The sequence below is a fragment of the Klebsiella sp. Sb-30 genome (assembly GCF_057652795.1).
The window spans coordinates 1-114,186 of sequence record NZ_CM172749.1 but is presented as its reverse complement, the minus strand read 5'-3'; the positions used below and the strand labels follow the sequence as shown (position 1 = coordinate 114,186).

General features: G+C 55.5%; 105 protein-coding genes, 1 tRNA gene, 2 pseudogenes and 1 other annotated feature (1 of these 109 only partly in view). Of the genes and pseudogenes, 50 read left to right on the top strand and 58 right to left on the bottom strand.

What is annotated here, in order from left to right:
* Window positions 1-99 carry the final stretch of a ferredoxin--NADP(+) reductase gene (gene fpr / locus AC236I_RS00540; RefSeq protein ID WP_004868977.1) on the top strand. It extends 648 nt beyond the left edge of the window, so only the last 99 of its 747 coding nucleotides appear in the window; its start codon lies off the left edge, out of view; its stop codon occupies window positions 97-99.
* On the opposite strand, the gene AC236I_RS00535 is transcribed toward fpr, so the two are convergent.
* Entirely contained in the window at window positions 100-528 is a 429-nt protein-coding gene (locus AC236I_RS00535; RefSeq protein ID WP_015585513.1) for a DUF805 domain-containing protein, read from the bottom strand.
* A 112-nt stretch (window positions 529-640) separates the two neighbouring features.
* Between AC236I_RS00535 and AC236I_RS00530 the strand changes: the two genes are divergently transcribed.
* Entirely contained in the window at window positions 641-1,240 is a 600-nt protein-coding gene (locus AC236I_RS00530) for a DUF1454 family protein (protein ID WP_004868981.1), read from the top strand.
* Window positions 1,241-1,350: 110 nt separating this feature from the next.
* Window positions 1,351-2,118 (top strand): triose-phosphate isomerase, encoded by a 768-nt coding sequence (tpiA, locus tag AC236I_RS00525; RefSeq protein ID WP_015585511.1) that lies wholly within the window; start codon window positions 1,351-1,353, stop codon window positions 2,116-2,118.
* A 112-nt stretch (window positions 2,119-2,230) separates the two neighbouring features.
* On the opposite strand, the gene AC236I_RS00520 is transcribed toward tpiA, so the two are convergent.
* The 4 genes from AC236I_RS00520 to zapB form a co-directional block, all read right to left on the bottom strand.
* On the bottom strand, window positions 2,231-3,535 hold the full coding sequence (locus AC236I_RS00520; RefSeq protein WP_004868985.1) for an SLC13 family permease: 1,305 nt from the start codon (window positions 3,533-3,535) through the stop codon (window positions 2,231-2,233).
* Window positions 3,536-3,643: 108 nt separating this feature from the next.
* The gene (locus AC236I_RS00515; RefSeq protein ID WP_004868986.1) at window positions 3,644-4,399 is read right to left on the bottom strand and encodes a CDP-diacylglycerol diphosphatase; all 756 of its coding nucleotides are present in this window, start codon (window positions 4,397-4,399) and stop codon (window positions 3,644-3,646) included.
* A 91-nt stretch (window positions 4,400-4,490) separates the two neighbouring features.
* Complete coding sequence (locus AC236I_RS00510; protein WP_004868989.1) at window positions 4,491-5,480, bottom strand: sulfate ABC transporter substrate-binding protein; 990 nt, start codon at window positions 5,478-5,480, stop codon at window positions 4,491-4,493.
* A 160-nt stretch (window positions 5,481-5,640) separates the two neighbouring features.
* Window positions 5,641-5,886 (bottom strand): septal ring assembly protein ZapB, encoded by a 246-nt coding sequence (zapB, locus tag AC236I_RS00505; RefSeq protein WP_086815662.1) that lies wholly within the window; start codon window positions 5,884-5,886, stop codon window positions 5,641-5,643.
* Between the two features lie 557 nt (window positions 5,887-6,443).
* On the opposite strand from zapB, the gene AC236I_RS00500 reads away from it, so the two are divergent.
* Both AC236I_RS00500 and glpK read left to right on the top strand, forming a co-directional pair.
* Complete coding sequence (locus AC236I_RS00500) at window positions 6,444-7,289, top strand: MIP/aquaporin family protein (protein ID WP_004868993.1); 846 nt, start codon at window positions 6,444-6,446, stop codon at window positions 7,287-7,289.
* Between the two features lie 21 nt (window positions 7,290-7,310).
* A complete protein-coding gene (gene glpK / locus AC236I_RS00495; RefSeq protein WP_004868997.1) occupies window positions 7,311-8,816 on the top strand; it encodes a glycerol kinase GlpK in 1,506 nt (501 codons plus the stop codon).
* A 186-nt stretch (window positions 8,817-9,002) separates the two neighbouring features.
* On the opposite strand, the gene gltS is transcribed toward glpK, so the two are convergent.
* Entirely contained in the window at window positions 9,003-10,205 is a 1,203-nt protein-coding gene (gltS, locus tag AC236I_RS00490) for a sodium/glutamate symporter (RefSeq protein ID WP_004868999.1), read from the bottom strand.
* A gap of 286 nt (window positions 10,206-10,491) precedes the next feature.
* On the opposite strand from gltS, the gene AC236I_RS00485 reads away from it, so the two are divergent.
* The 4 genes from AC236I_RS00485 to AC236I_RS00470 all read left to right on the top strand — a co-directional run bounded on the left by AC236I_RS00485 (window position 10,492) and on the right by AC236I_RS00470 (window position 16,931).
* Window positions 10,492-11,883, top strand: a complete 1,392-nt coding sequence (locus AC236I_RS00485) for a nucleobase:cation symporter-2 family protein (RefSeq protein ID WP_004869002.1) — start codon at window positions 10,492-10,494, stop codon at window positions 11,881-11,883.
* Between the two features lie 152 nt (window positions 11,884-12,035).
* Window positions 12,036-13,751, top strand: coding sequence for an AsmA family protein (locus AC236I_RS00480; RefSeq protein ID WP_104895421.1), 1,716 nt, complete (start codon window positions 12,036-12,038; stop codon window positions 13,749-13,751).
* A gap of 227 nt (window positions 13,752-13,978) precedes the next feature.
* Window positions 13,979-15,538: a PTS transporter subunit EIIC gene (locus AC236I_RS00475; RefSeq protein ID WP_015585509.1), complete on the top strand. Its 1,560-nt coding sequence runs from the start codon at window positions 13,979-13,981 to the stop codon at window positions 15,536-15,538.
* A gap of 13 nt (window positions 15,539-15,551) precedes the next feature.
* Entirely contained in the window at window positions 15,552-16,931 is a 1,380-nt protein-coding gene (locus tag AC236I_RS00470) for a family 4 glycosyl hydrolase (RefSeq protein ID WP_004869008.1), read from the top strand.
* Window positions 16,932-17,023: 92 nt separating this feature from the next.
* Here AC236I_RS00470 and AC236I_RS00465 read toward each other — a convergent pair whose 3' ends face one another.
* Window positions 17,024-17,761: a MurR/RpiR family transcriptional regulator gene (locus AC236I_RS00465; RefSeq protein ID WP_004869009.1), complete on the bottom strand. Its 738-nt coding sequence runs from the start codon at window positions 17,759-17,761 to the stop codon at window positions 17,024-17,026.
* 337 nt (window positions 17,762-18,098) lie between these two features.
* Between AC236I_RS00465 and AC236I_RS00460 the strand changes: the two genes are divergently transcribed.
* Together AC236I_RS00460 and AC236I_RS00455 are read left to right on the top strand one after the other, a co-directional pair.
* Window positions 18,099-18,193 (top strand) — tRNA-Sec (locus AC236I_RS00460).
* A gap of 24 nt (window positions 18,194-18,217) precedes the next feature.
* Window positions 18,218-18,535 (top strand): annotated as a pseudogene (locus tag AC236I_RS00455) (tyrosine-type recombinase/integrase); the annotation flags it as partial.
* Between the two features lie 142 nt (window positions 18,536-18,677).
* Here AC236I_RS00455 and AC236I_RS00450 read toward each other — a convergent pair.
* The 3 genes from AC236I_RS00450 to AC236I_RS00440 form a co-directional block, all read right to left on the bottom strand.
* Window positions 18,678-18,851: a hypothetical protein gene (locus tag AC236I_RS00450; protein ID WP_180984129.1), complete on the bottom strand. Its 174-nt coding sequence runs from the start codon at window positions 18,849-18,851 to the stop codon at window positions 18,678-18,680.
* A 2-nt stretch (window positions 18,852-18,853) separates the two neighbouring features.
* Window positions 18,854-20,371, bottom strand: coding sequence for an anti-phage dCTP deaminase (locus AC236I_RS00445; RefSeq protein ID WP_237183808.1), 1,518 nt, complete (start codon window positions 20,369-20,371; stop codon window positions 18,854-18,856).
* A 490-nt stretch (window positions 20,372-20,861) separates the two neighbouring features.
* Window positions 20,862-22,058: a porin family protein gene (locus AC236I_RS00440; RefSeq protein WP_100663173.1), complete on the bottom strand. Its 1,197-nt coding sequence runs from the start codon at window positions 22,056-22,058 to the stop codon at window positions 20,862-20,864.
* A gap of 569 nt (window positions 22,059-22,627) precedes the next feature.
* Between AC236I_RS00440 and AC236I_RS00435 the strand changes: the two genes are divergently transcribed.
* From AC236I_RS00435 to AC236I_RS00425, 3 genes are all read left to right on the top strand, one after another.
* On the top strand, window positions 22,628-23,635 hold the full coding sequence (locus AC236I_RS00435; RefSeq protein ID WP_445129851.1) for a zinc-binding alcohol dehydrogenase family protein: 1,008 nt from the start codon (window positions 22,628-22,630) through the stop codon (window positions 23,633-23,635).
* 1 nt (window position 23,636) lies between these two features.
* Window positions 23,637-23,936: a putative quinol monooxygenase gene (locus AC236I_RS00430; RefSeq protein WP_004869015.1), complete on the top strand. Its 300-nt coding sequence runs from the start codon at window positions 23,637-23,639 to the stop codon at window positions 23,934-23,936.
* Window positions 23,937-24,163: 227 nt separating this feature from the next.
* The gene (locus tag AC236I_RS00425) at window positions 24,164-25,213 is read left to right on the top strand and encodes an NAD(P)-dependent alcohol dehydrogenase (RefSeq protein ID WP_004869018.1); all 1,050 of its coding nucleotides are present in this window, start codon (window positions 24,164-24,166) and stop codon (window positions 25,211-25,213) included.
* Here the strand turns inward: AC236I_RS00425 and AC236I_RS00420 are convergent.
* Both AC236I_RS00420 and AC236I_RS00415 read right to left on the bottom strand, forming a co-directional pair.
* Window positions 25,210-26,163, bottom strand: coding sequence for a GlxA family transcriptional regulator (locus tag AC236I_RS00420; protein ID WP_004869020.1), 954 nt, complete (start codon window positions 26,161-26,163; stop codon window positions 25,210-25,212). The genes AC236I_RS00425 and AC236I_RS00420 overlap by 4 nt on opposite strands.
* 26 nt (window positions 26,164-26,189) lie before the next feature.
* On the bottom strand, window positions 26,190-26,969 hold the full coding sequence (locus AC236I_RS00415) for an MBL fold metallo-hydrolase (RefSeq protein ID WP_487608665.1): 780 nt from the start codon (window positions 26,967-26,969) through the stop codon (window positions 26,190-26,192).
* A 168-nt stretch (window positions 26,970-27,137) separates the two neighbouring features.
* On the opposite strand from AC236I_RS00415, the gene AC236I_RS00410 reads away from it, so the two are divergent.
* Window positions 27,138-27,692, top strand: coding sequence for an NUDIX domain-containing protein (locus tag AC236I_RS00410; protein WP_004869023.1), 555 nt, complete (start codon window positions 27,138-27,140; stop codon window positions 27,690-27,692).
* On the opposite strand, the gene AC236I_RS00405 is transcribed toward AC236I_RS00410, so the two are convergent.
* The 3 genes from AC236I_RS00405 to AC236I_RS00395 all read right to left on the bottom strand — a co-directional run bounded on the left by AC236I_RS00405 (window position 27,684) and on the right by AC236I_RS00395 (window position 30,600).
* Window positions 27,684-28,544 (bottom strand): DMT family transporter, encoded by an 861-nt coding sequence (locus AC236I_RS00405; RefSeq protein WP_004869025.1) that lies wholly within the window; start codon window positions 28,542-28,544, stop codon window positions 27,684-27,686. The genes AC236I_RS00410 and AC236I_RS00405 overlap by 9 nt on opposite strands.
* Before the next feature lie 24 nt (window positions 28,545-28,568).
* On the bottom strand, window positions 28,569-29,378 hold the full coding sequence (gene nlpA, locus AC236I_RS00400; RefSeq protein WP_015585503.1) for a lipoprotein NlpA: 810 nt from the start codon (window positions 29,376-29,378) through the stop codon (window positions 28,569-28,571).
* A gap of 316 nt (window positions 29,379-29,694) precedes the next feature.
* A complete protein-coding gene (locus tag AC236I_RS00395; protein WP_004869029.1) occupies window positions 29,695-30,600 on the bottom strand; it encodes an AraC family transcriptional regulator in 906 nt (301 codons plus the stop codon).
* A 117-nt stretch (window positions 30,601-30,717) separates the two neighbouring features.
* Between AC236I_RS00395 and AC236I_RS00390 the strand changes: the two genes are divergently transcribed.
* Window positions 30,718-31,254 carry a carboxymuconolactone decarboxylase family protein gene (locus tag AC236I_RS00390; RefSeq protein WP_004869032.1) on the top strand — a complete coding sequence of 179 codons (537 nt, stop codon included), beginning with the start codon at window positions 30,718-30,720 and terminating at the stop codon, window positions 31,252-31,254.
* 17 nt (window positions 31,255-31,271) lie between these two features.
* Here the strand turns inward: AC236I_RS00390 and AC236I_RS00385 are convergent, their stop codons facing one another.
* Both AC236I_RS00385 and AC236I_RS00380 read right to left on the bottom strand, forming a co-directional pair.
* Window positions 31,272-31,742: a nuclear transport factor 2 family protein gene (locus AC236I_RS00385; protein ID WP_487608664.1), complete on the bottom strand. Its 471-nt coding sequence runs from the start codon at window positions 31,740-31,742 to the stop codon at window positions 31,272-31,274.
* Window positions 31,743-31,744: 2 nt separating this feature from the next.
* Window positions 31,745-32,371 carry a pyridoxamine 5'-phosphate oxidase family protein gene (locus tag AC236I_RS00380; RefSeq protein WP_015585500.1) on the bottom strand — a complete coding sequence of 209 codons (627 nt, stop codon included), beginning with the start codon at window positions 32,369-32,371 and terminating at the stop codon, window positions 31,745-31,747.
* A gap of 102 nt (window positions 32,372-32,473) precedes the next feature.
* Here AC236I_RS00380 and AC236I_RS00375 point away from each other — a divergent pair, with 102 nt between their 5' ends.
* The gene (locus tag AC236I_RS00375) at window positions 32,474-33,388 is read left to right on the top strand and encodes a LysR family transcriptional regulator (RefSeq protein ID WP_180850358.1); all 915 of its coding nucleotides are present in this window, start codon (window positions 32,474-32,476) and stop codon (window positions 33,386-33,388) included.
* Here the strand turns inward: AC236I_RS00375 and AC236I_RS00370 are convergent.
* On the bottom strand, window positions 33,385-34,878 hold the full coding sequence (locus tag AC236I_RS00370; RefSeq protein ID WP_004869040.1) for an MDR family MFS transporter: 1,494 nt from the start codon (window positions 34,876-34,878) through the stop codon (window positions 33,385-33,387). The two genes, AC236I_RS00375 and AC236I_RS00370, sit on opposite strands and share 4 nt — an antisense overlap.
* An 80-nt stretch (window positions 34,879-34,958) precedes the next feature.
* Here AC236I_RS00370 and AC236I_RS00365 point away from each other — a divergent pair, with 80 nt between their 5' ends.
* Window positions 34,959-35,606 carry a TetR/AcrR family transcriptional regulator gene (locus tag AC236I_RS00365; protein WP_004869043.1) on the top strand — a complete coding sequence of 216 codons (648 nt, stop codon included), beginning with the start codon at window positions 34,959-34,961 and terminating at the stop codon, window positions 35,604-35,606.
* 28 nt (window positions 35,607-35,634) lie between these two features.
* Here the strand turns inward: AC236I_RS00365 and AC236I_RS00360 are convergent, their stop codons facing one another.
* Window positions 35,635-36,051, bottom strand: a complete 417-nt coding sequence (locus AC236I_RS00360; RefSeq protein WP_075808132.1) for a GNAT family N-acetyltransferase — start codon at window positions 36,049-36,051, stop codon at window positions 35,635-35,637.
* Window positions 36,052-36,251: 200 nt separating this feature from the next.
* Between AC236I_RS00360 and AC236I_RS00355 the strand changes: the two genes are divergently transcribed.
* The 11 genes from AC236I_RS00355 (at window position 36,252) to AC236I_RS00305 (ending at window position 48,347) form a co-directional block, all read left to right on the top strand.
* A complete protein-coding gene (locus AC236I_RS00355) occupies window positions 36,252-36,821 on the top strand; it encodes a TetR/AcrR family transcriptional regulator (protein WP_004869046.1) in 570 nt (189 codons plus the stop codon).
* A 135-nt stretch (window positions 36,822-36,956) separates the two neighbouring features.
* Window positions 36,957-38,081, top strand: coding sequence for an efflux RND transporter periplasmic adaptor subunit (locus AC236I_RS00350; protein WP_004869049.1), 1,125 nt, complete (start codon window positions 36,957-36,959; stop codon window positions 38,079-38,081).
* Window positions 38,081-41,188: an efflux RND transporter permease subunit gene (locus AC236I_RS00345; RefSeq protein ID WP_032718422.1), complete on the top strand. Its 3,108-nt coding sequence runs from the start codon at window positions 38,081-38,083 to the stop codon at window positions 41,186-41,188. The genes AC236I_RS00350 and AC236I_RS00345 overlap by 1 nt, the downstream gene beginning before the upstream one ends.
* A gap of 3 nt (window positions 41,189-41,191) precedes the next feature.
* Window positions 41,192-42,556: an efflux transporter outer membrane subunit gene (locus AC236I_RS00340; RefSeq protein ID WP_004869053.1), complete on the top strand. Its 1,365-nt coding sequence runs from the start codon at window positions 41,192-41,194 to the stop codon at window positions 42,554-42,556.
* 47 nt (window positions 42,557-42,603) lie between these two features.
* Window positions 42,604-43,767: a multidrug effflux MFS transporter gene (locus tag AC236I_RS00335; protein ID WP_487608663.1), complete on the top strand. Its 1,164-nt coding sequence runs from the start codon at window positions 42,604-42,606 to the stop codon at window positions 43,765-43,767.
* A gap of 164 nt (window positions 43,768-43,931) precedes the next feature.
* Complete coding sequence (gene murQ / locus AC236I_RS00330) at window positions 43,932-44,834, top strand: N-acetylmuramic acid 6-phosphate etherase (protein WP_088402359.1); 903 nt, start codon at window positions 43,932-43,934, stop codon at window positions 44,832-44,834.
* A 24-nt stretch (window positions 44,835-44,858) separates the two neighbouring features.
* Window positions 44,859-46,292: a PTS N-acetylmuramic acid transporter subunit IIBC gene (gene murP, locus AC236I_RS00325; RefSeq protein ID WP_069476354.1), complete on the top strand. Its 1,434-nt coding sequence runs from the start codon at window positions 44,859-44,861 to the stop codon at window positions 46,290-46,292.
* Window positions 46,293-46,397: 105 nt separating this feature from the next.
* Window positions 46,398-46,634 carry a type II toxin-antitoxin system CcdA family antitoxin gene (locus tag AC236I_RS00320; protein ID WP_004869059.1) on the top strand — a complete coding sequence of 79 codons (237 nt, stop codon included), beginning with the start codon at window positions 46,398-46,400 and terminating at the stop codon, window positions 46,632-46,634.
* A gap of 2 nt (window positions 46,635-46,636) precedes the next feature.
* Window positions 46,637-46,945 carry a CcdB family protein gene (locus tag AC236I_RS00315; protein WP_048025274.1) on the top strand — a complete coding sequence of 103 codons (309 nt, stop codon included), beginning with the start codon at window positions 46,637-46,639 and terminating at the stop codon, window positions 46,943-46,945.
* A gap of 115 nt (window positions 46,946-47,060) precedes the next feature.
* Window positions 47,061-47,963 carry an EamA family transporter gene (locus tag AC236I_RS00310; protein WP_015585496.1) on the top strand — a complete coding sequence of 301 codons (903 nt, stop codon included), beginning with the start codon at window positions 47,061-47,063 and terminating at the stop codon, window positions 47,961-47,963.
* Window positions 47,964-48,056: 93 nt separating this feature from the next.
* Entirely contained in the window at window positions 48,057-48,347 is a 291-nt protein-coding gene (locus AC236I_RS00305; RefSeq protein WP_032718427.1) for a YicS family protein, read from the top strand.
* 94 nt (window positions 48,348-48,441) lie between these two features.
* Here AC236I_RS00305 and AC236I_RS00300 read toward each other — a convergent pair whose 3' ends face one another.
* A complete protein-coding gene (locus AC236I_RS00300) occupies window positions 48,442-49,383 on the bottom strand; it encodes a LacI family DNA-binding transcriptional regulator (protein ID WP_015585487.1) in 942 nt (313 codons plus the stop codon).
* A gap of 294 nt (window positions 49,384-49,677) precedes the next feature.
* Here AC236I_RS00300 and AC236I_RS00295 point away from each other — a divergent pair, with 294 nt between their 5' ends.
* The 4 genes from AC236I_RS00295 to AC236I_RS00280 all read left to right on the top strand — a co-directional run bounded on the left by AC236I_RS00295 (window position 49,678) and on the right by AC236I_RS00280 (window position 53,379).
* Window positions 49,678-49,992 (top strand): PTS sugar transporter subunit IIB, encoded by a 315-nt coding sequence (locus tag AC236I_RS00295; protein ID WP_004869063.1) that lies wholly within the window; start codon window positions 49,678-49,680, stop codon window positions 49,990-49,992.
* Window positions 49,993-50,003: 11 nt separating this feature from the next.
* Complete coding sequence (locus AC236I_RS00290; protein ID WP_004869064.1) at window positions 50,004-51,329, top strand: PTS cellobiose transporter subunit IIC; 1,326 nt, start codon at window positions 50,004-50,006, stop codon at window positions 51,327-51,329.
* A 134-nt stretch (window positions 51,330-51,463) separates the two neighbouring features.
* Entirely contained in the window at window positions 51,464-51,766 is a 303-nt protein-coding gene (locus AC236I_RS00285) for a PTS lactose/cellobiose transporter subunit IIA (RefSeq protein WP_004869065.1), read from the top strand.
* 227 nt (window positions 51,767-51,993) lie between these two features.
* Window positions 51,994-53,379, top strand: coding sequence for a carbohydrate porin (locus AC236I_RS00280; RefSeq protein WP_032725019.1), 1,386 nt, complete (start codon window positions 51,994-51,996; stop codon window positions 53,377-53,379).
* Between the two features lie 89 nt (window positions 53,380-53,468).
* Here the strand turns inward: AC236I_RS00280 and phnV are convergent, their stop codons facing one another.
* The 5 genes from phnV to phnR all read right to left on the bottom strand — a co-directional run bounded on the left by phnV (window position 53,469) and on the right by phnR (window position 58,238).
* Complete coding sequence (gene phnV / locus AC236I_RS00275; RefSeq protein WP_069476353.1) at window positions 53,469-54,266, bottom strand: 2-aminoethylphosphonate ABC transport system, membrane component PhnV; 798 nt, start codon at window positions 54,264-54,266, stop codon at window positions 53,469-53,471.
* A gap of 2 nt (window positions 54,267-54,268) precedes the next feature.
* Window positions 54,269-55,129, bottom strand: a complete 861-nt coding sequence (gene phnU, locus AC236I_RS00270) for a 2-aminoethylphosphonate ABC transporter permease subunit (RefSeq protein WP_015585483.1) — start codon at window positions 55,127-55,129, stop codon at window positions 54,269-54,271.
* Window positions 55,130-55,131: 2 nt separating this feature from the next.
* Window positions 55,132-56,241, bottom strand: coding sequence for a 2-aminoethylphosphonate ABC transport system ATP-binding subunit PhnT (gene phnT, locus AC236I_RS00265; protein ID WP_004869069.1), 1,110 nt, complete (start codon window positions 56,239-56,241; stop codon window positions 55,132-55,134).
* 5 nt (window positions 56,242-56,246) lie between these two features.
* Entirely contained in the window at window positions 56,247-57,260 is a 1,014-nt protein-coding gene (phnS, locus tag AC236I_RS00260) for a 2-aminoethylphosphonate ABC transporter substrate-binding protein (protein WP_015585482.1), read from the bottom strand.
* 258 nt (window positions 57,261-57,518) lie between these two features.
* A complete protein-coding gene (phnR, locus tag AC236I_RS00255; protein WP_015585481.1) occupies window positions 57,519-58,238 on the bottom strand; it encodes a phosphonate utilization transcriptional regulator PhnR in 720 nt (239 codons plus the stop codon).
* Window positions 58,239-58,377: 139 nt separating this feature from the next.
* Between phnR and phnW the strand changes: the two genes are divergently transcribed.
* Both phnW and phnX read left to right on the top strand, forming a co-directional pair.
* Entirely contained in the window at window positions 58,378-59,481 is a 1,104-nt protein-coding gene (phnW, locus tag AC236I_RS00250; protein WP_032718431.1) for a 2-aminoethylphosphonate--pyruvate transaminase, read from the top strand.
* 9 nt (window positions 59,482-59,490) lie between these two features.
* A complete protein-coding gene (gene phnX, locus AC236I_RS00245) occupies window positions 59,491-60,300 on the top strand; it encodes a phosphonoacetaldehyde hydrolase (protein ID WP_015585479.1) in 810 nt (269 codons plus the stop codon).
* A 74-nt stretch (window positions 60,301-60,374) separates the two neighbouring features.
* Here the strand turns inward: phnX and nepI are convergent, their stop codons facing one another.
* The 3 genes from nepI to AC236I_RS00230 form a co-directional block, all read right to left on the bottom strand.
* Entirely contained in the window at window positions 60,375-61,556 is a 1,182-nt protein-coding gene (gene nepI, locus AC236I_RS00240) for a purine ribonucleoside efflux pump NepI (RefSeq protein ID WP_054828988.1), read from the bottom strand.
* Between the two features lie 153 nt (window positions 61,557-61,709).
* Window positions 61,710-62,231 carry an SRPBCC family protein gene (locus AC236I_RS00235; RefSeq protein WP_015585477.1) on the bottom strand — a complete coding sequence of 174 codons (522 nt, stop codon included), beginning with the start codon at window positions 62,229-62,231 and terminating at the stop codon, window positions 61,710-61,712.
* A 114-nt stretch (window positions 62,232-62,345) separates the two neighbouring features.
* Entirely contained in the window at window positions 62,346-62,798 is a 453-nt protein-coding gene (locus tag AC236I_RS00230) for a DUF1198 family protein (RefSeq protein ID WP_004869077.1), read from the bottom strand.
* A 105-nt stretch (window positions 62,799-62,903) separates the two neighbouring features.
* Between AC236I_RS00230 and AC236I_RS00225 the strand changes: the two genes are divergently transcribed.
* The 6 genes from AC236I_RS00225 (at window position 62,904) to AC236I_RS00200 (ending at window position 71,529) form a co-directional block, all read left to right on the top strand.
* Window positions 62,904-63,806 carry a LysR family transcriptional regulator gene (locus AC236I_RS00225; protein WP_004869080.1) on the top strand — a complete coding sequence of 301 codons (903 nt, stop codon included), beginning with the start codon at window positions 62,904-62,906 and terminating at the stop codon, window positions 63,804-63,806.
* Between the two features lie 334 nt (window positions 63,807-64,140).
* Window positions 64,141-65,487, top strand: coding sequence for a histidine-histamine antiporter (hdcC, locus tag AC236I_RS00220; RefSeq protein WP_004869082.1), 1,347 nt, complete (start codon window positions 64,141-64,143; stop codon window positions 65,485-65,487).
* Window positions 65,488-65,524: 37 nt separating this feature from the next.
* Window positions 65,525-66,661 (top strand): histidine decarboxylase, encoded by a 1,137-nt coding sequence (locus AC236I_RS00215; protein WP_004869084.1) that lies wholly within the window; start codon window positions 65,525-65,527, stop codon window positions 66,659-66,661.
* A gap of 254 nt (window positions 66,662-66,915) precedes the next feature.
* On the top strand, window positions 66,916-68,268 hold the full coding sequence (locus AC236I_RS00210) for an amino acid permease (RefSeq protein ID WP_099844459.1): 1,353 nt from the start codon (window positions 66,916-66,918) through the stop codon (window positions 68,266-68,268).
* Window positions 68,265-69,533, top strand: coding sequence for a histidine--tRNA ligase (hisS, locus tag AC236I_RS00205; protein WP_004869089.1), 1,269 nt, complete (start codon window positions 68,265-68,267; stop codon window positions 69,531-69,533). The genes AC236I_RS00210 and hisS overlap by 4 nt, the downstream gene beginning before the upstream one ends.
* Before the next feature lie 157 nt (window positions 69,534-69,690).
* Window positions 69,691-71,529, top strand: a complete 1,839-nt coding sequence (locus AC236I_RS00200; protein WP_487608662.1) for an ATP phosphoribosyltransferase regulatory subunit — start codon at window positions 69,691-69,693, stop codon at window positions 71,527-71,529.
* 48 nt (window positions 71,530-71,577) lie between these two features.
* Here the strand turns inward: AC236I_RS00200 and uhpT are convergent, their stop codons facing one another.
* The 7 genes from uhpT to rbsK all read right to left on the bottom strand — a co-directional run bounded on the left by uhpT (window position 71,578) and on the right by rbsK (window position 79,913).
* Window positions 71,578-72,969, bottom strand: a complete 1,392-nt coding sequence (gene uhpT / locus AC236I_RS00195; RefSeq protein ID WP_004869094.1) for a hexose-6-phosphate:phosphate antiporter UhpT — start codon at window positions 72,967-72,969, stop codon at window positions 71,578-71,580.
* A 141-nt stretch (window positions 72,970-73,110) separates the two neighbouring features.
* A complete protein-coding gene (uhpC, locus tag AC236I_RS00190; protein WP_004869097.1) occupies window positions 73,111-74,439 on the bottom strand; it encodes an MFS transporter in 1,329 nt (442 codons plus the stop codon).
* A gap of 9 nt (window positions 74,440-74,448) precedes the next feature.
* On the bottom strand, window positions 74,449-75,930 hold the full coding sequence (uhpB, locus tag AC236I_RS00185) for a signal transduction histidine-protein kinase/phosphatase UhpB (protein WP_487608839.1): 1,482 nt from the start codon (window positions 75,928-75,930) through the stop codon (window positions 74,449-74,451).
* A 17-nt stretch (window positions 75,931-75,947) separates the two neighbouring features.
* Entirely contained in the window at window positions 75,948-76,541 is a 594-nt protein-coding gene (gene uhpA / locus AC236I_RS00180) for a response regulator transcription factor UhpA (protein ID WP_004869100.1), read from the bottom strand.
* Between the two features lie 82 nt (window positions 76,542-76,623).
* Entirely contained in the window at window positions 76,624-77,637 is a 1,014-nt protein-coding gene (locus AC236I_RS00175) for an aldose 1-epimerase family protein (protein ID WP_004869102.1), read from the bottom strand.
* Between the two features lie 11 nt (window positions 77,638-77,648).
* Window positions 77,649-78,965, bottom strand: a complete 1,317-nt coding sequence (gene fucP, locus AC236I_RS00170) for an L-fucose:H+ symporter permease (protein ID WP_004869104.1) — start codon at window positions 78,963-78,965, stop codon at window positions 77,649-77,651.
* A 27-nt stretch (window positions 78,966-78,992) separates the two neighbouring features.
* Window positions 78,993-79,913: a ribokinase gene (gene rbsK, locus AC236I_RS00165; RefSeq protein WP_004869105.1), complete on the bottom strand. Its 921-nt coding sequence runs from the start codon at window positions 79,911-79,913 to the stop codon at window positions 78,993-78,995.
* Window positions 79,914-80,249: 336 nt separating this feature from the next.
* On the opposite strand from rbsK, the gene AC236I_RS00160 reads away from it, so the two are divergent.
* Window positions 80,250-81,041, top strand: coding sequence for a DeoR family transcriptional regulator (locus AC236I_RS00160; protein ID WP_004869108.1), 792 nt, complete (start codon window positions 80,250-80,252; stop codon window positions 81,039-81,041).
* A gap of 148 nt (window positions 81,042-81,189) precedes the next feature.
* On the opposite strand, the gene ilvN is transcribed toward AC236I_RS00160, so the two are convergent.
* The 3 genes from ilvN to ivbL all read right to left on the bottom strand — a co-directional run bounded on the left by ilvN (window position 81,190) and on the right by ivbL (window position 83,369).
* Window positions 81,190-81,480: an acetolactate synthase small subunit gene (gene ilvN / locus AC236I_RS00155; protein WP_004869110.1), complete on the bottom strand. Its 291-nt coding sequence runs from the start codon at window positions 81,478-81,480 to the stop codon at window positions 81,190-81,192.
* 3 nt (window positions 81,481-81,483) lie between these two features.
* Window positions 81,484-83,172, bottom strand: coding sequence for an acetolactate synthase large subunit (ilvB, locus tag AC236I_RS00150; RefSeq protein WP_004869111.1), 1,689 nt, complete (start codon window positions 83,170-83,172; stop codon window positions 81,484-81,486).
* A gap of 101 nt (window positions 83,173-83,273) precedes the next feature.
* On the bottom strand, window positions 83,274-83,369 hold the full coding sequence (gene ivbL / locus AC236I_RS00145; RefSeq protein ID WP_004869113.1) for an ilvB operon leader peptide IvbL: 96 nt from the start codon (window positions 83,367-83,369) through the stop codon (window positions 83,274-83,276).
* 549 nt (window positions 83,370-83,918) lie between these two features.
* Between ivbL and tisB the strand changes: the two are divergent.
* The 4 genes and pseudogenes from tisB to emrD all read left to right on the top strand — a co-directional run.
* A pseudogene (gene tisB, locus AC236I_RS00140) lies at window positions 83,919-84,033 on the top strand (type I toxin-antitoxin system toxin TisB); the annotation flags it as partial.
* A gap of 90 nt (window positions 84,034-84,123) precedes the next feature.
* A complete protein-coding gene (locus tag AC236I_RS00135) occupies window positions 84,124-84,570 on the top strand; it encodes a GNAT family N-acetyltransferase (RefSeq protein ID WP_004869119.1) in 447 nt (148 codons plus the stop codon).
* Window positions 84,571-84,639: 69 nt separating this feature from the next.
* Window positions 84,640-85,473 (top strand): DMT family transporter, encoded by an 834-nt coding sequence (locus AC236I_RS00130; protein ID WP_004869121.1) that lies wholly within the window; start codon window positions 84,640-84,642, stop codon window positions 85,471-85,473.
* 175 nt (window positions 85,474-85,648) lie between these two features.
* The gene (emrD, locus tag AC236I_RS00125) at window positions 85,649-86,833 is read left to right on the top strand and encodes a multidrug efflux MFS transporter EmrD (protein WP_004869124.1); all 1,185 of its coding nucleotides are present in this window, start codon (window positions 85,649-85,651) and stop codon (window positions 86,831-86,833) included.
* Window positions 86,834-86,899: 66 nt separating this feature from the next.
* Here the strand turns inward: emrD and dsdC are convergent, their stop codons facing one another.
* On the bottom strand, window positions 86,900-87,826 hold the full coding sequence (gene dsdC / locus AC236I_RS00120) for a DNA-binding transcriptional regulator DsdC (RefSeq protein ID WP_015585471.1): 927 nt from the start codon (window positions 87,824-87,826) through the stop codon (window positions 86,900-86,902).
* 225 nt (window positions 87,827-88,051) lie between these two features.
* On the opposite strand from dsdC, the gene dsdX reads away from it, so the two are divergent.
* Both dsdX and dsdA read left to right on the top strand, forming a co-directional pair.
* Window positions 88,052-89,389, top strand: a complete 1,338-nt coding sequence (gene dsdX / locus AC236I_RS00115) for a D-serine transporter DsdX (RefSeq protein ID WP_015585470.1) — start codon at window positions 88,052-88,054, stop codon at window positions 89,387-89,389.
* Window positions 89,390-89,406: 17 nt separating this feature from the next.
* Window positions 89,407-90,735, top strand: a complete 1,329-nt coding sequence (dsdA, locus tag AC236I_RS00110; RefSeq protein ID WP_015585469.1) for a D-serine ammonia-lyase — start codon at window positions 89,407-89,409, stop codon at window positions 90,733-90,735.
* A gap of 47 nt (window positions 90,736-90,782) precedes the next feature.
* Here the strand turns inward: dsdA and AC236I_RS00105 are convergent, their stop codons facing one another.
* From AC236I_RS00105 to AC236I_RS00090, 4 genes are all read right to left on the bottom strand, one after another.
* Window positions 90,783-91,145, bottom strand: coding sequence for a DUF202 domain-containing protein (locus tag AC236I_RS00105; RefSeq protein ID WP_004869136.1), 363 nt, complete (start codon window positions 91,143-91,145; stop codon window positions 90,783-90,785).
* Entirely contained in the window at window positions 91,135-91,482 is a 348-nt protein-coding gene (locus tag AC236I_RS00100; protein WP_004869139.1) for a YidH family protein, read from the bottom strand. Before AC236I_RS00100 ends, AC236I_RS00105 begins: the two co-directional genes overlap by 11 nt.
* 108 nt (window positions 91,483-91,590) lie before the next feature.
* Window positions 91,591-92,913 carry a 6-phospho-alpha-glucosidase gene (locus AC236I_RS00095; protein ID WP_004869142.1) on the bottom strand — a complete coding sequence of 441 codons (1,323 nt, stop codon included), beginning with the start codon at window positions 92,911-92,913 and terminating at the stop codon, window positions 91,591-91,593.
* Entirely contained in the window at window positions 92,910-94,532 is a 1,623-nt protein-coding gene (locus AC236I_RS00090; RefSeq protein WP_004869143.1) for an alpha-glucoside-specific PTS transporter subunit IIBC, read from the bottom strand. The genes AC236I_RS00095 and AC236I_RS00090 overlap by 4 nt, the downstream gene beginning before the upstream one ends.
* Before the next feature lie 298 nt (window positions 94,533-94,830).
* Between AC236I_RS00090 and AC236I_RS00085 the strand changes: the two genes are divergently transcribed.
* Window positions 94,831-95,577 (top strand): GntR family transcriptional regulator, encoded by a 747-nt coding sequence (locus tag AC236I_RS00085; RefSeq protein WP_004869145.1) that lies wholly within the window; start codon window positions 94,831-94,833, stop codon window positions 95,575-95,577.
* Here AC236I_RS00085 and AC236I_RS00080 read toward each other — a convergent pair.
* From AC236I_RS00080 to ibpA, 3 genes are all read right to left on the bottom strand, one after another.
* On the bottom strand, window positions 95,545-97,206 hold the full coding sequence (locus AC236I_RS00080) for a putative transporter (protein WP_004869146.1): 1,662 nt from the start codon (window positions 97,204-97,206) through the stop codon (window positions 95,545-95,547). The genes AC236I_RS00085 and AC236I_RS00080 overlap by 33 nt on opposite strands.
* A 177-nt stretch (window positions 97,207-97,383) precedes the next feature.
* Window positions 97,384-97,812 carry a small heat shock chaperone IbpB gene (gene ibpB / locus AC236I_RS00075; RefSeq protein ID WP_015585468.1) on the bottom strand — a complete coding sequence of 143 codons (429 nt, stop codon included), beginning with the start codon at window positions 97,810-97,812 and terminating at the stop codon, window positions 97,384-97,386.
* A 115-nt stretch (window positions 97,813-97,927) separates the two neighbouring features.
* Window positions 97,928-98,341, bottom strand: coding sequence for a small heat shock chaperone IbpA (ibpA, locus tag AC236I_RS00070; RefSeq protein ID WP_004869150.1), 414 nt, complete (start codon window positions 98,339-98,341; stop codon window positions 97,928-97,930).
* Window positions 98,335-98,408 (bottom strand) — a sequence feature (ROSE (Repression Of Heat Shock gene Expression) occurs in the 5'-region of heat shock genes and acts as an RNA thermometer to modulate expression.). Its footprint overlaps the gene before it by 7 nt.
* Before the next feature lie 242 nt (window positions 98,409-98,650).
* Between ibpA and AC236I_RS00065 the strand changes: the two genes are divergently transcribed.
* Window positions 98,651-98,983, top strand: coding sequence for a YceK/YidQ family lipoprotein (locus AC236I_RS00065; RefSeq protein WP_015585467.1), 333 nt, complete (start codon window positions 98,651-98,653; stop codon window positions 98,981-98,983).
* Between the two features lies 1 nt (window position 98,984).
* Here AC236I_RS00065 and AC236I_RS00060 read toward each other — a convergent pair whose 3' ends face one another.
* From AC236I_RS00060 to dnaA, 12 genes are all read right to left on the bottom strand, one after another.
* Window positions 98,985-100,211, bottom strand: a complete 1,227-nt coding sequence (locus tag AC236I_RS00060) for a YidR family protein (RefSeq protein ID WP_015585466.1) — start codon at window positions 100,209-100,211, stop codon at window positions 98,985-98,987.
* A 51-nt stretch (window positions 100,212-100,262) separates the two neighbouring features.
* A complete protein-coding gene (locus tag AC236I_RS00055) occupies window positions 100,263-101,600 on the bottom strand; it encodes an MFS transporter (protein ID WP_071934242.1) in 1,338 nt (445 codons plus the stop codon).
* Window positions 101,601-101,775: 175 nt separating this feature from the next.
* Window positions 101,776-102,924 carry a galactonate dehydratase gene (gene dgoD, locus AC236I_RS00050; protein ID WP_004869158.1) on the bottom strand — a complete coding sequence of 383 codons (1,149 nt, stop codon included), beginning with the start codon at window positions 102,922-102,924 and terminating at the stop codon, window positions 101,776-101,778.
* Window positions 102,921-103,538 (bottom strand): 2-dehydro-3-deoxy-6-phosphogalactonate aldolase, encoded by a 618-nt coding sequence (locus AC236I_RS00045; protein WP_004869159.1) that lies wholly within the window; start codon window positions 103,536-103,538, stop codon window positions 102,921-102,923. The genes dgoD and AC236I_RS00045 overlap by 4 nt, the downstream gene beginning before the upstream one ends.
* 141 nt (window positions 103,539-103,679) lie before the next feature.
* The gene (locus AC236I_RS00040) at window positions 103,680-104,594 is read right to left on the bottom strand and encodes a 2-dehydro-3-deoxygalactonokinase (RefSeq protein ID WP_004869161.1); all 915 of its coding nucleotides are present in this window, start codon (window positions 104,592-104,594) and stop codon (window positions 103,680-103,682) included.
* On the bottom strand, window positions 104,591-105,280 hold the full coding sequence (dgoR, locus tag AC236I_RS00035) for a D-galactonate utilization transcriptional regulator DgoR (RefSeq protein ID WP_004869163.1): 690 nt from the start codon (window positions 105,278-105,280) through the stop codon (window positions 104,591-104,593). Before dgoR ends, AC236I_RS00040 begins: the two co-directional genes overlap by 4 nt.
* A gap of 236 nt (window positions 105,281-105,516) precedes the next feature.
* The gene (locus AC236I_RS00030) at window positions 105,517-106,647 is read right to left on the bottom strand and encodes a BamA/TamA family outer membrane protein (RefSeq protein WP_160873578.1); all 1,131 of its coding nucleotides are present in this window, start codon (window positions 106,645-106,647) and stop codon (window positions 105,517-105,519) included.
* A gap of 271 nt (window positions 106,648-106,918) precedes the next feature.
* Window positions 106,919-107,731: a sugar-phosphatase gene (yidA, locus tag AC236I_RS00025; protein ID WP_487608661.1), complete on the bottom strand. Its 813-nt coding sequence runs from the start codon at window positions 107,729-107,731 to the stop codon at window positions 106,919-106,921.
* A gap of 213 nt (window positions 107,732-107,944) precedes the next feature.
* Complete coding sequence (gyrB, locus tag AC236I_RS00020; RefSeq protein WP_004869170.1) at window positions 107,945-110,359, bottom strand: DNA topoisomerase (ATP-hydrolyzing) subunit B; 2,415 nt, start codon at window positions 110,357-110,359, stop codon at window positions 107,945-107,947.
* A 28-nt stretch (window positions 110,360-110,387) separates the two neighbouring features.
* Complete coding sequence (recF, locus tag AC236I_RS00015) at window positions 110,388-111,461, bottom strand: DNA replication/repair protein RecF (RefSeq protein ID WP_004869171.1); 1,074 nt, start codon at window positions 111,459-111,461, stop codon at window positions 110,388-110,390.
* A 138-nt stretch (window positions 111,462-111,599) separates the two neighbouring features.
* The gene (gene dnaN / locus AC236I_RS00010) at window positions 111,600-112,700 is read right to left on the bottom strand and encodes a DNA polymerase III subunit beta (RefSeq protein ID WP_004869173.1); all 1,101 of its coding nucleotides are present in this window, start codon (window positions 112,698-112,700) and stop codon (window positions 111,600-111,602) included.
* A gap of 4 nt (window positions 112,701-112,704) precedes the next feature.
* Window positions 112,705-114,111 (bottom strand): chromosomal replication initiator protein DnaA, encoded by a 1,407-nt coding sequence (gene dnaA / locus AC236I_RS00005; protein ID WP_004869176.1) that lies wholly within the window; start codon window positions 114,109-114,111, stop codon window positions 112,705-112,707.
* Between the last annotated feature and the right edge of the window lie 75 nt (window positions 114,112-114,186).

The following is a 114,186-nucleotide window of genomic DNA, read 5'->3' as shown; positions in this document are numbered from 1 at the left end:
ATGGTGCGTGATACCCAGCAGCTGTTGAAAGAAACCCGGCAGATGACGAAACATTTACGCCGCCGGCCGGGCCACATGACCGCCGAGCAATACTGGTAATCATGGCTCCGCCTTCCAGCGAACATCCTGCGTATCTTTACCAAATTTATTCTCGCCCTGGGTACCGACAAACGCGCCCAGGTCGATGAACATCATGACGATAATCAGCGTCGGCACAAACCGCCCGACAACCCATTGCCAGACGCCAGGCAGCACCGACCAGTTCCCCGCCAGCAGCATCCACGCCAGAATCATCAGCAGCGCCCAGATCCCCGATTTACCGCGATCGTGCAGGCGTTTGATCGTCACCGCCGCCGTCGGCCACAGCAGGCACACCAGGATAAACGCAGCGGTCTGCACATTGAGCAAATTGGTGCCGGCCAGAGTAAAGAGCACGCTCATGGCAAGAACCCAGATGGTCATCCAGATCCAGAAGTCACGGCGCCCGATACGCCCCTTAATTGAGAACATCCACTGCTGTAGGGTCATGTTTTATTCCTTATCATCATCATTCGCGTAGTTTACCCTGAAGCCGTCACTTTTTGACAAGCGCGACGGTTCCCGTTTTAATCGTCTGCAGGCAAAAAAAGGAAAGACCGGCATGAAGACGTGGATGACTGTATGTTTTATTGGGCTGACGGCCTTATCCGTCGGCCCGAAGGCGTTGTCCGCGGTGCCCGAATCCTCCGCCACGGCCCCTTATCTGCTGGCGGGCGCCCCTACCTTTGATATGTCTATCAGCGACTTTCGGGAAAAATTCAACGCGGCGAATCCGAAGCTTCAGCTGAATGAATTTCGCGCCATTGCCTCCAGCCGCGACAGAGAAAATCTGACGCGTGCGGCGAGCAAAATTAATGAAAATCTTTACGCCTCCACGGCGCTGGAGCGCGGCACCCTGAAAATAAAATCGATGCAGGTGACCTGGCTCCCTATTCAGGGGCCCGAGCAGAAAGCGGCGAAGGCCAAAGCGCAGGAGTATATGAGCGCCGTGTTACGCATGTTCGCGCCCACCTTAAGCGTGGCTCAGAGCCAGCAAAAACTGCAGAAAATGCTCGCCGCCGGCAAGGGAAAACGTTACTTCTCTGAAACGGAAGGCGCGATACGTTATGTTGTCGCAGACAACGGTGAAAAAGGGCTGACCTTCGCTGTTGAACCGATTAAGCTGGCGCTATCTGAAACGCTGGAGAGCAATAATAAATGACAAAAAGCAAAGCCTTTCCAACGATGAATCTCTATACTGTTTGACAGACCATGCTGCCCTGACGGGTGGCTATATTCCTTAATTCGCTTAACGTAGCGTGGAGAATTAAAATGCGACATCCTTTAGTGATGGGTAACTGGAAACTGAACGGCAGCCGCCATATGGTAAACGAACTGGTTGCTAACCTGCGTACCGAACTGGCTGGCGTTTCTGGCTGTGCCGTTGCAATCGCTCCGCCAGAAATGTACATCGATCTGGCTAAGCATGCGGCAGAAGGTAGCCACATTCACCTGGGCGCGCAGAACGTTGACCTGAACCTGTCCGGCGCATTCACCGGTGAAACCTCTGCTCAAATGCTGAAAGATGTCGGTGCTGAATACATCATCATCGGTCACTCTGAGCGTCGTACTTACCACAACGAGTCTGACGAGTTCATCGCTAAGAAATTCGCGGTTCTGAAAGAACAGGGTCTGATTCCGGTTCTGTGCATCGGCGAAACTGAAGCAGAAAACGAAGCGGGCAAAACGGAAGAAGTGTGCGCACGTCAGATTGACGCCGTTCTGAAAACTCAGGGCGCTGCGGCATTCGAAGGCGTGGTTATCGCTTACGAACCGGTCTGGGCAATCGGCACCGGCAAATCAGCGACTCCGGCACAGGCTCAGGCGGTGCATAAATTCATTCGCGATCACATTGCGAAAGCAGACGCGAAAGTGGCTGAGCAGGTCATCATCCAGTACGGCGGTTCCGTTAACGCATCTAACGCAGCAGAACTGTTCACCCAGCCGGACATCGATGGCGCGCTGGTTGGCGGCGCCTCCCTGAAAGCAGACGCTTTCGCGGTGATCGTGAAAGCTGCTGAAGCAGCGAAAAAAGCGTAACCTGCGCTAAGTCCGGCCCCGGCGGCGTACCGCTTACCGGGGCGAAGGAATAACGCAATACGAGGAGCCCGGACAACGCGCGCAGGCGCCGCATCCGGGCTTTTTTATGCCGCTACAATTTCCCCAACGCTTGATACCACAGATAGTCCAGCGGCAGCAGAATCAAATAGCTCACCGCCGCCAGGGCGATACACAGCAGCATTCCCGCCCGTGCCGGCACTTTCCCTAACCCCATCGCCACGACAATCGGCGACGCCTGATACGGCAGCAGCGGCGTGGAATAGCCCAATACCTGAATCATAATCACGCTTAGCAGCGGGAAACCGGTGGCATCGGAAAAGCTCTGGGCAAACGTGGTGTATAGCGCGGGTACGCCGTTGGCGGTCATAATAAAGTTCAGGGCGCTGGTCATGCCGGTTAATGCCAGGAAGCTGGTGAACGGACTCTCTTTGTCGAGCGGCATCACGTGCAGCAGCGCATTGCCGACCACCTCACCGATGCCGGTTTGGGTCACGGTAATCGCCAGTCCGAGGATCCCGGCGACGTAAATGCAGGTACGAATATTCACCCCGCTGGAAAACTCCTCGCCGCTGATAAAGCCAACCCGCGGCAGCAGCGTGACGACTGCCGCTGCCAGCCCCGTCCAGGCGGGCCCGATACCGTGCCAGCTCTCGCTCACCCACAGCACCAGCACCACGGCCAGCAGCCAGGCCAGGCGCTTCTCGTCCCGACTCATCGGCGGAAGCGGGATCAGTTCGCGCGGCGGATGCGGTTTGCCAGGAAACAGCCAGCAGATCAGGGCAATTAATACTCCCCCCTTTAGCCAGCCCAGCACCGGCGTGTGCAGCAGCAGATACGGCAGGTAGTTAAGGTGGATCCCGTAAGAACCTTCGGCCGCGCCGCTCATCACCAGGTTCGGGACGTTGGCGGGCAGAATGGTCGCCGACAGCTGAAAGGTCCCAAAACCCACCGCCAGCGCCAGGCCATACCAGGCCCGCGAACCGTCTGCGATACCGGCCCGTTTCGCCATCGCCGCCACGATGGGCATCAGCAGCGCGATGCGTCCCATATTCGACGGCATCACGAAGGCCAGCGCATAGCTGAGTAGCACGACGCTACCCACCATCAACGGCCAGGAGTCCGTCAGTCGCGCCGATAGCGCCTGTGCCGCTCTGTCCGCCAGCCCGGTTTTACGAATCGCAATCCCGAGAACGAAGCCGCTGAATACCAGCCAGAATGCCGACGAGGCAAACCCGCCAAAGATCGCTTCCGGCGGCGCAATTTTGGCGATCATCGCCGCCGCGAAAAACAGCAGCGCGGTCATAAACTCCGGCAACAGCGAGGTCGCCCACAGCACAATGGTTATCGCGATAATCAGCGAGGGAAGAAACAGAGGGTGAGAAAACCAGAGCGACATGCCTGTCTCCTGTCGTTTTTTCAGCAAGAATACGATCGGGGGCGAGGCAGGTAAACCTATCAAAAAATAGCCAGCCATGCAGGAACCTGCATGGCTCAGCAATAAAGGTTATTTCAGAATCAAGCAGCGATGGTCCTGGATCTCTTCAGCAGAGGCGCGATTCAGGGTCAGCAGGTTGCGCTCGGTTGCCAGCAGCACCAGCGAGCCATCGCTCTGCTTCGCCATCGCCAGCGCAAAGCGCCCCATATGTTCACGCGCCTCCGGTACCTCTTCCGCCAGCATCAGAAACGGGCTACGCTGCGCCAGCTCGGACTCAGTGACTCGCCGCGCGAGATATTCATGGCCGAGCAAACCACCGGGAAGCGGCAGCCATCGGCTGCTGATAGCGGCGGCATCGTTATCCAGCCGGGCGCGCACATCTTCGCGTAAGCAGGAGATATGAATATGGAAATGGTTTTGCGTGCGTCCGCTGCGGGAGTTAATGGCTAATGATACGGCGTTATCCGGTACCGCTGAACCGCGGCGTTCGCTCATGATGTCGCGCCCCTGCCATGCCTGCCAGAAGAAGTTCGGCGTTAACGGGTCGAGCAGCAGCGGGCTCTCGGTACCGTTAATTCGATAGGTCGGCATCAGCAGATACTGCAAGGGCCCGTTGCGATCTTTAAACAGCACGTAGCCGCCCTGCAGATTGACGTCGGCACACGGCGAGGGAGTTTGGTGCTGCTGTTGATTAGGAACGCATTGCTGCAAAACAATCTGTCGCAGCGCGTCAGGGTTACCGGAATGCAGCCAGTACCAGCCGCCGGCCGCCGCTGCCAGTACAAGCACCAGCAGCAGCCATAAAAGGTATCGTACTCTTCTCATCATCTTTTCCTGTCCAGCCAGAAACGGAAGAGTAGCGTAGTTTGATGACTAAATAAAAACGCCCGGTTATTTAACCGGGCGTTCGGAACGATTAACGCTGACTGATTTGGTCGAAAGTACCGCCGTTTGAGAAGTGCTCTTTCTGCGCCTTCGTCCAGCCACCAAACTCCTGGTCGATGGTGAACAGCTTCAGTTTCGGGAACTCATCGGCATATTTCTTCGCGACTGCCGGGTCACGTGGGCGGTAGAAGTTCTTCGCCGCAATCTCCTGGCCTTCCGGCGAGTAGAGATACTTCAGGTAAGCTTCAGCTACCTGGCGGGTGCCTTTTTTATCGACCACTTTATCAACCACGGAGACGGTCGGTTCAGCAAGAATCGATTCGCTCGGAGTCACAATTTCAAACTTATCTTTGCCCAGCTCGTTGGCCGCCAGCAGCGCTTCGTTCTCCCACGCAATCAGCACATCGCCGATCCCGCGTTCAACAAAGGTATTGGTCGAACCGCGCGCGCCGGAGTCCAGCACTTCGACGTTTTTATACAGCGCCTTCACAAACTCCTGGGCTTTTGCCTGGTCGCCGTGATTCTGGTGCAGGGCATAGCCCCAGGCGGCCAGGTAGTTCCAGCGTGCGCCGCCGGAGCTTTTCGGGTTTGGCGTAATCACCGACACACCCGGTTTAATCAGGTCGTTCCAGTCATGAATCTGTTTTGGGTTGCCTTTACGTACAAGGAACACGATGGTGGAGGTATACGGCGCGGAGTTATCCGGCAGACGTTTCAGCCAGTTTTTATCGATACGGCCGCGTTCCGCGATCGCATCAACATCGTAGGCCAGCGCCAGCGTCACGACATCAGCTTCGATACCGTTGATCACCGACGTCGCCTGTTTGCCGGAGCCGCCATGCGACTGACGAATCACCACATTGTCGCCGGTTTCTTGTTTCCAGTGCGCGCTGAATGCCTTGTTGTACTGTTCGTACAGCTCGCGCGTTGGATCATAAGATACGTTTAATAACTGAATGTCTTTGGCCAGAACGCTGGCGGATGCCAGCAACAGAGTTAACCCAACGCCCCACTTGTTCATCGCACCGCTCTCTTTATGTCGTGTTGTGATGAGTTAAGCGTGCCAGAAAGCGAAACAATGATTAAAGAATAAAAAAAGATTGGCTATAACTTGCGAGTATATGTAAACCGGAGGGGAATGCTTACCCTCTCCAGGAGAGGAGAGGGTGAGGGCGAGAGGGTTACACTTCTTCCATGCGACCCAGCAGCGCCTGCAGACGATCCTGCCAGCCCTGCAGCTGTTCTCTCAGCTGACCGTTTTCACGCTCCAGCTCTTCACGACCGTGCTGTGCGCCCTGAACTTCCTGCGCCAGCGTGTTGTTCTTCTCTTTCAGCTCTTCGATTTCCATCTGCAACAGAGTGATGGTATCAATCGCCTGCTGTACTTTTGATTCTAATTTCTCAAACACTTCTAATGACATCGTCATACCTCTCCTGAACTTGCAAGGCGTTGATAGAGTACTATCCCGTACACGTCGTCCTTCAAGCTGCTTCTGCGTTAGCGGGTTCTTCCCGAACACTTACCGAAGTAAGCGGCGAGGATTCATTCGCTTGCCGTTTTGACACATCCCGAATGATGTTGTGTACCTACGCGGTGACGCCTTAACGAAAATAAGCGCACTACAGTGGTCATGCAGTCGATTGTATGAATCCCCGCCTTCCCTGTCCAGCGACAACCCGCGCAGATTGCGGTTTGCAACACTTTTCAGTCTTTACCTGGCGCATTCGGCGCGTTTCTGTGGAAGTTATCCGGCAATTGTTAATCAATGGGTTAACAAAATCCGCCGGAAATGCGGGGCAAATGTGTCACAACACGCGTTCATGGCGCGAAAACGCTCATTTTCTTGACGCAGCACACACATTTATATTTCGATATTTCTCGTTTTTGTTCGTTAACGATAAATTAACACTATGCCTACAAGGCAGCGTGGTCGTCTACGACCTTCATACATACAATAATCACCACTTCGCTTCAGGATTCGATATGAGCCAAACATCAACATTAAAAGGCCAGTGCATCGCAGAGTTCCTAGGTACCGGGTTGTTGATCTTTTTCGGCGTTGGGTGCGTCGCGGCGCTCAAAGTTGCGGGAGCCAGCTTCGGTCAGTGGGAAATCAGCATCATCTGGGGTCTGGGGGTGGCCATGGCTATCTACCTGACTGCGGGCGTATCCGGTGCACACCTTAACCCGGCGGTCACTATCGCATTGTGGCTGTTTGCCTGCTTCGACGGGCGTAAAGTTGTTCCTTTTATCATTTCTCAATTCGCAGGCGCCTTTTGCGCAGCGGCGTTAGTTTACGGGCTTTACTACAATCTTTTCTTCGATTTCGAACACAGCCACAATATGGTGCGCGGCAGCGTCGAAAGTCTTGAGCTGGCCGGTATTTTCTCCACTTACCCGAACCCACATATCAATTTTGTGCAGGCTTTCGCGGTAGAAATGGTGATTACCGCTATCCTGATGGGCGTTATCCTGGCACTGACTGATGACGGTAATGGGATTCCGCGTGGCCCGCTGGCGCCGCTCCTGATCGGCCTGTTAATTGCGGTTATCGGCGCATCTATGGGACCGCTGACCGGATTTGCCATGAACCCGGCTCGCGACCTTGGACCAAAAACGTTCGCCTGGCTTGCCGGCTGGGGTGACGTCGCCTTCACCGGCGGTAAAGATATTCCTTATTTCCTGGTGCCGCTGTGCGCACCGGTGGTGGGCGCCGCGCTGGGCGCGTTCAGCTATCGTAAGTTGATCGGCCGCCATCTGCCTTGCGACACCTGTGTCGAGGAAGAGAAAGAAAGCACCTCGACTACGCAACACAACGCTTCGCTGTAATCTGACTACGGGACTCATACTATGACCGACAAAAAATATATCGTTGCGCTCGACCAGGGCACCACCAGCTCCCGGGCCGTTGTGATGGATCACGATGCCAATATCGTCAGCGTTTCTCAGCGAGAATTTGAACAAATTTATCCGCATCCAGGCTGGGTTGAGCATGACCCGATGGAGATCTGGGCGTCGCAAAGCTCCACGCTGGTTGAAGTGCTGGCAAAAGCCGATATTAGCTCCGACGAGATCGCCGCAATCGGGATCACCAACCAACGTGAAACCGCCATTGTGTGGGAGCGGGAAACCGGTAAACCGATCTATAACGCTATCGTCTGGCAGTGCCGTCGTACCGCAGAGATCTGTGAACAGCTCAAACGTGACGGCATGGAAGAGTACATTCGCAAGGCCACCGGCCTGGTGGTTGACCCGTACTTCTCCGGTACCAAAGTAAAATGGATTCTCGATCACGTGGAAGGCGCCCGCGAGCGGGCAAAACGCGGCGAACTGCTGTTCGGAACCGTGGATACCTGGCTGGTATGGAAAATGACCCAGGGCCGCGTCCACGTGACCGACTACACCAACGCCTCGCGTACCATGTTGTTCAACATCCACGAGCTGGACTGGGACGACAAAATGCTGGAGGCGCTGGATATTCCGCGCGCGATGCTGCCGGAAGTGCGCAAGTCTTCCGAGGTATACGGTCAAACCAACATCGGTGGTAAAGGCGGCACGCGTATTCCTATCGCCGGTATCGCCGGTGACCAGCAGGCGGCGCTGTTTGGCCAGCTGTGCGTCAAAGAAGGGATGGCAAAAAACACCTACGGCACCGGCTGCTTTATGCTGATGAATACCGGGGAAAAAGCGGTAACCTCAACGCATGGCCTGCTGACCACTATCGGCTGCGGCCCACGTGGGGAAGTGAACTATGCGCTGGAAGGCGCAGTATTCATGGCCGGCGCCTCGATTCAGTGGCTGCGCGATGAAATGAAGCTGATCAACGACGCCTTCGATTCCGAATATTTTGCCACTAAAGTGAAAGATACCAACGGCGTGTATGTGGTTCCGGCCTTTACCGGTCTCGGTGCGCCTTACTGGGACCCGTATGCGCGCGGCGCCATCTTTGGCCTGACCCGCGGGGTGAACGCCAACCATATTATTCGCGCCACGCTGGAGTCTATTGCCTATCAGACACGCGATGTACTGGAAGCTATGCAGGCAGATTCAGGGATTCGTCTGCACGCCCTGCGCGTCGACGGCGGTGCCGTGGCCAACAACTTCCTGATGCAGTTCCAGTCCGATATTCTCGGCACCCGCGTAGAACGTCCGGAAGTGCGTGAAGTGACGGCGCTGGGCGCCGCTTACCTCGCAGGTCTGGCCGTTGGCTTCTGGCAAAATCTGGATGAGCTGCAGGAGAAAGCGGTGATTGAGCGCGAGTTCCGCCCGGGTATCGAAACTACCGAGCGTAACTACCGCTACAACGGCTGGAAAAAAGCGGTGAAACGCGCGCTGGCGTGGGAAGAACACGAGTAACCGCGACCACAGGACTGCCCGGTGGCGCAACGTTGACCGGGCGACAGACCTTTATCCGGCAATCCCCAATGGATTTCGGGTCACTGGAAGGCGACAAGTGCATGCATCCCCGGTCACATAGATAACGATGTGACCGGGGCAAGCAAACGCAGTCAACGCACCTGTGGCCTGAAAGACGGCGGGGATTCAGCCGAATATCGGCAACAGCAGATACAGCTTAATCACCAGCGCATTCACGATATCAATAAAGAACGCGCCGACCATCGGCACCACCAGAAACGCCATATGAGACGGGCCAAAGCGGTCGGTGATGGCCTGCATATTGGCAATCGCCGTCGGCGTCGCCCCGAGACCAAAACCACAGTGCCCGGCAGCCAGTACCGCGGCATCATAGTTTTTCCCCATCATGCGATAGGTTACGAAGATGGCATACAGCGCCATCGCCACCGTCTGGACCGCGAGGATCGCCAGCATCGGCAGCGCCAGCGAAGCCAGCTCCCACAGCTTCAGGCTCATCAGAGCCATGGCGAGGAACAGCGACAGGCTAACGTTGCCCAGCACCGATACCGCACGCTCAAACACGCGATAGAAACCTAACAGCGCCAGACCGTTGCTGAGGATCACCCCGATAAACAGTACGCAGACAAAAGTGGGCAGTTCAAAGACGGTGCCCGTCAGCAGTTGCGCAACCACCCTCCCTACCGTCAGGCAGATGGCGATTAAGGCGATGCTCTCAATCAGCACCAGCGAGGTGATCATGCGGCCCATATCCGGTTTTTCGAAGGCGGTTGGCGCCAGCTGATCATCCGGCGTTCCGTCCGGTGAAGAAGAGTGTTTAACCAGATAGCGCGCCACCGGGCCGCCAATCAACCCACCCAGCACCAGACCAAAGGTGGCGCACGCCATTGCGACTTCGGTGGCGTTGGCAAAGCCGTAGCGTTCAACAAACAGCTTACTCCACGCGGCGCCGGTGCCATGGCCGCCAGACAGGGTAATGGAGCCAGCCAGCAGCCCCATCAGCGGGTCCAGTCCTAACAGCTTCGCCATCCCGATGCCGAGGGCGTTTTGCAGCAGCAGCAGTCCCACCACCACAATCAGGAAGGTACCCACCACTTTGCCGCCGGCCCGCAGGCTGGAGAGATTTGCGTTCAGACCGATGGTCGCAAAGAACGCCATCATCAGCGGGTCTTTCAGACTCATATCAAAGTCGATTTCCCAACCCATGCTTTTTTTCAGCACCAGCAGCGCCAGCGCCACCAGCAGGCCGCCCGCAACGGGTTCAGGGATGGTGTATTTTTTCAGGAAGGGGACATTCTGCACGAGTTGTCTGCCCAACAGCAGCACCAATGTTGCGGCAACGAGCGTCGATAAGGTATCGAGATGAAACATAAAAAGAGCTCCTTAAAGGCGCATGATCCATTCACACGCGTCGGTATTCCCGGTGTCGATTACTTCTCATCTTGAGGAATCGGACGGGGATTTTAAGCAGAACCGCGCAAAAAATGACAGGAAAAGATATTTTGTTTTGATATTGATGCGATCAAGCATACAAAATGTTAATTAATGTCCCCCCCCGGTTAGTTGTATAAATATTTCTCAGCAAACGCTGGCAAACGTTTGCTTTTGTACTACAGTCCGATAAAATTCCCGCTTTGCCACCTTGGGATTGTTTGTGATGTCCGTTAACACCGCCGAGTCAGAAGCTGCGCAACCGGTTGCGCATAAAACAACCAGCGAATTAATCTACCGCCTCGAAGACCGCCCGCCGCTGCCGCAAACCCTGTTCGCCGCCTTTCAGCATCTGCTGGCGATGTTTGTCGCGGTCATCACGCCGGCGCTGTTAATCTGTCAGGCGCTGGGCCTTCCGGCTCAGGACACTCAGCACATCATCAGTATGTCGCTGTTCGCCTCCGGTGTGGCATCCATCATTCAGATTAAAGCCTGGGGACCGGTCGGTTCCGGGCTGCTCTCGATTCAGGGCACCAGCTTTAACTTCGTCGCCCCGCTTATTATGGGCGGTACCGCGCTGAAAACCGGTGGCGCCGACGTGCCGACGATGATGGCCGCGCTGTTCGGCACCCTGATGCTGGCAAGCTGCACGGAAATGGTCATCTCGCGCGTCCTGCACCTGGCCCGACGGGTTATTACCCCGCTGGTCTCCGGGGTCGTGGTGATGATTATCGGCCTGTCGCTGATTCAGGTCGGGCTGACCTCCATTGGCGGTGGCTACTCGGCCATGGCCGACCATACCTTCGGCGCGCCGAAAAACCTGCTGCTGGCGGGTATCGTTCTGGCGCTAATCATTATTCTTAACCGCCAGCGCAACCCGTATCTGCGTATCGCGTCGCTGGTGATCGCCATGGCGGCAGGTTATCTGGCGGCCTGGCTGCTCGATATGCTGCCGGCCAACAGCGCACCGGCGAACGACAGTCTGATTACCGTGCCCACCCCGCTCTATTACGGTCTGGGCATCGACTGGAGCCTGCTGCTGCCGCTGATGCTGGTCTTTATGATCACCTCGCTGGAAACCATCGGCGATATCACCGCCACGTCTGACGTGTCGGAACAGCCGGTCTCCGGTCCGCTGTATATGAAGCGCCTGAAAGGCGGCGTGCTGGCTAACGGCCTGAACTCCTTTGTCTCCGCCGTCTTTAATACCTTCCCGAACTCCTGCTTCGGCCAGAATAACGGCGTGATTCAGTTGACCGGTGTCGCCAGCCGCTATGTCGGCTTCGTGGTGGCGCTGATGCTGATCGTGCTGGGCCTGTTCCCGGCGGTCAGCGGCTTTGTCCAGCATATTCCGGAACCGGTGCTCGGCGGCGCAACGCTGGTAATGTTCGGTACTATCGCCGCATCCGGGGTACGTATCGTCTCCCGCGAACCGCTGAACCGCCGTGCGATTCTGATTATCGCCCTGTCGCTGGCTGTGGGCCTCGGCGTCTCCCAGCAGCCGCTGATCCTGCAGTTTGCCCCCGACTGGCTGAAGAACCTGCTCTCCTCAGGGATTGCCGCCGGCGGTATTACGGCGATTGTGCTGAATCTGGTCTTCCCGCCAGAGAAAAGCTGATTCTCCCCCGCTCCCCGGTCGCGCGCGGCCGGGGCAGCCTGAAGCCTGACCCTCCTGGCCCCTCACATCATCTGATTACACAATTCCTGTCTTGAGGATTGCGCATAATTCGGGCATAACAGCCTTATGTGCCTCGCTCAGGATGTAAGACCATGAAATTTCCTGGAAAGTTGATTCTCTGGCTGCTGACCGCCCTGCTGGTCGTCATCGTTGCCGCCTGGTTCCTGCTACAGACCCACTGGGGCTCGCGTCAGGCCAGCGCCTGGCTGAGCGAGGGCACCGGCTGGCAGGTCTCCTTCGACGCGATGGATCACAGTTTCTCTTCACCTCTCCACCTGCAACTGCAAAATGTCACTTTCGGGCGCGACGGCAAACCGCCGACGCTGGTCGCTAAAACGGTGGATATTGGCTTCAGTACCCGCCAGTTCAGCGATCCGCTGCACGCCGACGAGATTGTGCTGAGCGACGGGACGTTAAATCTCTCGCCGTCCTCCGCTTCTTTACCCTTTGCCGCCGATCGTCTGCAGTTGCGCAATATGGCGTTTAACAGCCCGGAAACCGGCTGGGACCTGAGCGCGCAGCGGGTAACCGGCGGCGTCAGCCCGTGGGCGCCGGAAGCAGGCAACGTACTGGGGAAAAAAGCGCAGATTCAGATGAGCGCAGGCTCGCTGACCCTGAACGGCGTGGATGCCAGTAACGTGCTGATCCAGGGAAGCCTTGATAATGGTGAAGTGACGTTATCCACGCTGGGCGCCGATATTGCCCGCGGAACGCTCACCGGCAACGCCAAACGCAGCGCCGACGGCAGCTGGCGGGTTGATAATCTGCAGCTCAACGAAATTCGCCTGCAGAGCGATAAATCGCTGACAGAATTCTTTACCCCGCTGACCAGCGTCCCTTCACTGCAAATTGGCCGCCTCGACGTGACCGACGCCCGTTTGCAGGGGCCGGACTGGGCGGTGACGGATCTCGACCTTAATCTGCGCAACCTGACCCTGAGCCAGGGCGGATGGCAAAGCGATGACGGCACGCTGTCGATGAACGCCAGCGAATTTATTACCGGATCGCTGCATCTGCTTGATCCCATCGCCAATGCCGAATTTTCCCCACAGGGCATCGCGCTGCGCCAGTTCACCTCACGTTGGGAAGGCGGAATGGTACGGACTTCTGGCAACTGGCTGCGCGCGGGTAACGCGCTGGTGTTGGATGACACCGCCTTTGCCGGACTGGAATATACCCTGCCGGAAAACTGGAAACAGCTGTGGATGGAGTCGCTGCCCACGTGGCTGGAAAGCCTGACGCTGAAGAAATTCAGCGCCAGCCGCAACCTGGTTATCGATATCGACCCCACGTTCCCGTGGCAGATCACCGCCCTTGACGGTTACGGCGGCGAGCTGCAGCTGGTGAAGGATCGACGCTGGGGCGTATGGAGCGGCAGCGCAACGCTGAACGCCGCCGCCGCCACGTTTAATCGCGTTGACGTCCGGCGCCCGTCGCTCAAGCTCAGCGCCAACGCCTCAACGGTCAACATTACCGAGCTTAGCGCCTTTACCGAGCGCGGTATTCTGCAGGCCACCGCCGCGGTGTCGCAGCTTCCCCAGCGCCAGGTCACGCTGAGCCTGAACGGCCGCGGCGTACCGCTGAACATTCTGCAGGCCTGGGGCTGGCCCGCCCTGCCGGTTTCCGGCGACGGTAATTTCCAGCTGACCGCCAGCGGCAGCGTGCAGGCCGATGCACCGCTGAAACCGACGGTTAACGGCCAGCTCAGCGCGGTGAATATGGAGAAACAGCAGGTTGCGCAAGTAATGCGCAACGGCCAGCTAAACAGCGAGCCGGCTCAGCCGATCGCTCCCCCGCCAGCACCGTAATCGCCCTCCGCCCTCTCTTCGCCGGAGAGAGGGCCTCGCTCTGCTCTTCGTCCATCGGCCCCTCAGGCACTCCTTTCTCTCTGCGAAACCTGTGTGCATTTTGCGGCTATCTGTACCTATTTCCCGCAACCTGTTTCTTTCAAAGATCGGAGTTGCTATAAACAAAATACTGGAAGTAGAGATAACAATTAAAAACCCTATGTAAATATAAAAATAAAGGAACGACTATGTCCGCAATACGTCAACGTATTCTGGAGAATATGCAAAAATTCTCCAGAGCAATGATCGGTGCAGTCTTGTTCTTGCCCGTCATTGGCCTGATTCTGGCACTCAGTTCTGTCTTAACCAACCCGACATTAATTTCTGAAACCAGTTTTTTACATCAGCTAGGACAATTACTCGGTGATACGTTCTGGCCGCTGTTTGGCAATCTTGGATTACTTTTTTGCGTCGGTATTAGTTATGGACTGGCGAAAGATAAAAAAACAGAAGTCGCACTGGTTTCAGTGATGTGTTTTATTATGTTTCTGGGCGCCAACCATTCGTGGCTGGAACATACCCACGGCATCGCCGAAAAAATTAATGGCGAATATTACGGCACCGGTCAGACGCAACTGCTCGGTTTTGTGGTCGTCGATATGGGGGTGTTCCTCGGCATTATCCTCGGCTGTACCATCGCCTGGGTGCATAACAAAGTTTCGAACATCGAACTACCCGGCGCGCTGTCAATGTACGGCGGCGCCAAGCTGACCCTGGTCGCCATGACTCCGGTGGTGATTTTCTATGCCATCGCCTTCACCTGGATCTGGCCGTTTATGACCCACGGTATTGGAGCGTTAACCGGATTTATGAAAAATGCCGGCGTGGCGGGGGTTTTCGTTTATGGCTTCTTTGAAAAATTCCTCATCCCCACCGGCCTGCACCATTTTGTCTGGTCACCGTTCCAGCTCACGCAAATCGGCGGTACGCTAAACGTTGACGGGCAGGTCGTTTCCGGTACCCAGGCGATTTTCCTCGCCTATATGCGCCACCCGGATCTGACCCCGGTCATGAACGATGCGCTACGTTTCTCGCAGCAGGGGATGACCACGATTTTCGGCCTCGCTGGCGCATCGCTGGCCTTTTATCACACGGCGAAACCGGAGAAAAAAATGATGGCTAAGGCGATTCTGCTGCCCGCCATTATTACCTCAATGCTCACCGGTATTACGGAGCCGATTGAGTTCACCTTCCTGTTCGTGTCGCCGCTGCTCTGGGTGATTCACGCCACCCTGACCGCCGCGTCACAAGCGGTTTGTGACATCTTTACCGTTCGGCCGTGGGGCGCATCCGGGCTTATCGAATTCCTGATTTACAACCTGCCGCTGCCGGTCTCATTAACGCGCTGGCCTGGGTATGTACTTATCGGTATCGGTCAGTTCGCCGTTTATTACGTTATTTTCCGCACCCTGGTGGTGAAGCTGAATTTAAAAACACCGGGCCGTGAAGACGACGATAACGTGAAGCTCTACAGCAAAGCAGATTATCGTAAAAAGGTCGGTAATCCGCAGTCGGTGACCGATGAGATTATTAGTGGCCTCGGCGGCAAAGAAAATATTATTTCGGTCGACAACTGTTTCACTCGCCTGCGCGTGGTAATTAAAAATATGGATTTGGTTGATGATCTCATATTGAAAAGCACCGGTGCTAATGGCGTTGTACGAAATCGTAATGAAGTTCAGGTTATTTATGGCGTCAAAGTGGGACAGGTTCGTTCCCGAGTTGATAGCTGGCTGGCAGAAAATTAATTGGGAGTGATGTATGAAATTAACCGTATTAGGCGGGGGCGGCGTTCGCTCTGCATTTCTGGCGAAATCTCTGGCTTATAATGCCCACCGCATAGGTTTAACGGAAGTCGTATTTCTGGACAGCTCGGAAGATAATCTGGCCCTGTTTGGTGAAATTGCCCGTTACGTGTTTAATACGATTCGTCCGGATATTGCGTTCAGTACGACCACCGATCCGGTCGCTGCGCTGAAAGGCACAAATTATGTGATTACCACCCTGCGGGTTGGCGGCGATGAGAGTCGTATTCGCGATGAGCGTATTGCGCTTGAGCATAATACCTTAGGCCAGGAGACTACCGGCGCGGGCGGCTTTGCCATGGCGATGCGTTCGATCCCGGCGATCCTCAACTACTGTCGCCTGATCGAAGAGCATGCCGCCGAGGATGCGATCCTGTTTAACTTTACCAACCCATCGGGGCTGGTCACCGAGGCGATCATCAAGTCCGGCTTTAAGCGCCGCGTGTACGGTATTTGCGATGCGCCGTCGGAGCTGATTCGCGAACTGCCCGAGATTCTCGGCTGCGACGAGCGCGATCTCAGCGTCGAGTGCTACGGGCTGAACCATTTTTCCTGGTTTACCCACATTACCGTGCGTGGGGAAGAGGTGACCGAACGCCTGATCGCCAACCCGGATTTATACCGTAAAACGGCGATGCAGTATTTCTCGCCGGAGCTGGTTCAGCTGTGTGATAAGCAATTACTCAACGAGTACCTCTATTATTACTATTATCGCGAAGTGGCGTTAAAAGCGATTCAGGACGCGGACGAAACACGCGGCGAGCAGATTGCCCGTATCAATCGCGATATGCGGGACGCGCTGCGCGGCATTGATGTGAAAGCCGATCCGCAGGCGGCGTTTTCTCTGTGGATGACGCACTACCTGCGCCGGGAAAATAGCTACATGCAGAACGAGTCACAGCAGGAGAAATTCCATACCCGCGAACCGTTAACCCTGCGCCAGTTTATCGAGGAGCCGGATACCGGCGGCTACGCCGGGGTAGCGCTGGATATTCTGGAGGCGGTCAACAGCCGCACCACCAAACGAATCGTGGTCTCTATGCCCAATAATGGCACTCTCGATTTCTTGCGTCCTGACGATGTGATTGAGATCAGCTGCGATCTGAGCAGAGACGGCTTAAAACCGGTGACGCCAGCGCACGTACCGACAGCGCAGAAGAACATGATTGCCAGCGTGAAAGAGTATGAGCGGCTGGCAGTGGCGGCCATTTTGCAGCGCGATAAATCCCTGGCGATACGCGCATTAATGGCGCACCCGCTGATCGGCTCTTTTTCGCTGGCCAAAGCCCTTGTCGAGGCCTATCTCGACGAGGCGCAGTTCGCCGACTGGCAATAGTCGGTAACGAAGAAAACCTGCACTTGCCCGGGAACATCGGCTCCCGGGCTTTCCCCGCTTTCTCTCAGCGGGGCGCCTGAATCAATGGCCAGTCATACCGGGGGAGTCAGCGTCTCTTTTCGCATTTCGATGAACCACATCTTCAGCAATCGTTCAAAACCTAATATGCAGTAGCCAAAAAACGGGTTGCTCCAGTAAATATCATCGTCGAACTTCTGCGGGTCATGAATAATAAATGCGGTATCCGCCGCCTGCGCCAACGGGCTTTGATAATCGCCGGTAAAGCAGACCAGATTAATCTCTTTCCCTTCCAGCGCCTTAACCCAGTTCAGAGCCGAGCTGCTGCGCCCGGATTTTGAGACGATCCAGATGGAGTCAAATTTGGCGGCGTTTTTTTGCTCGAGAATTTCATAATCCGGCCACAGCGCGAGGCTGGCGTTTACGCCGGTCACCAGAAACTTATTATAAATATATTGCGCAATCAGCTGCGAGAAGCCGCTGCCGTGAACCAGGATGCGGTGCTGCTGCAGGCTTTCCAGCAGCGGCGCCAGCCGCTCTGTCGGCTGAATACTCATGTAGTCGATGTCGTTGGTGACATCGAGTTTCGGCATGGTGATATTGAATTTAATAAAATAGACCAGCTCCAGCCAGCCGCTGAACTTCAGTTTCTTCGCCAGCCGCACCAGCGAGGAGGGGTTGCTATAGCAGCGCTCAGCGACGCTGCGGATGCCTTCCCGCACACACTGCTCAGGGTCATTCTGGATAAAACGCAGCACGGTCATTTCCGTTTTGCTCAGCTTGACGTCACGAAAGATATTTTCTAAGTCCATGGCGGGCTCCTCTCAGCGGCAGATTACGCTACCACCAAACGGCAAGAGTGTCTGTGGGGGAACTCACTGGCAGGAAAGGGCGAATAGCGACATGGCATGCATGCGCCCTGCTGGCTGAGACGTAAGGTGGCGGCTGCGTATCTCTCCAGCGTCGTTTTTTCCTGCCAGATCGCCCTCGCAGAAAAAATATAAAAGTGTAACCCGCGGATTTTACGAGGGTTTGTGTCAGACTGTTCTGTAAAGTCCAGTTTTAACAGTAAAAAAATGCGTTCAGGTATGTGGTAAATGCCTGAAAGTAGCTATAATGCGCCCCGCCTCCATGTAGCAATCGAGGCGCGGAAGATCGTCATCTCCGGTGAGGTGGCTGGACTTCAAATCCAGTTGGGGCCGCCAGCGGTCCCGGGCAGGTTCAACTCCTGTGATCTTCCGCCAATCTCTTCCATACCCATCCGAGAAAGTCTAAAAAACTCTTTCGAATCAGTAAACCGAGAGTGGCATTCAACTAAAGCCAATCGTTGGACAGTTGCTTACTATGTGGAAATCATCAAAACATTTGACCTGAGTGTTTTCCTTTTTATTGGTAAACGGCCTATAGGTGAGATTAAGCTACTAGAGTTGCTTGGGGTGCTACGATGCATTGAAAAATGTGGAGCGCTGGAAAAAACACGCAAAGTGTGTCAGAGCTGTGGTGAGGTGTTTCGCTACGCAATCATAACGAGTCGTGCTGAATATAAGCCTGCACCTGATTCGGCTATAGTGCTGGTCGTTCCTAGATAGAAATAGTATCCGTGGGATATATAACCATGCTCAGTATTTATAAAAAACAAGAACTATGATGCAATGGTATAGTGATCACTTAATCCCCTGAATATTAAGTGAGCACTGACCTTAAATAAAAAAACCAGTACAGGGATTTTTATTTCTTGTTACCCTTTAGCTTTTCTGTCATTGATTCTGAATTAGCTAGAGTCCTGAAAGATTTAGACGATATTTCATCGCCACCAAGTAAATTTCGCTTCCATTCAGGCCAATCATTCACACTCTTCTTGGTTTCAACTATATGTTTAATAAACTTATTTTCATTATTCATAATCAAACCCCTATAATGTTTGCGAATAAGTTAACAGAAATCTTTTCTCTTTCCAAGTAGGAAATCGGAAGAAGCGTACTTCTTAAGTTTGCATTTTCTTCATTCCACTCTAATACATCACCATTGTTGTCTTTTCTTTTTATTTTACTTCCACTCCCATTAACAAGAGAGAATAAATTAAAATAAACCCTAGGCCCAATACCGATAAAAGGCTCAAATAATACTTTTTCAGAGTCACTGCAATCACTACTTATAGACTCAGAATGGAATTCATAAGCTTTACTTTTGGGATAAGGCTCAATATAGACAACTCGTTTTATTCCTGCAGCAATTATGTGCTTTGCGCAGTTATGACAAGGAAAAGTAGTGCAGTAAATATTTGCATCCTGTGTGCTTGTTTGTGTTCTAGCACAAGCCAAAATAGCCTCCATTTCCGCATGCACGACTCGCCCATACTCAGTAATATCTTGAATCAGACTATCTTGAAGAACTTCCCTAACTTTACCTTGAGAATTTTTAGGTAGTTTTCCAAGTATATCTTCTATTATTTGTTTCTTTTGTTTAGCATTGGAATCATGTCCTCGAACATAATCTCTTCCATCTGGAAAATCTTCGTATGCACCTTTAGTATCATTAAACTCAGGCCAATATAACCCACCACCAAACTTCGGAACATCATTCGCTCCTGTAGACATTATTGCATAATTCTTTGCTAATACAGCACCCACTTGCCTTGACAAGTCAGCTGATCTCAAAGCTGATGAAAAGGCCATATACATAGCAAACTCATCAAAAGTAGGGGTTATAAATGGGTTTCCGAAAAGAAGATCAAAAGCCCTTTTAATATCGTTATTAATTTTATCATCGCGGCCATCCTGACTTAAAAAGAAGTCAGCCAAATGAAAACTATCTCGCGTATGCTGTCCATGCCCAGCCCCTTCATCCTCATCTCGTAAAATTAGCTTTCTTGCATCTCCCTCAGGAATGCCTTTATTTTTATGCAAATTATCAAATCTACGCTGCTCATCTGAAAACACACCAAAAAGTAAAAAACCGGCCCCATACACCTCCCTTAGTTTATGTACTTCTTCGGGGTGTTTTATCGAATTTATTATATATGCCACTCCTTTTATATTTGACGAGGAGTATTGCATGTCGCTCCTAATTTCATTTATTTTTGCTATAGCCCCAAGTGCTAATATATGATTGCAATCACTATCCTTTCTTAACCCATTCCCTTTAGTCATCAGATCATCTATTCTTTGATAATCTGACAAGTAATCACGCTCATCAGTTAATGGTACGATTACATCTTTTGAAATCCTTACTTCTGAACTTCTAAATCTATATAACGCGAGCCTCTCTTTTATTTTTATTGTGATGGACTCAAGATTTGTTCCTACTGAACTTACAAGACCAATAACCAATTCATCTAGTGGTCTTGTAGTCCTCTTTTCAGTCCCCCCTTCAAGGATAGTTGCGGAATCCTTTGGCAACTCTGATATCTTATTAATTTTCATTTTTGTTCCTCATTACTGAACCCAGGACCCAGAATTATTCTATAATTATTATTTCTTGATAAATCTACAATCTAATCATATTTTTGTTATGTATAGCGCATTTTTATTAAAACTGATAATAAGCTTTACTTTTAAGCAATTCTTTCTGTTCTCAACTTTTCAATCACGCCTCTTTGCAAGCGAAGATCGTTTCAACAATCAGCGCGCAATGCCATCCACGCCACTCCTGCCCGCTTCGAGGGTCGGTTTTCATGCAGGTGCATCGAGGGGCTCAGGCCGCACCGGGACGGGCCTGCGAAGGGAGTGACAGGACGGGAAAGCGCATGATTCACTCAAAAGCGTCAATAGTACGCTCCATCTTGCCTGACACCTGAAAACCTTCAGTTAGAACCATTAACATCAGTATTTTTCTACAGGCCAACCGGGTCAAAAGACAACTATCCGGAAAATCCGGATAGTTCGCCAGCAACCTGTACACCATATTCCCCTGTCAGAAGTAATAGCCAATATTGACGTTAGTGCGGAAATACCATTTGCCGCTGCCTTCGGATTCGGTACTGGTCCAGCCGGTGGAGTTCAGCGCGCCGCCCCACGGATTGACGTTCTTCGCCCAGCTGAGATCGACCCAGAACATCACCGGCAGCGCAAAGACCTGCACGCCGAGGGTGTTCATCTGCGAATCCTGCCAGCCGCTTTTGTCTTTCCACAGTACGCTGTAGTCATTGTAGAAGCGCAGCTTCGAGACGCTCCCCCACTTCACATCGACGTCGCGGGCAAGGTTGAGCGATGCGGTGGTAGCTTTAGCCGGGATCAGGTAGGCCGGCGTCAGGCCGTTGCCACCCATCAGAATCGTATCGTTGCTGACACCCGCCGGGTTCTTCGGATCGTACTGGTAGCGAATCAGCTGCGAGGTGAGCTGCCACGGCCCGTTATGCAGTATCCCGTGTACTCCCGCCGCCCAGAAGGTACCGTCGTCGTCAGTTTCACGGTTGTGCAGGCGCGCCAGCGCCAGCGAGCCGCCCAGTTCGTTGCTCCAGCCGCCGCCGTGGAAATCACGCGCGATACGCACGTTAACCTGATCGCGCTTTTCATTATGCTGCTGATGCTGGGTAGGGTAGATCGTGTTTTTCAGACGATCGTAATCGCCGACATCCGGCGCGTAGCGTAAATTCTCCGGCTCCATCCACGGAAAATAAGCCACATCCAGCGACCAGTTATTGTCGTGATATTGATAGTTGACGCCGCTGCCGGCGCTGACGCCAAAGCCTAAATAAAATGGTATGCCGTACGACCAGCCAAATTGCGGATAGGGCTCAAGGCCAAAAGGTTTCCCGGGGATACCGAGCGTAATATTGTTATTATCATTTAAACGATACCCCACATAGGCCCTGTCGACGGCATATTTACGGTGATCCTGGAACCAGAATCCGGCATCAAAGAAATAGTTATTATAAAAGCCGCTGCTGTCGATACGAAACGTATCAAAACGCAGATGCGGCGGGTTGCGATAATTACTGCCCTTCCAGTCTTCATAGCGATAATTGGCCCGCAGCGCACCGCCGAAATCCAGCCCGGCGAGATTGTCCGCACTGCGCCAGCCGATATGCGGAAACGGCTTGCCGTCGTCTGCTTGCACCATCCCGTTGACGCTGGCGGCCAGCAGCAGCGAAAGAGTTAATTTACGCATTGCACATCCCTCACTTTATATTTTATATAAGCGATAAAAGATCTCGCCGCTTAATATCGGCGTTTTTTATTTATTCTTTGTTTCAACAGTGAAACTCTCAATTAAATAGCAAGATGTTTATATTTTTGTTTCAAATATGAAACCCTGTTTATTATTTGATAGAGGGAAAATCGCACGCAGAGTGCCAGGAGTCAAGGCAGAAACCTTGAGCGATAGCGCAATATTATTATTCACTGCGCAAGATATTCATATTTGTGGTGCCGGCACAAAATATTCTCAAATATGAAACATAACTTGCGAAGTACAAACCACATTTCCCGGCGCGAGCATTTCGCGATATTCCTCCCGGGAGTCTCCTGGCTGGCGCCGTCCCAACGGCTAAGTCAGTGTATCCGCGCAGAGCAGGCTGACCGCGCCACGGTTAATCAGGAATGGCGAAAAATCTATCCCCAAACCGATTTTCAGCTTTTCAATATAACTCTTATCGCCCAGGCCCCGTTTTTCCCTTCCCATCAGGGGTCTACCATTAATGGATTCCCACAGAAATCCCATTTAAAACCGGAGAGTATATGAAAGCGATTGCCATTACCCGCGCCGCTACCGCAGGCAGTAACGTCCCATTTTTAAGCGCCATCGAGCTGCCGATTCCGGTTGCTGCAGGGCATGACCTGCTCATTGAAGTGAAGGCGATTTCCGTGAATCCGGTGGATACCAAAGTCCGCGCCGGATTTACCGGCGATACCCCGCGCGTGCTGGGCTGGGATGCGGTTGGCGTCGTAAAATCGGTTGGCGAGGCGGTCACGCTGTTCGCGCCGGGCGATGAAGTCTGGTATGCCGGTGCGCTGGGGCGCGCGGGAAGTAATAGCGAGTTTCAGCTCGTCGACGAACGGATCGTCGCCCTGAAGCCGCGCTCGCTGGATAACGCCTCTGCCGCCGCCCTGCCGCTGACCGCCATCACCGCATGGGAATTGTTGTTCGACCGTCTTGGCGTGCAGGAAGGCGGCAACGCCGGGGATGTGCTGCTGATTGTCGGCGCGGCGGGCGGCGTCGGCTCCATTCTCACGCAGCTGGCGCGCAAACTGACGCGTATGACGATCATCGGCACCGCTTCGCGCCCGGAAAGCCAAAAATGGGTACTTGATGCCGGAGCACACCATGTTATCGATCACAGCAAGCCGCTCAGCGAAGAACTGGCGCGGATTGGGGTAAACGCCGTGACGCACGTCGCCAGCCTCAACAGTACTGAACAACATTACGCGCAGCTGATTGCGGCCCTCGCCCCACAGGGCAAGCTGGCGTTGATTGACGATCCGGAAACCCTCGATGCCCGCCCGCTGAAGGCCAAAAGCATTTCGCTGCACTGGGAGTTTATGTTCACTCGTTCGATGTTTGAAACACCGGATATGCTGGCCCAGCATCAGCTGCTGACCCGGGTGGCGGCCCTGATTGACGATAAGACCATCAAAACGACCCTGGGCGAGCATTACGGTCCAATCAACGCCAGTAACCTGCAGAGAGCGCACACCCAGCTGGAAACCGGGCGCGCGGTCGGCAAAATCGTGCTGGAAGGGTTTTAAGATGACGAGCGACACGGTATCTGCCATTGCGGTTCTGAAAGCCAAACCGGGAAAAACGGCCGATCTGCGGCAGGCGCTGAAAGCGCTGTTACAGCCGACCCGTCAGGAAGCGGGTAATCTGGATTACGCCCTGTTTCAGCTGCGCGATGCGCCGGACACCTTCTACATGCGCGAGTCGTGGCGTGACCCGTCCGCGCTGGAGGCGCACATCGCCCTGCCGCACTTTCAGGCCTTTATCGCGCAAATGGACAGCCTGCTGGCTGAACCGCTGCGCCTGGATTATCTGACACCGGTTGAATAATCGCCTCAACGCTGCGGGTTCCCTGTCAGGCAGGGATCCCGCCTCTTTTACCCCCTTCCTTTTTTATCCCGTCTTTTTTACCCCGTCTCTTTTTCCCTTTTCTGTTTAACACTCTGAGCTAATCGCCCCACGCCCCGCGCTGGCCAGGCTACGCTTACCGTTGCCGCCAAAAAGCAGGTCATCCCCTCCGAATCATCCAGCACGTTCATTCAGAAAGAGGTTTCGCTATGCAGATCAATGCTATTGGTACGTACTCCGCCACCCAACCGCTGAAATCGATGGCTATCTCCCGCCGCGACCCGGGCCCCCACGATGTGCAGATCGCCATCGATTACTGCGGCGTCTGCCACTCCGACCTTCATCAGGCACGATCTGAATGGGCCGGTACGCTCTATCCTTGCGTGCCGGGGCATGAAATCGTCGGCCAGGTGACCGCCATCGGCAATCAGGTCTCGGGGTTCAACGTTGGCGACCTGGTCGGCGTCGGCTGTATGGTCGACAGCTGTAAACAGTGTGAAGAGTGCGAAGCAGGACTGGAAAACTACTGCGACCATATGATTCTCACCTACAACGGCCCCACGGCAGACGCGCCTGGACACACCCTCGGCGGCTATTCGCAGCAGATTGTGGTACACGAGCGCTACGTGCTGCATATTCGCCATCCGAAGGAACAACTCGCCGCCGTGGCGCCGCTGCTCTGCGCGGGGATTACCACCTACTCTCCGCTGCGTCACTGGAACGTCGGGCCGGGGAAAAAAGTCGGCATTGTGGGTATTGGCGGGTTGGGACATATGGGAATTAAGTTGGCCCATGCCATGGGCGCCCACGTGGTGGCCTTTACCACCTCAGAATCGAAGCGGGAAGCAGCAAAAGCGCTGGGCGCGGATGAGGTGGTTGTCTCACGCAACGAGGATGAAATGGCCGCCCACGTGAAAAGCTTCGATTTCATCCTCAACACCGTAGCGGCGCCGCACAATCTCGATGCCTTCACCACGTTACTCAAACGCGATGGCACTCTGACCCTGGTCGGCGCGCCGGCCAGCCCGCATCCTTCGCCGGAAGTGTTTAATCTGATATTTCGCCGTCGTGCGATTGCGGGCTCGATGATAGGCGGGATCCCGGAAACTCAGGAGATGCTCGATTTCTGCGCCGAACACAGCATCGTCGCCGATATTGAGCTGATTCGCGCCGATCAGATCAACGAAGCCTGGGAGCGTATGGTCAAAGGCGATGTCAAATATCGCTTCGTGATCGACAGCGCGACGCTCGCCGGTTAAGTCCCGCGGCGAAAGGTGCGCCGCCACTCCGCCGGGCTGACGCCAAAGCGGGATTTAAACTGCTGGCGCCAGGTCACGGCGGAGCGGAATCCAACGCTTTCCGCCACCTGCTCGACGGGCATATTCCCCGTTTCGAGCAAGAGCTGACTGCGCCGCAGACGTTCAATGGTCAGCCAGTCGGCAATGCTCATGCCGGTAGCCCTGGTGAAGTGACGAGTCAGCGTGCGCCGGCTCATTGCTACCACCTGCGCCAGCGAGTCGAGGTTGTGCGGTTCGGCGATATGCTGCTGGAGATACTCCAGCAGGCCGTTAATCCGCGCGTCGCGGGTATTTTTCGGTACCGGCTGGGCGATAAACTGCGCCTGGCCCCCTTCACGATGGGGCGGCACGATCATACGCCGGGCGATCTGATTCGCCGCGAGGCTGCCGAAACGCTGGCGAATGATATACAGGCAGCAGTCGAGCGCCGCCGCGGTGCCCGCTGAAGTGATGATCCGCTGGTCATCGACGTACAGCGCATTGATATCCAGCCGCACCTCGGGAAACTGCCGCTGAAACGCCTGCTCAAACTCCCAGTGGGTCGCCGCCCGTTTGCCATCCAGCAGCCCGGCATAGCCGAGAACAAAGGCGCCGAGGCATAGCCCGACGATTTCAGCGCCGTTCTCCCTTGCCCGCACCAGGCTATCCAGCAACGACTGGGGCGGACGCTGATGCACCGCTCCCCAGTAAGGCACCACCACGATATCAGCTTGCTCAAGGGCGGTGAAATCCGCGCTGGCGTTGAGCGCAAAGCCGTCGGGCGCGGTCAACAATCCCGGCCGTTCGGCGCAAATCTGCAGCTTAAAACGTTTCGTTTCCGAGACGCTATCGCCAAACAACATGCAGGGAACCGAGTAGTGAAAAGGGCTGAACCCGTCCACGGCAACAATTGCGACATCGGTTAATTTCATCATCCTCTCCGTTCCCCGCGGCGGGCTTAAAAGATCATACTTTCCCCATCCTGCGGGATGCTGACAGAATCGGCAATCTGATTGTCCGCCACGTATTCGCGCAGCTCCTCGCGGCTCAGCAGGCAGTGATTGACCGCTTCAAGATGGATAGCGACAATTTTCGCCTCTGGCAGGGTAAAATGGGCTTTCAGCACATCTTCTTTGCCCATGATAATCGGCCCGAATCCAATCACGTGCGCGTAGCCGGCATTCAGCACCACCACATCGGGACGCAGCCGTAGCATATCGGCCTCAATTTCAGGGCGCCAGATGGTATCGCCCACCAGCCACAGCGTCTTCTCCTGCGGATGGCGAAACACCACGCCGCAGGCTTCGCCCAGGCGCTCCGCCATAGCCGGCACGGCATAGGTGCGGTCGCTGCCATGCTGCCCGGAAGTAGTTTTCTGTAAGCGGATGCCGGCAAACTCACTCTCTTCCGACAGCAGGCGGACATCCTGAAATCCCTGTCCACGCAGCAGTCCGGCATCACCGTCATGCTGGACAAAAACCGGCAGCGTCTTCGGGATCGCGGCGATCGCCGCCTCATCCCAATGATCATCATGCGTATGGGTGACGATCGCCGCATCGACATCAATAATAGTTTCAAGGGAAAAAGGCAGCCCGACCAACGGGTTACGCAGCTCTGCGCGGGCGGTGCCCGGGAATCCCGGCCAGGCGCCACGCTCCGCCAGCATCGGGTCAATCAGGAACTTTTTTCCTGCATATTCAATAATCTGAGTTGAGTTACGGATATGGGTCATTTTCATGATGTTCACTCCTCTTCGCGGTTATCTGGCGAACATCGTACGTCCCACCAGCCTGGCGCAATATGGGCATTTGGGCAATGATCGATGAGATTGGGCCAACTTTCTGCGGTTGCCATCCGCCTCTGGCTATGATGTCCTGAACGCTCGTTTTCTGAGGAAGTGGCTACGATGAAAAAGAGACTGACCGTCGCCGATATGCACGACGCCGAAGTGATTGCGCACACTCCGTGGTTCAGCATGCGTAAGGTGGCCATCGACGTCACCGACGCCGAGCGCCGCGATTTTTACTCTGTCCATTATCCGCGCCCGGCGGTAGGGATTGTCGCCATGCAGCAGGACAAAGTACTGCTGATCCGCCACTATCGGTATCTGATCGATAAGGTGGTATGGGCTATTCCGTCCGGCGGTATTGATGAAGGGGAAGAGCCGCGCGCGGCGGCCCTGCGCGAGCTACGGGAAGAGACCGGCTATCAGGCGAAACAGGCCGAAGAAATTATCCGCTACAACCCCTCCTATGGCAGCAGCGACCAGCTGTTTATCACCTGGCTTGCCCGCGATCTGACGTATGTCGGAATGGATGAGGATCAGGATGAGGTGATGGAAACAGGCTGGTTTACCTTCGCCGAAATTAGCCAGCTGATCGCCCGCGGCGAGATGCCTGACGGGCTGTCGCTGGTGCCGCTGCTGCATCTGATGGCGCAGCAGCATCACGGTTTAGCGTAACGGCCTGAGCATCCGCCAGCGAAACCACAGCTGGGCCACCAGGATTAACATACCGCCAATAATCTTTTGCAACGGCAGCTGTTCGCCGTACCACAGCGCGGCGGCAATAACCGTCAACAGCGGCTCCAGCACCATGATAATCGCCGCGCTTGCCACCGCCGCGTACTTCTGCCCCTTCATTTGCAGGCCGAAGCGCAGACTGGTGGCGATAACAATACTGGCCAGCAGCCAGCCGAAAGTGGGTAGCGTAAACGGCTGGTCCCAGGTTTCGACGGCGGCGGAGATCCCCAGCCCGACGAGTCCGGTAATCGCCAGCTGCACGGTGGTCAGCGGGATCAGGGGCACATCGCGGGCGCAGCGGCTGGTGTAGCAAAACCAGATCGACTGCACCAGCGCGGTCAGCAGAAACCAGCCCTGGCTGGGGTGGAAGGCAATCGGCATATGCAGACTCAGCAGCCCGAGGCCGACGATCGCGACCGGCAGGCACTCCCAGTATGCCCGGGCCGGGCGTGTTTTCATCATCACCCATGCGGTGAGCGGCACAAACAGCATCGACAGGCTCATGATGAACGCCCCCTCGCCCAGCGAGGCGGTGGTCGAGACCGAGTAGATCCACAGACACAGGTTCAGCGCAAACCACAGCCCGCCGATCGTCATCTGCCGCCAGTGTCGCCTCTCCACGTGGAAGCCGCGACAAAACGGCAGCAGCAGCAGCGCCGCAAAAAAGAAACGCAGCCCAAGGAAGGCGAAAACCGGCATCCCCGCGATGGCTTCGCGAGAAAATATCCACCCACATGCGGCGATAACCGTAGCGGCTACCAGCAGTAAATCCGCCTGACGCTGCCGGACCATATTCACCTCTCCTTGTGTTGACGATTACCAGCCGGGAACCGCACCACCGTTAAAGATAGTCTCTGCCGCCCTGGCGACTTCCGGCGACTGATAGGACTGCATAAATTCCTTCACGTTTTCCGCGTCTTTATTCTCTTCGCGGGCCACGATGATATTCACGTACGGCGAGTTTTTATCTTCAATAAAAATCCCGTCATGCACCGGCGAGAGACCGGTTTGCTGAAGATAGGTGGTGCTGATAATCGCCACATCCACTTTCGGGTCGTCCAGCACGCGCGGCAGCTGCGCCCCTTCCAGCTCCATAATGTTCAGGTGACGCGGGTTGGCGGTGATATCGACCGCCGTAGGCAGCAGGCCAGTCCCCGCCTTCAGGGTAATCAGCTGCTCTTTTTGCAACAGCAGCAACGCGCGGCCCAGGTTGGTGGGATCGTTCGGAATGGCGATAGTCGCCCCGTCTTGCAGATCGGCCACCGATTTTATTTTGCGTGAATAGCCCGCCATCGGGAACACGAAGGTGTTGCCGACCGCCACCAGATGGTAGCCGTGCGCTTTGTTATCCTGCTCCAGGAACGGCCGGTGCTGGAAGACGTTAGCATCCAGATCGCCGGCGTTCGTCGCTTCGTTAGGCAGAAGCGAACCGCTGAAGCCCACCAGCTCGACATCCAGGCCATATTTCTCTTTGGCGACCTTTTTAGCCACTTCCGCGACATCCTGTTCCGCGCCGTTGATGACGCCGACTTTAATGTGTTTCGCATCGCTACCTTGCTGGTCGCAGCCTGCCAGCAGCAGACCCGCCAGCACCACGGCGGCGGCTGTCCGTAAACGCAATTTCATCATTTTTACCCTGTCAGTCCATAGAAGTCGTTATTATTTTTCGTCCAAAACTATAACGACTTTATGGTCAGGTTTTAAACTGCAAAAACAGCAACCGGAAATAAAATCATCTACCGGTGGTTGGCTTCATGCGCCAGCAGCACAGGCGTCGCCTGTTGCTGTTGTTGTGCGAAATCCATCAGTCCTCCGGTCCGCTGGTGATACGGCGGATTCTGGCCCGCGCGTGCCGGGCGTCACAATCGAAAACCGGACGACTATTTTTTGTTTACGCCTCTGGCGGCACCGGCCGCCACGACGATCATCGGCGACAAGCCGCTTACCGACGCCGCCACTCGCCGGGCGTCACGCCATACAGTTTTTTAAACGCCTTCGAGAACGAGGCCTGCGACTGGAACCCACAGCGCCCGGCAATCACATCAAGGTTGGTCTGCCGCTCCACGCGCAGCAGACGCGCAGCCATTGCCATCCGCAGCTGTGAAAGCCAGGCCTGCGGCGTAAGGTGATACGCGCGGGCAAAATGCCGGGCGAAGGTGGCGCGCGACAAAAAAGCGCGGGCGGCCATACTCTCCAGCGTCCAGGGCTGCTCTGGCGTTTCCAGCACCGCGAAAACAGCGGGCATCAGCCGTTCATCGCTCATCAGTCGCAGTAGCCCTGCCGGCGGCGCTTCGCTACCCAGTAGCGTGCGCAGCAGCAAAACCAGCAGCGTGTCGCCGAGGCTACGCACGATAGCCCCGCCGCCGGGGCGCGCCATCAGGCTCTCCCGTACCAGCACGTTAAGCAGCAGCTCCAGTTCCGGGCACTCCGCCCGCTCGTCGGTGTGCAGATGAATCAAGTCCGCCGGTTCTGCAAACAACCAGCTGACGTGCGGGCCGAAGTAAAATTCGCCGCACAGCATCTCCAGCGCATCCTGGTCGGTACCGGTTCGGACCTCGGTCAGGGTCCCGTTAAAGCGGTGGGCGACAGGCAGGATCTGCCCCCACTCCACCAGGCTTTCCATCAGGTGCGGCGAGCCGTGCGGGAGCAAGATGACATCGCCCGCCCGCATCTGCCGGGTCTGTTTGCCGACCATCAGTCGCCCCTCGCCACGCAACACAAAATGCCAGGGTACCACGCCGCTGCGCATCTGCTCATGCCCGGCCTGCCAGCGACCGCCAAACCGGCAGTGCAGATTCACTTCGCAGCGCGGCGCCAGCAGCGCCAACAGATGACTGAGACTGTCCATGCCACTCCTGAGACGATAAGACTAAAAAATGAGACGAAGAGCCTCAGTCTAGCACGCCGCATATCCCTAAGATGTCGCCATTGCCACATCACATCCTCACAGACACAGGAGCACACCATGAGCCGTTTAGCTGATATTCGTGAACAAGACGTCACCGGTAAAGCCGCAGAAATTTTCGGGGCGATCAAAAAAGCGATGGGTAAAGTGCCCAATGCCTATTTGACCATCGGCGGTCATTCACCGGCAGCATTGCAGCAAGCGCTGGCGCATAACGCGATGTTGAGTAAAAGCAGCCTGAATGCCAAAGAGCTGGAAGCGATTAACCTCGCCGTGAGCGAAGCCACCGGCTGTGATTACTGCCTGGCGGCGCATACGTTAATGGCCAAAAAAGCGGGTTACAGCGGCGAGCAAATCCATGCCCTACGCCGCGGCGAGTTTGCTGAAGATGCCCGTCTCGACGCGCTGGTCAAGTTTGTCCAGACCCTGGTGCGCACTCGCGGCACGCTCCCGGAAGCCGACGTCAGCGCACTGCGTAACACCGGCTTCGGCGACCAGCAGGTGATTGAGATTATCAGCGCGGTGAGCGCCATTCTGTTCACCAATATGGTGAACCGGGTGAATGATACGGTCGTCGACTTCCCGAAAGCCGATTAACCCGTAACATCGCCTGTTTATAGCCCCAGCTCGCTCAGTCCCGGATGGTCATCGGAGCGGCGCCCCTGGGGCCAATGGAACAGGCGATCCTGCGCTTCAATTGGCAGATCGTTAATGCAGGCGTAGCGGGTATGCATCAGGCCATGCTCATCAAACTCCCAGTTTTCATTGCCATATGAGCGGAACCAGCTGCCGCTGTCGTCACACCATTCATAGGCGAAACGCACCGCAATACGGTTATCGTTCCATGCCCACAGCTCCTTAATCAGCCGGTACTGCTGCTCCTTTTGCCATTTTCGCGTCAGGAAGCCGATGATTTCCGCGCGTCCATGGACAAACTCACTGCGATTGCGCCACTGGCTGTCGGCCGTATAGGCCAGCGCCACTTTTTGTGGGTCGCGGCTGTTCCAGCCATCTTCGGCGGCGCGAACTTTTTGCAGCGCGCTTTCCCGTGTAAACGGCGGTAGCGGCGGGCGAACTTCGGTCATGGTCACTCTCCTTTTAGCGTTAACTGTTGTTGTAGCTGTAGGTTTTCCTGCTCCAGCGCCTGGATACGCTGCTGCAGCGTCTGGCTATACTCCGCCACCTGCCGGGCGCTGTAGCGCGGCGTAATGTGCTGCGGACAGTTCCAGTCAAACGCCTGCAGATGAAAGCGAAACAGGCGTTCCACCCTGGCGCGGTAATTGTCCGGCGTGACCCGAGCCAGCAGCCCCGGATCCTCGTCCTTCGCCAGCACCTCGACGGTGGCATAGATTTTCAGCCTGGCGCGGCGCGGGTAATCCATCAAAAACAGGCAGGCACGGTCGCTGCCGCGTAGGTTGCCGGTGGTGATGTACTGCCGGTTACCGCCAAAATCCGCCATCGCCAGCGTGGCGTCATCCAGCAGATGGAGAAAACCCGGCGGCCCGCCGCGATGCTGAATATAGGGCCAGCCGGTTTGCGATAGCGTTGCCAGATAAACACTGTCGCGGGTGGCGATCATCTCCTCTTCACTGGCGCCGAAACGTTCTCCCCTGCGCTGGCGATACGGCGACTGCCACAGACCATCGCTCCCCATTTCATGTTGAACGTCCATCACATCAGGCGTGATGGCAATATCGAGAAAGTCCCCCGGCATAGATCCTCCGAACGCGCGGTTACTGCGCTCATCATGGACTCTGCCGCCATAAATGATAATACTGCGATACTGACAATCATCTTTCCGGAAAACGGGATAATTATGGATCGCTTGAGCGCCATGGCGCTGCTGGTAAAAGTCACTGAACTGGGCAGCATGTCGGCGGCAGCACGGGCGCTGAATATGCCGTTGACCACCGTCAGCCGCCATATTGCCGAGCTGGAGAGCACGCTCGGCGTGCGCCTGCTGCTCCGCACCACCCGCAAGCTGACGCTGACCGACGCCGGCATCGATTATGTCGCCGCCGCACGGCGGATTCTCGAAGAGGTTGACCTGGCCGAACGCCAGGCGGCGGGGGAATATCAGCAGCCGAAGGGCGAGCTGACGATCGCGGCACCGACGATGTTTGGCCGACAGCATGTTTTGCCAGTTGTCACCGCGTTTCTCGCACGTTACCCGCAAATTCGCGTCCGTTTACTGCTCAGCGATCGTAATGCCGATCTGCTCGACGAGCATATCGATCTCGCGGTGCGCATTGGTCCGCTGCCGGATAGCGGAATGGTTGCCACCCGCCTGGGCGAGATGCGTATCGTCACCTGCGCCCACCCGACGCTGCTGGAAAAACACGGACACCCGCAGCACCCGCGTGAGCTGAGCACGCTGCCGGCCATTCGTATTGAATCACCGATGCCCTATCGCGGCTGGCGGTTTAAGGCGGCCATGGCGGAAGACCGGCACGTGGTGCTTCAGCCGGTGCTCTGCGTGACCACTCCGGAAAGCGCCGCCGATGCCGCGCGACTGGGGGCCGGCGTAGCGCGCCTGCTGCACTACCAGGCCATCGCTGGTCTGGCGTGCGGTGAACTGACGCTGATACTGGAGGCGATGGAACCGGAGCCTGCGCCGGTACACCTGCTGTATACCGCCCGCGGGCTGGCACCTCTTAAGTTGCGGAAATTTCTCGATTTCGCCACGCCGATGCTGCGCCAGGCGCTGACGCGCATCGCGGCAACCGGCTAGTTCGCCACCTTTTTCAGCGGCGCCTCTTTCAGCAGCCATGAGAGCAGAAAGGCCACCGCCATGATGCAGGCCGCCATCAGGAAGGCGGCATGAATCGCCGAGCCAAAGGCATCGAGATAATCAAGGCGGATCTCCGACGGCAGGTTATGCACCGCGGCCGGATTCAGCGCCCGCGGCAGCTCCGTCCCTGCCGGCAGCAGACGCTGCAGGTTGTTTTGCAGAACATGGGTGAACACCGCGCCGAACAGCGCGACTCCGATGGAACCGCCGATCGAACGGAACAGCGTCACGCCGGAGGTCGCCACGCCGTACATCTGCGCCGGCATGGCGTTCTGTACCGCCAGCACCAGCACCTGCATCACCAGTCCCAGACCCATTCCCAGCACGGAGGTAAACAGATACAGCTGCCACATCGGCGAGTAAATGGTAATGCGCGTCAGCAGCACCATCCCTACCATCCCTGACAGCGTGCCAAGAATCGGGAACATGCGATACCGGCCGGTGCGGCTGATAATGCGCCCGCTAACGATCGACGTCAGCAACAGCCCGCCCATCAACGGAATGAGCTGCATCCCGGCTTCGGTCGGCGTCGCCGCCTTCACCACCTGCAGATAGAGCGGCAGGAAGGTGACCGAACCAAACAACGACATCCCGATGACAAAGCCAATCAGGCTGCACAGCAGAAAGCTGCGATTGCGAAAGAGGGAGAGCGGGATAATCGGCTCCGCGGCGATCCGTTCTTCATAAATAAATCCGATAACCCCCACCACGCCGAAGGCGAGTATGCACCAGAGCTGCGGGTCGTTCCACGCACGCACGCTGCCGCCTTCAGAGGTGAAGAGAATGATACACAGCAGCGCCATACTCAGGTAAATCGCGCCCAGCCAGTCGACCTGGTGCTGGCTACGTTTATTGCTGCTGTGGAAAACCGCGCCGATCACCAGCAGCGCAAACAGCCCCAGCGGCAGGTTGATATAGAAAATCCAGCGCCATGAGGCGTGCTGCACCAGGAAGCCGCCGATGAGCGGCCCGATCACCGTCGCCAGGCCGAATACCCCGCCGAACAGCCCCTGATAGCGGCCGCGGTTGGCCGGGGGGATCACATCGGCCACCGCCGCCATACTAATCACCATCAGACCGCCGCCGCCCAGCCCTTGTAACCCGCGCATCAGCACCAGCTGAGTCATATTCTGCGCGACGCCGCACAGCGCGGAACCGACCAGGAACAGCACGATTGCCACCTGGAGCACAATCTTGCGACCGAAGAGATCGCCAAATTTACCGTACAGCGGTACGACAATCGTCGAGCTGAGAATATAGGCGGTGACCACCCAGGAGAGCTTATCCAGCCCGCCGAGCTCACCAACAATCGTGGGTAGCGCCGTCGACACAATGGTCTGATCCAGGGCCGACAACAGCATAACCAGCATCAGCGCGCTAAACAGCAGACGGATCGACGGTGCCGGTTGGGTCGCGACTTGAGATGTCATCACATCACTCGCTTGAAATTAATTAAATGTATAATTAATATTTAGGGAAATGATGAATCCCGTCAAGAGAGGATGAAGAAATGGCCGCACAAAAAGACAATGATGTCCCTCGTCGTCCGGGCCGCCCGCGGGGTAAAAAGCCCGGCACGGCCAGTCGCGAGCAGCTTATGGATATTGCGCTGATGCTGTTTGCCCGCCAGGGGATCGCCCATACTTCGCTCAATGCGATTGCGAAAGAAGCAGGCGTGACGCCGGCGATGCTGCACTACTATTTCAGCTCGCGGGAAGCGTTAGTGGACCAGTTGCTGGAAGAGCGCTTCATGCCTTTGCGCAGTGAGATAGGCCAGATTTTTATCGACCATCCGCAAGATCCGGTGACCGCTTTCACCTTGCTGATCGAGGCGCTGGGGACGCTGGCGGAGAAGCACACCTGGTTTGCGCCGCTGTGGATGCAGGAGGTGATTGGCGAAATGCCGATACTGCGCCAGCATATGCACGCGCGCTTTGGCGAAGATAAATATCACCGGATGCTGACAACGGTGAAGCGCTGGCAGGAAGAGGGCAAACTCAACCCGGCCCTGTCGCCGGAGCTGCTGTTCACCACCCTGATTAGCCTGGTTCTGGTGCCATTCTCCCGCCTGCGTAGCGACACACGCTTAACCTCCGTCACCCGACAGACCATTGTCAGCCACGCGCTGACGCTGATCCGCCGGGGAATTGCTGGTTAAGCCACGCGCTGTCGGCTGCCCGCCGGGGCTACAGCGCTTTTGACAGGTAGTGGCGCGCCATCCCGACGTGCGGAAAATCAGGGAGCGACATCTGCAGCTGATAGCCCTGCTTTTGATAAAACGGCAGGGCCTGGAAGCTGAAGGTATCGACCAGAACATGGCGACAGCCCTCGTCGCGCGCCTGCTTTTCCGCCGCGCGCATCAGTTCTCCGCCCAGCCCGCTGCCGCGCGAAGCTTCGCTGACCCACAAATACTTAATACAGAGCCAGTTGGCCTTTCTGTTGGCAATCAAACCGCCCAGCATGACCCCGGCGTCATCACGGAGGTACACGCCCAGGTCAGCAAACTGCGTCGCATCCAGATAGCGCAGGTTGTATTCACGTAATCCTGCCAGCAACTCTTCCTGATCCGCGGGGTTAATACTTTTAGTTATAATCAATGCCATCTGTATTCTCCTTAATTCAATATTATGAAGATATCTCTGCGCTTACTTTCACAAAAAATACTTATTTTCTCCATTATTTCCTGTCTAAATTTTCCGTGCTTATTTTTAATTAAAAAAACCTTTCCATCATCCGCTGGAAACGTATAATGAAGGAAAAATGAGAATGATCATTCTCACTTTATGACACCACGGAGAAAACCATGAGCAACGCACTGGCCGCCCGGCAAAAGATCCGGCAGGATGAAATCATCGCTGCCGCACGTCACTGCTTTCGTCGTCATGGTTTTCACGGAGCCAGCATGGCCCAGGTCGCCAGCGAAGCGAAGCTGAGCGTCGGGCAAATCTACCGCTACTTCGCCAATAAAGACGCCATCATCGCGGAAATGATCCGCCGCATCATCGATTATCGTATTGCCGAGATGGACGGAAAAACGCAGACCGACCAAATTCCGCGGCTGCTCGCCTGGCGACAGACCCTGGATGAAGATGATGACGCGCTGATGCTGGAAATGGCCGCCGAAGCGACCCGCAACCCGCAAATCGCCGCCATGATGGTGGAAGCCGACAAGCGCATGTTTGCCAACGCCTGTGCGCATATACGCAAAGCGCATCCGCATCTGAGCGACGAACGCATCCGCTGCTGCGTTGAGATCACCGCGGTGATGATGGAAGGGACGATTTACCGGCGTCTTGTTCCACAGACGGTGGCACCAGAAGTCCTCGAGAAACTTTATCGGGAAATAACCGCTATGTTGCTAATGGATAAATAATTAACTGCAATTAATAAACAGGGAATTTTAAATTCCCTTTTTGTCGTTTCCGTTTATCGGAAATGCGTCATCAGCTGGCCTGAACCCTGCTATTTAATTAGCAGGGAGGACGTCGTTCATCCTGAGAAAAATATAATGAAATATACCATGCTCCCCATCGCAGCGGCCTTATTCATCCTGAGCGGATGCGATAATGCCCAAACATCAGCCCCGCCACAGGTGACGCCGGAAGTGGGCGTTGTCACGCTGAAAAGCCAGCCCGTGTCGGTGATCAGCGAACTGACCGGTCGTACCACGGCTTCACTCAGCGCCGAAGTGCGCCCGCAGGTGGGCGGCATCATTCAAAAACGCCTGTTCACCGAGGGCGATATGGTGAAAGCCGGCCAGGCGCTGTATCAAATCGACCCGTCCAGCTATCGCGCGGCCTATAACGAAGCCGCCGCCGCCCTGAAGCAGGCGCAATCTCTGGTGGTATCCGACTGTCAGAAAGCTCAGCGCTACGCGGCGCTGGTCAAAGACAACGGCGTATCTCGTCAGGATGCCGACGATGCGCTGTCGACCTGTAATCAGGACAAAGCCAGCGTGGAGTCGAAAAAGGCGGCGCTGGAGAGCGCGCGTATTAACCTGAACTGGACCACCGTTACCGCGCCAATTGCCGGACGTATCGGGATCTCTTCCGTCACCCCCGGCGCACTGGTTTCCGCCGACCAGGATACCGCCCTGGCGACGATCCGCGGGCTGGACACCATGTATGTCGATCTCACTCGCTCCAGCGTCGATCTGCTGCGCCTGCGCAAACAAGCGCTGGCGACCAACGACAATACGCTTAGCGTGTCCCTGACCCTGGAAGATGGCAGCACCTACAGCGAAAAAGGGCATCTGGCGTTGACCGAAGTGGCGGTGGACGAATCCACCGGCTCGGTCACGCTACGCGCAGTCTTCCCGAACCCGCAGCATGTCTTGTTACCGGGAATGTTCGTGCGCGCCCACGTCGATGAAGGGGTGATGGACGACGCGATCCTGGCGCCGCAGCAGGGCATCACCCGCGATGCCAAAGGCAATGCCACCGCGCTCGTCGTCGATGGCAACAGCAAAGTAGAACAACGGGAAGTCGAAACCGGTGACGCATACGGCGACAAATGGCTGGTAGTGAACGGCCTGAAAAGCGGCGATAAGCTGATCGTTGAAGGCACCAGCAAAGTCGCTGCGGGTCAGCAGGTCAAAGCCGTCGAAGTCAACAATGACGGAGGCAACGCCTGATGTTTTCCCGCTTCTTTGTGCGCCGCCCGGTTTTCGCCTGGGTTATCGCCATTCTGATCATGCTCGCCGGGGTGCTCGCCATCCGGACGCTGCCGGTGGCGCAATATCCTGACGTCGCCCCTCCGGCGGTAAAAATCTCGGCCACCTATACCGGGGCCTCTGCGGAAACCCTGGAAAACAGCGTCACTCAGGTCATTGAACAACAGCTGACTGGGCTGGATAACCTGCTCTATTTCACCTCCACCAGCAGCTCTGACGGCTCGGTAGATATTACCGTCACCTTCGAGCAGGGGACCGACCCGGATACCGCCCAGGTGCAGGTGCAGAACAAGGTCCAGCAGGCGGAATCGCGTCTGCCGAGCGAGGTGCAACAGTCCGGCGTCACGGTAGTGAAATCGCAAAGTAACTTCCTGCTGATCCTCGCGGTGTACGATAAAAATAACAAAGCCACCAGCTCCGATATCTCCGACTGGCTGGTCAGTAACATGCAGGACCCGCTGGCGCGCGTTGAGGGCGTCGGCAGCCTGCGCGTTTTCGGCGCAGAATACGCGATGCGTATCTGGATGGATCCAACGAAACTGGCCTCCTACGCGCTGATGCCTTCCGATGTACAAACGGCGATTGAAGCGCAGAACGTGCAAATTTCCGCGGGTAAAATCGGCGCGCTACCATCATCCAGCGCGCAGCAGCTAACCGCCACCGTCCGCGCCCAGTCGCGGCTGCAAACGGTCGATCAGTTCAAAAATATTATCGTCAAGAGCAAGTCAGACGGCTCGGTGGTGCGGCTGGGCGACGTCGCTCGTGTTGAGATGGGCAGCGAAGATTACACCGCCACGTCAAACCTCAACGGCCACCCGGCCGCCGGTATCGCGGTGATGATGGCCCCGGGCGCCAACGCGCTGGATACCGCCACGCGCGTGAAAAGTAAAATTGCTGAATATCAGCGTCAGATGCCGCAGGGCTACGATATCGCCTATCCGAAAGACAGCACCGAGTTCATTAAAATCTCGGTTGAAGATGTTATTCAAACGCTGTTTGAAGCCATCATTCTGGTGGTTTGCGTGATGTACCTGTTCCTGCAAAACTTCCGCGCCACGCTGATTCCGGCGGTGGCGGTGCCGGTGGTACTGCTGGGGACCTTTGGCGTGCTGGCCCTGTTCGGCTACTCCATCAACACCCTGACCCTGTTTGCGATGGTACTGGCCATCGGCCTGCTGGTGGATGATGCCATCGTGGTGGTGGAAAACGTCGAGCGTATTATGCGCGACGAGGGCCTGCCCGCCCGCGAAGCCACCGAAAAATCGATGGGAGAAATCTCCGGGGCGCTGATCGCGATTGCGCTGGTGCTGTCGGCAGTCTTCTTACCGATGGCCTTCTTTGGCGGCTCGACCGGCGTGATTTATCGCCAGTTCTCGGTGACGATTATCTCGGCGATGATGCTGTCGGTGGTGGTGGCTCTCACCTTAACGCCGGCGCTGTGCGGCGCGCTGCTCTCCCACTCTAAACCGCATACCACAGGATTCTTCGGGGCGTTTAACCGCCTGTGGGGCCGTACCGAACAGGGCTACCAGCATCGCGTGCTCGGCGGGCTACGCCGTTCTGCCATGATGATGGGCGCCTTTGTGCTGATTTGCGGCGCCATGGCGCTGGCGATGTGGAAGCTGCCGGGGAGCTTCCTGCCGGTAGAGGATCAGGGCGAAATCATGGTCCAGTACACCCTCCCGGCGGGCGCCACCGCCGTGCGTACCGCCGAAGTACGTCGCCAGGTGACCGACTGGTTCCTCAGCAAAGAAAAAGCCAATACCAACGTTATTTTCACCGTCGATGGCTTTAACTTCAGCGGCAGCGGACAAAACGCCGGGATGGCCTTCGTGTCGCTGAAAAACTGGTCCGAACGTAAAGGCGCCGAGAACACCGCCCAGGCGATTGCCCTGCGCGCCACCCAGGATCTGAGCAGCATTCGCGACGCCTCGCTGTTTGCCATGACCCCACCGTCGGTGGACGGCCTGGGGCAGAGCAACGGCTTTACCTTTGAGCTGATGGCCAGCGGCGGTACCGATCGCGATAGCCTGATGAAAATGCGCAGCCAGCTGCTGGCTGCCGCCAGTCAAAGTCCGGAACTCCAGTCGGTCCGCGCCAACGACCTGCCGCAAATGCCGCAGCTGCAGGTCGATATCGACAATGACAAAGCCGTTTCCCTGGGACTGTCGCTGAGCGATGTCACCGACACGCTCTCCAGCGCCTGGGGCGGCACCTACGTGAACGACTTTATCGATCGCGGACGCGTGAAGAAGGTTTACATTCAGGGAGAAAGCGACGCCCGCGCCGTGCCGTCCGATCTCGGTAAATGGTTCGTACGCAGCAGCAATGACAGCATGACGCCGTTCTCCGCCTTTGCCACCACCCATTGGCAATATGGCCCGGAAAGCCTGGTGCGCTACAACGGCTCCGCCGCCTTCGAAATCCAGGGTGAAAATGCCTCCGGCTTCAGCTCCGGCGTGGCTATGGAAAAAATGGAAGCGCTGGCCAACAGCCTGCCGGCAGGCACCACCTGGGCGTGGAGCGGCATGTCGCTTCAGGAAAAGCTGGCCAGCGGGCAGGCCATGAGCCTGTATGCCATCTCGATTCTGGTGGTGTTCCTGTGTCTCGCCGCGCTGTATGAAAGCTGGTCGGTCCCCTTCTCGGTGATCATGGTGATCCCGCTGGGCCTGCTCGGCGCCGCGCTGGCGGCGTGGATGCGCGATCTGAGTAACGATGTCTACTTCCAGGTCGCACTGTTGACCACCATCGGCCTGTCGTCGAAGAACGCCATCCTGATCGTTGAATTTGCCGAAGCGGCGGTGGATGAGGGCTACTCGCTGTCACGTGCCGCACTGCGCGCTGCGCAAACCCGTCTGCGCCCCATCGTGATGACCTCGCTGGCGTTTGTCGCCGGGGTCCTGCCGCTGGCGGTAGCGACCGGCGCCGGCGCCAACAGCCGTGTGGCGATCGGGACCGGTATTATCGGCGGCACCCTGACCGCCACGCTGCTGGCGGTGTTCTTCGTTCCCCTGTTCTTTGTGCTGGTGAAGCGTCTGTTCACCCGCCAACGCCCTACTCAGGAGTAAGTTATGTTTCGTTTGACCCTGGTTTTTGTTGCGCTCCTGACCGCAGGCTGTGTTTCCCTCGATCCGGACTATAGCCGCCCGGCGGCGCCGGTTCCCGCGACGCTCCCTGGCGCTCACGGCGAAGCCACTGCGGTGGTCGGCAGCTGGCAGCAGGTTGTCAACGATGCGCGGCTGAAAAAAGTGGTCAGCATGGCGCTGACCAGCAACCGCGATCTGCAGAAAGCGATTGCCGACATTGAGGCCGCTCGGGCGCAGTATGGCGAAACTCGCGCATCGCTGTTCCCCACCGTTGATGCTGAACTTAGCCATACCCGCAGTAAAACCGTCGCCAGCGGCCTCACCTCATCCGCAGAGGCCGACGGTGCGGTTTCCAGCTTCGAGCTGGATCTGTTTGGTAAGAATCAGAGTTTATCGCGGGCGGCACGGGAGACCTGGCTTGCCAGCGAATACACCGCGCAGAATACGCGCCTGACGATGATTGCCGATCTGACCACCGCGTGGGTCACGCTCGCAGCGGATAACAGCAATCTGGCGCTGGCCCAGCAGACCCTGGCCAGCGCTGAGAACTCGCGCAAAATTGTCGCCCGCCAGATGGCGGTAGGCACCGCTTCCGCGGGCGACCTCAGCGATGCCGAAAGCGTTTACCAGCAGGCGCGTGCCAGCGTCGCCAGCTATCGCACCCAGGTGGCGCAGGACAAAAATGCGCTCAATTTACTGGCCGGTGAAACCGTCCCCGACAGTCTGCTGCCCGGCACCCTGGAAAGTCTCGGCGACCACAGCATTCGCCTGGTACCGGCCGGCGTATCCTCGTCGGTGCTGCTCCGCCGCCCGGATATTCAGGAGGCAGAGCATAATCTGAAGAGCGCCAATGCGGATATCGGCGCGGCACGGGCCAACTTCTTCCCGACTATCTCTCTGACCGCCAGCGCTGGCGTGGGCAGCGATGCGCTCTCTTCCCTGTTCAGCCACGGAATGCAGGTGTGGTCGTTCGCCCCATCGATCAGTCTGCCGCTGTTTACCGGCGGCAGCAATCTGGCCCAGCTACGCTATGCGGAAGCGGAGAAAAAAGGACTGATCGCCACCTATGAGAAAAGCATTCAGAGCGCCTTCAAAGACGTGGCCGATGCGCTGGCGCGCCGGGAAACGCTGAGCGAACAGCTGGATGCCCAGCGGCAATATGTCGCCGCCGAGCAGACGTCGCTGGACATTGCGCTGAAGCGATATCAGACCGGCGTTGGCGATTATCTGTCGGTCCTGACCGCCCAGCGCACGCTGTGGTCGGCGCAGGCCACGTTAATTTCTCTGCAACAAACCGATTTGGAAAACCGCATCACGCTCTGGCAGTCGCTGGGAGGCGGCGCCAGCTAAATCAATATCAACCGGGCGGCAACGCCCGGTATGCTAAAGGAGTTTTTATGCCGCGCATCTCCCTCTCCTGGGCGTTAATTCTCGGTCTGTTAACCGCCATCGGCCCGCTGTGCACCGATTTCTATCTGCCCGCGCTGCCGGATATAACCCAGCAGCTGAACGCCAGCGGCACGCAAACCCAGCTCTCGCTGACCGCAGCGCTGATTGGCCTTGGTCTCGGTCAGCTGTTTTTTGGTCCACTGAGCGACCGCATCGGGCGCAAAAAACCGCTGGCGCTCTCGCTGCTGCTGTTTATTTTTTCGTCGGCGATGTGCGCCGCGACCTACGATATTCATATGCTGATCGGCTGGCGTTTTCTGCAGGGCTTTGCCGGGGCTGGCGGTTCAGTGCTCTCCCGATCGATTGCTCGCGATAAATATCAGGGCACTCAGCTGACCCAGTTTTTCGCTCTGTTGATGACCGTCAACGGCATCGCCCCGGTGGTGTCGCCGGTGATTGGCGGCTACATCATTACCGCGTTCGACTGGCGAATTTTGTTCTGGACGATGGCCGCTATCGGCGGCGTACTGCTGCTCCTGAGCCTGACGGTACTGCGCGAAACGCTGCCGGGTAAAAGTCCGGCCGCGACACAGCAGCAAAGCGACGGCCCGGTGCTGAAAAACCGTCCCTTTATGCGCTACTGCCTGATTCAGGCCTTTATGATGGCCGGGCTGTTCTCATACATCGGCTCGTCGTCGTTCGTGATTCAGAGCGAGTACGGCATGACGGCCCTGCAGTTCAGTCTGCTGTTCGGCGTAAACGGCATTGGACTGATTATCGCCGCGCAGATCTTCTCCCGCCTCTCGCGCCGCTATAGCGCCGATACGCTGCTGCGCGGGGGACTGAGTCTGGCGGTGCTCTGCGCAGTCATCACCCTGCTTCTCGCCTGGCAACACCTGCCGCTGCCGGCGCTAATCGGCCTGTTCTTCACCGTGTCGTTCATGAGCGGGATCAGCACCGTTGCCGGATCAAAAGCGATGAGCGAGGTCAGCCGTGCGCAGTCGGGTACCGCCTCGGCACTGATGGGGACCCTGATGTTTGTCTGCGGCGGCATCGCCGCGCCGCTGGCCGGGCTCGGTGGTGAAACGATGTTGAAAATGAGCCTCGCGATGATCATCAGCTATCTGATCGCCCTGTTCTTCGGCCTGCAAAAAAACCACCCGACCCATTAAGAACGAATGCAGTAATAAAATATTCCAATTCTATTACTGCATCGCTTCCCGACCTGCCTACAAATCTCTTATTATCCGTTGAGTGTTAATCGTGATAACCTTCACATGATTGGAATAATTAATTCCTTAGAATCTGGCTTAACTGTGATTGAAGAGGTTTGTGTATGAGTATCGACCTGAGCGCGCTGCTGACCGAGCGCCGCAATGCCAATAGCGCCAATATAGACACCCTGTCCACCGTCGAGATGCTGACGGTCATTAACCAGGAAGACCAGCAGGTGGCCCACGCGATCGCCCCCTATTTACCGCAAATCGCTCAGGTCGTAGATAAAGTGGCCGCGGCGATACAAGCCGGCGGACGCCTGATTTACATTGGCGCCGGGACCTCCGGTCGCCTGGGGATCCTCGATGCCAGCGAATGTCCACCGACTTTCGGTACCCGTCCGGAGCAGGTGGTCGGGGTGATTGCCGGTGGCCACAAAGCGATTCTGAGCGCCGTCGAAAACGTCGAAGACAACAAAGCGCAGGGCGCCCTGGACCTGCAAAATCTTAACTTCAGCAACCGCGATGTGCTGGTTGGCCTGGCCGCCAGCGGACGTACGCCGTACGTCATTGGCGCCATGGAGTATGCCCACAGCCAGAACGCCTTTGTCGCCATCGTCAGCTGTAACCCGCATGGTGAAATGGCCCGTCTGGCCGATGTGGCCATCACCCCGGTCGTGGGTCCGGAAGTGGTCACCGGGTCTACCCGTCTGAAGGCGGGAACCGCGCAGAAGCTGGTGCTGAACATGATCTCCACCGGCGCCATGATCCGGGTTGGTAAGGTTTACAGCAACCTGATGGTTGACGTTGAAGCGACCAACGCGAAGCTGATTGAGCGTCAGGTGTCGATCGTTATGGAAGCAACCGACTGCGATCGCGCCACCGCGCAGGCCGCGCTGGACGCCTGCGGTCGCCACTGTAAAACCGCCATTGTTATGGTGCTGGCGAATCTGAGCGCTGGAGAAGCAAAATCCCTGCTGGCGCAAAATAACGGTTTTATCCGCAAAGCGCTGAGCAACACCTAAGCGCCGACAACCAGGTAACGTGCAATGGCAAAAATAAATAAAGAGATGATAGCGCGGATCCTTACGCATGTTGGCGGGGCCGGAAACGTCGCCCAGGCGGGGAACTGTATGACCCGCCTGCGTTTAACCCTACGTGACGAGCAGCTCGCCGATAGCGCCGCCATCCGCCAGATTGAAGGGGTGATGGGGGTTATCGTCAGCGATGAGCAGTTTCAGGTGGTGCTCGGCCCCGGTAAAGCGCAAACCGCCGCGGAAATGATGAACCTACTGCTGGAAGAGGCGCCGGCCGATGCGCCGTCTCTGGCGGCGGTGGCGGCAGAGAAAAAACAGGCGCTGAAAAGCAAGCAAACCAGCGGCGTGCAGAAGTTTCTTGCCAAATTCGCCACTATTTTTACCCCGCTGATTCCCGGTTTTATCGCCGTCGGCCTGCTGCTCGGCTTCGCGACGCTGGCAGAACAGATGTTCGTGCTGGAGAACACCCATCCCAGCGCCTCGCTGGTAGCGCTAATCGGCTACATGAAAGTCTTCAGCAAGGGGATGTTCACCTTCCTGAGCATCCTGATTGGCTATAACGCGCAGAAAGCGTTTGGCGGTTCCGGAGTCAACGGCGCCATTATCGCGTCGCTGTTCGTCCTCGGCTATAACCCCGAAGCCACCAGCGGGTTCTTCTCCGGCATCACCACCTTCTTCGGTCACGGCATCGACCCGCGCGGCAACATTATCGGCGTGCTGATTGCCTCGATTCTCGGCGCGTGGGTGGAAAAGCAGGTACGCCGCGTGATGCCGGCCAACCTCGATATGATCCTGACCTCGGCAGTCACTCTGCTGATTATGGGCGCGGTGACCTTTACGGTGATTATGCCCATCGGCGGCTGGCTGTTTACCGGGATGTCGTGGCTGTTCCTCCATCTCAACGGCAACCCGTTTGGCTCCGCGGTGCTCGCCGGTCTGTTCCTGCTGGCGGTGATGTTCGGCGTCCATCAGGGCTTCGTACCAGTCTATTTTGCGCTGGTCGATGCGCAAGGATTTAACTCGCTGTTCCCGATTCTGGCGATGGCAGGGGCCGGGCAGGTCGGTGCCGCGCTGGCGCTGTACTGGCGGGCGAAGCACGGCTCGATGCTGCGGACCCAGATTAAAGGGGCGATCATTCCCGGCTTTCTCGGTATCGGCGAACCGCTGATTTATGGCGTAACCCTGCCACGCATGAAGCCGTTTATCACCGCCTGTATCGGCGGTGCCTGCGGCGGCTTTTTCCTCGGTCTGATCGCATGGCTGGGCCTGCCGGTGGGGCTGAATACGGTCTTTGGCCCTTCTGGCCTCGTGGCGCTACCGCTGATGACCTCCGCGAGCGGGATCTACGCCGGCATGGCGGTTTACGCCGCAGGTCTGGCGGTGGCCTATCTGTGCGGCTTCATCTGCACCTGGCTGTTCGGCAGCAAAAACGTCGATTTGAGCTAGCGCGCGGATCGGATATATCAGGGAGTACATTATTTAACCCGCCACATGGCGGGTTTATTTTTTTCCGTATAATCTACACGTGTTACTAACACCTGGAGATTCCCCATGCCAGCCGTAAAACACAATAAGCAGAATGTCAGCGTGACGCTGGATCCTATACTGGTCAAACAGGCTCGTGAGATCGGCATCAATCTTTCTCAAACGTTGACGAGCGCTCTAAAAAGCGAAATCCACAGCATCGAAATGGCACGCTGGCAAAAAGAAAATGCCAGGGCAATCGACTACCTCAATGATTTAACAGAGGAAAATGGACTTCTCTCTGACGAATACAGGACGTTTTAACGATACAGTATTACGTTTATAAAAATACCGGTCGAATTACTGTGTATCCTTATCTCCTTGATGTACAAAGTGACATTATTGGAATGCGCAATACCCGGGTCGTGATCCCACTATTCCCGCTGAGAAATTACAAAGGTCCGCGCGCCGATCGTTTAACACCAGTTGTCACCGTAGAAGGGGAAGAATACGTCGTGATGACTCACGAACTCGCCAGCATCCCACAACGCGTTCTGGGGGAAGAGGTTTGTCATCTCAATCACCAACGTGAAGTCGTTAAAGCATCAATAGATTTTCTTTTTGACGGGATTTAACTTCTCCTGCCACTAAGCCCCATGCAGTTTGCTGCCCGACTACCATTTCCTGCCCGTTGCTCCTCGCTGGCTCATGCTATGATGCGTCCTTTGCGCTATTTCATTCGAGGAAAAGATGGGCTCCAGCAAAAAAGGGATGCTGAACGTATTGATAGCCGCGGTGCTATGGGGCAGTTCCGGCGTTTGCGCACAGTACATTATGCAGCAAAGCCAGATGTCATCGCCGTTTCTGACCATGACGCGTCTGCTGTTCGCTGGCCTGATTCTCCTGATGCTCTCCTTTGTGCACGGCGACAAAATTTTCCGCGTCCTGCAAAACCGCAAAGATGCCTTCAGCCTGCTGTTCTTCTCGCTGTGTGGCGCGCTGACCGTGCAGTACACCTTCCTGATGACCATCGAGAAATCGAACGCCGCGACCGCGACGGTGCTGCAGTTCCTGTCGCCGACCATTATCGTCGCCTGGTTTGCGCTGGCCCGCAAAACACGACCGGGGCCGCTGGTGCTGGCCGCCATCGGGACATCGCTGGCAGGCACGTTCCTGCTGGTAACCCACGGCAATCCCACCACGTTGTCCATTTCGCCGTCGGCGCTGCTCTGGGGAGTGGCGTCAGCATTTGCCGCCGCGTTTTACACCACCTGGCCGTCAACGCTCATCGCCCGATACGGCACCCTGCCGATCGTCGGCTGGAGTATGCTGCTGGGAGGGGCAATGCTGCTGCCGTTCTACGGTGGCCAGGGTACCCACTTTGTCGTCAATGGCCGTCTGCTGCTGGCTTTCTTCTATCTGGTGGTGATCGGCACTTCGCTGACCTTCAGCCTCTATTTAAACGGGGCACAGAAAATTGGCGGCGCGAAAGCGGGGATTCTCAGCTGCGCCGAACCGCTGAGCAGCGCGCTGCTGTCGCTCATGCTACTGGGCATCACCTTTACGCTACCGGACTGGCTCGGTACGCTGCTGATTCTTTCCTCCGTGGTGCTGATCGCCGTGGATTCCCGACGCCGGGTTCGGGTAGCATAGATCTGATTTTAAACAACTTAACTTCCTGATAATTTGCGTGTTTCGCATCCTGCGCATATAGTTGACTGAAGCTACTATTTGAGGAGAAGCACCATGAAAGCGTGTTGGATATTGTGCCTGGTTACCACCCTCAGCGCGACGGCGGCCTGGGCCGAATCACCGCTGAAGAGCCTGCAGTTCGAGCAACAAAAGCAGCTGGTGTTGAAAGCGGTGAAAGAGAAATGCGCACCAAAAACGGCCCTGAGCGATACCGATTTTGCCAATAAAATCCTCGCCTCTCAGGCAAATCAGGAATATGTCCGGGAAGCCACGCTGGCGAAAGAGCGAAATAACCAGAAGGGTTATCAGGCAGCCATCGATAAAATCAGCTGCCCGGAAACATAATCGCCTCAGCTTTGCCGCCAACGCTTTGCCGTCGAACGGTGCCAGCGCGGCGGCCCCCCTGAAAAGCGCACGCGGCAGGATTCAGGAAGGGCGCTCAGCGCTTCGGAATAATTAAATCACCGCGCAACATGCTGCCGCCGAGCATCTGGGTTTTTTCCGTCAGCCAGCTGACGATGCGCGCCGCCATGGCGTCCATCGAATACTCAATCGCCGGAATGGTCGGAATGCCGGGCAGCTGTAACGATCCGGCCAGGCTGAATACCATGACTTTTTCCGGCACCGCCCGGTTGAACGCCAGCAGCTGCGGCACAATGTGCTGAGCCTGTTGCTCATCGGCAACCAGTAACGCATTGAAATTCAAGGTTGTCGCATTGTTCACCAGCTCCTGCACCGCCACCGACGGCGAGGTGCTGTCGAGGAATACCAGGTTGCGATTAAACGGCAGGAAATTTTTTTCCAGCGCATGTTTGTAGCCGAGCAAAACCTGGTCGGCAAAGCCGCTCCCTTCAGGATGAATTAACGCAATCTGTCGGCGCCCCTGGCTAATCAGGTAGTTACAGGCCGTTTCCGCCGCAAATGCGTGGTCAAACTGAATATTGTTCACCCCTTCGCTTTCCAGGCAGTCAATCAGCGCCACATCCGGCCGGTCAATATTTAATGGAAATCGCGCGCCGATAATCAACACATCATCACACAGGCCGCAGCTGAGCTCTTCGAGGGCGCTCATCACGCCGGCGCGCGTGTTGGCAAAGCGGAGCAGCAGATGCTTCTGATGCAGGCTCAGCTGTTTTTCCAGGGCATACAGATAGCTGGTCGTTTGATTAATATTATCCTGAGCACAAATCACGCCGATACAGCCGGTGCTCTGGCTAAGCAGCGACTGGGCTATCATATTGGGCCGGTAATTGAGTTCTTCTGCCGCCTGCAGTACCGCCTGACGGCTGGCCTCTTTGACTCCGCGCGAACCGCTCAATACCCGGGAGACAGTGGCTTTGGACACCCCTGCTAAACGTGATACATCATTGATTGTAGACATCATTATCCCCTGACAGGGCCCGTCCGATCCCTGTACATCCCCGGCCCTGAATCGCTTCAATTATAACCATCGCCAGTATATCCGTTTCCATTTTCATTTGGAAACCGATTTTCCGTTTCATGGAAAAACAGCGCCAAACCGGCCGAAATCTGTGAGCAAAATCCAATTAATTAGCGCTATAAGGAGAAGATCTTGACTGTCATCACAGTTCTGTTTTTTATGGATGGAAACCGGTTTCCGTCTGATATCAAATCATCCACGCAATAACTTTTTACATTTTGAGGATGAGTGTCGATGTTCAAGATTATGCTGTGCTGCTCTGCCGGGATGTCCACAAGTTTACTGGTCAGGAAGATGGTCGACGTGGCGAAAGAACGTAACCTGCCGGTGCAGATTGACGCCTACGGCGTTTCCGAATTTGACATGCAGTTTCCGCAGTACCAGGTGGTGCTTCTCGGCCCGCAGGTGAAATACATGTTGAAAACGTTGTCAGAAAAAGCCGCCTCCCTGAATATTCCGGTCCAGCCCATTAATGCCATGGACTACGGGATGCAACGGGGAGATAACGTCCTGGATTATGCGCTGTCGCTGATTAATCCGGCGCAATAAGAGGTGTGCAAATGAGCTCTCTGTATCAGTCCATGATTGCCGTGATCGAGCAATCTATTACTCCGCTGGCAGGACGCCTTGGGCAGCAGAAGTACGTTATCGCTATTCGCGATGGCTTCACTGCCGCATTGCCGTTTATGATCATCGGCTCTTTCATGCTGGTATTTATCTTTCCCCCCTTTTCACCGGACACCGCCAACGGTTTTGCCCGCGGCTGGCTGGATTTCTCGCAGCAGTACCGCGAACAGCTGATGCTGCCGTTCAACCTGAGCATGGGGGTGATGACCTTCTTTATCTCCGTCGGTATTGGCGCCAGCCTGGGACGCCAGTTTCAACTCGACCCGGTGATGTCCGGCCTGCTGGCATTTATGGCCTTTTTACTGGTGGCGGCCCCTTATGCTGACGGTAAAATCTCGACGCAGTACCTGTCAGGTCAGGGAATTTTCACCGCGCTGATTACCGCCATTTACTCCACCCGCGTCTACGCGTGGCTGAAACAGAACAACATCACCATTCGCCTGCCGAAAGAGGTGCCAACCGGCGTCGCCCGTTCGTTTGAAATTCTCATCCCGGTACTGGTGGTGATTGGTACCCTGCATCCGCTGAATCTGTTTATTGAAGCCCAGACCGGAATGATTCTGCCGCAGGCGATTATGCACCTGCTGGCACCGCTGGTCTCCGCTTCCGACTCCCTGCCCGCGATTCTGCTTTCCGTGCTGATGTGCCAGATTTTCTGGTTTGCCGGGATCCACGGCTCGCTGATTGTCACCGGCATTATGAACCCGTTCTGGATGGCAAACCTGTCGGCAAACCAGGCGGCTCTGGCAGCCGGTGCCGCCCTGCCGCACGTTTATCTGCAAGGTTTCTGGGACCACTATCTCCTGATTGGCGGCGTCGGGTCGACCTTACCGCTGGCGTTTCTGCTGCTGCGTAGCCGCGTGGCGCACCTGCGGACCATCGGCAAAATGGGCATCGTGCCGAGCTTCTTCAATATTAATGAGCCGATCCTGTTTGGCGCGCCGATCATTATGAACCCGATGATGTTTATCCCGTTCGTTTTCGTCCCGATGATCAACGCTATCCTGGCCTATGGCGCCACCCGTCTCGGCTGGCTGACACAGGTTGTCTCGCTGACGCCATGGACCACGCCAGCTCCTGTCGGCGCCTCATGGGCGGCTAACTGGACATTAAGTCCGGTCATCATGTGCCTCATTTGCATGGTGATGTCAGCGGTTATCTACCTGCCGTTCCTGCGCGCCTATGAACGCTCTTTAATGAAAACTGAAGTAGAAAAAGCAAAAAATACCGTACCGGTTGCCGAAACCGTTAGCCAGTAATCAGGGGAAATACCGCTGGCGGCCTGTTTTCCGTAAAATTTAAATAATAAAACATCACCATTCCCGGAATAATGCGAAAAAGGAATTTTCGCTATATTCTTTTAATAAGAAAGTTAATCACCTCAGGTAATATTATGATTGATCTAGAAGAAGCGGTAATGGAAATTATCGTGAATGCGGGACAGTCACGCTCATTATGTTTTGAAGCGTTACATGCCGCCCGTAGCGGAAATATTAATGAAGCCAAATTACTCCTGAATGAAGCCGACGGCTATGCCCGCCGCGCACACCTGATGCAGACCCGGCTCATCGAGCAGGACGCCGGTGAGGCGCACCAGCCAATGACGTTAATTATGGTGCACGCTCAGGATCATTTAATGAATTCACTGCTGGCGCGTGAATTTTCAGAAGAATTAATTCATTTATACCAGCGTTAATTTATATAAATACTTAACAACTGCGCCCGAAATAAATACACCAGCTAATCCTGGCGGGATGGCTATTATCTGAATATATCCGTCATATTTCAAGCTGCATGTGCGTTGGCTGCGCTCGCTTACCCGAATCACTGACCAAAGTAAGCTCATCGGGATTCACTCCCTTGCCGCCTTCCTGCAACTCGAACTATTTAGGATATATATGAATTATTAAAAGCGAGATAATTATGAAAACTGTAAAAATGCTGCCATTAGCAATGGCGGTCGTCGCCGCGCTGTGTCCAATTTCTGTACTTGCACAAGAATTTACTCAGGAACAAATTGACGCCATTGTGGCGAAAGCCGTCGATAAGGCGCTGGCCGACCGCCAGGCAAAAATGGACGCCGCCGCCGCCAGGAAGGTGGATCTGGAAACCAACCCACAAACTGCCGCCGCTTCGCCGGACATGGCGATTCCGTTTGGTCTGAAGTTTAGCGGCTACGCCCGCTACGGCGCCCAGTTCCAGAGCGGCGATCAGAAGTTCGTTGGCGTCGATGGCTCCTATAACGGCGCCTCGGCGATTGGTCGTCTGGGTAACGAAGGCAACGGCGGCGAGTTCCAGATTACCAAAGCCTTTAAGAGCAGCCAGGGCGCCATCTGGGATATCAACGTGATGTTCGACCACTGGAGCGACGAAGTTAACCTCAAGAAGGCCTATGTTGGCGTCACCAACGTGCTGGCATCCAATCCCGGCGCCTATATCTGGGCCGGTCGTGACTTCCACCAGCGTCCACAGCAGGGGATCAACGACTACTTCTGGATGAACCACGACGGCCAGGGGGCCGGGGTGAAAAACTTCGATATCGGCGGCGTTCAGTTCGATGTCGCCGCGGTTTCGCAGGTCGAGTCCTGTAGTCCGGAAGTCATGGCCGATGAGTCTAACCCGTCGCGCATCACCTGTACCGGCGGCTCCGGCACCGGCGACGACGGTCACTATGCGCTGACCACCAAAACCCACAACATTAAGGCCGGCCCCATCGATGTCGAGGTCTACGCCAACTACGGCTTTGACTCCAAGGCGGTGGACAACGACGCGCAGATTGATGCCTGGCAGGGCGGCCTGCTGTTGAGCCACGCCAACAGCGACGACAGCGGCGTGAACAAAGTTATCCTGCGCTATTCCGATAACGCCGATAACAGCGTTTACAACAAAACGGACGGGTTGACCACCGTCTACGCCAGCTTCGAAGGTAACTATAAGTTCACCCGGCAGGCGCAGGTCGAATACCTGTTGGCCTTCCATGACTATGACAACAGCAAGGACAACACCGACAACCGCAAGAACTACGGCGCCATCGTCCGTCCGATGTACTTCTGGAACGATGTGCACTCCACCTGGCTGGAAGCGGGCTACCAGCGCGTTGACTACGATCAGGGCGGGGATAACCACGGCTGGAAGCTGACGCTGTCGCAGAACATCGCCATCGGGATGGGGCCGGAGTTCCGTCCGATGCTGCGCTTCTACGTCACCGGCGGTCAGGTCGATAATAACCATACCGCGAAGGTGAACGGCACCCGCGACGAGCAGCTGGACTCCCTGAACGTCGGCGGCATGTTTGAAGCGTGGTTCTGATGCCATAGCTTGCCCCGGAGGCGGCGTGTGACGCCAGTCCGCTTGACAAGGTACCTCCCCCCGGTAAGCGTCACGCTACCGGGGAAATCTTATCTCAGGCTCAATCGGCGAGCGATGCGCTCAAGCTTAATCATCAGCAGCAGCGTCACCCCCGCCAGCACGATGGTCAGCGCCGAGCCATCGGCAATATTCCCGCGATCGGTCAGACTGAAAATGGTGACCGGCAGCGTCGTCCAACCCGGCGGATAAATCATTACCGTTGCCCCCAGCTCCCCCATCGACAGCGACAGACTGAGCGCCAGCGCGGAGATCATCCACGGCGTCATCAGCGGTAACGTCACGTAGCGCAGGCGATACCACGGCGAAGCGCCCAGGCAAGAGGCGACATTTTCAATATCCGGCGAAATACGCGCCAGCCCGGTGGAGACGTTGCTAAAGGTAAATGCCGAAATCAGGACAAAGTGGGCCGCCAGTACAATCCAGAAAGTGCCATTCATCCTTAGCGGTCCCTGACTGAAAGCCACCAGAATCCCTAACCCCACCGACACGGAAGGAATCGCGCTGGGAAGATAAAACGCCAGACCAAGATATTTTTGCAGCCGGGCGCTGAACTGGCGCAGAGACAGCGCCGCCCACATGCCACACAGCAACGCGAACATGCTGGCGCAAAACCCCACCACCAGGCTTGAGAACAGCGAATCCCAGGCCGCTCCGCGAAACGCATTCACAAAATGCCCGAAGGTAAATCCGGACGGCAGCAGGCCGTTCCACTGCTGACTCAGACTGGACATCAGGATCACCGACAGCGGCAGGAAGAAGAACCCGGCAAACAACACCACCGCCAGCGTTCCCGCCGCCGCGCGACCTTTATGCGACCAAATTAACATCGTTAGCTCCTCACGCCGGTACGCGCAGCCGCCAGCCGGTAGAGCATAAACAGCCCCAGCGACAGCAGAATATTAATCAACGCAATCATGCAGGCCACGCTGTAATCAGACTCAAGAATCGCCTTGCTGTAGACCATCATCGGCAGGGTGTTCACCCCTTTTGCACCGATAAACAGTACGATGCCGAATTCGTTCGTCGTTAACAGCAGACACAGACTGCCCCCCGCCATCAGCGCCGGCAGCGCCGCCGGGAAAATCACCTCAGCAATGACCCGCCACGGGTGGGCGCCGAGAATACTCGCCGCCTCCAGCTGACTTTTATCAATTTGCCGCAGTCCGGCCATCAGCGGACGCATGACCAGCGGCGTAAATACGGTGATTTCCGCCAGAATCACGCCCTGAATCGAATAGAGAAAATCCACCGGCGGCAGCGCAAAATCGAACAGCGACATCAGCGTGCCGTTCAGCAGGCCAGCCGAGCCATAAATAAAGGTGAAGGCGAGGGTGATAAGAAAGGTCGGCAGGGCGATAAAAGTATCAATCACCCGGCTAATCAGCTGGCTACCCGGGAACGGGATAAACACCAGAATCACCGCCATCAGGCTGCCCAGCACCAGACAGCCAAGCGTGGCAAAAACCGCAATTTGCAAAGTATTTAGCAAGGCGCCGATAAAGCGGCGGGACTCCATTACCTGCCAGAACGTCCCGAGGCTCAAATGGCCGCGGGTATCGCGCAACGCCTGTTCGGCGATCAGCAGCAGCGGGTAGAAAAACAGCGTCGCCAGCACCAGCAGCGGCAACAGGAGCCACAGGAAGGGACGCAGGTTCGGCAGCGGGCGCGACAGCGTTAACGTCTGCGACATCATTACACCTCAATCAGGACCGCATCGTTGGGTTCAAAGTAGAGCGCCAGCTTATCGCCCGCGCGCGGCAGCGGATTAACATGCGTCATTACGATACGCACCGATTCGCCGGCCACGTCGCACAGCAGATGGGTCAAATCCCCCTGCCAGTGTACTGACGTCAGCGTGGCATAAAGCCGGTTGCTGGCCGCCGAGCGCGGCGCCAGGCTCATATGTTGCGGGCGAATGCACAGCAGCTTGTTATTACCATGCTGTCCGCCCTGGCTGAAAGCCTGAACCAACCCGCCGCCGCAGCTGGCGCTGACCAGCCCTGGGCCGGAGGTATCCGTCAGCGCCGTGGCCTGCAGAATATTGGCGCGGCCGAGGAATTCGGCACTGAAGCGGTTAGGCGGATAATGGTAAAGCCGATGCGTTTCTCCATGCGCAATCATTGACCCGTCTTTCATAATGCCAATCTTATCCGCCAGGGTCAGCGCTTCGGTCTGATCGTGGGTGACATAAAGAATGGTTAGCTCCGGTAGCTCGCGATGCAGACGGGCTATTTCTTCCACCATGTTGTGGCGAATTTGCGCATCCAGCGCCGAGAGCGGCTCATCGAGCAGCAGCACCCGCGGGCGAACGGCAATGGCTCGCGCAATGGCGACGCGCTGCTGCTGGCCGCCGGAGAGCTGGTGCGGGTAGCGCGTGGCGTACTCGGCCATGCCCACAATTTTCAACGCTTCGGTCACCCGTTCACCGATCGACGCTTTCGGCTGCTTTTGTGCCCGCAGACCGAAGGCGACGTTATCCTCGACCTTCATATGCGGAAACAGAGCGTAGTTTTGTACCACCATGGCAAGACCGCGCTTGTAAGGCGGCAGCCCGGTCACATCCGTATCACCAATCAAAATGCGTCCACCCGCCGGCTGTACAAACCCGGCAATGGCCCGCAGTACCGTGGTTTTTCCGGATCCAGAGGGGCCAATCAGCGCCAGCACTTCGCCCGGCTCAATGGTCAGCGACAGCGGTTTTAGTACCACGTTCCCGTGGTACGCAACGCGCAGAGAATCGAGGGTTATCCCCGAAGTCCCCGTCATTGACGGGGAGTGGGAGGCAGTCGTTTTCATCAACATCAGGCTTACTCGCTGTCGGTCACTTTATGCCAGCGGGCAATATCCGCCGATAGCGATACGGCAACATCGTCCCAGTTCGGTTCCCAGCTTGTCACGCCGTCGAGCGCCGCTTTTGCCGCCCGATAGTTACTGTCAGTTGGCGTCACATCGCTACGCACCGGCAGGCCCCAGGAGAGCGCGCTGACGCTGCTTTGCGCCTGCTTATCAAGCAGGAAGTTAATCAGCTTTTTACCGTTTTCACTCTGCGGCCCGTTCTGGACCAGACCAATGGTATACGGCAGGGCCAGCGCGCTGCGCTCGCCCTTATCGTCCGCCGGCCAGAAGATTTTCACATTCGGGTTTCGCGCAATTTGCGACAGGTTCATCTGCAGGTCGCCGTTCGCCACAAACAGTTCACCTTTATTCACTAACGCGGTCAGCTTGCCGGTAGAGGCGGACGGGCCGACGTTATTGGCCTGCAGTTTCCCGAGATAGGCAAACCCGGCCTCTTTGCCGCCGAGGCTGTGAAAGGCCTGCAGCATTACCGCAGTACCGTCACCGGCCTGGCCCGGCGTCGAGTACTGCAATTTGTTTTTGTAGCGACTGTCCAGCAGTTCCTGCCAGCTGGCCGGGGCGGTTTTCAGCAGTTGGCTGTTGTAGATAAAAGTCAGGTAGTTATTCACCAGCGGCGAGTAACGGGCATTGGCGCCGGGAATGTGTTCGCTGCCCTGCGGCGTAAACTCAGCCAACAGATTTTCTTTGCTGGCACGCTGGATAAACGGCGGAACGGTTACCAGCACGTCGGCCTGCGGGTTGGTACGCTCCTTCGCCAGCCGCTCAACGATTGCGCCAGAGCCGCCTTCCACATACTGCACTTTGATGCCCGTCGCTTTGGTAAAGGCGTCGAACTGGTTCTGATACCAGCTGTTATCGCCGTCATGCAGGCCATCAGCGGAATAAACGGTGACCACCCCATCGGCCCAAACCGGGGAACTGGTCAGCGCGAAAACGGACAGCAGAGCAAGTCGGGAAAGTTTCATCGTGTAAGCCTCATCGGATGGTGATTTTAAATGGTCTATACCAGATTGATTGTCACGCTACCGGGGATTTATGACAAAACGATGAATGCGCGGTGTCAAAAAGATGAAAGGCGGAAGGAGAGCGACGGGGTAAAACCGATGCAGGCATTTCCCCTGGAGGCGGCGCCGGCCGCGCCTTGTCAGGCCGGCCTGACGGTGGTGAACCGGAGCCCCGGTCAGCGTAATGCCGCCGGGGAGCGCCTCACAGGAACAACAAAATTAGTGGGTATCGACTTCGATGCGCAGGCTATCGTGACGCCAGTACTCGATATCGTAATCCAGGATACGCCCGTGCTGATCGTAATTCAGACGGCGCAGCAGCAGTGCCGGACGCCCTTCCATCACCCCCAGCGCCTCCGCCGCCTGCGGTGGCATGGAGGTTGGATAGAATGACAAATGCATACTGGTATATATCAGGTCGTAATGAGCCTGATAAATCTCGGTCAGGCTGCCGTTCAGATCGTGGCGCAGCAGCTCCGGCACTCGCGCCGGCAGGCAGTGGTTTTCGCTGTAGCAAATCGCCCGTCCGTCGGCATACCGCAGGCGCGTCAGCAGATAAACCTGATCGAACGGCTGCAGCGCCAGCGGCGCCATCACATCAAGCGGCACCGCGGCCAACCGACCGTTTAGCAAAACCGTTTTCGGCTCTCGCCCCTGCTCCAGGCATAGCTTATGGAAGTTGGTGTTTTGCGTCGGATCCAGCCACAGGCGCTCGGGGGTCACAAACCAACCGCGGCGATCTGCACGATAAATCACGCCGCTGGCTTCCAGCTGCGCCAGGCTCTCGCGCACCGTAATCCGCGTGGTATTGAAAATAGCGCACAGCTCGCGTTCTGAGGGCAGTTTATCGCCGCTTTTTAACGCCCCGTTTTCGATACGAGCCTGTAATTGCGCCTTAATCAGCAGGTATTGCGGCGTTTCGCCAGAGGGTGATTTCATGTTGACTCGCAAACAGATTTGATAGCGCCATTATACCCATGGAGATGAATTTTTTGTTGCAGCACGATCTTTTCTTTGACCTTTGGCATCTCTTATCAGCATCATAATATCAATCTGGTATAGACCAATGGTGAGATAAATGACTTCACGCAATTACCTGCTACTGACCCCCGGCCCGCTGACCACCTCCCGTACGGTAAAAGAGGCCATGCTGTTCGATAGCTGTACCTGGGATGATGATTACAATCTCGGCGTAGTACAAACCATTCGCCAGCAGTTGGTACGGCTGGCTACCCCGGCCGAAGGCTACACCTCGGTTCTGCTGCAGGGCAGCGGCAGTTACGCGGTCGAAGCGGTACTCGGGAGCGCAATCGGCCCGCAGGGCAAAGTGCTGATCATCAGCAACGGGGCCTACGGGGCGCGGATGATTGAAATGGCGGAAATGATGGGCGTTGCCTGTCACCCGTATGACTGCGGCGAAGTCGCCCGTCCAGACGTCGCAGCGATCGAACGGATCCTCCAGACGGACCCGGCGATCACCCATATTGCTATGGTTCATAGCGAAACCACGACCGGGATGCTTAACCCCATCGAAGAGGTGGCGGTTCTGGCACAGCGCTATGGTAAACGCTACATCGTGGATGCCATGAGTAGCTTCGGCGGTATTCCGCTGGATATCGCCGCGCTGAACATCGATTACCTGATTAGCTCTGCCAACAAATGCATTCAGGGCGTGCCGGGATTCGCTTTCGTCATTGCCCGCGTGAGCGAACTGGAGACCTGTAAAGGCCGCTCGCGCTCGCTGTCTCTGGATCTGTATGCCCAGTGGCGATGCATGGAAGATAACCATGGAAAATGGCGCTTTACCTCCCCCACCCACACCGTGCTGGCTTTTGCCCAGGCGCTGAAAGAGCTGGCCGAAGAGGGCGGCGTGGTCGCACGCCACCAGCGCTATAGCGCCAACCAGCGCCGTCTGGTCGCCGGGATGCGTGCGCTGGGCTTCCAGCCGCTGCTGGACGACAGCCTGCATTCACCGATCATTACCGCGTTTTACTCTCCGGACGCGCCGCAGTACCGCTTCAACGCGTTCTATCAGAAGCTGAAAGAGCAGGGCTTCGTTATCTACCCGGGCAAAGTCTCGCAGAGCGACTGTTTCCGTATTGGCAATATTGGCGAGGTGTATGCCGCCGACATTACCGCCCTGCTGACCGCTATCGACAACGCCATGTACTGGACTCACTAAGGAACCGCCATGAACCGTATTACCGCACTGATCCTTGACTGGGCTGGCACCACCGTGGATTTCGGCTCATTTGCGCCGACGCAAATTTTCGTCGAGGCCTTTCATCAGGCATTTGATGTTGATATCACCCTGGCAGAAGCCCGCGTACCGATGGGGCTCGGCAAGTGGCAACATATTGAAGCGCTGGGTAAATTACCTTCCGTGGATGCCCGCTGGCAGGCGAAATTTGGCCGGGCGATGACCGCGGCTGATATTGATGCGATTTACGCCGCGTTTATGCCGCTGCAAATCGCCAAAGTTGTCGACTTTTCTGCACCGATTGCCGGGGTTGTTGAGACGATTTCCGCACTGCGTGCTGAAGGGCTGAAAGTGGGTTCCTGTTCAGGCTACCCGCGCCCGGTGATGGAGAAGCTGGTGCCCGCCGCCGCCGCCCAGGGCTATGCGCCGGACTACTGGGTCGCCACCGACGACCTCGCGGCCGGCGGCCGTCCAGGCCCGTGGATGGCGTTGCAAAACGTCATTGCTCTGGGTATTGATGCCGTCGCTCACTGTGTGAAGGTGGACGATGCTGCTCCAGGGATTACCGAAGGGCTGAACGCCGGCATGTGGAGCGTCGGCCTGGCGGTGTCCGGCAACGAGTTTGGCGCCACCTGGGAAGAATATCAGGCAATGACGACGGCAGAGATCGCCACCCGCCGCGAGAGTGCAGCAAGCAAGCTGTATGCCGCGGGAGCGCATTATGTGGTTGATACGCTGGCCGACCTGCCGGAAGTAATTGCCGATATTAACGCCCGTCTGGCAAAAGGCGAACGCCCATAGATTTCACTGCCTGTTCCCGGGCGGCGTCATACGCACCCTGCCCGGGTTGCCTCGTCCGTGAAACGCAGTCCCGACTACACCCGGACTTTGACAGCCACCAGCAGGCCGGTCAACAGCATCAACGCGCCGGAAATCACCAGCGGCGATAGCAGGCCAAGATGATCCAGCGCCACGCCACCTACCGCCGCACCGCAGGTATTGGCCAGCTGAATGACCGCCACCTGGATCGATCCGGCCTTCTCCGCCTGGTCGGAGAGCGAGCGGGTGATCCACGTTGACCACCCAACCGGAATCAATGCAAAAGCAAAGCCCCAGATTATCGCCACCGCCGATGCCACCACCTGACTTTCCCCCCACAGCACCAGCACCGTCGCACTTGTCGCCAGTACCAGCGGAGCAGCCGTTAAGGCCGCCTTCACCGAGCGCCTGAGGATGACCGACGACAGCGAGGTACCGATAAAGCTGGCAATACCGAAGCTCAGCAAGACTAACGTCAGGCCATCAACATCAAAACCGGCGAGGGTCATATAGACCGGACGAATATAGGTAAAGAAGGCAAACTGCCCGGCAAAGGCCATAAAGATGGCGCACATCCCGGCCATCACGCCGGGGCGTTTCAGCAGGCCGAACATATTTTGCTGTTGATGCGGCGCTTCGCCGGGTAAAGAGGGCAGCACCTTCAGTACCCAAAGCGTACAGAGTACGCCCATCACCGCCGCCGCATTAAAGACGTTACGCCAGCCGATAACGCCGCCCAGAAAGCTACCCAGCGGCGCGGCAATCACCAGCGCAATCGACACCGCGCCAAAGATAACCGATAGCGCTTTTGGCACCACTCGCATCGGGACAAGGCGCATCGTCAGCGAGGCGGACATCGCCCAGAAGCCGCCCAGCGCCAGCCCGAGACAGGCTCGGCCCACCAGCAGCAGCGCAAAGCTATTGGCGAAAGAGACCAGCAGACAGGATACCGTCAGCAGAACCGAGAAGAGAATCACCACATAGCGGCGATCGGTACTGCGAATCATGGAGGTGATAAACAGGCTGGCGAACATCGCCACAAACGCCGTGGTGGTGACCGACTGGCCGGCCAGCCCTTCAGAGATCCCCAGATCCTGGGCCATCGGCGTCAGCAAACTCACCGGTAAAAACTCAACGGTAATCAGGCAGGCCACGCAGAAGGCCACCGCGAAGACCGCCGACCAGTTTGGCCGCGCGTGTTCGCTGGCATGTTGTTTGGCTTCATTCAGAGGAGTCATCAGTTACCTGCAAGGTTGAATGGCGGAAAAGCTGCGCAGTGTAACATTTTGTGTGTGACTAATTTAACGTTTTGACAACTTCAAACTTGATTATTGTGGCTGATGAGGTGGCGAGCCGGTCAGACGAGGCTCGCCAACGCTCAGACGGCAGCATCAAGCGCGCAGCGCTTTTCTCGCCGCCGTGGCCAGGCCGCAAATCCACTCCTGGTGACCATTGATCATCGGGTTCGGTAGCGTCTGCGCCAGGGTCCGTGCCGGTACGCCTTTTTGCGACTCCTGAGTCAGAATGCGCACGCGATTGCCGGGTAAGTCTTCGAACAGCCAGGCATGAATCACGTCCAGACGCGTGGTTTCATCGCCTTCTGCCCAGCCGTGCCAGGCGATGCGCGCCGCCTGCCCGGCCACCGGCGGAACATATTCGGTGACCTGCGCTTCAATCGGGAAGCCAAAAGTGGCGAACCGGAAGCGGGCGTTGGCGCTCAGCATCGGTCCGCTACCATCATGAAAACGGATATCGGCCACGTTACTGTAATAGGTTGGCCACAGCGTGGTGTCGTTGAGCTGCGCCCAGACATCTGCCGCCGTCAGGCCGCTGACGATGATTTCGTTGGAGGCGAAGTTATCGGTGGTACCGGGCAGGTATGCTTCCGGCCAGACGATGGCGCTTTGTTGCATTGACTGTGTCATAAAAGACCTCGTAACTATGTGATTTCACGAGATCTATCATCTGTCCGGAAGTGATATAAATCTAATCACCATCATTGATGGTGATTATCACGTACCGTGATATCAATGCAGCCAGTGCACGCCGTCTTCGGGTAAAAACAGCGCGTTATAGCGCTGCTGGAGGGCGACAATCTCGCTCAGATCCGGGTCCAGCTCGCGCAGAAATCCTTGTGCCAGACGGATCTGCGCATCGGTAATTGGCGCGGCCAGGCGGGCCTTTTGCATCAGACGATACCAGTAGTGCAGGTTCTGTTCACCGCTATCCACGATTCCCACCTGCCAGATCAACAGGACCTGGGCGGCGTTTTGCAGATGCGCCTCATTGGGGCGCTCAAGGTAATGAAGGTACTCATTTCCGGCGGTTTTTCCCAGCTGATCGATCATTGACTCCAGCGGCACCGGGGTAATGGCTAACCGTTCGCTCAGGCGGCGAATAGCACGGCGTGAATCAGAGGTAAGCACCCGAAAACCGACAACAAATACAACCACCAGCGTGGCTAATCCTAACCAGATCATGCTTCCTCTCAATCTACCGCAGCCCCACTATCATAATGGGAATTTGCGCGCTGTCGACTCCCCGGCATACCATAATGTGACTTATCGCCGCTGCGGACCTTCATCATGAAATCTGATATCAGAAACCTCGATCTGAATCTGCTGAAAGCGCTGGATGCCCTGCTCGATGAACGCAGCGTTACCCGGGCTGCGACGCGGCTTTCCCTGACGCAGCCGGCGGTCAGCGGCATGCTTACCCGGCTGCGGGAAGCCTTTAACGACCCGCTGTTTATCCGCGCCCCACACGGTATGGTGCCGACTCTGCGCGCGCAGGCGCTGGCTTCGCCGGTTAAGCAGCTGCTGGCGGATGCCGAAGCGCTGCTCTATCCGGCCACCTTCGACCCTCTACAGGCGGATTTTACCTGGACAATGGCGGCGACCGACTACGCGCTCAAAGCGGCGATCGTGCCGTTTATCGCCGCGCTGAAAACACGGGCGCCGGGCATTCGCGTTCGCGTTATTCCGGACTCTCCGCAGATGCTCTTTGCCCAGACCGAGCGGGGTGATGTCGATATTGCACTGCTGACGCCTCATTCCACGCCGCCCGATCTCCACAGCCGGACGCTGTATCAGGAAGAGTACGTGTGCCTGATGCGGGCAGACCATCCGCTGGCCGCCGCGCCGTTAACCCTCGATCTTTTCTGCTCGCTGGAACATGTGCTGGTCTCCTGGCAAGGCGATAGCTTTCGTGGCGTAACCGATGAGGCGCTGGCGGCGCTGGGACGTTCGCGGCGAGTGGGGCTGTCGGTGAGTAGTTTTCTGGTGCTGCCCGAGATTCTGGCGATCAGCGACATGATAGCCGTGGTGCCGCGCCGGCTGGCGAAGATGGCCGACGGGATGCGCATCGCCCCGCCGCCGCTGACAATACCCGGATTTAGCAAAAGCATGGCCTGGCATGAACGTAGCCATCGCGACCCGGCGCAACAGTGGCTGAGGGAGCTGTTGTTCAGGACTAACCAGCAAAAGTAAATAAACAGATTAAAAAGAAACAAAATAAACCACAAACAGGCACATGAACGCATATTATTTAACACAACCGTTGCTTCAGCCCTTTTATCTGTTCATGTCGCAGCGGCGCCTTAGCATTATAAAACCGCGGCACAAATAGTTTAAATAAAAGGGGACAGAGTCAATTGCGCCACAATTGAACAAATAACCACCAGATCTTCAGCGTTTAATAATCTACTTAATACTCATTTTTGACCCCCATCACAAAAACAGCACCTTCTCGTTGATAAAAATACCCCCGACTTCAGTACGAACTTTCACTTATCGTAAAATTCAAAATTAATAGGAAACCATTATGGGAACAGTTAGCTCAGGCTCTGCTCATAAAATGGGAGTCATTGCCCTGACATTAGTGACCGCATCGAATATGATGGGGTCAGGTGTATTTATGTTACCAACTAATTTAGCAGGCATTGGTTCTATCTCAATATGGGGATGGGTATTTACCATTATCGGTGTTATTGCCCTCGCATTAGTGTTTGCTAAAACCAGTCTCATTACACCACGAACCGGAGGGATCGTTGCTTATGCCAGCGATGCTTTTGGGCCATTTATCGGATTTCAAACTACCATCTGTTACTGGATAAGCGCCTGGGTTGGTAATGTTGCCTTACTGGTTGCTGGCGTTGGATATCTAAGTTTCTTTTTCCCTGAATTAAAAAACCCGGTCTATGGCTGTATCGCTGCCATTATTATTTTGTGGGCATTTGTATTCCTTGCGAGTTTCGGTGCCAGGGTCGCCGGTCGGGCACAGTCCTTCACCGCAACCTGTGGCCTTGTCGTTATTTTAGGCGTGGGCCTGGTGGGTTGGTTCTGGTTTAACCCAGAAATGTATTCCGAAGTTTATAATGCGACCGGGCGCAGTAATTCCTCCGCAATTATTTCTGCATCCTCGATTGCTCTCTGGGGATTCTTAGGAATTGAATCTGCTGTCGTCTCAACAGGGCAAGTTGAAAATCCTGAGCGTACCGTACCTCGTGCGACGGTAATGGGACTGCTTATCGCCTCTGTATGTTATGTCGGGAGTTGCACCGTCATCATGGGCCTGGTTCCGCATCATGTTCTGATCACCTCGGCTGCGCCATTCGCAGACGCCGCGCGCTACATGTTCGGTAATATGGCGGGTAACATTGCCTCCGCCTTGAGTATTATTGCCTGCTTCGGCTCAATCTCGGGTTGGCTCATTTTGCAGTCAGAAGGGCCACGTGCAGGTGCTCAGCAAGGCCTGTTCCCGAAATTTTTCTCTGACACCAATAAACAGGATGTCCCGATGAAAAGTCTTATTTTCACCGGTATTCTGATGAGCATTGTATTACTGCTTACCGCCTCACCAAACCTCGCCAAGCAGTTTGAAGTCATTATCTTAATGTCAGTATTCGCTTCTTTGCTCCCGTATATGTATGCATTGATCTCCTTACCGATCATTCTCGTATCAAAGAAAATGAACCGCGGCAGCACCTTTATGTTTTACTGCACGCTTGTCGTCATTGGCATGATCTACTGTATTTTCGCCTTACTGGGGTCAGGTAGCGATTCCATGTTCTGGGGAATACTTATGATGATGGTGACTATTCCTTTATTTTCTTTCGTGGCTGCAGGAAAAAGCAAAAAAGGCCAAACCACTCTCTATTTAGACAAGTAAATCCAGATATATAAATAAGAACACCAAGGAGTTTAAAATGACATTATCCATTAGCGATCAAAATAAACTTGATTCTTTCTGGTCATATTGTGTAAAAAACCAATATTTTAATATCGGATATCCTGAATCGGCAGATTTTGATTACACCATCCTTGAACGTTTCATGCGCTTCTCAATCAACAACTGTGGTGACTGGGGGGAATACTGCAACTACTTATTAAACTCCTTTGATTTTGAAAAAGAGGTCATGGAGTATTTCGCCCAGCTATTTAAAATCCCATTTGAAGAAAGCTGGGGGTATGTGACCAATGGCGGTACCGAAGGCAATATGTTTGGCTGCTATCTGGGTCGGGAGATTTTCCCCAACGGTACACTATACTACTCGAAAGATACCCATTACTCTGTGGCAAAAATCGTCAAGCTGTTGCGCATAAAATCGACGCTTGTTGAATCGCAGCCCAATGGTGAGATGGATTATGCCGATTTAATCAAAAAAATAAAACGCGACAATGAAAAGCACCCCATTATTTTTGCAAATATCGGGACTACCGTTCGCGGAGCTATTGATAATATTGCCATCATTCAGCAATCAATTAGCGAACTGGGCATTGAGCGCAAAGATTATTATCTTCACGCTGACGCGGCGCTGAGCGGAATGATCTTACCTTTTGTGGATAATCCACAGCCGTTTAACTTCGCAGATGGCATTGATTCCATTGGTGTTTCCGGACACAAAATGATTGGCTCACCGATTCCTTGCGGCATTGTTGTTGCTAAAAAGAAAAATGTCGATCGGATCTCTGTAGAGATTGATTATATTTCTGCTCACGATAAAACCATTTCAGGTTCGCGTAACGGTCATACCCCACTCATGATGTGGGAGGCAATTCGTAGCCATTCATGGGAGGAGTGGCGGCGTCGCATCGAACGCAGCCTGAATATGGCGCAATATGCCGTTGACCGTTTTCAGTCCGCGGGAATTGATGCCTGGCGCAACAAAAACTCCATCACCGTCGTCTTCCCTTGCCCATCAGAGGCCGTCTGGAAGAAACACTGTCTTGCTACATCTGGCGATATTGCCCACCTCATCGCCACCGCGCACCACCTTGATTCCAGCAAAATTGATGCACTGATTGATGACGTGATCGCCGACCTGAAAAAACAGGCCGCATAGTAAAAGGGCAGTGATAATCACTCACTGCCCTCCAGGACAGACGTCACCGATGCCGAGACCAATCAATATCGGTGCGTCCTTCAGGCTCTGTTTCTACGGAGCCTTAATTCAGATTACCGCTTTGTCGATATGTTGTAACGACAAAATTGTGCCTGAGACATTCGCCGGGGAGACATCAGACTCCGCTGCGACTGTTTTTCATCATCCACCTAATGGGGACTGGCATGAGTAAATGCTGCGCGAGAACCAATCAGATGGGCCTGCTTGCCCTGACCGTGATGACAGCATCAAATATGATGGGAAGCGGGGTCTTTATGCTGCCCGCCACACTCGCACGTATCGGTGCGATTTCCGCGTGGGGATGGGGGGTCGCTTTTTTAGCCATTACTGCACTGGCACTCATCTTTTGCAAAATGAGTGAGTTATTTCCACGAAATGGGGGAATTATTGCCAGTATAACGGCGAGTTTTGGCCCTTTCGTTGGCCTGCAAATGACCCTGTTTTACTGGCTTTCAACGTGGATTGGCAATTGCGCCTTGCTACTTGCCGGCGTGGGCTATCTCTCCTATTTCTTCCCCGCACTGCATAACCCCCTCTACGGCACCAGCGCTTGTATTATCTTGTTATGGCTCTCTGTCCTGTGGGGATTAAGAGGTGCAAAGCTGGTGGGATACGCTCAGCTGTTTACCGGTGGGTGCATGGTGGTGGTCATCCTGAGCATCGGTATGCTGGGCTGGTGGCATTTTGATGCCGGGCGTTATCAGATGAGCTGGAATGTCAGTAACCATAGCGACCTGCAGGCCATTATCAACGCCGCCACGATATCGTTATGGGGATTCCTCGGTATTGAATCGGCATCAGTCTCTTTTGGGCAGGTAAAAAATCCCCGTCGCACCGTCCCTCTGGCGACCTTACTGGGCTTAGCCATTGCGGGGTTATGCTATGCCACATCCACCAATGTCATGATGGGCATACTGCCACATGATGTTCTGGTGAATTCATCCTCCCCCTTTGCCGACAGCGCTGCCGCGATGTGGGGGAAAGTCGCCGGCTCTCTGATTTCCGCTATGGTGGTTATCGCCTGTCTTGGCGCAATGCCTGGCTGGCAAATTCTCCAGACAGAAGTCCCCAGAGCCGCCGCAGAGGATGGACTTTTACCGGATTTTTTTGCCCGAATAAACCGTCATGGTGTTCCGTGGGCAGGGCTCGTTTTCACTGCATCTTTGATGACCCTGCTCCTGCTGCTAACGCTGTCACCTGATTTACAAAGCCAGTTCAAAACCATTATTACCCTGGCCATCTCCGCCAGCCTTCTACCCTACGCTTTCGCTGCCATTTCACTCCCGGTAATGATGGTCATCAATCGCCAGAAGAAACATACAAACTTCTATTGCTACTGCTGCCTCAGCTTCGTTGCGCTTTGTTTCATCACATTAGCCCTTATGACAGAAAGTTCGGCAACGGTGGTGTGGGGAATCGTTTTACAGCTGGCCACTCTCCCTCTTTATCTTTTCTACATTGCCAGGCGTCATCGTCAAAAAAATGACGTCTCAGAAACACGCCCAACAAAACCCTCTTTTTCTAATTTAAGTAAGGAGTTGTCATGAACAAGATCCAGGCTATACGAGGTATGAGAGACGTTCTTCCCGATGAAACCCCCATGTGGCAGTGGCTGGAAAGAAAGCTCCACCATATGGCATTTCGTTACGGATATCAGGAGATGCGGTTGCCACTGCTCGAACCCGTGACGCTGTTCGAACGAGCGGTGGGTGAGGCGACTGATATCGTTTCAAAAGAAATGTATGATTTCACAGATAAAAGTGGTGAACATATCACTCTTAGACCTGAAGGAACCAGCGGCTGTATGCGTGCCGTGCTGGAAAACAATATGTGTTACAACAAGTCACAGCGCTTGTGGTATCAAGGACCGATGTTTCGCTATGAGCGCCCGCAAAAAGGCCGCTTGCGCCAGTTTACACAATTTGGCATCGAAGCATTCGGCATGTCCGGCGCCGACGTGGATGCCGAGCTCATTTTTATGGTTCGGGATCTCTTTGAAGATTTAAATATTACTCAGAACGTCCGCCTTGAAATAAACTCCCTCGGCACCTCCGCAGAACGGCAGGCGCACCGCGAAGAGCTGGTCAAATGGTTCACTCAGCATGCCGCTATGCTCGATGAAGATAGCGTGAAACGTCTTGCCATCAACCCCTTACGTATTCTCGACAGTAAAAATCCTGACCTTCAGAACGTTATTGAACATGCTCCACGTCTGCTTGATTTTTTAGGTGAAGAGTCTCGCCAGCATTTTGATACCCTACGGACGATTTTGGATAATGCAGGAATTACCTATCAAATTAACCCCCGCCTGGTACGCGGCTTAGATTATTACTCTCGGACGGTCTTCGAATGGGTTACTGATGATTTAGGGTCTCAGGGTACCGTTTGTGGTGGTGGCCGCTACGATGGCCTCGCAGAACTGTTTAGCGGCAAGAAACTTCCCGCATGTGGTTTTGCCATCGGTATCGAACGCTTACTCTTGCTGCTACAAACCGTTTGTGACGGCCAGAACCCACAATGGCAATCGGCACCTGATATTGCTATTACCAGCGAGCTAAATGATGGTGGTATCCGCGCACAGATGCTGGCTTGTCAGTTACGCAGAGACCTGCCTGGTTTAAACGTATTGACTGATTGCAGCGGCGCGAAATTAAAGCGGCAACATCAAAATGCGCTTAAAAGTGGTTGCCAATACATTCTTACAATTAATTATGACGAGAATCTTCGGCTGTGGAATTTGCAAAATAATCAGCAAGAATCCATGAGTATAGAGCAGGTAAAATTACAGATTTCAGAAATTAGTCACAAATAAAAAAGTGAGCTATCAAACTACCCTTGTCGTTTTTTGGTAGCTCCTGTAAGATCTTCAAATATGGGAGTGAGAATGATTAACATTAAGACAATCATAATAAAACAAACATCCTGCCTCCCTCCTTATATTATCAATCACTAAATTAAGTAATTTAACTATGCCGCGAAAAAACAGATTATTCATTGATGGCATCCCTCATCTTGTAAAACTGTCAGGGCATAATGATGAGGTTATATTTAAAGATGACGAAGACATTAGCAATCTTTATCATTGCGTTGATAATGCATTAGCTATTTACAGCATAAAACTACATGCATATTCATTGTCGTTGCAAAAAATAACATTGCTCCTTTCTGCCCCGGACAAAGAAAGCCTGGGACGTTTCATGCAGCACCTTGGGAAAGGTTACGCGCATGATTTCAACCACCGACATCAGCGGCATGGCACGCTGTGGGATAGCCGTTATGATTGCAGCCCGGTCGAACCCAATGCGTATTTTTTACTCGTTAAAAAATATATTGAATGTCACTGCACTGATGAGTTTTCCCATCACAGCTCTGCCGATGCGCCGCAGCAACGAATTACACCTCATGACGAGTATTTACGTCTGGGTGAAAATGCATTACAACGTCGCAATATTTATCAACAGTTTTGCCTCGGCAGCATGAGTCCGGCAATAATAACGCGGATTGAATCTGCATTAACCCAAAATTGCCTGCTGGCTACCACCGCATACTCTAAATCACTTGAGGAAAAACTCCAACGGAATTTACGTCCGCGGAAAATAGGCCGCCCCAGGAAACATGACCACAATCCCGCAGCAACCTGGGAGTGGCTAGAAAAAAAAGCAGAATACCTGTTGCGCCAGTATTGTTATCACGAAATACGAACCCCGTTGCTGGAAAAACTTGAGGAAGATTTAACTCAGTCTTTTTGTTCTGACTCCGGCGAGCTTTTATTAAATCATCAGGCATTACTTCGCGGTGATGGCACCATGGGGTGCTTACGGCTACTGTCACAGCATCGAAATTTGCAAACTGAAACAAGAGTCTGGTATCAGGGGACCATGTTTCGTCGTCAGCATCAGCAAAATATTAGCCAGTTTCACCAGCTGGGTGTTGAGACCTTCGGCTATTCCGATATTGGCATTGAAATCGAACTTATTTCCCTGCAGTACGATTTTTTTAAATCTCTTCAGTTATTACCGTTCATCGACCTCAAAGTTAACACTACCGGAAATCAGGAAGAGTTTGCGCATTTTCGTCATGCCCTACAACAATACTACCGTCCTTTCGCCGCCCTGTTGAACGCCCAACAACTTAACTGGCTCAACACCCGTCCGGAACGTTTATTAACGGATAAAGACAGTTTAATGCAGCGTCTTGCGGAACCGTCTCCTCAATTAGAGTCATGGATATCAGCCCGCTCACGTCAGCGATTCACCCGGCTCTGTGACACCCTGACGGCCTTGCATATCCCGTTTACTCACGACCGCAAACTTTTCCCCGTGAATAACTACAATGATCTTATTTTTGAGTGGCACTCTGACGCCCCGTATCGCCATCAATTGTTATGCCGGGGAGGACGCTATGATCATACTGCCAGCCAGCTGATTGGCCACCCTGTGTCCGCCTGTGGGTTTGCTTTTATGCTGGAACCCATCATGCATCTGCTCAGCAGTACCAAAAAAGTTAACTTACCCGGCAAGCATATTGATCTGGTGATTATTCCATGTCAGGAAAGAGCCCGCAGCGTGGCATTGACCCTGAGCCGGCGCTTACGCCGCAGTTTTCCACATTTAAGCATTCTGAATGATTGTTCTTCTTTACGGCTCGCAACCAGACAAAAAAATGCCCAGCGTCAGGGCGCGCGCTTTATTTTACTTATTGATGGCAATGAGACCGAAGTGACATTTTACGACGAAGAAAATCATGATTGGGTACAAATTTCACTCAACGATGTCGTCGCCCATTTGAGTCATTCACTGATGATGTAATAAAAAAGCCCGGCATAAATGCCGGGCAACGTTACCCATACGTATCACTCAGGCATTCTGCAAAACGGGTTTCTTTTTCTCGCGACGAATTTTACGTTCTTCAAAGACCGCGACGATAGCCATCAGGCAGATACAGCCGATAGCTGCCGCATCCAGCGCCGCAAAGGTACCCGCCCAGCCGGTCAGGCCAAAGACCGGCGTGCCGTCGGCAATCATTCCCAGCCCCAGTTTGGCAAAGCTGTCGCCGATCAGGTAAGCAAAGGTGCCTTTGATACCGTCCGCCGCACCGATAGCTTTTTTCGGGACGAACCCTACCGCCGCAACGCCGATCAGCAGCTGCGGGCCAAAGACCAGGAAGCCTAAGGCAAACAGCGACATCAAATAGACATACTGGTTGCTGGCATGCTGGTAAACGCCAAGGGTTGCGATAATTAACGCCAGCGCGATACAGGCCACCAGCGCACGACGGCCGTTCGCCAGATCCGACAGCCAGCCCCACAGCAGCGTTCCGACCAGCGCGCCCACTTCAAACAGGGTAAAGCCCTGAATCGCCACCTCTTTGGAGAGCTTCAGCTCCTGGAAGGCATAGACCGTCGACCACTGATCGATACCGATGCGCACCACATAGAGGAAGATGTTGGAGAAGCACAGCAGCCAGATGACTTTGTTTTTCAGGACATACTCGACGAAAATCTGCCATTTGGTCATGGCGTTCTCTTCCGTCTCTTTGTCCTCTTCACTGATCTCTTCGCCGAACAGCTCTTCGGCATTGCCGAGGCCGTAGGATTCCGGAGAGTCGCTACCAAAACGCAGACCGATAAAACCGACAATCAGCGCAATAATCGACGGGAAGATGAACATGCCGATAACGTGGCCGTCGAACAAATAGTTCGCGCCGAACAGCGCCACGCCCGCAGCGCCCGCGCCGCCAAGGTTGTGAGAGATATTCCAGAAGCCGAGGAAGGTGCCGCGCTTACGACGTGGCGTCCATTTGGTAATGGTTGAATAGCTACACGAACCGCCGGTGCTCTGGAAGAAACCGCTCAGCGCATAGAAGGCGATCATCAGGAACAGACTGGTTGAACCGGCCCCCATACTGGCGCTAAAGCCGAGCATACAGATGGCGGAGAGGATCAGCATAAACGGCAGGAACTGCTTGGTATTTTTCCCGTCCGCGTAGTAGGACACCAGCGTTTTACCCACGCCGTAGGTGATCGAGAAGCCCAGGCCAATCATCCCCAGCTGGGTCATGCTCAACCCGTAGGTGGAGATCATGTCGTTCTGGGCGATGTTAAAGTTTTTGCGGATCAGATACATCGTCAGGTAGCCGATAAAGACCACCAGATAGGACTGCATGAACGGTTTGAACCACATTTTACGCCGCACATCGAGCGGCAGATCCAGGGTCGGCTTGCGCACCTGGTTTAGAAAGGCCAGCATAGGACACTCCGGGCTAATTTTTATACCTGAGAATGGCAGGCATTGTAAAAAGCCGCGCGGAGACTGGCCTGAGACAGTGTCCCGGCGGAACCGGGAAAATTTCTTAGTTTTGCCCCACTCGGGGTAAAAAGGAGAGGCAGGTCACGCTTCGCTGGCGGTTCTTGGCGCCTGAGCGTTTAAAAACGGCAGCAGCAGCAGCGCAGAAATGCCGGCAGCAATAGCAATCGCCACGAAAAAGCCGCTCCAGTGCCAGATTTCCATTACCTGCGCCAGCGGCCAGCCGGAAAGCGATGCCCCGAGATAGGCAAACAGTCCGACAAACCCGGTTGCCGCGCCCGCCGCTTCTTTGTGGGAACACTCCGCCGCCGCCATGCCAATCAGCATCTGAGGGCCAAACACAAAGAAACCGGTGGTAAAGAAGCAGGCCGCCTGCATCACATAGCTGGCAAAAGGCATCAGCCACAAACCGCCGACCGAGAGCAAAATGCCGGCGGCGAAAATCAGGTTCATCGGTCCACGGTTGCCGTTAAACAGCTTATCCGATCCCCAGCCTGCGACCAGCGCGCCAATAAAACCGCCCAGCTCGAACATCGTCACCGCCGAATTAGCGGTTACCAGGTCGACGCCCAGCGTCTCCGACATATACAGGTTGCCCCAGTCGTTAATCGCCGCCCGCACCACGTATACCAGTACGTAGCACAGCGACAGCAGCCAGATATAGGGATTCAGCAGCACGTATTTGGTGAGGATCTCTTTGCGCGTCAGCCCCGCCCCTTCCTGCTGCTGGGCAATCTCCAGCTCGTCATGCCGCCAGTCCCCCACCGCCGGCAGCCCCACGACCTGCGGCCGGTCGCGCAGTCGCCAGCAGAGGAACAGCCCGGCGAGAATCGCCAGCATCCCGGCAATCATCATCCCGGTACGCCAGCCGTAGTGTAGCGCCGCCGCGCCGACCACCATCGGAATCAGCGCCCCGCCGACGTTATGCGCGGTATTCCACAATGCCCACCAGCCGCCGCGCTCGGTTCGCGAATACCAGGCCGTCAGCAGACGGGCGCACACCGGCGACCCCCAGCCCTGGAAAAAGGCGTTCAGCGCCCACAGCAGAGCGAACGCCCATAGCGAGGTGGAGAAACCAAACAGAATATTGACCACGCCGGTGGCGATAAGGCCCAGCCCCATAAAATAACGGGCGTTGGAACGGTCGCTGACGATACCGGAGAAAAACTTCGACAGCCCGTAGGTGATGTAAAACAGCGTCGCCAGCAGGCCAATATCGCTGCGGGTCAGGACGTTGCTGGCGAGAATTTCCGGTACCGCGGCGTTAAAGCTTTTGCGCGTGAAATAAAACAGGGCATAGCCCAGCCAGATGGTCATCAGAATATGACGCCGCCAGTAGCGGTAGCGTTCATCCAGCGCCTGTTTATCGGCAACCGGCGCCGCATCGGGCGGGGATTTCAGAAAGCTCAGCATCATAACTCCTCAGACATAACGGCGCGGCAGGCTGACGCAGACCCGGGTGCCGTGCGTGCAGGAGATAGTGAGCGTGCCGCCCAGCGCCGTCACACGTTCGCGCATGCCGGTCAGGCCAAAGCCCTGCAGCCCGGTACCCGGCGGCAGCCCGCAGCCATCATCTTCAAGTACCAGCATCAACCGCTGACCCTGCTGCCAGCCCTGCAGCGTCACCGCGCTGGCGCTGGCATGCTTAACGATGTTATTCAGCCCTTCCTGGCAGACGCGAAACAGCGTCACGCGCTGGTTTTCGCTTAAGGCGGCCTCATCAATGCGCCAGTCGAGATGGCTGACTATCCCGCGATCTTCCAGCTCCATTTCGCGCATCAGCGAACGTACCGCCTGTTCAAGGGTCAGATCGTCGAGCTGACGCGGGCGCAGACGACCCAGCAGCCGACGAACCGAGTCGTAAACCCCCAGCGAGAGCTGCTCAATAAGCTGGCCGCTCTGTTTCACGCCGCCGTTTTCCGGCGCCAGACGCTGCACAATCCCGGCCTGGGTGCGAATCGCGGTGATCGTCTGGCCGATGTCATCATGCAGTTCGCGCGCGACGTCCCGGCGCACGCTCTCTTCCGTTTCCAGCAGCCGCTCCGCCAACCGCCGGTTGCGCGCCAGTTCGCTTTGCAGCGACTGGTTCAGCTCGCGCAGACGCTGAATACCGGCGCCCAACAGCAGCCCGGTCAGGCTCTGCGCCAGCAGTGAGAGCAGCAAATCCACCGGGTGATCGTGCCAGGTCTGGCTGGCGATTAACGCGATAGCGTTCATTAGCGCGGCGATCAGCGCCCCCTGCCAGCCGTAATGCCAGGCTAAAGCGATAATCGGCAGCGCCAGGCAGAAAGGGGTGAAACGCGAGAGTTCGGCGGGCAGTCCCAGCTGTAGCCAGAGGCTGACGGTAAACAGCAGCAGATACCAGATAAGATGCCGCCCTCGCCAGTTGATCGGCTGTGAAACCAGCGATGGCCCCAGCGGTCGCCAGACGGTGCTGGTGAGATAGTGCCAGATAACCAGGCAGGTCGGGGCCAGCGTCAGACCGCCGGTTAACGTCAGCAGCAGCGCGTTCAGTCCGTCGCTCCCTTCGCTCATCCACGGCAGCGATTGCAGCAGCGCGGCGGCAATCAGCGCCCCGCCCTGACGCAGCAATGTGAGCCAGTCGCGCTGGTGACGATAGCGTGAAATGAGCGCCACCGGCAGCAGCGCCAGCACACTACCGATCATCAATATTATCGGATGCGCCAGCGCCACTTCCTGCGCCAGCCAGAAGATCAGCAGCCATTCAGCGCCCAGTAACACCGGCCAGTAGCCGCGCGGACACTGAAGCATCAAACCCAGCCGCAGGCCAAAAGGGAACAGCAGGACGGCAAGATCCGGTCGTTCGACCAGGTGCAGGCTGATGCTCCACAGGCAGAACCACGCGGCGGAGAAAATACAGAAGCAGCCGGCCACCGAAAGCAGCCGGGAGAGGAACGGTCTCATTGCCAGCTATCGAACATACGCCGCGCCAGCTCAACATCGTTGCTGACGCCCAGCTTTTCCAGCAGATTCGCGCGATGCACATGTACGGTTTTTGGCGATAATGCCAGCTCGGCGGCGATCTCTTTTACCGCCATCCCCTGCGCCAGCTTTTCCGCCACCTGCCGTTCGCGGCGGGTGAGCGGATCCTGGCGGCCTGCCGCCAGCTTCATGGCGATATCCGGCGTCAGGTAACAGCCGCCGGCCGCCACCGTTCTGACCGCGGCGATCAGCTCATCCGGGCTACAGCGTTTGGAGAGAAAACCGCGGGCGCCGGCATTCAACGCCTGTTCCACCAGCGCCGGGCTGTCGTGAACAGAGAGCATGATGGTCGCCATGCCTTTCGGCAGCTGACTGAGCAGCTCAAGTCCTGACATATCCGGCATCGAGATATCACAAATACAGACCTGTACGCCGCGCCCGGGGAGTCCCGTCAAGGCTTCGCGGGCGGAACCGAATTCGGCAACCACCTGGAAATCGGCTTCCAGCCCCAGCAGCTGCGCAAATCCGGAGCGGACGATAAGATGATCGTCGATAAGGGCAATGGTGGTCATGACGTGTCCTGGCGGGTTAAAAAACGCGCTTACCTTAACGATAAGCACGTTGTTGTTCAAGCCTTGCGCAGGATTATCCGCCTCAGGCGATACCGGTGGTCACCGTGAAGCTCCGGGTTTGCTGCGGCGCCAGCGAAATCAGACTGCCATTACGCTGAGCCGCGAGGAATCCCTCGGGCCGACAGGTGGCGGGCAGCGCGAAGGCGGCAACCTGCTGATCGCCGTTATAGAGGATCCAGCGGGTAACATAATTGAACTCAGTGCTGGAGAACCGCGTGACAAACGTGGTGCCATCCGGCGCTATCATGCGAAATTCCGGGCTGTCGGTGTAGCGATCCAGCTTATCGGCAAAAAAGACGATTTCCGGATCGTAATATTGCGGCTCACATAACGTGGTCAGCGAGGCCTCGCCTTGCAGGAGACGCTGATTGAACGCCAGCCACGATTCCGTCGGCTGTACATGGGCCGGTACCGACTCGCGCAGCGAGAGCGCTTCATCCGGGATATTCTGGCTGAAGGTCGCCTGGGCTACGTAGGCATAGTTCATATGGCACATGTACTGCAGCGGCATGGCGACAGAGGCAAGATTGGTCACCGTCATCTGGATATCAAACAGCGCGCTGGCTCGCCGTAAGGCCACCGTCGGCCGCGCCTCATAGTGATGACCAAAGCCCATCACGTATTCGTAGCGCCCCGCCACGCGCAGGCAGTCGGCCTCCAGTTCAAGCCAGGCTTCATCCATGGCCGCGCAGGCCATTTCACCATGCAGCGGGTGGGTATCCTGCGGCGACGGACAGCCGTTCGCCAACAGTCCTGAGTGGAAAGCAAAACAGCCATAGGTGGCCACCACCTCCGCTGCCGGCTTCGGTTCGCTGAACATATTACGCATGGTCAGATCGTGGCCGTCAAACTCGGCATCCCAGATCATTTGCCCAAGCCAAGGCAAAATCACCAGATAGCCGCGCGCATTTTCCACCCGCAGCCCCTCTACGCCGCTGGCATAGCGAAAAGCCGTTACCGTGAAGTCATCATTCGCCAGCAGCGTGCGCGGTTGCTCGCTAAAGAGCTGGCGCCATAAAGGTAAGCGTGTCGTCATGATCGTTCTCCTCAGGATGCCGTCGCTTCAGTCAGCGCACGGCGGACTTTGCATTCACGCCAGAAATAGACGCCGACGTAGATGAAGCACAGCATCGGTACCAGGAAAGAGACCTGCAGCGAGTGGAACATATCCGCCACGAAGCCCTGAATCGCTGGGACGACGGCAGCACCAATAATCGCCATCACAATCACCGCACCGGCCATTTCAGTATGTTCGTTATCCACCGTATCAAGCGTACCGGCATAGATGGTTGCCCAGCACGGCCCGAACAGCACGCTCACCAGCACCGCCACGTAGACCGCGCTAAAGCTCGGCGCCAGCGCCACGTACGCAAGGAACAGTGCGCCGATAACCGAGTAGAGAATCAGCACTTTTTCCGGCGTGAAGCGGGTCATTAAAATGTTGGCGATAAACTTGCCAATAAAGAAGCAGGCAAAGCTATAGACCATAAACGTTGAGGCATCGCGCTCGTTGATATCACCCAGTTCCAGCGCAAGGCGAATGGTGAACGACCAGACGGTGACCTGCATACCGACATACAGGAACTGGGCGGCAATTCCGCGACGAAAACGTGCGTTGGTGGCCAGGTAGCGCAGCGTGTCGGCTGCCGACGGGCGTTTATGGTTCGCCGTCTGCGCAACTTTACAGGTCGGGAAGCGCGTCAGCAGGAACAGCACCATAACCACCACCAGTACCATGATCATGTACTTGTAAGGCTCAAGGGTGTTTTCCAGCATCAGAACTTTAAAATTATGAATCTGCTCGGCATTCATCCCGGCCATCTGTTTTTCCAGACTTTCGCCATCGGAAAAGACCAGATATTTACCCAGCAAAATACCGGCTGCCGCGCCAATCGGATAAAAGGTCTGGCTGATGTTCAGGCGCAGCGTGGCATGGCTTTTCGGGCCGATCATCGAACTGTAGGTGTTCGCTGCCGTCTCGAGAAAGCTCAGGCCGATGGCGATCGCGAAAATCGCGGCCAGGAACATGGTGTAGGTTGCCATGTGCGAAGCCGGGAAAAAGAGCGTACAGCCGACGATATAAAGCGTCAGCCCCGTGAGAATAGCGACCTTATAGCTGGTGTTTTTAATCACTAACGACGCCGGAATCGCAATTAAAAAATAACCGCCATAAAATGCGCTCTGGACCAACGCGGAGGCAAAGTTACTTAATGCAAATACGCTTTTAAACTGCGTAATTAAAATATCATTTAAGGCCGCAGCACATCCCCATAACGGGAATAAGCAGGATAACAAAATAAACTGGAACAGAGGCGTTTTGTTCAGATAGCCGTCAGGCATCTGAATGATGTTTTTATCGTTCATAGTGCTACCTTTTACAGTGCAGGGTGATTATTCGTTTAACGACAGATATTCATTAAACTGCTCGATACTGGGATAAGACGATTGCGTGCCTTTGCCGGTGACGCTGAAGGCGGCAAAGAGAGCGGCTTTTTTCATGGCGGATTCAACATCTCCGCTCTGGACGTAATAGTGAGCAAAGCAACCGATAAAGGCATCGCCTGCGCCGCTGGTATCTACCGCGCTGACTTTAAATGCCGGGACATGCACTTCCTGAGTGCGCGTCATCCACAGCGCGCCTTTCTCACCCATGGTCACAATAATATTATTGAGACCTTTTTCAACGAGGCTCCGGGCGGCGGCACGAATATTATCGTAAGTATCAACAGGCAGGCCGGTTAATATTTCCAGCTCGGTCTCATTGGGAACAAAGAAATCACATTTACAGGCATAAGACATATCTAATTCGCGCAGAGCCGGCGCTGGATTTAATAACACTTCAATGCCGTGCTTTTTACCAAATTCGATAGCGTGGTATACCGTTTCCAGCTGAACCTCAAGCTGTAAAACAATCAGCTGGCATTTTTTTAAATCCTCGGCGGCGCGATCGATATCTTCAGGAGAGAGGAACTTGTTGGCGCCTTTAATAATAAGAATGCTGTTGCTGGAGTTGGCATTCACAAAGATCGGCGCCACGCCGCTGCTGGTGCAGGGGACTTTCTCAACATAGGTGGTATTGATGCCCCAGGACTCAAGATTGCGAATCGTGTTATCCGCAAAGATGTCATCCCCTACCTTGGTCAACATCAGCACTTTCGAATTGAGCTTCGCGGCCGCAACGGCCTGGTTGGCCCCTTTTCCGCCGCAGCCAATTTTGAACGCCGGCGCCTCAAGGGTTTCCCCCTCTTTCGGCATCTGGTTGGTGTAGGTGATGAGATCCACCATGTTGGAGCCAATAACCGCGATATCCATTTTACTACCTCTCAGAAACAATCACACAACAATGATATTATCGTAACATTATCATGTTACTTTAGTACCATTTGTGACCATGATCGCGATTGCAGTATCATTACGTGTTTATTTATCATCCAGAAAAATGTGGGCAATCGAGAGAGGAAGAAAAATAAAAATCAAAAAACACAATATAACAAACTGAAAATAAACAGATTATTTTGACAAAAACGAGATCGAACGGACTTTTAATTCGCAAGGGGCCGCAGTATAGTAATGTGAATGCATAATGTTTCAGCAGGGACAAAAATGTTACCAAAGGAACATTTGCCAAATGAATTGCGGAGAGTGTGAATGGAGACCAAGCAAAAAGAACGTATACGTCGTCTGATGGAACTGCTGAAGAAAACCGACCGAATCCATCTTAAAGACGCCGCGCGTATGCTGGAAGTCTCTGTGATGACGATTCGCCGGGATCTCAGCCAGGAAAACGACGAACCGCTGCCGCTCACGCTGCTAGGCGGCTACGTGGTGATGGTCAACAAACCCTCATCGCCTTCCGTTACGCCAGCGCTGGCGACAAAACCGGCCCATCATCGCGACGATCTGCCCATTGCCATCCTCGCCGCCGGCCTGGTCAGCGAAAACGACCTGGTCTTTTTTGATAACGGCAGCGAAATGCCGCTGGTCATCAATATGATCCCCGATGACATTACCTTTACCGGCATTTGCTATTCACATCGGGTGTTTATGGCCTTAAATGAAAAGCCCAACGCCACCGCCATCTTATGCGGCGGCACCTATCGGGCGAAGAGCGATGCCTTCTACGATACCGGCAACCCCTCGGCGCTGGATTCACTCAATCCGCGGAAAGTGTTTATCTCCGCCAGCGGCGTTCACGAACATTTTGGCGTCAGCTGGTTTAACCCCGACGACCTCGCCACGAAACGTAAAGCGATGGATCGCGGCCTGCGAAAAATCCTGCTCGCGCGCTACGCGCTGTTCGACGATGTTGCGCCTGCCAGTATTGCGCCGCTGCCGGCATTTGATGTGCTGATCAGCGATCGTCCGTTACCGGCAGACTATGCCACGCACTGCCGGAACGGGTCGGTAAAAGTCATCACGCCGGACTCCGAAAGCGAATAACTTAGCGCCATCCCACCAGACGTAGATTGTTGCAGCCAGTCTGGACACGGACAGCGCGGAAAAACCAGAGCGTACACGCAGTACGTGATGATTTGGCGCACTGCCCAGGGCCAGAGTGGCACATCAAATAGCCTACCGGGCCAGGCTCTTACTCAAAGAAGACGGCAATTTTATTAAACATGGAAGGATCGGACTGGTTACGCGCCACCTTCTCTACGTCCTCCAGTTTTTCAATCTGACTGATCATCTGCCCCAGCCGCTGGTCATCATTCACCAGGAGCCAGATGCGGCTGTGGTTGCTGTTCTGAATCGGTAAACAGAGAATACCTTCCACGTTGAACGCGCGGCGGGCAAACAGGCCACAGACGTGGGTCATCACTCCCGGATGGTTGCGGACGGTGAGTTCCAGAATAACGTTGTCATGAGTCTGCTGTTGCATGGTTTATTCCCCCACCATTTCTGTATTTGCCGCTCCCGGCGGAACCATCGGATACACTTTTTCTTCCGCATCAATACGCACATGAATCAGCGCCGGACCGGGACGATCGATGATCGCCTGCAGCGCTGCCTGCGGGTCGGCTTCGTGATTTAAATCGCAGGTTTGCAGACCAAAGCCGGCGGCAATTTGCATAAAATTAATCATTCCGGGATAGGTCGCAGCAAATACCCCCTGCTGATAGAACAGGCTCTGTTGCTGATAGACCAGCCCCAGCGCTTCGTTATTCATCAGGATGATTTTCACATCCAGCTGGTTTTCAGCCGCGGTGGCCATCTCCTGAATGTTCATCATCAGGCTGCCGTCGCCGGAGAAGCAGATGACTTTGCGCTGTGGATTCGCCAGCGCCGCACCGACCGCTGCCGGCAGACCGAATCCCATGGTTCCCAGCCCACCGGAAGTCAGCCATTGGCGCGGGCGATTCAGCGGATAAGCCTGCGCAACCCACATCTGATGTTGACCGACGTCAGTGGTGACGATCGCTTCATCGTTAACGCAGGCGGCAACGGCGTTGATCAGGCCATAATGCGTGAGCGGGTCGCTCTCCTGCGGAATCGGGGAAGGAAACTCACGCTGCAGGTCCGCCACCAGCTGGCGCCACTCGTCGCGCGGCTGGGCGGCGACCTGCGGCGTCAGCTGCGCCAGAACGTCAGCCACATCCCCTTGAATCGCCACGTGCGGCTGCTTGATTTTACCCAGTTCGGAACGGTCGATATCGACGTGAATAATTTTCGCGTTCGGGCAGAACTGCTCGGTTTTACCAATCGCCCGGTCATCAAAACGCGCACCTAAAACAATCAGTAAATCCGCTTCTTGCAGAATAAAGTTAGTGCTACGCGCGCCGTGCATGCCCAGCATGCCCAGCGACAGCGGATGCGCCTTCGGCAGCATCCCCAGCGCCATCAGGGTCATCGTGGTAGGCAGGTTCGCTTTTTCCGCCAGCGCACGCACCTGCTCAGGCGCGTTAATCACGCCGCCGCCCAGATAAAGTACCGGGCGCTTAGCCGCATTGATCATGGCTGCCGCGTCGTGGACGCTGGCGCTGTCAAATGTCGGCGGTGCGGTGCGCGCCCCCGGCTCCGGTAACACCTCCAGCTCGATGGTCGCCGTCTGCACATCCTTAGGAATATCTATCCACACCGGACCCGGGCGGCCGGACTGGGCGATGCGAAAGGCGTCGCTCATCACCTGCGGCAGTTCAGCAATATCGCGGACCAGGTAGTTATGTTTGGTGATGGGGATAGAGATACCGTAGGTGTCGACTTCCTGGAACGCATCGGTCCCAATCATCGATGCCGGAACCTGGCCGGTAATGCACACCAGCGGAATCGAGTCCAGACGCGCATCGGCGATGGCGGTGATCAGGTTGGTGGCGCCCGGGCCGCTACAGGCCATACAGACCGCCGGTTTGCCCTCAGTACGCGCCATCCCCTGAGCGATAAAGCCCGCGCCCTGTTCGTGACGCGCCAGAACGTGGCGAATCTGCGTGCTTTGGCTTAATGCGTCATAGATGGGAAGGATAGAGCCGCCCGGGATGCCTGCAACGGTCGTAATCCCCTGGCGTTCCAGTAAATGAATAACTAACTGTGCGCCGGTAAAGCGCATTTTTTCTGATGTTGTGCCCGAACTTGCCATGCTCCAGTCCTTTTATTTTGAGCCGACTTACCGGGCGAGTGTCGAAAAAAAACCCCGCTCGGTTTGCGCCGGCGGGGTTTGGAATCGTGTTGTTCCGGACCCTACGGCGCATTGCCGACGACGACCACCACACGCACGACGACCACCGCGGCAGGCGCGGTTTTTAGTAGAGTCGAAGTCAGAATGGAAGCGTTCATTAGGGACCTGTTGTGTCGAAAATTTAACTGAATTTATACAAACACAGCCGCCGCCATTAAACAACGGATTTATTTTCATCCACGAGGATTTGTGTGAAGGATCACAATTTCTAACCGGTCGAAAAAAACAAAAAACCCCGCCGGAGCGAGGTTTTTCTCAGTATGTTTACGGCTGGTAACCGCAAGTACACTGTATTACGTCAACGCTGAAAGTATACGCGCGCGCAGACGTTCACGCAATTTTCACCCCGGTTTTTGCCAAAGTAGAGTATGGATGGCGAGCGCAATTTTGTCGAGAAAATACTGTTTATATATACAGTATTTGTTTATACTGAAAACGTTCACGTTGTGTCATTCGGGGCCGCATGTATCACCGGCGCAATAAAGTCCTGGCTGAAACGGGTGGTGCCGTCAGCGCCTTAACCCCGAGAGAGCACACTGTGTTACGTCAACAAATACGCTAATGTCTTCTGGTCACGGTAACGTGTCCCGGCAGACGGCGTATACCCTGGCTGGCAACAGGCGGCGGAAAGGTACGCCAGCCGGTCGTGCTCCTGTACCAGAGGAGACGCGTATGGGTGCCGTGGATATTGTTGTTCTTATCCTGAAACTCATGGTTGCCGTGTTGCAACTGCTTGATGCTGTCCTGAAACAGCTGCGCTGATTCAGGTTCAAGTCGCACCTGAGAGGGGCGGGAAACCGCCCCTCTACAGGCGGTTCCCATTAACCTTATGCTGACTTGCTGGAGAAAATCATGCCACCGCTGTTGATTGCCGCCACCACGCCCGACGACCCCGGGTTTCTTGCTTTGCGCAGTGAAAGCCTCGCCCAACATTTCAATATGCTGCGCCGCCTGGCGGAGAACTGGCAAAGCGGGAAAAACCGCTTCAGTGCGCCAGGTGAAAAACTGCTGGGCGCCTTTGTCGGCGGTCAGCTGGTGGGAGTTTGCGGGCTGAATGTTGACCCCTTCAGCCCGCAGCTGCGAACCGGACGCATCCGCCATTTATACATCAGCGACGCCTTTCGTCGGCGGAAAATTGGCCAGCAGCTGCTGGTGGCCGTCATCACCCACTCCGGCACCTGGTTTGATTTTCTCAACACTCATGCGCCGCCGTCGGCGTGGCCGTTTTATGAATCGCTTGGATTTCGCCCGGTTTATGATGAGCCGCGGGTCACTCATCGCCTGTTCTGTTCGCTTTAAGCGCGGCTGGCCGGGTGAAAACGCCCGTGTTACAGTTCCAGGACCCGGCCACTCACCCGCCCCCCTGTCATGACGATAACCGTTTTCTGCGTTCTGCTGTTCGCCGCTCTGCTGCATGCCAGCTGGAATGCTATCGTCAAAGCAAGTGGAGATAAGCTGTACGCGGCAATTGGCGTGAGCGGCTCTGCCGCGCTTATCGCCCTCGCGGCCTTGCCTTTCGCGCCGCAGCCCTCCCTGGCCAGCGTGCCGTATCTGGTACTTTCCAGCGCATTGCAGGTGGTCTACACCGTTCTGGTCGCCAAAACCTACCAGGTCTCCGACATGAGCCAGACCTATCCACTGATGCGCGGCACCGCGCCGCTGCTGGTGGCGGTGATTAGCGTCGCGTTCCTCGGCGACGCGCTGTCGCCGCTGGCATGGACGGGAATTGGCGTAATCTGTCTGGCGATCCTCGCCATGGCCTGCAACGGCCGGGCCAGCTCCGGCTACGGCATCACCCTCGCACTGATCAACGCCTGTTTTATCGCCGGCTATACGTTGCTTGATGGTACCGGCGTGCGGTTATCGGATACGGCGCTAGGCTACACGCTATGGTCCTTTTTTATGAACGGCTGCTGTCTGCTGAGCTGGTCTATGGTCTATCGACGCCAGGAAGCCAGCCGCTATCTACGTCAGCACTGGAAAAAAGGCGCCATCGGCGGCCTGAGTACCATGGGATCGTACGGCCTGGCGCTGTGGGCGATGACCCAGGCACCGCTGGCCGTGGTGGCCGCGCTGCGAGAAACCTCGATTTTATTCGGCGCCGTCATCGCGTTTGCGCTGCTCAAAGAGAAGCTTATCGCCCTGCGAATCGTCGCCGCCTGCGGCATTGCGGCGGGCGCTATTCTGCTGCGCCTCTCCTAGTGCAGAATGGCAACATTTGTTGCCGATTATTGTTTACAAAACCTGCCTGAAATCCCTCCTCAATCATCGTCATATAGTTGTACTGTCATTTTTATGTGGTAGATTCCTCCAGCATTTAAGGGATGTGCCAGTCACATATTCTTCATTTACCTCTACTCACGAAGTATTCATCGACATGAAACGGCATAAGAACTTCACTTTGTTGTTGATGCTGGTACTGCTGGTGGCCGTTGGCCAGATGGCGCAGACCATTTATATCCCGGCGATCGCCGACATGGCTATCTCGCTGAACGCCCGCGAAGGGGCCGTGCAGAGCGTAATGGCGGCCTATTTGCTGACCTATGGCGTCTCTCAGCTCTTTTATGGCCCGCTGTCTGACCGCGTAGGAAGACGTCCGGTGATCCTCATCGGGATGTCTATCTTTATGCTGGCGACGCTGGTCGCTATCACCACTCACAGCCTGACGGTACTGATTATCGCCAGCGCCATCCAGGGTATGGGAACCGGCGTCGGCGGTGTAATGGCGCGCACGCTGCCGCGCGATCTGTATGAAGGCGCCCAGCTCAGACATGCCAACAGCCTGTTAAATATGGGTATTTTGGTCAGCCCGCTGCTGGCACCGCTGATTGGCGGTATCCTCAATACGCTGTGGAGCTGGCGTGCCTGCTACGCTTTCCTGTTGATTTTGTGCGCGGGCGTGACCTTTAGCATGGCGCGCTGGATGCCTGAAACCCGTCCTGCTGGCGCACCGCGCTCCCGACTGGCGACCAGTTACAAAACGCTTTTCGGCAATACCGCGTTCAACTGCTATCTGCTGATGCTGATTGGCGGTCTCGCCGGAATCGCCGTGTTCGAAGCCTGTTCCGGCGTGCTGATGGGCGCCGTGCTGGGCTTAAGCAGCATGGCGGTGAGTATTCTGTTTATTCTGCCCATCCCGGCGGCTTTTTTCGGTGCCTGGTTTGCCGGACGCCCGCATAAACGTTTCCCGACCCTGATGTGGCAATCGGTGATTTGTTGTCTGCTGGCGGGCATTATGATGTGGATCCCTGGCCTGATGGGCATCATGACCGTCTGGACGCTGCTGGTGCCTGCGGCGCTGTTTTTCTTCGGCGCCGGCATGCTATTCCCGCTGGCGACCAGCGGCGCGATGGAACCCTTCCCGTTCCTCGCCGGGACGGCAGGCGCGCTGGTGGGCGGCCTGCAAAATATCGGCTCCGGCGTCCTGGCCTGGCTCTCGGCGATGATGCCGCAGACCGGTCAAAGCAGCCTGGGGCTATTGATGATGCTAATGGGACTGCTGATTCTACTGTGCTGGCTACCGCTGGCTTCACGCTTCAGCCGCCACCAGCAGCCGGTTTAAGCGCCGCAATTTCCCCGGATAGCGGCCTGCGCCTGATTCAGGCGTCTGCTTCGCGTCCGGGGAAAATCATTGCGCCAGGCTTTGTAGCCAGTGAATAAACGCGTCTATTTTCGGCCACTGCCGCCCCGCTAACGTGGTCACATAATAGTGCTGGTGGCATTTCAGCGTCATCTCGCCAAAGGGCGCAATCAGCTCTCCGCTCGCCAGACGCTTTTGAACCAGCCGCTTACGCCCCATCGCCACGCCAACATGGTTCATGGCAGCAATCACCGCCAAATCTGAACGATCGAAGCCAATACCCGACGATTGCGGCAAGTTAACCCCAAAGTGCTGCGCCCAGCTAAACCATTCGTCGGTGCCAGAATCATTGCTCCAGGCCTGACGATCGTGCAGCAGGGTGCAATGTTGCAGATTGTCGGGATGTTGCTGGAGCTGATGCTGCCGGGCATAGTCCGCCGTGCAAACCGGTACGATTGCTTCATCCATCAGATAATGGTGGGTTAATTGCGATGAAGGCAGATCGTCGAAATAGAGCGCCAGATCGATACCCGCTCGCTGCATATTCACGTTATCGTTGCCGGTGAGGACAGTAAGCGATATCGACGGATAGCGGCGAGTAAAGTCCCCGAGCGCCGGTACCAGCCAGCACTGGGCGATCGACGGGCGTGAGTAGACGGTCAGCGTACCTGACAGCTCCTGGTTTTTGATATCCAGAATCTCCTGGTTCAGGCTGTCCAGCGAGGATTTCAGCGCCCAGAACACCCGCCGCCCCTCATGGGTTAACTCCACTTTCCGATGAGAGCGCACAAAAAGCTGAATACCCAGCTCTTCCTCCAGCTGATTCATCCGGTGGCTCACGGCGCTGGGGGTCAGCGACAGCTCTTCCGCCGCCAATGCGAAAGATTCATGCCGTGCGGCGACCTCAAAGGTATACAGCTTTGACAGCTGCCAGCCGTTGAGCAGCCGGTTACCTATCTCTTTAGCGACATCCATCGTTCGGTTCCCCTGATTTTTTACCGCTGATTGTAAGAAAAATGGTCGCTGTGTATGGGTTTAAAGATGAAAAAAAGTGACTTATAACGCAAATAAAAGCCATTTTTAGACTTTAATCACCATTTTGATTCAATCTAATTCACCTGAAGCGCCATTTATATCGTTTGTCAGCCGGTGTCGTTTTTCTGTTCAATAACCCCATCTTATTCACGGGCGAGGTGGGGTATGGAATCTCAGATTTGGGTTGTGAGCACGTTACTAATCAGCATTGTGTTGATTGTTTTGACTATCGTAAAACTGAAATTTCACCCCTTTCTGGCGCTGCTGTTAGCCAGTTTCTTCGTCGGCGCTATGATGGGGATGAGCCCGCTGGACATGGTCAACGCCATTGAAAATGGGATCGGTGGAACCCTCGGTTTCCTGGCGGCGGTGATCGGCCTCGGCACCATTCTTGGCAAAATGATGGAGATCTCAGGCGCCGCCGAACGTATCGGCCTGACGCTTCAGCGCTGCCGCTGGCTGTCGGTCGATGTGATCATGGTGCTGGTTGGCCTGATTTGCGGGATTACGCTGTTTGTCGAAGTTGGCGTGGTACTGCTGATTCCGCTGGCCTTTTCGATTGCCAAAAAGACCCACACCTCCCTGCTGAAGCTGGCGATTCCACTGTGTACCGCGTTAATGGCCGTACACTGCGTCGTACCGCCGCACCCGGCTGCGCTGTTCGTCGCCAATAAGCTGGGTGCCGATATCGGTACCGTGATTGTCTACGGTTTACTGGTTGGGTTGATGGCCTCGCTGGTTGGCGGCCCGCTGTTCCTGAAGCTGCTGGGCAACCGCCTGCCGTTCAAAGCGGTTCCTGCCGAGTTTGCCAATCTGGAAGTTCGTCAAGAAGAGACGCTGCCGTCGCTCGGCGCCACGCTGTTGACCATTTTGCTGCCGATCGCTCTGATGCTGGTGAAGACCATCGCCGAGCTGAATATGGCCAAAACCGGCACGCTGTATATGCTGCTGGAGTTTATCGGTAATCCGATTACCGCCATGTTTATCGCCGTCTTCGTGGCCTACTACGTCCTCGGCATCCGTCAGAATATGGGCATGGCCACGCTGCTGACCCATACCGAAAAGGGCTTTGGTTCTATTGCCAATATCCTGCTGATTATCGGCGCAGGCGGCGCGTTCAACGCGGTCCTGAAAACCAGCGGCCTGGCTGATTCGCTGGCGGTTATTCTCTCCGGTCTGCATATGCACCCGATTCTGCTGGCCTGGCTGGTGGCGCTGATTCTGCACGCGGCGGTGGGTTCTGCCACCGTTGCCATGATGGGGGCCACGGCCATCGTTGCGCCGATGCTGCCGCTCTACCCTGGCGTCAGTCCGGAGATCATCGCCATTGCCATTGGTTCCGGCGCAATTGGCTGCACGATCGTTACCGATTCCCTGTTCTGGCTGGTTAAACAATACTGCGGTGCGAGCCTGAGTGAGACGTTCAAATACTATACAACGGCAACATTTATCGCATCCTTACTTGCACTAGCCTGCACGTTCCTGCTTTCTTTCATCATCTGAGCGCAAAGAGACGTAATATGAAAAACGCTGACATGACCACTTTACTTGCCCGGTTCCCTCTGCTGAAGGATCTGGTTGACCTGAAAGAAACCACCTGGTTTAACCCGGCAACCACTTCGCTGGCGGAAGGTTTACCGTACGTTGGCCTGACGGCCGACGATGTCCAGGATGCCCGTGCCCGCCTTGAGCGCTTTGCGCCATATCTGGCGCAGGCATTCCCGGAAACCGCCGTCACCGGTGGGATTATCGAATCCGAACTGGTCGCTATCCCGGCAATGAAAGCACGGCTGGAGCAGGCGTTTGCCCGGCCCGTCAGCGGCGACCTGCTGCTGAAAAAAGACAGTCATCTGCCGATTTCCGGCTCCATCAAGGCCCGCGGCGGTATTTACGAGGTGCTGACCCACGCTGAAAAGCTGGCGCTGGAAGCGGGGTTACTTGCCACCGAAGATGACTATCGCAAGCTACTGACCCCGGAATTTAAGCAGTTCTTTAGCCAGTACAGCATCGCCGTCGGTTCCACCGGCAACCTGGGGATGTCGATTGGCATCATGAGCGCATGTATCGGTTTTAACGTCACCGTGCATATGTCTGCCGATGCCCGGGCATGGAAAAAAGCGAAGCTGCGCAGCCACGGCGTTACGGTGGTTGAATACGAACAGGATTACGGCGTCGCGGTCGAGCAGGGGCGTAAAGCCGCCGAAGCGGACCCCAACTGCTTCTTTATCGATGATGAGAACTCACGCACGCTGTTCCTCGGCTATGCCGTCGCAGGCGAGCGCCTGAAAGCGCAGTTTGCCCGCCAGGGACGCGTGGTCGATGCCGATCATCCGCTGTTTGTCTATCTACCGTGCGGCGTCGGCGGTGGCCCTGGCGGGGTTGCGTTTGGTCTGAAGCTGGCTTTCGGCGACCATGTACACTGTTTCTTCGCTGAACCCACGCACTCTCCTTGTATGTTGCTCGGCGTCCATACCGGCCTGCATGATGAGATTTCGGTCCAGGATCTGGGTATTGATAACCTGACTGCCGCCGACGGCCTGGCCGTTGGTCGGGCTTCCGGGTTTGTCGGCAGGGCCATGGAGCGTCTGCTGGATGGCTTCTATACCCTCAGCGACCAGACGATGTACGACATGCTGGGCTGGCTGGCGCAAGCTGAAAATATCCGCCTGGAGCCGTCAGCGCTGGCCGGCATGGCCGGACCGCAGCGCGTTTGCGCCAGCGAGACATATCAGCAGATGCACGGCTTCACGACCCGCCAGATGGACAACGCTACGCATCTGGTCTGGGCGACCGGCGGCGGTATGGTGCCGGAAGAAGAGATGGCGCAGTACCTGGCAAAAGGGCGTTAATACCACGGGCTCAGCGGCGGAGGATACGCCGTTGGGCCCACTTTCCGCTATGTCACACTCTGCAGAAATAACGCGATCTGCCGCAGATGCGTAGCCGCAAACATCAGCGACAGTGAAAGAACGGCGACGGCAATGAAAAACTTGTCACGTATCGCCTGCGGCTGAACAAAATCACTCTCGTCAACATCCATCAGATTACGGCGCCGCGTATAGCCCCACAGCACAACAGCCACTATCGCCAGGACGCCAATCGATAGCCAGAACAGCGCCCCCGCGCTATGCCAGTTATGTTTAATCGCCAGCGCCATCAGCGCCGCGTAGCCCAGCAACGTTCGAAACCAGGCCAGCGATGTCCGTTCCGGCTGCAGCCCCGGATCGCTTTCCCGCCGCGCCCGGCGCTTATCCGCCATACATAACCAGACCCATCACCACCACCACCACAATCACCAGCAAAAGACTGATCGCCAGCAGCGTTCTGGTGTAGGGCAGATCCTGCTTCAGGCGCATCGCTTTTTCGTTACTCAACCAGCGCAGGTAGCCATAAATCGCCAGGCCGCCGGCAAACAGACACAGCAATAGCGCCAGCACTTCGCGAATCAGCGGCGTGGCAAAATCCGGCGCCAGCTGATCTAAGCCAACCCCGGCGGCAAGAAAACCTAATGCCGTGCGGATCCACGCCAGAAAAGTACGTTCGTTGGCCAGCGAGAAGCGGTAATCCGGCGCTTCGCCGACGCGAGAAATTTTCATCAGGGTTCCTTGTTCGTAGCGCGAGCAGGCTTCAGCATAGCGTAATTTGTAACGAACAGGGGAGCAGCGCAAGAACCGGCACCCGATGGATGCCGGTTGAGGTGAGGATTAATGCAGTTCCGGCCAGTAGTCTTTGTTGGCCTCAATCAGGTCGTCGAGTATCGCTTTCGCGACGGATGCGCTGGGCACGGTTTTCGACAGCGTAATCGCCTGCCACAGCTTGTGATAAGAACGATGTTCCCAGGCATCCACCACCAGTTTCTCTACCGCCACCTGCTGGCTCATCATCCCTTTCTGGAAGTTCGGAATATCGCCGACCGTCAGCGGCTCTGGCCCGTTATGGCCGACCAGGCACGGAATTTCCACCATCGCATCGGCGTCAAAATTATGGATAGCGCCATTGTTCGGTACGATCAGCAGCATGCGCTCCTGGGTGTTGAAGGCGATGGCGGTCGCCAGATCCACGATGTATGAAGCGTGCTCGTCGATCTCCAGATCGCCGGCAGAAGATTTACCCGCGGCAATAATTGCCCGACAGGCGCTAAAGACATTTTTCTCGCGGTGATCCATAACCTCGTTAGCGCGGGTACGCGCCGGGTTGGAGTGCTCAACGACGTAATCCGGGAACAGGTAATACTTCAGATAGGTGTTTGGCATGGTATCCGGATCCAGCGCCTGCACATCTTTCGCCTTGGCAAAGGTATCGTTCCAGCTGGCTTCGGTATGCGGATCGTTAGAAGGCGGCACATAACCATATTTCGCCACATGTTCGCGCAGTTTCGGCATCAGATCGTTACCCTGCAGATCCTCAATCGACGTCCACCAGCCGAAGTGGTTCAGCCCGTAGTAACGCACCCGCATCTGTTTACGATCTTTGAGGCCGACAATTTGCGCCATGCGCCCTTCAATGCCGATCGGCATATCGCAGATATTCAGGATTTTCGCATTCGGACGCAGGCGGCGCGTGGCTTCCGCGACGATTGCCGCCGGGTTGGAGTAGTTCAGCATCCAGGCGTTCGGCGAGTATTTTTCCATATAGTCCACCAGTTCCAGCACGCCACCGATAGAGCGCATGCCGTAGGCGATACCGCCAGGTCCGCATGTTTCCTGACCCAGCACGCCGTGGCGCAGCGGGATTTTTTCATCTTTTTCACGCATCGGGTATTTGCCAACGCGAATATGCGCCATAACAAAATCCACGTCGGTAAAGGCCGCCTGCGGGTCGGTGGTATAGCTGAACTCAATTTCCGGCGCCTGCTCTTTAAGAATCACTTTACACGCTTCGGCGATGGTCTCCTGACGCGCGCCGTCGTTGTCATAAAATTTCAGTGCCCGCAGCGGGAAACGGTCCTGGTTTGCTAACAACATCAATACGATACCTGGTGTGAATGTACTGCCGCCGCCTGCGATAACAACTGAGAATTTTTTCATGATACTGCCTCCGTCATGGTGGTTTGTTCGGTCTGTAGAGAATTTTTCATCAGGGATTCCAGCTGGTCGCGAACCTGGGGAACATGCAGGCCCACGATGACCTGAATCCCGTTACCGCGACGCACCACCCCGTGAGCGCCCAGCGCTTTAAAGACGTCGTCGCTTTGTGTTTTCGCCATATCGACCAGCGTGATGCGAAGTCGGGTGGCGCAGTTGTTGACGCATTCGATATTGCTTGCGCCGCCCAGCGCCTGCAGAAAGCCTGCGGCCTGGCCTAATTTGGACTCTGTGGCACCCGCGGCGCTGGTTTTGCCGCGCGCCGCCTGATAATCCGCTTTGCTGTAGAGTTTGATTTCACTCTCTTCGCGGCCCGGAGTTTTCAGATTCAGACGCAGGATCAGGGCGCGGAAGATAACGAAGTAGATAGCGGTAAAGCACACCCCGATCCCTATCTGGATGAACATCATCGAGGCATGGTTGTGAAACATGGGGATCCAGTTTTGCGGCAGGAACTGGTCAAGCAGACCACCGCCGAAGTTGCCGACGACCCCGCACATATACATCACCGTCGCCATCGTGGCCGCCAGCACCGCGTGCACGGCAAACAGCAGCGGGGAGATAAACAGGAAGGTGAACTCCAGCGGTTCGGTAATCCCCACCAGCATGGCGGTCAGCGTCGCCGGAATCAGCAACCCGGCCACTTTGACGCGGTTTTCCGGCGCGGCGGTGAAATAGAGCGCCAGCGCAATCCCGACCGAACCAAAGACCTTGGAGTTGCCATGCAGGGCAAAACCGCCTTCCGGGAACAGGGCTTTCAGCGGTTCCGTACTCTGGCTGAACTCCTGCAGATGCTGGGCCCAGTAGACCTGGATACCGCCTTCCACCACCGCCGGGCCAAAAATAAACGGTCCGTAGACAAAGTGATGCAGGCCAGTGGGAATCAGAATGCGCTCAAGGAAAATATAGACCCAGACCCCTAGCGCCCCGGCAGAGCGTAAAAAAGCCTGCAGCGATTCAATGCCCATCTGCACCTTTGGCCACCCCAGTAACGTTAGCCAGGCGCAGGGGATCATCGCCAGGAAGGCAACGATAACGACAAATGAAGAGCCCTGGAAAATACCGAGAAACACCGGCAGCGGTTTATCAAAATAGCGGTTATGTAGCGCGGTGACGATCCCGGAAATCACAATCGCGCCGATGATACTGGTATCCAGCGTTTTAATGCCGGCAATCATCGTCAGGCCGCTACCGGCCGTGGGGTCGGCCGAAAAATCGACGCCGAAAAAGTGGCCCCAGGTCATGCCCATGGCGTTGATGAAGTAGTTCCACGTCAGGAAACTCACCAGCACGGCAAGGCAAGCTCGTCCCTGCGCCTGCTTCGCGAGGCCAATCGGTAAGCCGACGGCGAAAATCAGCGGCATGTTACGAAATACCGTCCAGCCGCCTTCTTCAATAATGTGAACAATCTGGGCAAATAAACTATCAGGTGCTGTAAGCGCTTCGCCGACAAACATCGGGTTGCGCAGCATAATGGCAATACCCACCACGATCCCGGCGAAAGGAAACAGTAAAACCGGGGTAAACATGGCACCGCCAAAACGTTGTATTTGACTGAGCATTTTAAAATCCTCATTTAACAACCAGTAGGGTAAGAGGCCTTATTTGTCTTGAGTATCGGCCTAAAGCGAGAATAGGAATTTACCCGTCCGACAACATGCGATGGCGTTGCGATTCGTGATCGCATTCATGGTTTTAATTTCCACAATGTTGTCTACTTTTTGAGTTAAAAATAGACATCATGAATTGCGCTGATTAAAACAGCAGAATGAATAAATCATATCTTTATGTATTTAAAGACATTATTAACAATATACATTGTTAACCTTCCCTTTTGAAAAGTGGAACAGAGGTCTACTGGTGATCTATAAATCCATCGCAGACAGATTGCGCCTTCGGTTAAATTCCTCCGATTTCAATATCGGCAGCCCGCTGCCGGGAGAGAAAAAACTGGCGGAAGAGTTCGGCGTGGCGCGGATGACAATCCGTAAAGCTATCGAACTGCTGATTAGCTGGGGACTGGTCGTTCGCCGCCACGGATCCGGTACCTTTGTTGCCCGCAAAGATGTGCATCACGAGACCACTAACCTCACCGGTCTGGCGGAAGTGTTACGCAAGCAGGGTAAAGAGGTGGTAAGCGAGGTGCTGATATTCGAAGTCATGCCGGCGCCGCCGGCAATTGCCAGCCAGCTACGAATACAAATCAATGAACGGATCTACTTCTCGCGCCGGGTACGTTACGTGGACGGCAAACCCCTGATGCTGGAAGACAGCTATATGCCGGTCAAACTGTTCCGTAACCTGTCGCTGGTGCATCTGGAAGGGTCAAAATTCGATTACATTGAGAAAGAGTGCGGGATAACCATTAGCGGCAACTATGAAAGCCTGACGCCGGTGCTGGCGGACAAGCAGCTGGCCCGGTCAATGAATGTCCCGGAACAGACGCCGCTGCTGCGGATTACCTCGCTTTCCTACAGCGACAGCGGTGAGTTTCTGAACTATTCGGTGATGTTCCGCAACGCCAGTGAATACCAGGTGGACTACCATCTGCGGCGCGTCCACCTGGAGACGCCGTTAACTCATCCCCCAGAACAACACGGCCAGTAGCTGCGGCGTAATGATGCGCAAAAACATCACCAGCGGATAGACCGTGGCATACGAGAGCGCCGCGGCTCCGCTGGTGGCATGCAGGTTGTTGGCGAACGCCAGCGCCGGTGGATCGGTCATCGACCCGGCCAGCATGCCGCACAGGGTCAGGTAGTTCATCTTCATCAGCAGCCGCGCCAGAATGCCAACCGTTAGCAGCGGAATTGCGGTAATAAAAATGCCGTAGGCTATCCAGCTCAGCCCGTCGCCTGCGGTCAGCGTGACGACAAAATCACCGCCGGACTTCAGCCCGACGACCGCCAGAAAGAGCACAATCCCCAGCTCACGGAGCGCGAGGTTGGCGCTCGGCGGCATAAACCAGTAGAGCTTCCCGATACTGCCGATTCGCCCGAGGATCAGCGCCATAATCAGGGGTCCACCGGCAAGCCCCAGCTTCAACGCCACCGGGAAGCCGGGAACAAACAGCGGAACAGACCCCAGTAAAACCCCGAGGCCAATGCCGATAAACACCGGCAGCATCTGAACCTGCTGCAATTTTTGCTGTGCATTACCCAGCTCGGCGGCAACCGCATCAATGGCTTCCGGGCGGCCAACCAGGTTAAGAATATCACCGAACTGCAGGCTGGCATGGCTGCTGGCTACCAGCTCAACCCCGGCGCGATTAAGCCGCGAAATCACCACGTCATAGCGCTGTTTAAAATGCAGGTCGCGGATCCGCTTACCTAATACCTTCTCATTGGTGACCACCACCCGCTCAACTTTCAAATCCGTGCCGCGGGTTGAAAGCGAGGTGGAAACTTCCTTGCCGATAACCAGCTGCGCGTTATGCAAATCCTCCGGGCGCCCGACCAGGTGCAGGAGGTCGCCGGTTTGAATTAAGGTCCCCGGAGCCGGCACCATCAGCAGCTCGTCACGTTTAAGACGGGAGCAAATCAGCTTATCGCTGTTGAGCATCGGCACGTCCTGAATCGCCATGTTGTTCAGGTTCGGGTTTTCAACCCGGACGTTAATCGTTTGCAGAACCGCGTGTCCGTTTCCGCTGCTCTCATCAAACTGCTGAGCCTCTTTTTCGACGTTAACGCGAAAGAACAGACGCACCAGCCACATAGTCAGCAAAATGCCGCAAATACCAAACGGATAGGCCATGGCATAGCTCATCCCCATCTGATCAACAACGTCAAACGGTACGCCCAGATCGCGCAGAATTTGCTGCCCGGCCCCCAGCGCTGGCGTATTAGTGACTGCACCGGAGAAAATACCGAGCACCACCGGCAGCGGGATATCAAAGAGCTTATGCAGCACTGCGGTCACCAGCCCCCCAAGGATGACAATCAGGATGGCAAAGAGATTGAGCCGTAGCCCGGAGACGCGCAGAGAGGCGAAGAAACCCGGCCCCACCTGGATGCCGATGGTATACACGAAGAGAATCAGGCCAAATTCCTGAATGAAGTGCAGCATCGGGCTGCTAAGAGCGATACCCGCCTGGTCCACAAAGTGGCCAACGATAATGCCGCCAAACAGTACGCCGCCAATGCCAAACCCGACGCCGCGAATTTTGACATTACCGATCCACAATCCGACTACCGCCACCAGCGCCAGAACGCTGACGGTCAATGCTATATCACTCATCGTCTGTTCCCTGTGAATAACATTATCAATATCATGGATTATGGCTTAAGCCTCCGGGCCTGTATGCAGCCTGGCGCACAATAATCGGCGGGCCTGGATCGGCGAAAAACGGCGGGACGCCCTTTATAACGGCCAAAAAAAAGCCCCGATGATCGGGGCTTTATCTGTCGTGTCGACTTAGCTGTCGAGCGCCGGACGCTCGCTAATCGCGATACGCTGCGGGATAACCACTTCCGGCTCGTTACGGGTTAAATCAATGTGCAGCAACCCGTTATTGAAGGTAGCGCCGGAGACTTCCATATTTTCAGCCAGGGTAAAGCTCAGGCTAAAGGCCTGACTGACTAACCCCTGGTGCAGCCATTTCGTCTCTTTGTCAGCCTGCTGCGGCGTACCTTTCACGCTCAGACGCGTCCCTTCCAGCTGAATATCCAGATCTTCCTGACGGAAACCGGCCAGCGCAAGGGTAATGCGATAGTGGTTATCGTCGCTTTTTTCAATGTTATACGGCGGGAAGCTCTGGCTTTCGCTGGTGGTTTGCAGTGCATTGGCCAGTTTGTCAAAACCGATCCATTGACGCAGCAGTGGGGATAAATCGTAGTTACGCATAATGTATTTCTCCTTCTATGAAGCGAGTTAATCTCTGCAAATCCTGTGGATTCGCATTTGCCCCCTGACGGCGAGCAAGTTTGCAGTATCGGGCCGCACGGCGACCCGGATAAAATTAGTTAATTTCGATACGGCGCGGTTTGTCTGCTTCCGGAATCACGCGTTCCAGATCGATATACAGCAGGCCGTTCACCAGATTTGCACCGCGGATATGGATATTTTCCGCCAACTGGAATTTGCGCTCAAAGTTGCGTTCCGCAATGCCCTGATAAAGATAGGTACGTTCTTTCTGCTCGGTTGCATGGGCGCCTTTGACGACCAGCAAATTATCCTGCGCGGTGATCTCCAGTTCGCTCTCGGCAAAACCGGCCACGGCAATAGCGATGCGATAATGGTTTTCATCTACCAGCTCAACGTTATACGGAGGGTAGCCGCCATTACTCTGGCTCTGATTGTTTTCTAACAGATTAAAAAGGCGGTCAAAACCAATAGCAGAACGATACAGCGGAGAAAGATCGAAATTACGCATAATAAAAAGCTCCTGAAATCAGCGAGAATTTATGACCTTCCATCATGGACAGGTCGTTATTACCCGGAATACCCCGCAGGCGTATCCTCATCGGGTCACATTGATAAAATGTGGCTCATTCCGCCGTTTTCAAGCGCCAAAAACCATTTTTTTTTGCAGTTTCCTGTCGATTGCTTAGACTGGGTGGAAAGCACAAAAGGCAAAATGCGATGCCTGCCACAGTGCGGTGCAATAACGCTAGGCATTCATGGAATGGCTCGATATAACCGATATAACGGTTACCTCAATGCCCGAAACAACGATGGAAGAATGATGAAAAGCGGTCTGTTAAAGCTGATCCTGTTCAGCGGGATGGTTGGTCTGAGCGGTTGCTCCAGCGTGATGTCACATACCGGCGGAAAGGAAGGAAGCTATCCGGGAACTCGCGCCAGCGCGCAAATGCTGGGTAACAGTGATGCCAACTGGGGAACAAAATCCCTGGTCGCACTCGATATGCCCTTCACCGCGGTGATGGACACGCTGCTGCTGCCGTGGGATATGTTCCGTACCGACAGCTCGATAAAATCACGCGTCGAGAAAAGCGAGAAGGACTCGCTGGCGACCAACGCCGTGATTCCACCAGCGGCAATGCCAGCGCCTTGATTTAAAACTCGACGTCGGTTATCCACAGCTGTCGATAGCCATTCACATCTTGCATCCAGGCAAGATGTTTCCCGTCCGGTGAAAACACCACAGCATCCGCTGAAGGTGGGTTTTCATGATCGGCAGTCAAAAATGTAATTTCACCGCTCCGGGCATGACAGATAGCCATGCGGTTATCCAGCACAAATCCCAGCCACTCCCCTGACGGGTGCCAGTTAAAAGCCGATTGAATATCATTAACATTGTGGGTTAGCTGCCGCAGATCGCGCCCCTGGGGTGACATCAGCCATAGCTGCACCACTCCCGCCTCGTCGCGCATCAGGAAGGCAATCTGCGTTGCCTGCGGGTTGGCCCGCACCCAGTGCCGCGGCGTATTGACCAGCCCCGGATAGCGTCGATGGTGGGTAAAGGTTAAACGTCTCTGCATTACTCCGGCCGGCGGTGCAGGCATGGTGGTCTCCGTACCGGCCAGCGGTGCATCGCCCTGTTGCTTCCAGTCCTGCTCGCTCTCCGGTAGCGTCACAATAAACAGCTCAGGGATTCTGGCGCCATTGATCGACAGCGTATCGCCGATAAAGGCCAGCGCGTGGTTCCCCACCCAGCCTTCTTCGTATGCACGGTTAATCTCATCGCTGCCCGGCACCGGCGTCGGCGTTGTCCGGCTGACCAGAACGCTCCAGTGGCTGCCGCCATATTCACGCGGATGCTGCCCGCGCGGCGTGACCGGGCCATAAGGGGTCGCGACGCCGACGTTTCGCAGGTCAAGGGAGGCCGAGCGTTGATGCAGGACATGATCGTTATAGGTGAAGCTGACGAACTGCCCGTTTGGGCTATAGACATGGACATGAGTGCCGCCGCGCAGCGCACCCGGCGTATACGGTGCGGTGATATCCATCGCATCAAGGTTGTGCGTCACGCCTTGATACGTCACCACGCCGCGACGATGGTGGAAATCATATTGCCAGTTTTCATCCGGATGTTCCGGACCGTGTATAAAGACATATTTATCCATCGCAGGATGAACGGTCACCACACCGACATGAGCCCCGTGTTGCGCACCATAGAGGATCTCTACGGCCCCGGTTTGCACATTGACCCGTTCAATCGTCTTCCCGGTAAAGGAGGCTCCCGACGGACGAACGTCAAAAACCAGCCACTGGCTGTCCGCAGTCCAGGTGCGCGTGTTGGTTAGCTGATGATGGCGGGGAGCAAAGGTGACTTGTTTCATAGAGATACCCTGATGCACAACGTTCACATCAGGGTATAGCATCGGACAGGATTAGCCTACACGTTTAACATCGCCCACCAGCAGGATATAGGACAGGGCGCCCATCAAGGCGACCGCAGCGATATAGACCAGGGCCGGGCCAAAGCCATAGTCCTGAGCCAGATAACCAATAACCAGCGGAACGGTAATCCCTCCCAGCCCTCCCACGAAATTAAACACCCCGCCCGTCAGGCCAATCAGACGCATCGGTGCCAGCGAAGAGACCAGCGACCAGGTAATAGAGGCAAAACCGTTACCGAAAAACGCCACCGCCATCAGTACCATGATCCACACCGGGTCATTGGTGTAGTTCGCACCCATGATGCAGGTTGAAATCAGCAAACCACAGATAATCGGCGTTTTACGGGCCACGCCAAGCGAGAGACCTTTTTTCACCAGTCGATCGGCCAGCCAGCCGGAGAGCAGAACCCCAAAGAATGCGGCGAGGAAAGGCACCGTGGTCATAAAGCCGGCCTTCAGCGCGGTAATACCTTTCTCTTGCGTCAGGTAGTTCGGGAACCAGGTCAGGAAGAACCAGAGCGTGGACGTCACGGCAAACTGCCCCAGATAAACGCCTATCAGCTTACGGTGAAAGACCAGCTTCCAGTCGGCTTTGGTCAGCGGCTGTCGCGCCTCTTTTTTCGCGGGCGCATCGCCATCCACCAGGCCACCGCCGTCGCGAATATAATCCAGCTCCGCTTTGCTGATGCTTTTCGTCTGACGCGGCGGCTGATAGACCTTGAACCAGATTAATGACCAGACAATACCGATGCCGCCGGTCACGATAAATACCCAGTGCCAGCTTAGCATTTCCTGAATCCAGATCAGCAGCGGCGTGAGGAAAGCCAGTCCGACAAACTGCCCGGAAGTATAAAACCCCACCGCGGAAGCACGTTCATGTTCCGGGAACCAGCTGGTCACCATCCGATTATTGGTCGGAAAGGCCGGCGCTTCAAATATTCCGGTAATCGCCCGCAGACCAATCAATGACATCAGTCCGGTGGCAAACCCCTGAAACAGGGTGGCCACCGACCAGCCGAAGATCGCAATAAAGTAGGTCAGACGCGAGCCAACCCGGTCCAGAAACCAGCCGCCAGGAATCTGACAAAGCGTATAAAGCCAGGCAAAAGCAGAAAAAACGTAGCCCATTTCCGCTTTAGTGATCCCAAACTCCTCCTGAATATGGGCGGATGCTACGGCGAGATTGGCGCGGTCAACATAGCAAATGACGACGGTAATAAAGATCATAACCAGCGTCAGATAACGACGACGCCCAGGTTTTGCAGCAGTTACTGAAATATCCATAGCAATCTGTCTCCAGATTTTGGGCATAGCGAAGCCGCTCACCATGCCCTGTAGTTTACAGAGGGTGTATTTAAAATTTATATTTTTGCTTACGAATGCTCTAAATAGTTCACGTTGCAGGAAGGCGGCAAGATTGCAAATCCCCGGGAGCTTACATTAGTAAGTGACCGGGGTGCGCAATCGCAGCCAACGCACCTGTGGCGTGAAATATGAAGAGCATTTACCATTCCGCGACGGAGCCATCCTCATGCCGCCACAACGGGTTACGCCAGTCCGGCGCATTTTGGCTGAGTTCGATTACCCGGGCCTCATCAATTTCTACGCCCAGCCCCGGCTTCATTAACGGTTTAAAGAAACCGCCGGTCATATTGAAGTCCTCTTTATTCTTCACAAAATCAAGCAGCTCGGCACCCTTGTTGTAATGAATCCCCATGCTTTGCTCCTGGAATACCGCATTGCGCGAGACAAAATCGATATGCAGGCAAGCAGCCAACGCCACGGGTCCCAGCGGGCAATGCGGCGCCAGCGCCACATCGTACGCTTCCGCCATCCCGGCGATTTTATAGCATTCGGTAATACCGCCGGCATGTGACAGGTCCGGCTGCAGAATAGCCAGCCCCCCCGCCTCCAGCACACGTTTAAACTCAAAACGTGAGAACATCCGCTCACCGGCCGCAATAGGAATATGCGTTTGTGCCGCCAGCTTCGGATAATATTCCGCCTGCTCTGCCAGCACCGGCTCCTCAATAAACAGCGGGCGATATTGTTCCAGCTCTTTAATTAAAACTTTGGCCATCGGGGCGCTAACGCGACCATGAAAATCGAGACCAAATTCAATTTCGTTGCCGAACGCTTCACGAATTTGCGCCACGGTATTCACCGCCGCATCCACCGCGCGTGAATTATCAATCACGCCCATCTCTTCACAGCCATTTAATTTAAAGGTATCAAAACCAATTTCACGCAGCTTTTTAATACCATCAATGACTTCAGCAGGACGGTCGCCGCCCACCCAGCTGTAAGCTTTGATGCTGTCACGTACCAGTCCTCCCATTAGCTGCCAGACCGGCGCATTCAGCACCTTACCTTTGATATCCCACAGCGCCTGGTCAATACCGGCAATGGCGCTCATCAGAATGGGGCCACCGCGATAAAAACCGGCCCGGTACATCACCTGCCACAGATCGTTGATGCGTGCCGGATCCGCGCCAATCAGATATTCCCCTAGCTCGTGAACGGCCGCTTCCACGGTACGCGCACGTCCTTCAATCACCGGTTCACCCCAGCCAACAACGCCTTCATCCGTTTCAATTTTCAGAAACAGCCAACGCGGGGGTAAACGATAGGTGGTGAGTTTGGTTATTTTCATTGCACTGCCTCCCGATACGCTTTAACAAATGCGGTTGCCTGCTGGGCGGTACGCTCGACGGACTGTCCGGCGCGATAAAGATCGCTGCCCAGCCCGGCACCGGCACAACCGGCATCAATCCATTGCGACAAATTCTCCGGCGTTACACCGCCAACGGCGAACACAGGAATCTCCGGCGGTAATACGGCTTTCAGCGCCTTGATATAGTCCGGCCCAAACGCAGAGGATGGAAAGACCTTCAGCGCCTGTGCGCCTGCGTCAAGCGCGGTAAAGGCTTCGGTAGCCGTAGCGCATCCCGGACAGACGGTCATGCCGTAGCCCACCGCCCGGCGAATGACGTCTGCCTGAATGTTGGGCGTCACAATAAGCCGGCAGCCCATTTTCGCCAGTTCATCAACCTGCTCCGGTTGCAGCACGGTACCTGCGCCAATCAGCGCCTGTTCGCCAAACGCCTCAACAATCGCCGGAATGCTCTGCTGCCAACGGGGAGAGTTCAGCGGGATTTCGACGGCGTCGAATCCGGCGTTAATCACTGCGCCAACATGTGCCAGCGCCTCTTCCGGCGTCACGCCGCGCAGAATTGCGATGAGTGGAATCTTTGTTTGCCACTGCATTTGCGATGCTCCTTAGTTACACAAAGCCATTAAGAATGCGTCAAGACGCCCGCCTGAAAATCCTCAGACGTACACTCAATTCAGCGATCGGGTAGCCCCGTCGCTCAGGAACAGACTGGAACACTGCGCCCAGCGGGCGCGTCAGGGATAAGGAGCGGGACGAATCGCGCCCGGATCTAGCAAGGAGGCAGATTGAATAATGAAGCGTATACCCGCCTGAAATGCCGCATCGCCATCGACCGTCGCCACGTCGCGCCCAAGAGCATGAAATGCCTGAACGTAGCGCGAGGCCAACGACGATCCTGAAACCAGCGTTATCGCCTGCGACCCGGCAAACTGTTCACTCATCGTGGCCACTTCAGCGCCAATCAGCAGGCCGGATAAAAACTCACTGACCTGCTCACGTGGAAGCGAACCCAGCACATGGGCCGCACGAACCTCGAAAAGCTGTGGCAATACGTCAGGAGACGTCAGCCCGCGATCGAGCCCGGCACGGAATGCGGCGGGTGCGAATATTTGCTCCGGTAACCCTGCGCCGACCAGAGAATGGCGCAGCAGCAGATGATGCAGTTCACCGGTCATGACGGTGCGAAAATCATGGATCTGCTGGCTGTCGGCCTGCACCCATTTACAATGGGTGCCGGGCATAACATAAACAGAAGTGGATGAAAGGGTCTGCGCCCCGAGCAGCTGCGTCTCTTCACCGCGCATCACGTTATGGTGATTATCACGAGAGACGCACAGGCCTGGGACAATCCAGATATTGTCGCCAACGGCCGTCAACTGCTGACCAATGTCCGAAAAACTGACGGGAACCGGCAGATAAGGGGCAGTTTTCCATCCCACGTTACTGCCCACCATTCCCGCCATCACTACCGGAGTCGCACCATCCCTCCAGTTTTCGGTTATATCGCTAAACACCGCCGCCGGGGACCTGCCGTTCAGGCGAGTGACGCCAGCCTCTGATTGCCTGCTCTCCAGGCATTCATCGCCCTGATAAAGCCAGGCGCGCAGATTGGTCGATCCCCAGTCAATTGCGATGTAGCGAGATGTCATGTGATTTCCTTCAGCCTTCGTGTTGAGCTGGCGATCATGGTGAGCGCCGCCTGCTCCGCCGCTTCGCTATCCTGATGCCGGATGGCATCAAACAGCGCCTTATGTTCCTGGAGGGTTTTCGGCATGTTGCCTTCATCCCCCATCCAGGTTCGTTCAAATACCGCTCTCTGCAGCGAGCTGATTGCCACGCTCAGCTGCTGTAACACCGGGTTATGGACCGACTGCAGCACCGCTTCGTGATAGCGAATGTCGGCTTCGTTAAACGCGTCCCGGTCCTGGTTATTGGCGATCATGTCGTTGAGCGCATCTTCAATTTGTGCCAAATCGCTCGAGGTTGCGCGCTCTGCAGCCCAACGAGCGATGGCCGGTTCAACCAGGTTACGGACTTCGCTCATAGCGCCGATAAGGCGCGGGTCGTAATCATGCTCAAGCACCCACTGCAGCACCTCGGTATCCAGGTAATTCCAGTGGTTACGCGGCGAGACGAAAGCACCACGATAACGCTTCATTTCAATCAGCCGCTTCGCCATCAAAGAGCGAAACACTTCGCGAATAATATTGCGTGAGGTTTCAAACTCTTCACACAGTTCCGCTTCAGCCGGCAGTGCCGATCCGGGAACGTACTTGCCCCCTACAATCTGGCGACCCAGCGTCACTATGATGCGGTCGGTTTTAGTCAGGTTCATGGCATGTCCTTTAAGAAGTCACTCTGCCTTACTTTACCCTGACTGCCGGTTTTTACCTCACCTTTGCAGTACAAACGTGATGCTCTTCGCCATCTGCTGTGCCACATAGTAGTACCAAACAACAATGTTGTACTACAATTTAGATCACAAAAAGAACAATTTATAAAATAAAAAAAGCGAACCGGAAGGCCGCAGTCAGAAGGGAAGTCAGAATAAGAGGGCGAGGTACAAAACGATCAGAAGGCTTCACCAACCTGGAAGTAAAAGCCGCTGCTGCCTTTGCCGATACCATAGTCCAGGCGAATATTCACCCGAGGTTTAAATTCAAAGCGATAGCCAACGCCCGCCGTCGGTAGCCAACGGCCGTCATTCAGAGAATCAACGGAAGGTCCCATCGTCCCTGCGCCAACCCAGGCAACAATGCCATGGCGCCAGGTCAGCTGGCGACGATACTCCAGCTGGGCGCTCAGCACATTTTTATCGCGATAGCGCCCCTGATAATAACCGCGCATGCGTTCATCGCTGCCGAGAAGCGGCAGCATGCTCCAGGGGACATCGCCCTGAGTAAATACTCCGTCGGCCTCCCAGGCCAGGACGCTTTTTTCGCTGAGCGCGGTGTAGCGGCTGTAGTGAAGATGCCATTCATCAAATCGGGTATCGCTCCCCAGCCCCGGAGCATAGTGGGTATAGCGGAGGTCCGCATACTGGCCCTGACGAGGGTTCGGAACAAAATCCCGATCGTCCCAGTTCACATCGATGCTGAAGCCAGAGCTGAATACCGAGGGCCCCTGAGGAGTGCTTTCAATTTTGGGCAAATTGTCGCGGTCCATCTCATCGGCATTCTGGGCGGCCAGTGACCAGCCCACGCCAAGATACACATTGTCCACCAGCTGTCGATACACGGTGGGCCGCAGCGTCAGTACCTGCGCGGTATATTTCTCTTTGCCACCGTCATTATCGGCAGCAGTGAAACCTTGTCCCCAGTAATAGGTTGGCGTATTGGCCAGCGAACCTTCGACGAAGATGCGCCAGAGATCGTCGGCAAAAAAGGCGTAGTTTTTTACGCTAATACCAAAGGCGCCGGTGGAACTGGCGTAACCGCTGAGCGTTAACGTCGAGTTTTGACTAACGGTATCGGCGGGATCGGGACGATACATGCCGACAATCGCGGTGCCGATTCCCAGACCGAGCTCCGGCGTGTAGAACGGTCCGGGCATTACGCCCCAGTCGATCCCTTTCGAAGCATCGAACTGGTCGCTGGCGCCCAGGTTTTTTAACCAGTCATCAATATGTTCCCGGCTCAATGCTTGCGCCTGCGCCTGCCCGATAAAAGAGCATGCGGTACAACACAGAATGACGCTACGCAGCGTGCTCAAAAACGTTTCTCTCCGGGATAAAGGTGATGACGGCCCGCAATGCGAAATCGCGTCGGGTTTGAGTATAGTTGGCATCCAGCATGACTTTTCGAGGGCGGTACGGATTCATCAATTTAAGAAGGAAAGCTTATCGAATTTGCAATAATGAAGGGGAGACTTCTGTGCGGACTGGCGTGCAGTGAGGCAAAAAATGACGAAGTGGTTCATTTTAGGCATCGTCAAGGTGGAGTCAGGCCCGAAATCATCGGGCCTGAAGATCGGGTCAGGATAAAACGTACTTCTCAATCGCCCAGGCTACACCATCTTCAAGGTTCGATTTGGTGATGAAGTTAGCGGCTTCCTTCACGGTCGGAATCGCGTTATCCATCGCTACGCCGACGCCAGCAAACTCAATCATCGCAATGTCGTTTTCCTGATCGCCAATCGCCATGATCTCTTCCTGCTTGATATTCAGCGCATCGGCCAGAGACTTCACGCCGGTTCCTTTATTGACGCGCTTATCGAGGATTTCGAGGAAGTACGGCGCGCTTTTCAGCACGGTATACTTCTCTTTGACTTCCGCCGGGAGACGGGCGATAGCCTGGTCAAGGATTGCCGGCTCATCGATCATCATCACCTTCAGCAGCTGGATATTCGGGTCCATATTTTCTGCTTCGCAGAAGACCAGCGGAATCGTCGCCACGTAGGATTCATGCACCGTGTAGTAGCTCACATCGCGGTTCGCGGTATACAGCGTATTGCGATCGAGAGCATGGAAGTGGGAGCCGACATCGCGGGAAAGCTGTTCAAGATAGCGGTAGTCATCATAGCTCAGCGCTGTTTGCGCCACGGTGCTGCCGTCGCTTGCCTTCTGTACTAATGCGCCGTTGTAGGTGATGCAGTAGTCTCCCGGCTGTTCCATGTGCAGCTCTTTCAGATAGCTATGCACACCGGCATACGGACGGCCGGTGGTGAGCACAACGTTGACGCCACGCGCGCGCGCCGCGGCAATCGCGGTTTTAACAGCAGGAGAGATGGTATGGTCAGGCAGCAGCAGCGTACCGTCCATATCAATTGCAATCAGTTTTATAGCCATGAGATCCCCAGGTAAGATGAGTCCTGGGCCATGCTAACGCGATTCCGCTCAAAAAACAGCAACAGAAGAAGGGGAAAACGAGGATAGGATCGAAACGAGGAATTCCTCTTTTAGGCCAGCGGAACGCCCGGATAGTGGCGCCAGGCACCCTATCCGGACAGCATATTCCGCCGCCCCGGCCGGCATCGCGCCACCGGGGACCAGCAGATAAGCTTAGATATCGATGTTCGCCGCTTTCAGGGCGTTTTCTTCGATAAAGGCGCGGCGCGGTTCTACGGCATCGCCCATCAGGGTGGTGAACAGCTGATCGGCAGCAATCGCATCCTTCACGGTCACGCGCAGCATACGGCGGCTATCCGGATCCATGGTGGTTTCCCACAGCTGATCCGGGTTCATCTCGCCCAGCCCTTTATAGCGCTGGATAGACAGACCACGACGGGATTCTTTCACCAACCAGTCCAGCGCCTGCTCGAAGCTGGCCACCGGCTGGCGGCGTTCGCCACGTTCGATAAACGCGTCGTCTTCGATAAGCCCACGCAGTTTCTCACCCAGCGTGCAAATACGACGATACTCACCGCCGGTGATAAACTCGTGATCCAGCGGATAGTCGGTGTCCACCCCGTGGGTACGCACGCGGATAACCGGTTCGAACAGATGCAGCTCGGCATTTTCGTGAACATCGAATTTCCACAGGCTGCCGTGCTGCTCTTTCTCATTCAGGTCGGTCACCAGCGAATTCACCCAACGGGTCACGGTCTGCTCATCAGACAGATCGGCTTCGTTCAACGTCGGCTGATAAATCAGCTCTTTCAGCAGCGCTTTCGGGAAGCGACGTTCCATGCGAACAATCATTTTCTGCGTCGCATTGAACTCGGCAACCAGTTTCTCTAGCGGTTCACCCGCCAGGGCCGGGGCGCTGGCATTGGTGTGCAGCGTTGCGCCATCAAGGGCGATAGAGATCTGGTATTGATCCATCGCTTCATCGTCTTTGATGTACTGTTCCTGCTTGCCTTTCTTCACTTTGTACAGCGGCGGCTGTGCAATGTAGACATGGCCACGTTCAACAATTTCCGGCATCTGACGATAGAAGAAGGTCAACAGCAGAGTACGAATGTGCGAGCCGTCGACGTCCGCATCGGTCATGATGATGATGCTGTGATAACGCAGTTTATCCGGGTTGTACTCGTCGCGACCGATGCCGCAGCCAAGCGCGGTAATCAGCGTCGCCACTTCCTGAGAAGAGAGCATTTTATCGAAGCGGGCTTTCTCGACGTTGAGGATTTTACCCTTCAGCGGCAGGATTGCCTGGTTCTTACGGTTACGGCCCTGCTTCGCAGAACCGCCCGCCGAGTCCCCTTCCACGAGGTACAGTTCGGAGAGCGCCGGGTCGCGTTCCTGGCAGTCTGCCAGTTTGCCCGGCAGGCCAGCCAGGTCCAGCGCACCTTTACGGCGGGTCATTTCACGCGCACGACGCGCGGCTTCACGCGCACGGGCCGCATCAATAATTTTGCCAACCACGATTTTGGCGTCAGACGGGTTTTCCAGCAGATATTCATTCAGCAGTTCGTTCATCTGCTGCTCTACCGCCGTCTTCACCTCGGAGGAGACCAGTTTGTCTTTGGTCTGTGAGGAGAACTTCGGATCCGGAACCTTCACGGAAACCACGGCAATCAGGCCTTCACGCGCATCGTCGCCGGTGGCGCTGACCTTCGCTTTTTTGCTGTAACCCTCTTTATCCATATAGGCGTTCAGGGTACGGGTCATCGCCGCACGGAAGCCCGCCAGGTGCGTACCGCCGTCGCGCTGTGGAATGTTGTTGGTAAAGCAGTAAATGTTCTCCTGGAAACCATCGTTCCACTGCAGCGCGACTTCTACGCCAATACCGTCTTTTTCGGTGGAGAAGTAGAAGATATTCGGGTGGATCGGCGTTTTGTTCTTGTTGAGATACTCAACGAACGCCTTGATGCCGCCTTCGTAGTGGAAATGGTCTTCTTTGCCATCACGCTTGTCGCGCAGGCGGATAGACACCCCTGAGTTCAGGAATGACAGCTCACGCAGGCGTTTTGCCAGGATTTCGTATTCGAATTCGATGACGTTAGTGAAGGTTTCATAGCTCGGCCAGAAACGCACCATGGTACCGGTTTTTTCGGTATCACCGGTGACGGCCAGCGGTGCCTGCGGTACGCCGTGGGCATAAATCTGACGGTGAATCTTGTTATCGCGCTGAATCACCAGCTCCAGTTTCTGTGACAGGGCGTTAACGACAGAGACGCCCACGCCGTGCAGACCACCGGAGACTTTATAGGAGTTATCATCAAATTTACCGCCTGCGTGCAGTACGGTCATGATGACTTCAGCTGCCGACACACCCTCTTCCGGGTGAATACCGGTCGGAATACCGCGGCCATCGTCCTGTACGGAGACAGAGTTATCGCTATGGATAGTGACAACGATGTCTTTACAGTAACCTGCGAGCGCTTCGTCGATAGCGTTATCCACAACCTCGAATACCATGTGGTGCAGACCGGTGCCGTCATCCGTGTCGCCGATATACATACCCGGGCGCTTACGCACCGCATCCAGCCCTTTCAGGACTTTGATACTGGAGGAGTCATAAGAATTCGACATCAACGTTTCTCGCTCATTTAAACTTAGGTTAATCCGTTATTTTACCCTTTTCCACGGTGAACATCTTCGAATTTTTGTCCGACATGTCCATTACGTGTTCAGCGCCGATCGCGCTGACGAAAACCTGTGACTGCGTGGCTTTTAAGCGGCTGGCAAGCAGTCCGCGCCGCGCATCATCAAGTTCCGAGGCAAAATCATCTATCAGATACAGACAGCGTCTCCCGCTTTCACGGGTTAAAAACTCACCCTGCGCCAGTCGTAGCGCGCACATCAGGAGTTTAAGCTGCCCACGTGACAAAGTATCTTCGACCGGCGCACCATCGGCACGAATGCGGAAATCCGCTTTGTGCGGGCCGTGGGCGGTATAGGTCAGCATGCGGTCACGCTCGAAGTTTCTCTCCAGCACTTCGGAATAATCCGTTTCTTTCTCCCAGCCGCGCTGAAAGGAGAAGGTCAGAGAGAATTCAGGTAAAAACTGTTTACAGGTATCCGCCATGTCTTCGACGATAGCGGCGCTATATTCGGCACGCCAGCGGCTGATTTGTTCCGCCAGCGGTATCAGTTCCAGATCCCAGGGACGTATCTGCGCATAGCGGCTAACCTGGCGCAGCGCGGCATTACGCTGCTTCAACAAGCGCTTCAGATTGCTCCAGGCAGTAAAGAATCCGGCTTCGTTATGAAAGCATCCCCAGTCGAGGAACGCTCTTCTGTATTTGGGGCCGCCGTTGAGTAATGTAAACCCCTCCGGCGTAATCAGCTGCATCGGCATCAGGTGCGCCAGTTCAGCCACTTTGTGACCGTCGGTACCGTCAATACGGACCTTGCTGTCGCCCTGTTTATCTTTAGTCAGGCCGATAGAGATTTCACGCTCCTGGCCCTGCAGGCGCCCGTGTAGCACGAACGACTCCTGCTCATGGCGAATCACCCGGCCAATTTGCAGGCTGCGAAACGCCCGACCGTGGCCGAGCGTATAGATGGCCTCGAGCACGCTGGTTTTGCCGCTGCCGTTGGCGCCAACCAGAAAGTTAAAGCCAGGAGATAAAGCGAGATCCGCATCTTCAATATTGCGGAAGTCTTTAATCAGGAGTCGGGATAGCGACATATCAACTCATAGCCAGGGCGTTATCGTCGCAGTTAGTCTGGTTACGGCCAGCGCGCAGCAACCGCAGCGTACTACAGTACGTGAGGATTGCGAGCACTGCCCGGAGCCAGAATAACAAGTAAGATAGCCCGATATTTTCTACAACCTCATGGGCATGACAACGTAGGCTGCCGATTGTGACGCCGCATCCTCAATCTGCACGCTCGATACCGAATCGGTCAGCAAAATACGCACATTTTCGCACTTCAGCGCATTAAGCACATCCAGCACATAGCTGACGTTAAAGCCGATTTCCATCTCGCTGCCGGAGTAGGAAACGTCGAGAATCTCTTCCGCTTCTTCCTGTTCCGGGTTATTGGCGGTGATTTTCAGCTGATTTTCGCTGACATAGAGACGCACGCCGCGGAATTTTTCGTTCGACAGAATCGCCGCGCGGGCAAAGGCCTGCTTAAGAATATCGCAGCCCGCATCCAGATGTTTATCCGGATTCTTCGGCAATACCCGGCGATAATCAGGGAAACGACCGTCAACCAGCTTCGAAGTGAAGATAAAATCACCGACGTGGGCGCGAATATTGTTGCTGCCAATCTGCACGCGCAGCGGCGTATCGCCGCCATCAAGCATGCGCATCAGCTCAATCACCCCTTTACGCGGCACGATCACCGAGTGATTCGGCAACGATTCACCCAGCGGCATTGAACAGACCGCCAGACGGTGTCCGTCGGTGGCAACGGTACGCAGTTCGTCACCTTCGGTTTCAAACAGCATGCCGTTTAAGTAATAACGCACATCCTGATGCGCCATCGAAAACTGTGTGGCTTCAATCAGGCGCTTCATGGTCGCCTGCGGCAGGGTAAATTCGACTTCACTCTGCCAGTCATCAAGATTCGGGAAATCGGCAGCGGGCAGGGTCGACAGCGAAAAACGGCTGCGTCCGGAACGCACCAGCATCCGATCGCCTTCCAGCTGAACAGCAATCTCCGCGCCTTCGGGCAGGCCGCGGCAGATATCAAAGAATTTTCGCGCCGGAACGGTCGTTGCACCCGCCTCATGGGGTTGAATCAGCGCAACGCGCGCCACCATTTCCATTTCGAGGTCCGTACCGGTCAGCGACAGCGCGCCATCCGAGACCTGAAGCAGCAGGTTACCGAGAATTGGCAGCGTCGGACGACCCCCTAAGGGACCGCTCACCTGTTGCAGCGGTTTTAATAAATGTTCACGTTCTACGGTAAATTTCATAGCGTCACGAGGATAATGTTCTGATTAAATTGGAAAAGTCTTCTTTGATATCGTGGCTTTCTTCACGCAGCTGCTCAATCTTACGACAGGCGTGTAGCACGGTGGTATGGTCGCGACCGCCAAACGCATCGCCGATTTCCGGCAAACTGTGGTTGGTCAGTTCTTTCGCCAGCGCCATCGCCATCTGGCGTGGACGCGCCACCGAACGGGAGCGGCGTTTTGACAACAGATCCGCTACCTTAATCTTGTAATATTCCGCCACCGTCTTCTGAATATTGTCGATGGTGACCAGTTTTTCCTGCAGCGCCAGCAGATCGCGCAGCGCTTCGCGCACGAAATCGATGGTGATCGCCCGGCCGGTAAAGTTGGCATTGGCGATAACGCGGTTCAGCGCCCCTTCCAGCTCACGTACGTTAGAGCGTAGACGCTTGGCGATAAAGAAGGCCACTTCTCCCGGCAGACGAATGTCATTTTCGTCGGCTTTTTTCATCAGGATCGCAACACGGGTTTCCAGCTCAGGCGGCTCGATCGCCACCGTCAGCCCCCAGCCAAAGCGGGATTTCAGACGATCCTCAACACCATTGATCTCTTTCGGATAGCGATCCGAGGTGAGAATGATCTGCTGATTACCTTCCAGCAGGGCATTAAAGGTGTGGAAAAACTCTTCCTGAGAACGCTCTTTATTGGCAAAGAACTGAATATCATCGATCAGCAGGGCATCGACGGAGCGGTAGTAGCGTTTAAACTCTTCAATAGCGTTGTTCTGTAACGCTTTAACCATGTCCTGAACAAAACGCTCCGAGTGCATATAGACCACTTTGGCGTTGGGTTTGCGCGCAACAATGCCGTTACCAACCGCGTGCAACAGGTGGGTTTTACCCAGACCGGTACCGCCATAAAGGAATAGAGGGTTATATGCGCCGCCCGGGTTATCGGCAACCTGACGCGCCGCCGCACGAGCCAGCTGGTTAGATTTACCTTCAACAAAGTTGTCGAAGGTGTGCTTAACGTTGACGTTAGAGCGGTAGGTCGGCTCCGCCGGGGCCGGGACGTTATCCCAGCCAGGACGCACGATCGTGGGCGCGACGCGCGCCGTCTGAACCTGCGCTGCCGGTGTAGCGGTCGCGACATGCGTATTTACCGCACCGCGTTGCGCCTGCACCGCCGGGCGGGTCCCGACTTCAAATCGCAGCTGTGGGGCATCAGCACCGCAAAAATCATTGAGGAGTCCATTGATATTATTGAGGTATTTATCCCTTACCCAATCGAGCACAAAACGGTTTGGCGCATACAGTGCCAACGTGTTATCGCTCAATTCCGCCTGCAACGGGCGTATCCACATACTGAATTCTGTGGCTGGTAACTCATCCTGCAATCGGGCAAGACACTGCTGCCAAAGCGAAAGTGACACGGCGGACTCCACTCGAACATAAAATCGATATAAAGAAAAAAAGAAACAATCGTGATTGTTGGCACACGTCGACAA

What these genes read in the sequence shown, in the direction of transcription:
- zapB (WP_086815662.1), bottom strand. Translation starts at nt 5,886, where the DNA reads ATGACGATGTCATTAGAAGTGTTTGAGAAATTAGAATCAAAAGTACAG.
- AC236I_RS00465 (WP_004869009.1), bottom strand. Translation starts at nt 17,761, where the DNA reads ATGGACTTAGAAAATATCTTTCGTGACGTCAAGCTGAGCAAAACGGAA.
- AC236I_RS00430 (WP_004869015.1), top strand. Translation starts at nt 23,637, where the DNA reads ATGACGAGCGACACGGTATCTGCCATTGCGGTTCTGAAAGCCAAACCG.
- AC236I_RS00130 (WP_004869121.1), top strand. Translation starts at nt 84,640, where the DNA reads ATGACGATAACCGTTTTCTGCGTTCTGCTGTTCGCCGCTCTGCTGCAT.
- AC236I_RS00500 (WP_004868993.1), top strand. Translation starts at nt 6,444, where the DNA reads ATGAGCCAAACATCAACATTAAAAGGCCAGTGCATCGCAGAGTTCCTA.
- AC236I_RS00420 (WP_004869020.1), bottom strand. Translation starts at nt 26,163, where the DNA reads ATGAAATTAACCGATGTCGCAATTGTTGCCGTGGACGGGTTCAGCCCT.
- AC236I_RS00370 (WP_004869040.1), bottom strand. Translation starts at nt 34,878, where the DNA reads ATGACATCTCAAGTCGCGACCCAACCGGCACCGTCGATCCGTCTGCTG.
- AC236I_RS00295 (WP_004869063.1), top strand. Translation starts at nt 49,678, where the DNA reads ATGTTCAAGATTATGCTGTGCTGCTCTGCCGGGATGTCCACAAGTTTA.
- yidA (WP_487608661.1), bottom strand. Translation starts at nt 107,731, where the DNA reads ATGGCTATAAAACTGATTGCAATTGATATGGACGGTACGCTGCTGCTG.
- AC236I_RS00355 (WP_004869046.1), top strand. Translation starts at nt 36,252, where the DNA reads ATGAGCAACGCACTGGCCGCCCGGCAAAAGATCCGGCAGGATGAAATC.
- hisS (WP_004869089.1), top strand. Translation starts at nt 68,265, where the DNA reads ATGAACAAGATCCAGGCTATACGAGGTATGAGAGACGTTCTTCCCGAT.
- dsdC (WP_015585471.1), bottom strand. Translation starts at nt 87,826, where the DNA reads ATGGATGTCGCTAAAGAGATAGGTAACCGGCTGCTCAACGGCTGGCAG.
- AC236I_RS00320 (WP_004869059.1), top strand. Translation starts at nt 46,398, where the DNA reads ATGCCAGCCGTAAAACACAATAAGCAGAATGTCAGCGTGACGCTGGAT.
- AC236I_RS00045 (WP_004869159.1), bottom strand. Translation starts at nt 103,538, where the DNA reads ATGCAGTGGCAAACAAAGATTCCACTCATCGCAATTCTGCGCGGCGTG.
- AC236I_RS00215 (WP_004869084.1), top strand. Translation starts at nt 65,525, where the DNA reads ATGACATTATCCATTAGCGATCAAAATAAACTTGATTCTTTCTGGTCA.
- hdcC (WP_004869082.1), top strand. Translation starts at nt 64,141, where the DNA reads ATGGGAACAGTTAGCTCAGGCTCTGCTCATAAAATGGGAGTCATTGCC.
- AC236I_RS00160 (WP_004869108.1), top strand. Translation starts at nt 80,250, where the DNA reads ATGGAGACCAAGCAAAAAGAACGTATACGTCGTCTGATGGAACTGCTG.
- AC236I_RS00200 (WP_487608662.1), top strand. Translation starts at nt 69,691, where the DNA reads ATGCCGCGAAAAAACAGATTATTCATTGATGGCATCCCTCATCTTGTA.
- AC236I_RS00405 (WP_004869025.1), bottom strand. Translation starts at nt 28,544, where the DNA reads ATGGTCCGGCAGCGTCAGGCGGATTTACTGCTGGTAGCCGCTACGGTT.
- AC236I_RS00310 (WP_015585496.1), top strand. Translation starts at nt 47,061, where the DNA reads ATGGGCTCCAGCAAAAAAGGGATGCTGAACGTATTGATAGCCGCGGTG.
- AC236I_RS00425 (WP_004869018.1), top strand. Translation starts at nt 24,164, where the DNA reads ATGCAGATCAATGCTATTGGTACGTACTCCGCCACCCAACCGCTGAAA.
- ivbL (WP_004869113.1), bottom strand. Translation starts at nt 83,369, where the DNA reads ATGAACGCTTCCATTCTGACTTCGACTCTACTAAAAACCGCGCCTGCC.
- AC236I_RS00380 (WP_015585500.1), bottom strand. Translation starts at nt 32,371, where the DNA reads ATGCCGGGGGACTTTCTCGATATTGCCATCACGCCTGATGTGATGGAC.
- AC236I_RS00060 (WP_015585466.1), bottom strand. Translation starts at nt 100,211, where the DNA reads ATGAAACAAGTCACCTTTGCTCCCCGCCATCATCAGCTAACCAACACG.
- AC236I_RS00410 (WP_004869023.1), top strand. Translation starts at nt 27,138, where the DNA reads ATGAAAAAGAGACTGACCGTCGCCGATATGCACGACGCCGAAGTGATT.
- AC236I_RS00415 (WP_487608665.1), bottom strand. Translation starts at nt 26,969, where the DNA reads ATGAAAATGACCCATATCCGTAACTCAACTCAGATTATTGAATATGCA.
- ibpB (WP_015585468.1), bottom strand. Translation starts at nt 97,812, where the DNA reads ATGCGTAACTACGATTTATCCCCACTGCTGCGTCAATGGATCGGTTTT.
- uhpC (WP_004869097.1), bottom strand. Translation starts at nt 74,439, where the DNA reads ATGCTGAGCTTTCTGAAATCCCCGCCCGATGCGGCGCCGGTTGCCGAT.
- uhpT (WP_004869094.1), bottom strand. Translation starts at nt 72,969, where the DNA reads ATGCTGGCCTTTCTAAACCAGGTGCGCAAGCCGACCCTGGATCTGCCG.
- AC236I_RS00055 (WP_071934242.1), bottom strand. Translation starts at nt 101,600, where the DNA reads ATGGTGAGCGGCTTCGCTATGCCCAAAATCTGGAGACAGATTGCTATG.
- AC236I_RS00435 (WP_445129851.1), top strand. Translation starts at nt 22,628, where the DNA reads ATGAAAGCGATTGCCATTACCCGCGCCGCTACCGCAGGCAGTAACGTC.
- AC236I_RS00280 (WP_032725019.1), top strand. Translation starts at nt 51,994, where the DNA reads ATGAAAACTGTAAAAATGCTGCCATTAGCAATGGCGGTCGTCGCCGCG.
- AC236I_RS00235 (WP_015585477.1), bottom strand. Translation starts at nt 62,231, where the DNA reads ATGCAACAAAGCGCCATCGTCTGGCCGGAAGCATACCTGCCCGGTACC.
- AC236I_RS00395 (WP_004869029.1), bottom strand. Translation starts at nt 30,600, where the DNA reads ATGGACAGTCTCAGTCATCTGTTGGCGCTGCTGGCGCCGCGCTGCGAA.
- AC236I_RS00285 (WP_004869065.1), top strand. Translation starts at nt 51,464, where the DNA reads ATGATTGATCTAGAAGAAGCGGTAATGGAAATTATCGTGAATGCGGGA.
- emrD (WP_004869124.1), top strand. Translation starts at nt 85,649, where the DNA reads ATGAAACGGCATAAGAACTTCACTTTGTTGTTGATGCTGGTACTGCTG.
- AC236I_RS00450 (WP_180984129.1), bottom strand. Translation starts at nt 18,851, where the DNA reads ATGAATAATGAAAATAAGTTTATTAAACATATAGTTGAAACCAAGAAG.
- gltS (WP_004868999.1), bottom strand. Translation starts at nt 10,205, where the DNA reads ATGTTTCATCTCGATACCTTATCGACGCTCGTTGCCGCAACATTGGTG.
- dnaN (WP_004869173.1), bottom strand. Translation starts at nt 112,700, where the DNA reads ATGAAATTTACCGTAGAACGTGAACATTTATTAAAACCGCTGCAACAG.
- phnV (WP_069476353.1), bottom strand. Translation starts at nt 54,266, where the DNA reads ATGTTAATTTGGTCGCATAAAGGTCGCGCGGCGGCGGGAACGCTGGCG.
- AC236I_RS00040 (WP_004869161.1), bottom strand. Translation starts at nt 104,594, where the DNA reads ATGACATCTCGCTACATCGCAATTGACTGGGGATCGACCAATCTGCGC.
- ilvN (WP_004869110.1), bottom strand. Translation starts at nt 81,480, where the DNA reads ATGCAACAGCAGACTCATGACAACGTTATTCTGGAACTCACCGTCCGC.
- AC236I_RS00135 (WP_004869119.1), top strand. Translation starts at nt 84,124, where the DNA reads ATGCCACCGCTGTTGATTGCCGCCACCACGCCCGACGACCCCGGGTTT.
- phnW (WP_032718431.1), top strand. Translation starts at nt 58,378, where the DNA reads ATGACTTCACGCAATTACCTGCTACTGACCCCCGGCCCGCTGACCACC.
- ibpA (WP_004869150.1), bottom strand. Translation starts at nt 98,341, where the DNA reads ATGCGTAATTTCGATCTTTCTCCGCTGTATCGTTCTGCTATTGGTTTT.
- AC236I_RS00345 (WP_032718422.1), top strand. Translation starts at nt 38,081, where the DNA reads ATGTTTTCCCGCTTCTTTGTGCGCCGCCCGGTTTTCGCCTGGGTTATC.
- AC236I_RS00065 (WP_015585467.1), top strand. Translation starts at nt 98,651, where the DNA reads ATGATGAAAAGCGGTCTGTTAAAGCTGATCCTGTTCAGCGGGATGGTT.
- nepI (WP_054828988.1), bottom strand. Translation starts at nt 61,556, where the DNA reads ATGACTCCTCTGAATGAAGCCAAACAACATGCCAGCGAACACGCGCGG.
- tpiA (WP_015585511.1), top strand. Translation starts at nt 1,351, where the DNA reads ATGCGACATCCTTTAGTGATGGGTAACTGGAAACTGAACGGCAGCCGC.
- rbsK (WP_004869105.1), bottom strand. Translation starts at nt 79,913, where the DNA reads ATGGATATCGCGGTTATTGGCTCCAACATGGTGGATCTCATCACCTAC.
- AC236I_RS00440 (WP_100663173.1), bottom strand. Translation starts at nt 22,058, where the DNA reads ATGCGTAAATTAACTCTTTCGCTGCTGCTGGCCGCCAGCGTCAACGGG.
- ilvB (WP_004869111.1), bottom strand. Translation starts at nt 83,172, where the DNA reads ATGGCAAGTTCGGGCACAACATCAGAAAAAATGCGCTTTACCGGCGCA.
- uhpA (WP_004869100.1), bottom strand. Translation starts at nt 76,541, where the DNA reads ATGACCACCATTGCCCTTATCGACGATCATCTTATCGTCCGCTCCGGA.
- AC236I_RS00175 (WP_004869102.1), bottom strand. Translation starts at nt 77,637, where the DNA reads ATGACGACACGCTTACCTTTATGGCGCCAGCTCTTTAGCGAGCAACCG.
- AC236I_RS00305 (WP_032718427.1), top strand. Translation starts at nt 48,057, where the DNA reads ATGAAAGCGTGTTGGATATTGTGCCTGGTTACCACCCTCAGCGCGACG.
- AC236I_RS00090 (WP_004869143.1), bottom strand. Translation starts at nt 94,532, where the DNA reads ATGCTCAGTCAAATACAACGTTTTGGCGGTGCCATGTTTACCCCGGTT.
- dgoR (WP_004869163.1), bottom strand. Translation starts at nt 105,280, where the DNA reads ATGAACCTGACTAAAACCGACCGCATCATAGTGACGCTGGGTCGCCAG.
- AC236I_RS00375 (WP_180850358.1), top strand. Translation starts at nt 32,474, where the DNA reads ATGGATCGCTTGAGCGCCATGGCGCTGCTGGTAAAAGTCACTGAACTG.
- AC236I_RS00300 (WP_015585487.1), bottom strand. Translation starts at nt 49,383, where the DNA reads ATGTCTACAATCAATGATGTATCACGTTTAGCAGGGGTGTCCAAAGCC.
- AC236I_RS00335 (WP_487608663.1), top strand. Translation starts at nt 42,604, where the DNA reads ATGCCGCGCATCTCCCTCTCCTGGGCGTTAATTCTCGGTCTGTTAACC.
- nlpA (WP_015585503.1), bottom strand. Translation starts at nt 29,378, where the DNA reads ATGAAATTGCGTTTACGGACAGCCGCCGCCGTGGTGCTGGCGGGTCTG.
- dsdX (WP_015585470.1), top strand. Translation starts at nt 88,052, where the DNA reads ATGGAATCTCAGATTTGGGTTGTGAGCACGTTACTAATCAGCATTGTG.
- AC236I_RS00230 (WP_004869077.1), bottom strand. Translation starts at nt 62,798, where the DNA reads ATGATCTGGTTAGGATTAGCCACGCTGGTGGTTGTATTTGTTGTCGGT.
- glpK (WP_004868997.1), top strand. Translation starts at nt 7,311, where the DNA reads ATGACCGACAAAAAATATATCGTTGCGCTCGACCAGGGCACCACCAGC.
- AC236I_RS00080 (WP_004869146.1), bottom strand. Translation starts at nt 97,206, where the DNA reads ATGAGTGATATAGCATTGACCGTCAGCGTTCTGGCGCTGGTGGCGGTA.
- AC236I_RS00515 (WP_004868986.1), bottom strand. Translation starts at nt 4,399, where the DNA reads ATGAGAAGAGTACGATACCTTTTATGGCTGCTGCTGGTGCTTGTACTG.
- AC236I_RS00290 (WP_004869064.1), top strand. Translation starts at nt 50,004, where the DNA reads ATGAGCTCTCTGTATCAGTCCATGATTGCCGTGATCGAGCAATCTATT.
- phnU (WP_015585483.1), bottom strand. Translation starts at nt 55,129, where the DNA reads ATGTCGCAGACGTTAACGCTGTCGCGCCCGCTGCCGAACCTGCGTCCC.
- AC236I_RS00390 (WP_004869032.1), top strand. Translation starts at nt 30,718, where the DNA reads ATGAGCCGTTTAGCTGATATTCGTGAACAAGACGTCACCGGTAAAGCC.
- AC236I_RS00520 (WP_004868985.1), bottom strand. Translation starts at nt 3,535, where the DNA reads ATGTCGCTCTGGTTTTCTCACCCTCTGTTTCTTCCCTCGCTGATTATC.
- AC236I_RS00225 (WP_004869080.1), top strand. Translation starts at nt 62,904, where the DNA reads ATGAAATCTGATATCAGAAACCTCGATCTGAATCTGCTGAAAGCGCTG.
- AC236I_RS00385 (WP_487608664.1), bottom strand. Translation starts at nt 31,742, where the DNA reads ATGACCGAAGTTCGCCCGCCGCTACCGCCGTTTACACGGGAAAGCGCG.
- fucP (WP_004869104.1), bottom strand. Translation starts at nt 78,965, where the DNA reads ATGAACGATAAAAACATCATTCAGATGCCTGACGGCTATCTGAACAAA.
- AC236I_RS00485 (WP_004869002.1), top strand. Translation starts at nt 10,492, where the DNA reads ATGTCCGTTAACACCGCCGAGTCAGAAGCTGCGCAACCGGTTGCGCAT.
- AC236I_RS00535 (WP_015585513.1), bottom strand. Translation starts at nt 528, where the DNA reads ATGACCCTACAGCAGTGGATGTTCTCAATTAAGGGGCGTATCGGGCGC.
- AC236I_RS00530 (WP_004868981.1), top strand. Translation starts at nt 641, where the DNA reads ATGAAGACGTGGATGACTGTATGTTTTATTGGGCTGACGGCCTTATCC.
- AC236I_RS00470 (WP_004869008.1), top strand. Translation starts at nt 15,552, where the DNA reads ATGAAATTAACCGTATTAGGCGGGGGCGGCGTTCGCTCTGCATTTCTG.
- AC236I_RS00210 (WP_099844459.1), top strand. Translation starts at nt 66,916, where the DNA reads ATGGGCCTGCTTGCCCTGACCGTGATGACAGCATCAAATATGATGGGA.
- AC236I_RS00100 (WP_004869139.1), bottom strand. Translation starts at nt 91,482, where the DNA reads ATGAAAATTTCTCGCGTCGGCGAAGCGCCGGATTACCGCTTCTCGCTG.
- phnR (WP_015585481.1), bottom strand. Translation starts at nt 58,238, where the DNA reads ATGAAATCACCCTCTGGCGAAACGCCGCAATACCTGCTGATTAAGGCG.
- phnX (WP_015585479.1), top strand. Translation starts at nt 59,491, where the DNA reads ATGAACCGTATTACCGCACTGATCCTTGACTGGGCTGGCACCACCGTG.
- AC236I_RS00350 (WP_004869049.1), top strand. Translation starts at nt 36,957, where the DNA reads ATGAAATATACCATGCTCCCCATCGCAGCGGCCTTATTCATCCTGAGC.
- phnT (WP_004869069.1), bottom strand. Translation starts at nt 56,241, where the DNA reads ATGTTGATGAAAACGACTGCCTCCCACTCCCCGTCAATGACGGGGACT.
- AC236I_RS00480 (WP_104895421.1), top strand. Translation starts at nt 12,036, where the DNA reads ATGAAATTTCCTGGAAAGTTGATTCTCTGGCTGCTGACCGCCCTGCTG.
- AC236I_RS00340 (WP_004869053.1), top strand. Translation starts at nt 41,192, where the DNA reads ATGTTTCGTTTGACCCTGGTTTTTGTTGCGCTCCTGACCGCAGGCTGT.
- AC236I_RS00475 (WP_015585509.1), top strand. Translation starts at nt 13,979, where the DNA reads ATGTCCGCAATACGTCAACGTATTCTGGAGAATATGCAAAAATTCTCC.
- recF (WP_004869171.1), bottom strand. Translation starts at nt 111,461, where the DNA reads ATGTCGCTATCCCGACTCCTGATTAAAGACTTCCGCAATATTGAAGAT.
- AC236I_RS00445 (WP_237183808.1), bottom strand. Translation starts at nt 20,371, where the DNA reads ATGAAAATTAATAAGATATCAGAGTTGCCAAAGGATTCCGCAACTATC.
- AC236I_RS00360 (WP_075808132.1), bottom strand. Translation starts at nt 36,051, where the DNA reads ATGGCATTGATTATAACTAAAAGTATTAACCCCGCGGATCAGGAAGAG.
- AC236I_RS00105 (WP_004869136.1), bottom strand. Translation starts at nt 91,145, where the DNA reads ATGGCGGATAAGCGCCGGGCGCGGCGGGAAAGCGATCCGGGGCTGCAG.
- AC236I_RS00510 (WP_004868989.1), bottom strand. Translation starts at nt 5,480, where the DNA reads ATGAACAAGTGGGGCGTTGGGTTAACTCTGTTGCTGGCATCCGCCAGC.
- gyrB (WP_004869170.1), bottom strand. Translation starts at nt 110,359, where the DNA reads ATGTCGAATTCTTATGACTCCTCCAGTATCAAAGTCCTGAAAGGGCTG.
- AC236I_RS00095 (WP_004869142.1), bottom strand. Translation starts at nt 92,913, where the DNA reads ATGAAAAAATTCTCAGTTGTTATCGCAGGCGGCGGCAGTACATTCACA.
- murQ (WP_088402359.1), top strand. Translation starts at nt 43,932, where the DNA reads ATGAGTATCGACCTGAGCGCGCTGCTGACCGAGCGCCGCAATGCCAAT.
- phnS (WP_015585482.1), bottom strand. Translation starts at nt 57,260, where the DNA reads ATGAAACTTTCCCGACTTGCTCTGCTGTCCGTTTTCGCGCTGACCAGT.
- murP (WP_069476354.1), top strand. Translation starts at nt 44,859, where the DNA reads ATGGCAAAAATAAATAAAGAGATGATAGCGCGGATCCTTACGCATGTT.
- dgoD (WP_004869158.1), bottom strand. Translation starts at nt 102,924, where the DNA reads ATGAAAATAACCAAACTCACCACCTATCGTTTACCCCCGCGTTGGCTG.
- AC236I_RS00365 (WP_004869043.1), top strand. Translation starts at nt 34,959, where the DNA reads ATGGCCGCACAAAAAGACAATGATGTCCCTCGTCGTCCGGGCCGCCCG.
- dsdA (WP_015585469.1), top strand. Translation starts at nt 89,407, where the DNA reads ATGAAAAACGCTGACATGACCACTTTACTTGCCCGGTTCCCTCTGCTG.